This is a genomic window from Gordonia westfalica (assembly GCF_900105725.1).
GTDB classification, from domain to species: domain Bacteria; phylum Actinomycetota; class Actinomycetes; order Mycobacteriales; family Mycobacteriaceae; genus Gordonia; species Gordonia westfalica.
This window is the reverse complement of sequence record NZ_FNLM01000034.1, coordinates 3,671,563-3,786,905: the sequence shown is the minus strand read 5'-3', so window position 1 is coordinate 3,786,905 and position 115,343 is coordinate 3,671,563. Positions and strand designations below refer to the sequence as shown.

General features: G+C 67.6%; 86 protein-coding genes, 3 tRNA genes and 5 pseudogenes (2 of these 94 only partly in view). 48 read left to right on the top strand and 46 right to left on the bottom strand.

The window, feature by feature from the left end:
- The 6 genes and pseudogenes from BLU62_RS22850 to BLU62_RS22825 all read left to right on the top strand — a co-directional run.
- Positions 1-1,630: the 3' portion of an ATP-binding protein gene (locus BLU62_RS22850; RefSeq protein ID WP_084811869.1), read on the top strand. The gene continues 1,112 nt to the left of window position 1, outside the view; the window shows 1,630 of its 2,742 coding nt (coding positions 1,113-2,742); the start codon falls outside the window, past its left edge; it ends in the stop codon at positions 1,628-1,630.
- Positions 1,631-1,767: 137 nt separating this feature from the next.
- Positions 1,768-3,329 (top strand): annotated as a pseudogene (locus tag BLU62_RS22845) (DUF222 domain-containing protein).
- Between the two features lie 120 nt (positions 3,330-3,449).
- A pseudogene (locus BLU62_RS22840) lies at positions 3,450-4,318 on the top strand (aldo/keto reductase family oxidoreductase).
- A 79-nt stretch (positions 4,319-4,397) separates the two neighbouring features.
- Positions 4,398-4,967 carry a hypothetical protein gene (locus BLU62_RS22835; RefSeq protein ID WP_074852198.1) on the top strand — a complete coding sequence of 190 codons (570 nt, stop codon included), beginning with the start codon at positions 4,398-4,400 and terminating at the stop codon, positions 4,965-4,967.
- 34 nt (positions 4,968-5,001) lie between these two features.
- Positions 5,002-5,880: a DMT family transporter gene (locus tag BLU62_RS22830; protein ID WP_074852197.1), complete on the top strand. Its 879-nt coding sequence runs from the start codon at positions 5,002-5,004 to the stop codon at positions 5,878-5,880.
- 80 nt (positions 5,881-5,960) lie between these two features.
- Complete coding sequence (locus BLU62_RS22825) at positions 5,961-7,193, top strand: lipase family protein (RefSeq protein ID WP_074852196.1); 1,233 nt, start codon at positions 5,961-5,963, stop codon at positions 7,191-7,193.
- Here the strand turns inward: BLU62_RS22825 and BLU62_RS22820 are convergent.
- From BLU62_RS22820 to BLU62_RS22795, 6 genes are all read right to left on the bottom strand, one after another.
- Positions 7,190-7,399: a hypothetical protein gene (locus BLU62_RS22820; protein ID WP_074852195.1), complete on the bottom strand. Its 210-nt coding sequence runs from the start codon at positions 7,397-7,399 to the stop codon at positions 7,190-7,192. The genes BLU62_RS22825 and BLU62_RS22820 overlap by 4 nt on opposite strands.
- Before the next feature lie 175 nt (positions 7,400-7,574).
- On the bottom strand, positions 7,575-7,658 hold the full coding sequence (locus BLU62_RS33975; protein ID WP_244278387.1) for a four-helix bundle copper-binding protein: 84 nt from the start codon (positions 7,656-7,658) through the stop codon (positions 7,575-7,577).
- Positions 7,659-7,786: 128 nt separating this feature from the next.
- The gene (locus tag BLU62_RS22810) at positions 7,787-9,214 is read right to left on the bottom strand and encodes a lipase family protein (protein WP_074852194.1); all 1,428 of its coding nucleotides are present in this window, start codon (positions 9,212-9,214) and stop codon (positions 7,787-7,789) included.
- A 97-nt stretch (positions 9,215-9,311) separates the two neighbouring features.
- Positions 9,312-9,929, bottom strand: a complete 618-nt coding sequence (locus BLU62_RS22805; RefSeq protein WP_074852193.1) for a TetR/AcrR family transcriptional regulator — start codon at positions 9,927-9,929, stop codon at positions 9,312-9,314.
- A 10-nt stretch (positions 9,930-9,939) separates the two neighbouring features.
- Positions 9,940-11,541 carry a Rieske 2Fe-2S domain-containing protein gene (locus BLU62_RS22800; RefSeq protein WP_074852192.1) on the bottom strand — a complete coding sequence of 534 codons (1,602 nt, stop codon included), beginning with the start codon at positions 11,539-11,541 and terminating at the stop codon, positions 9,940-9,942.
- Between the two features lie 139 nt (positions 11,542-11,680).
- The gene (locus BLU62_RS22795; protein WP_074853164.1) at positions 11,681-12,424 is read right to left on the bottom strand and encodes a hypothetical protein; all 744 of its coding nucleotides are present in this window, start codon (positions 12,422-12,424) and stop codon (positions 11,681-11,683) included.
- Positions 12,425-12,494: 70 nt separating this feature from the next.
- Here BLU62_RS22795 and BLU62_RS22790 point away from each other — a divergent pair, with 70 nt between their 5' ends.
- From BLU62_RS22790 to BLU62_RS22775, 4 genes are read left to right on the top strand one after another with little or no spacing between them, the layout of a single operon-like run.
- Positions 12,495-13,109, top strand: coding sequence for a TetR/AcrR family transcriptional regulator (locus BLU62_RS22790; protein ID WP_074853162.1), 615 nt, complete (start codon positions 12,495-12,497; stop codon positions 13,107-13,109).
- 35 nt (positions 13,110-13,144) lie between these two features.
- Positions 13,145-13,903: a lysophospholipid acyltransferase family protein gene (locus tag BLU62_RS22785; RefSeq protein ID WP_074852191.1), complete on the top strand. Its 759-nt coding sequence runs from the start codon at positions 13,145-13,147 to the stop codon at positions 13,901-13,903.
- Positions 13,904-13,919: 16 nt separating this feature from the next.
- Positions 13,920-14,750 (top strand): lysophospholipid acyltransferase family protein, encoded by an 831-nt coding sequence (locus tag BLU62_RS22780; protein WP_074852190.1) that lies wholly within the window; start codon positions 13,920-13,922, stop codon positions 14,748-14,750.
- Positions 14,747-15,580 carry a Cof-type HAD-IIB family hydrolase gene (locus BLU62_RS22775; protein WP_074853160.1) on the top strand — a complete coding sequence of 278 codons (834 nt, stop codon included), beginning with the start codon at positions 14,747-14,749 and terminating at the stop codon, positions 15,578-15,580. The genes BLU62_RS22780 and BLU62_RS22775 overlap by 4 nt, the downstream gene beginning before the upstream one ends.
- Before the next feature lie 48 nt (positions 15,581-15,628).
- On the opposite strand, the pseudogene BLU62_RS22770 reads toward BLU62_RS22775, so the two are convergent.
- Positions 15,629-17,188, bottom strand: a pseudogene (locus BLU62_RS22770) (peptidoglycan recognition protein family protein); the annotation flags it as partial.
- Positions 17,189-17,616: 428 nt separating this feature from the next.
- Between BLU62_RS22770 and BLU62_RS22765 the strand changes: the two are divergent.
- Entirely contained in the window at positions 17,617-19,104 is a 1,488-nt protein-coding gene (locus BLU62_RS22765) for a SpoIID/LytB domain-containing protein (protein WP_074853158.1), read from the top strand.
- Here BLU62_RS22765 and BLU62_RS22760 read toward each other — a convergent pair.
- From BLU62_RS22760 to BLU62_RS22740, 5 genes are all read right to left on the bottom strand, one after another.
- A complete protein-coding gene (locus tag BLU62_RS22760; RefSeq protein WP_084811933.1) occupies positions 19,101-19,787 on the bottom strand; it encodes a GAF and ANTAR domain-containing protein in 687 nt (228 codons plus the stop codon). The genes BLU62_RS22765 and BLU62_RS22760 overlap by 4 nt on opposite strands.
- A 96-nt stretch (positions 19,788-19,883) precedes the next feature.
- Positions 19,884-20,510 (bottom strand): class I SAM-dependent DNA methyltransferase, encoded by a 627-nt coding sequence (locus tag BLU62_RS22755; protein WP_074852189.1) that lies wholly within the window; start codon positions 20,508-20,510, stop codon positions 19,884-19,886.
- Positions 20,507-21,286: a PIG-L deacetylase family protein gene (locus BLU62_RS22750; protein ID WP_074852188.1), complete on the bottom strand. Its 780-nt coding sequence runs from the start codon at positions 21,284-21,286 to the stop codon at positions 20,507-20,509. Before BLU62_RS22750 ends, BLU62_RS22755 begins: the two co-directional genes overlap by 4 nt.
- Before the next feature lie 10 nt (positions 21,287-21,296).
- A complete protein-coding gene (locus BLU62_RS22745) occupies positions 21,297-22,256 on the bottom strand; it encodes an acyl-CoA dehydrogenase family protein (RefSeq protein ID WP_074852187.1) in 960 nt (319 codons plus the stop codon).
- Entirely contained in the window at positions 22,253-22,933 is a 681-nt protein-coding gene (locus tag BLU62_RS22740; protein ID WP_074853154.1) for a glycosyltransferase family 2 protein, read from the bottom strand. The genes BLU62_RS22745 and BLU62_RS22740 overlap by 4 nt, the downstream gene beginning before the upstream one ends.
- Positions 22,934-23,136: 203 nt before the next feature.
- Between BLU62_RS22740 and glf the strand changes: the two genes are divergently transcribed.
- The 13 genes from glf to BLU62_RS22675 all read left to right on the top strand — a co-directional run bounded on the left by glf (position 23,137) and on the right by BLU62_RS22675 (position 45,274).
- On the top strand, positions 23,137-24,345 hold the full coding sequence (glf, locus tag BLU62_RS22735; protein WP_074852186.1) for a UDP-galactopyranose mutase: 1,209 nt from the start codon (positions 23,137-23,139) through the stop codon (positions 24,343-24,345).
- Positions 24,346-26,289 carry a glycosyltransferase gene (locus tag BLU62_RS22730; protein ID WP_074852185.1) on the top strand — a complete coding sequence of 648 codons (1,944 nt, stop codon included), beginning with the start codon at positions 24,346-24,348 and terminating at the stop codon, positions 26,287-26,289.
- Positions 26,270-27,028 carry a phosphatase PAP2 family protein gene (locus tag BLU62_RS22725; protein ID WP_074852184.1) on the top strand — a complete coding sequence of 253 codons (759 nt, stop codon included), beginning with the start codon at positions 26,270-26,272 and terminating at the stop codon, positions 27,026-27,028. Before BLU62_RS22730 ends, BLU62_RS22725 begins: the two co-directional genes overlap by 20 nt.
- Complete coding sequence (locus BLU62_RS22720; RefSeq protein WP_074852183.1) at positions 27,025-27,945, top strand: decaprenyl-phosphate phosphoribosyltransferase; 921 nt, start codon at positions 27,025-27,027, stop codon at positions 27,943-27,945. Before BLU62_RS22725 ends, BLU62_RS22720 begins: the two co-directional genes overlap by 4 nt.
- Positions 27,932-30,037, top strand: a complete 2,106-nt coding sequence (locus tag BLU62_RS22715) for an arabinofuranosyltransferase AftB family protein (protein ID WP_074852182.1) — start codon at positions 27,932-27,934, stop codon at positions 30,035-30,037. The genes BLU62_RS22720 and BLU62_RS22715 overlap by 14 nt, the downstream gene beginning before the upstream one ends.
- A 397-nt stretch (positions 30,038-30,434) precedes the next feature.
- The gene (locus tag BLU62_RS22710) at positions 30,435-31,424 is read left to right on the top strand and encodes an alpha/beta hydrolase (RefSeq protein WP_074852181.1); all 990 of its coding nucleotides are present in this window, start codon (positions 30,435-30,437) and stop codon (positions 31,422-31,424) included.
- Between the two features lie 274 nt (positions 31,425-31,698).
- Entirely contained in the window at positions 31,699-33,153 is a 1,455-nt protein-coding gene (locus BLU62_RS22705; protein WP_084811866.1) for an alpha/beta hydrolase-fold protein, read from the top strand.
- A gap of 201 nt (positions 33,154-33,354) precedes the next feature.
- Positions 33,355-33,903 carry a DUF732 domain-containing protein gene (locus BLU62_RS22700; RefSeq protein ID WP_074853152.1) on the top strand — a complete coding sequence of 183 codons (549 nt, stop codon included), beginning with the start codon at positions 33,355-33,357 and terminating at the stop codon, positions 33,901-33,903.
- A gap of 1 nt (position 33,904) precedes the next feature.
- Positions 33,905-34,912: a cutinase family protein gene (locus BLU62_RS22695; RefSeq protein ID WP_074852179.1), complete on the top strand. Its 1,008-nt coding sequence runs from the start codon at positions 33,905-33,907 to the stop codon at positions 34,910-34,912.
- Positions 34,913-35,090: 178 nt separating this feature from the next.
- Entirely contained in the window at positions 35,091-36,101 is a 1,011-nt protein-coding gene (locus BLU62_RS22690; RefSeq protein ID WP_074853151.1) for an LLM class F420-dependent oxidoreductase, read from the top strand.
- Between the two features lie 260 nt (positions 36,102-36,361).
- Complete coding sequence (gene fadD32 / locus BLU62_RS22685) at positions 36,362-38,266, top strand: long-chain-fatty-acid--AMP ligase FadD32 (RefSeq protein ID WP_074852178.1); 1,905 nt, start codon at positions 36,362-36,364, stop codon at positions 38,264-38,266.
- 102 nt (positions 38,267-38,368) lie between these two features.
- Complete coding sequence (pks13, locus tag BLU62_RS22680; protein ID WP_074852177.1) at positions 38,369-43,684, top strand: polyketide synthase Pks13; 5,316 nt, start codon at positions 38,369-38,371, stop codon at positions 43,682-43,684.
- Between the two features lie 39 nt (positions 43,685-43,723).
- Positions 43,724-45,274, top strand: a complete 1,551-nt coding sequence (locus BLU62_RS22675; protein ID WP_074852176.1) for an acyl-CoA carboxylase subunit beta — start codon at positions 43,724-43,726, stop codon at positions 45,272-45,274.
- A gap of 101 nt (positions 45,275-45,375) precedes the next feature.
- Here the strand turns inward: BLU62_RS22675 and BLU62_RS22670 are convergent, their stop codons facing one another.
- The 8 genes from BLU62_RS22670 to BLU62_RS22635 form a co-directional block, all read right to left on the bottom strand.
- On the bottom strand, positions 45,376-46,353 hold the full coding sequence (locus BLU62_RS22670) for an IS481 family transposase (RefSeq protein WP_074852175.1): 978 nt from the start codon (positions 46,351-46,353) through the stop codon (positions 45,376-45,378).
- Positions 46,354-46,458: 105 nt separating this feature from the next.
- Entirely contained in the window at positions 46,459-49,839 is a 3,381-nt protein-coding gene (locus BLU62_RS22665; RefSeq protein ID WP_074852174.1) for an arabinosyltransferase domain-containing protein, read from the bottom strand.
- The gene (locus BLU62_RS22660) at positions 49,832-53,089 is read right to left on the bottom strand and encodes an arabinosyltransferase domain-containing protein (protein ID WP_084811932.1); all 3,258 of its coding nucleotides are present in this window, start codon (positions 53,087-53,089) and stop codon (positions 49,832-49,834) included. The genes BLU62_RS22665 and BLU62_RS22660 overlap by 8 nt, the downstream gene beginning before the upstream one ends.
- A 151-nt stretch (positions 53,090-53,240) precedes the next feature.
- Positions 53,241-54,449 (bottom strand): DICT sensory domain-containing protein, encoded by a 1,209-nt coding sequence (locus BLU62_RS22655; RefSeq protein ID WP_074852172.1) that lies wholly within the window; start codon positions 54,447-54,449, stop codon positions 53,241-53,243.
- 274 nt (positions 54,450-54,723) lie between these two features.
- A complete protein-coding gene (locus tag BLU62_RS22650; protein WP_074852171.1) occupies positions 54,724-55,263 on the bottom strand; it encodes a Dps family protein in 540 nt (179 codons plus the stop codon).
- 166 nt (positions 55,264-55,429) lie between these two features.
- Entirely contained in the window at positions 55,430-58,708 is a 3,279-nt protein-coding gene (locus tag BLU62_RS22645) for an arabinosyltransferase domain-containing protein (RefSeq protein ID WP_074852170.1), read from the bottom strand.
- On the bottom strand, positions 58,701-62,018 hold the full coding sequence (locus tag BLU62_RS22640) for an arabinosyltransferase domain-containing protein (protein WP_425284579.1): 3,318 nt from the start codon (positions 62,016-62,018) through the stop codon (positions 58,701-58,703). The genes BLU62_RS22645 and BLU62_RS22640 overlap by 8 nt, the downstream gene beginning before the upstream one ends.
- A 136-nt stretch (positions 62,019-62,154) precedes the next feature.
- Entirely contained in the window at positions 62,155-65,517 is a 3,363-nt protein-coding gene (locus tag BLU62_RS22635) for an arabinosyltransferase domain-containing protein (RefSeq protein WP_074852168.1), read from the bottom strand.
- Between the two features lie 100 nt (positions 65,518-65,617).
- Here BLU62_RS22635 and aroQ point away from each other — a divergent pair, with 100 nt between their 5' ends.
- The 3 genes from aroQ (at position 65,618) to BLU62_RS22620 (ending at position 66,990) form a co-directional block, all read left to right on the top strand.
- The gene (aroQ, locus tag BLU62_RS22630) at positions 65,618-66,088 is read left to right on the top strand and encodes a type II 3-dehydroquinate dehydratase (RefSeq protein WP_074852167.1); all 471 of its coding nucleotides are present in this window, start codon (positions 65,618-65,620) and stop codon (positions 66,086-66,088) included.
- An 85-nt stretch (positions 66,089-66,173) separates the two neighbouring features.
- Complete coding sequence (locus tag BLU62_RS22625; RefSeq protein ID WP_074852166.1) at positions 66,174-66,671, top strand: SRPBCC family protein; 498 nt, start codon at positions 66,174-66,176, stop codon at positions 66,669-66,671.
- Entirely contained in the window at positions 66,664-66,990 is a 327-nt protein-coding gene (locus tag BLU62_RS22620) for an ArsR/SmtB family transcription factor (RefSeq protein ID WP_074852165.1), read from the top strand. The genes BLU62_RS22625 and BLU62_RS22620 overlap by 8 nt, the downstream gene beginning before the upstream one ends.
- Positions 66,991-67,062: 72 nt before the next feature.
- Here the strand turns inward: BLU62_RS22620 and BLU62_RS22615 are convergent, their stop codons facing one another.
- On the bottom strand, positions 67,063-69,660 hold the full coding sequence (locus tag BLU62_RS22615) for an alpha/beta fold hydrolase (protein ID WP_074852164.1): 2,598 nt from the start codon (positions 69,658-69,660) through the stop codon (positions 67,063-67,065).
- Between the two features lie 237 nt (positions 69,661-69,897).
- On the opposite strand from BLU62_RS22615, the gene BLU62_RS22610 reads away from it, so the two are divergent.
- The gene (locus BLU62_RS22610) at positions 69,898-70,578 is read left to right on the top strand and encodes a nitroreductase (protein WP_074852163.1); all 681 of its coding nucleotides are present in this window, start codon (positions 69,898-69,900) and stop codon (positions 70,576-70,578) included.
- Here BLU62_RS22610 and BLU62_RS22605 read toward each other — a convergent pair.
- The 4 genes from BLU62_RS22605 to dprE1 form a co-directional block, all read right to left on the bottom strand.
- Complete coding sequence (locus BLU62_RS22605) at positions 70,572-71,336, bottom strand: MBL fold metallo-hydrolase (protein WP_074852162.1); 765 nt, start codon at positions 71,334-71,336, stop codon at positions 70,572-70,574. The genes BLU62_RS22610 and BLU62_RS22605 overlap by 7 nt on opposite strands.
- Before the next feature lie 4 nt (positions 71,337-71,340).
- Positions 71,341-73,281 carry a galactan 5-O-arabinofuranosyltransferase gene (locus tag BLU62_RS22600; RefSeq protein WP_074852161.1) on the bottom strand — a complete coding sequence of 647 codons (1,941 nt, stop codon included), beginning with the start codon at positions 73,279-73,281 and terminating at the stop codon, positions 71,341-71,343.
- A gap of 7 nt (positions 73,282-73,288) precedes the next feature.
- Positions 73,289-74,050 carry a decaprenylphospho-beta-D-erythro-pentofuranosid-2-ulose 2-reductase gene (dprE2, locus tag BLU62_RS22595; RefSeq protein WP_074852160.1) on the bottom strand — a complete coding sequence of 254 codons (762 nt, stop codon included), beginning with the start codon at positions 74,048-74,050 and terminating at the stop codon, positions 73,289-73,291.
- A gap of 68 nt (positions 74,051-74,118) precedes the next feature.
- Positions 74,119-75,543: a decaprenylphosphoryl-beta-D-ribose oxidase gene (dprE1, locus tag BLU62_RS22590; RefSeq protein WP_074852159.1), complete on the bottom strand. Its 1,425-nt coding sequence runs from the start codon at positions 75,541-75,543 to the stop codon at positions 74,119-74,121.
- 221 nt (positions 75,544-75,764) lie between these two features.
- Here dprE1 and BLU62_RS22585 point away from each other — a divergent pair, with 221 nt between their 5' ends.
- Both BLU62_RS22585 and BLU62_RS22580 read left to right on the top strand, forming a co-directional pair.
- On the top strand, positions 75,765-76,559 hold the full coding sequence (locus tag BLU62_RS22585; RefSeq protein WP_074853150.1) for a Mesocentin: 795 nt from the start codon (positions 75,765-75,767) through the stop codon (positions 76,557-76,559).
- 102 nt (positions 76,560-76,661) lie between these two features.
- A complete protein-coding gene (locus BLU62_RS22580) occupies positions 76,662-77,831 on the top strand; it encodes a low temperature requirement protein A (RefSeq protein ID WP_084811865.1) in 1,170 nt (389 codons plus the stop codon).
- A gap of 58 nt (positions 77,832-77,889) precedes the next feature.
- On the opposite strand, the gene BLU62_RS22575 is transcribed toward BLU62_RS22580, so the two are convergent.
- A complete protein-coding gene (locus tag BLU62_RS22575; RefSeq protein ID WP_074852157.1) occupies positions 77,890-78,786 on the bottom strand; it encodes a LysR family transcriptional regulator in 897 nt (298 codons plus the stop codon).
- A gap of 86 nt (positions 78,787-78,872) precedes the next feature.
- Between BLU62_RS22575 and BLU62_RS22570 the strand changes: the two are divergent.
- Positions 78,873-79,650: pseudogene (locus BLU62_RS22570) on the top strand (SDR family oxidoreductase).
- Here BLU62_RS22570 and BLU62_RS22565 read toward each other — a convergent pair.
- Both BLU62_RS22565 and BLU62_RS22560 read right to left on the bottom strand, forming a co-directional pair.
- The gene (locus BLU62_RS22565) at positions 79,635-81,257 is read right to left on the bottom strand and encodes a phytoene desaturase family protein (protein WP_074852156.1); all 1,623 of its coding nucleotides are present in this window, start codon (positions 81,255-81,257) and stop codon (positions 79,635-79,637) included. The pseudogene BLU62_RS22570 and the gene BLU62_RS22565 overlap by 16 nt on opposite strands.
- Before the next feature lie 62 nt (positions 81,258-81,319).
- Positions 81,320-82,552, bottom strand: a complete 1,233-nt coding sequence (locus BLU62_RS22560) for an alpha/beta hydrolase family protein (protein WP_244278288.1) — start codon at positions 82,550-82,552, stop codon at positions 81,320-81,322.
- A 147-nt stretch (positions 82,553-82,699) separates the two neighbouring features.
- On the opposite strand from BLU62_RS22560, the gene BLU62_RS22555 reads away from it, so the two are divergent.
- The 3 genes from BLU62_RS22555 to BLU62_RS22545 all read left to right on the top strand — a co-directional run bounded on the left by BLU62_RS22555 (position 82,700) and on the right by BLU62_RS22545 (position 85,586).
- A complete protein-coding gene (locus tag BLU62_RS22555) occupies positions 82,700-83,530 on the top strand; it encodes an aldo/keto reductase (RefSeq protein WP_074852154.1) in 831 nt (276 codons plus the stop codon).
- Positions 83,531-83,626: 96 nt separating this feature from the next.
- Positions 83,627-84,145, top strand: coding sequence for a GtrA family protein (locus BLU62_RS22550; RefSeq protein ID WP_074852153.1), 519 nt, complete (start codon positions 83,627-83,629; stop codon positions 84,143-84,145).
- Positions 84,146-84,164: 19 nt separating this feature from the next.
- On the top strand, positions 84,165-85,586 hold the full coding sequence (locus tag BLU62_RS22545) for a phytoene desaturase family protein (RefSeq protein ID WP_074852152.1): 1,422 nt from the start codon (positions 84,165-84,167) through the stop codon (positions 85,584-85,586).
- 37 nt (positions 85,587-85,623) lie between these two features.
- Here the strand turns inward: BLU62_RS22545 and BLU62_RS22540 are convergent, their stop codons facing one another.
- The 5 genes from BLU62_RS22540 to BLU62_RS22520 form a co-directional block, all read right to left on the bottom strand.
- Complete coding sequence (locus BLU62_RS22540) at positions 85,624-88,239, bottom strand: ABC transporter ATP-binding protein/permease (protein ID WP_074852151.1); 2,616 nt, start codon at positions 88,237-88,239, stop codon at positions 85,624-85,626.
- Positions 88,236-89,201: an ABC transporter permease gene (locus BLU62_RS22535; protein ID WP_074852150.1), complete on the bottom strand. Its 966-nt coding sequence runs from the start codon at positions 89,199-89,201 to the stop codon at positions 88,236-88,238. Before BLU62_RS22535 ends, BLU62_RS22540 begins: the two co-directional genes overlap by 4 nt.
- Before the next feature lies 1 nt (position 89,202).
- Complete coding sequence (locus BLU62_RS22530; protein WP_074853149.1) at positions 89,203-90,744, bottom strand: ABC transporter substrate-binding protein; 1,542 nt, start codon at positions 90,742-90,744, stop codon at positions 89,203-89,205.
- A gap of 56 nt (positions 90,745-90,800) precedes the next feature.
- Positions 90,801-91,679 carry a TIGR03619 family F420-dependent LLM class oxidoreductase gene (locus BLU62_RS22525; protein ID WP_074852149.1) on the bottom strand — a complete coding sequence of 293 codons (879 nt, stop codon included), beginning with the start codon at positions 91,677-91,679 and terminating at the stop codon, positions 90,801-90,803.
- Between the two features lie 87 nt (positions 91,680-91,766).
- Entirely contained in the window at positions 91,767-92,261 is a 495-nt protein-coding gene (locus BLU62_RS22520; RefSeq protein ID WP_074853147.1) for a winged helix-turn-helix transcriptional regulator, read from the bottom strand.
- Between the two features lie 54 nt (positions 92,262-92,315).
- Between BLU62_RS22520 and BLU62_RS22515 the strand changes: the two genes are divergently transcribed.
- Together BLU62_RS22515 and BLU62_RS22510 are read left to right on the top strand one after the other, a co-directional pair.
- The gene (locus BLU62_RS22515; RefSeq protein ID WP_074852148.1) at positions 92,316-93,143 is read left to right on the top strand and encodes an acyl-CoA thioesterase; all 828 of its coding nucleotides are present in this window, start codon (positions 92,316-92,318) and stop codon (positions 93,141-93,143) included.
- The gene (locus BLU62_RS22510; protein WP_074853145.1) at positions 93,140-94,549 is read left to right on the top strand and encodes a DHA2 family efflux MFS transporter permease subunit; all 1,410 of its coding nucleotides are present in this window, start codon (positions 93,140-93,142) and stop codon (positions 94,547-94,549) included. Before BLU62_RS22515 ends, BLU62_RS22510 begins: the two co-directional genes overlap by 4 nt.
- A 67-nt stretch (positions 94,550-94,616) precedes the next feature.
- Here BLU62_RS22510 and glfT1 read toward each other — a convergent pair whose 3' ends face one another.
- The 4 genes from glfT1 to BLU62_RS22490 are packed head-to-tail and all read right to left on the bottom strand — an operon-like array spanning position 94,617 to position 97,848.
- Positions 94,617-95,534: a galactofuranosyltransferase GlfT1 gene (glfT1, locus tag BLU62_RS22505; RefSeq protein ID WP_074852147.1), complete on the bottom strand. Its 918-nt coding sequence runs from the start codon at positions 95,532-95,534 to the stop codon at positions 94,617-94,619.
- Entirely contained in the window at positions 95,531-96,364 is an 834-nt protein-coding gene (wzt, locus tag BLU62_RS22500) for a galactan export ABC transporter ATP-binding subunit Wzt/RfbE (protein ID WP_074852146.1), read from the bottom strand. Before wzt ends, glfT1 begins: the two co-directional genes overlap by 4 nt.
- Positions 96,365-96,375: 11 nt before the next feature.
- Positions 96,376-97,239 (bottom strand): galactan export ABC transporter permease subunit Wzm/RfbD, encoded by an 864-nt coding sequence (gene wzm, locus BLU62_RS22495; protein WP_074852145.1) that lies wholly within the window; start codon positions 97,237-97,239, stop codon positions 96,376-96,378.
- Between the two features lie 51 nt (positions 97,240-97,290).
- Entirely contained in the window at positions 97,291-97,848 is a 558-nt protein-coding gene (locus BLU62_RS22490) for a bacterial proteasome activator family protein (protein ID WP_084811931.1), read from the bottom strand.
- A 118-nt stretch (positions 97,849-97,966) separates the two neighbouring features.
- Between BLU62_RS22490 and BLU62_RS22485 the strand changes: the two genes are divergently transcribed.
- Positions 97,967-99,163, top strand: coding sequence for a cysteine desulfurase-like protein (locus BLU62_RS22485; protein ID WP_074852144.1), 1,197 nt, complete (start codon positions 97,967-97,969; stop codon positions 99,161-99,163).
- Between the two features lie 75 nt (positions 99,164-99,238).
- On the top strand, positions 99,239-99,739 hold the full coding sequence (locus tag BLU62_RS22480; protein ID WP_084811864.1) for a MarR family winged helix-turn-helix transcriptional regulator: 501 nt from the start codon (positions 99,239-99,241) through the stop codon (positions 99,737-99,739).
- A 266-nt stretch (positions 99,740-100,005) separates the two neighbouring features.
- Here BLU62_RS22480 and BLU62_RS22475 read toward each other — a convergent pair whose 3' ends face one another.
- A complete protein-coding gene (locus BLU62_RS22475) occupies positions 100,006-100,974 on the bottom strand; it encodes an NAD(P)H-quinone oxidoreductase (protein ID WP_074852143.1) in 969 nt (322 codons plus the stop codon).
- A 74-nt stretch (positions 100,975-101,048) separates the two neighbouring features.
- On the opposite strand from BLU62_RS22475, the gene BLU62_RS33075 reads away from it, so the two are divergent.
- The 5 genes from BLU62_RS33075 (at position 101,049) to BLU62_RS22455 (ending at position 104,474) form a co-directional block, all read left to right on the top strand.
- Entirely contained in the window at positions 101,049-101,198 is a 150-nt protein-coding gene (locus BLU62_RS33075) for a hypothetical protein (RefSeq protein WP_099047878.1), read from the top strand.
- A gap of 90 nt (positions 101,199-101,288) precedes the next feature.
- A tRNA-Ser gene (locus tag BLU62_RS22470) sits at positions 101,289-101,373 on the top strand.
- Positions 101,374-101,529: 156 nt separating this feature from the next.
- The gene (locus BLU62_RS22465; protein WP_074852142.1) at positions 101,530-102,300 is read left to right on the top strand and encodes an SGNH/GDSL hydrolase family protein; all 771 of its coding nucleotides are present in this window, start codon (positions 101,530-101,532) and stop codon (positions 102,298-102,300) included.
- Positions 102,293-103,231, top strand: coding sequence for an exodeoxyribonuclease III (locus tag BLU62_RS22460; RefSeq protein WP_074852141.1), 939 nt, complete (start codon positions 102,293-102,295; stop codon positions 103,229-103,231). Before BLU62_RS22465 ends, BLU62_RS22460 begins: the two co-directional genes overlap by 8 nt.
- Before the next feature lie 13 nt (positions 103,232-103,244).
- Positions 103,245-104,474 carry a multidrug effflux MFS transporter gene (locus tag BLU62_RS22455; protein WP_074852140.1) on the top strand — a complete coding sequence of 410 codons (1,230 nt, stop codon included), beginning with the start codon at positions 103,245-103,247 and terminating at the stop codon, positions 104,472-104,474.
- A gap of 12 nt (positions 104,475-104,486) precedes the next feature.
- On the opposite strand, the pseudogene BLU62_RS22450 reads toward BLU62_RS22455, so the two are convergent.
- Positions 104,487-105,298 (bottom strand): annotated as a pseudogene (locus BLU62_RS22450) (class I SAM-dependent methyltransferase).
- A 173-nt stretch (positions 105,299-105,471) separates the two neighbouring features.
- Here BLU62_RS22450 and BLU62_RS22445 point away from each other — a divergent pair.
- Positions 105,472-106,146, top strand: a complete 675-nt coding sequence (locus tag BLU62_RS22445; RefSeq protein WP_074852139.1) for a winged helix-turn-helix transcriptional regulator — start codon at positions 105,472-105,474, stop codon at positions 106,144-106,146.
- A 19-nt stretch (positions 106,147-106,165) separates the two neighbouring features.
- Here the strand turns inward: BLU62_RS22445 and BLU62_RS22440 are convergent, their stop codons facing one another.
- The 4 genes from BLU62_RS22440 to BLU62_RS22425 form a co-directional block, all read right to left on the bottom strand.
- On the bottom strand, positions 106,166-107,149 hold the full coding sequence (locus BLU62_RS22440; protein ID WP_074852138.1) for an alpha/beta hydrolase: 984 nt from the start codon (positions 107,147-107,149) through the stop codon (positions 106,166-106,168).
- A 100-nt stretch (positions 107,150-107,249) separates the two neighbouring features.
- Positions 107,250-108,050, bottom strand: a complete 801-nt coding sequence (locus BLU62_RS22435; protein ID WP_074852137.1) for an ABC transporter permease — start codon at positions 108,048-108,050, stop codon at positions 107,250-107,252.
- Positions 108,047-108,961, bottom strand: a complete 915-nt coding sequence (locus BLU62_RS22430; protein WP_074852136.1) for an ABC transporter ATP-binding protein — start codon at positions 108,959-108,961, stop codon at positions 108,047-108,049. Before BLU62_RS22430 ends, BLU62_RS22435 begins: the two co-directional genes overlap by 4 nt.
- Before the next feature lie 7 nt (positions 108,962-108,968).
- The gene (locus BLU62_RS22425) at positions 108,969-110,090 is read right to left on the bottom strand and encodes a magnesium transporter CorA family protein (RefSeq protein WP_074852135.1); all 1,122 of its coding nucleotides are present in this window, start codon (positions 110,088-110,090) and stop codon (positions 108,969-108,971) included.
- A 146-nt stretch (positions 110,091-110,236) separates the two neighbouring features.
- Here BLU62_RS22425 and BLU62_RS22420 point away from each other — a divergent pair, with 146 nt between their 5' ends.
- Entirely contained in the window at positions 110,237-111,466 is a 1,230-nt protein-coding gene (locus tag BLU62_RS22420) for a hypothetical protein (protein ID WP_074852134.1), read from the top strand.
- Here BLU62_RS22420 and BLU62_RS22415 read toward each other — a convergent pair.
- On the bottom strand, positions 111,440-111,952 hold the full coding sequence (locus BLU62_RS22415) for an acyl-CoA thioesterase (RefSeq protein ID WP_074852133.1): 513 nt from the start codon (positions 111,950-111,952) through the stop codon (positions 111,440-111,442). The genes BLU62_RS22420 and BLU62_RS22415 overlap by 27 nt on opposite strands.
- Positions 111,953-112,157: 205 nt before the next feature.
- Here BLU62_RS22415 and BLU62_RS22410 point away from each other — a divergent pair, with 205 nt between their 5' ends.
- Complete coding sequence (locus tag BLU62_RS22410; protein WP_074853140.1) at positions 112,158-113,150, top strand: alpha/beta hydrolase; 993 nt, start codon at positions 112,158-112,160, stop codon at positions 113,148-113,150.
- On the opposite strand, the gene hisC is transcribed toward BLU62_RS22410, so the two are convergent.
- Positions 113,147-114,214, bottom strand: a complete 1,068-nt coding sequence (gene hisC / locus BLU62_RS22405; protein ID WP_074852132.1) for a histidinol-phosphate transaminase — start codon at positions 114,212-114,214, stop codon at positions 113,147-113,149. The two genes, BLU62_RS22410 and hisC, sit on opposite strands and share 4 nt — an antisense overlap.
- 117 nt (positions 114,215-114,331) lie before the next feature.
- Here hisC and BLU62_RS22400 point away from each other — a divergent pair.
- Together BLU62_RS22400 and BLU62_RS22395 are read left to right on the top strand one after the other, a co-directional pair.
- Positions 114,332-114,423, top strand: a tRNA-Ser gene (locus tag BLU62_RS22400).
- A 36-nt stretch (positions 114,424-114,459) separates the two neighbouring features.
- Positions 114,460-114,532 (top strand) — tRNA-Arg (locus BLU62_RS22395).
- Between the two features lie 73 nt (positions 114,533-114,605).
- Here the strand turns inward: BLU62_RS22395 and BLU62_RS22390 are convergent.
- Positions 114,606-115,343: the 3' portion of a tyrosine-type recombinase/integrase gene (locus tag BLU62_RS22390; RefSeq protein WP_074852131.1), read on the bottom strand. It continues 495 nt past the right edge of the window; the window shows 738 of its 1,233 coding nt (coding positions 496-1,233); its start codon lies off the right edge, out of view — the gene reads right to left on this strand; it ends in the stop codon at positions 114,606-114,608.

Below are 115,343 nucleotides of genomic sequence, written 5' to 3'. Positions count from 1 at the left end.
TGTCGAGGTGGCTGCCCAGACCAGTTTGCGCCGAGGCGATCCCGGCGGTGCGGTCGCGATGCTGCGCCGCGCTGCGGAGCTGACCCCCGACCCGGAGGAGGGGCGGCGCCGGTTGTCGCAGGCTGCCTACGTGGCCGCGTGGGTCTCCGGCGAACTCGACATCTCTCACGATCTGCTGCACGAGATCAAAGGTGATCCCGCGGGACAACCGATCGGTGCCACCGCGGCCGCAGCACTTCTGGTCCTCGCCACCGAGGGGGATGCCGACACCGCATACACCATGCTGTTGCCGGCGATCGAGGCCGCGACGTCCGTGGACGGGCCGCGCACCGGCGACGTGGAGAACGCGCTTTTCACGCTCACCCTCGCCGCCGGGTATCTGGGAGGTCCTGAGTACTGGCAGCCGTTGATGGACCTGCTCGATCGCTTCCCGAACCCCTCGCCGGCCTCCGCCGCGACACTGGCCCGTGTGCACCACGCCCTCGGTTCGATGAGCGACGAGTTGCTGCAACGCCTCGACGCGGAGATCGCCGGGCTGAACGAGCAGACCGACACCGACGTCGTCATCCGGACCGCACTGGTCGCGTCCTACGTCGACCGTCTACCCGAATGTCGGGGAGCTCTCCTGCGGGTCATCCGCGCGGGTGGCGCGGTGGGTTTGAGCATGCCGGCCCTCATCCACATCGCCCTCGACGATCTGTATTCGGCGCGGCTGGGTGCTGCGTCCGACGCTGCGGCGGAACTCATCGCACTGTCAAACGACACCGGATATCCGTTGTGGGCACAGGTGGGCCATTACTCCGCAGCGATGGCTGCCGCCGAGCGCGGTGATCTCGACGAGTGCATCGAGCACTGCGGTCGGATCTGGGATTGGTCGGGTCCGCGTCGCGTGCACCGCCTGGTGAAGTGTGCCCACTTGGCAAGGGCCCGAGCGGCACTCGGCGTCACCGATTTCGACACCGCATTTCGGCACGCCTCGGAGGTCTGCGCACCCGGCGAGCTCCCGCCGTTCAACCCCGAAGCGGTCTGGGCGGCAACGGATCTCATCGAAGCAGCGATACGCACCGGACGCCTCGAGGAGGCGCGTGCGCATGCAGCGGCCTTCCGCGCCGCCGGCGTCGAGCGCATCTCCTCCCGGTTGGCCCTGATCTCCGCGCTCTGCACCGCGATGACGTCGGAACCGGGCGAGGCGATCCAGCGCTTCGACGACGCGCTGGCGATTCCCGGTATCGAGGCGTGGCCCTTCGAACTCGGTCGGGTTCATCTCGCATATGGCGAGGTGCTGCGTCGCCAGGGGCGGTCGCGCGACGCCCGAGTGCAGCTGGAGTCCGCGCGGAATCTGTTCGCGGACATCGGTGCTCGCTCGTGGGAGAGTCGGTCGGCGGCCGAGTTGCGTGCCACCGGGATGACACGGGCGTCTTCCGGGTCCGATCTCACGCCCCAGGAACTGGAGGTGGCCCGGCTTGCGGCGGGTGGCTTGTCGAACCCGCAGATCGCAGAGAGGTTGTTCCTGTCCCCGCGTACCGTTTCGTCACATCTGTACCGGGCGTTCCCGAAGCTCGGAATCACGTCGCGCGCAGCGCTTCGCGATGCGCTGGAGGCGCAGGGTCGATCATCCGGCGCGGACTGAGCACGTAACCACCTGCCGCACAATCTCTTGACCGTCGCCGCTGTGGATGGATATCCGTAGTTGTCGGTGGTGGGGTTTACATTGGTCGGTAACAGATTCAGCCATCCAGGTTGGGCTGTAGACGTTGTGGGGGCAGCGTGTCGAACCCGTGGATCGATCTACCGGAGGAGTTCCATGCCGGGGTCGATCCTGCCCACCCCGAATCATCCGACACCGCAACCCATATGGAACGGTTTCGGTCGATCCGCCACGGCGAGGCCTATCTGGCGTGGAGTCGTTACCAGTCGATCGTCACCGTCTACGACCAGCTCGTGGTCAACACCAGTGGTGGTTTCTTCATCGACCGTTATGGCGAGATGGTCACCCGGGTATGCCGCGAAGACGCCATCACCCGCTACCGGGCCGATCAGTGGGTCGGCGAGGCTCTTGCGCTGCGTGAGCGGTTGCCGAAGGTGTTGACCACTCTGCGGGATGGCATCCTGTCGCGCCAGTTGGTCCAGACGGTCCTTGCCCGCACCGACCTGATCTCCGACGATGCGGTCATCGCCGATCTCGACACCGAGATCGAACGCAACCTGCGCACCAGTAAGGCTCCTGGACCGAACGCCAACTGCGGGACATGGTCGATCGCCTCGTCTTCCGTCACGATCCCGACGCCGTACGCGAACGGCGTCGCGAAGCCCTGGACAAGCGCGGTGTGTGGACCGACAACTTCATCGACGGTACCGGCGAGATCACCGGTGTCATGGCCGCCGAGAACATCCGCATCGCCGAGAAAGCGGTGAAAGCGCTCGCCGACACCGTCTGCGCGCATGACGGTCGTAAACGCAACCAGCGCAATTCTGATGCCATGTTCGCGCTGTTGACCGGCACCATCTTCGAATGCCAGTGCGGGCGTGACGATTGTGACGCCGACATCCCCGACCCCGCCGAGGTCGTGCGCTCGGTGACCACCGAGATCGTCATCCACGCCGTCACCGACCCCGCCACCCTCGACGGCGAACCCGGCATCGCCTGGATCGACGGCCACGGCGTCATCTCCGACGAACACGTCCGCGACCTCGCGGCCCGCAAAGACGCGATCGTCAAGCCGGTCACGCCGGTTCGCGCGGCACCCATGCGAGTTACCGCAGAGGACACCTCGTCCACCGACGCCGTCGTCGTCTACCCCGGTGCGCAGCCCGCCGATCCGTACCGACCCACCTCCGCGTGTGCCGATTTCGTGCGGGTGCGGGACGGGTACTGCACCGAACCCGGCTGCGAACAGTCGTCCTTCGACGCCGATCTCGACCACGTCGCCGAATACGACCGGACCAATCCCACCCAGAGCGGTGCCACCTCGAGTGAGAACCTCAACGCGAAGTGCCGGTTCGGGCATCTGCACAAGACCTTCGGTGACTGGGTCGATGTCCAGTACCGCGACGACGACGGACGGCTGGTCACCGAATACCGCACCCCCGAGGGCTTCACCATCCCTGGTGACGCCGAAACCCTCGAAGACTTCTTCCCCAACCTGCGACGCATCCGCTACGAGCAACCACCCCAAGCCCCACCCACACCACGAGTGATCACCGGGGACGATGCCCCACCCCAGAGCAACCGACTGGCAAACAAACACGCCAGGCGGCGGGCCGAACGCGCCCGAAATCAGCGAGAACGCGAACGTCGCGAGCAGGCTGACGGCCCACCGCCGTTCTGAAGACCCACCGACCCTAGTCGTTGCGGTCATCGGAATGCAGTCATCTGACGGAGGCTGTGAACCCCGGTTCGGGCGACGCTTGTCTGCGTGAACACCGGACACGACCGCGAGGAGCACGCCATGACCACGACAACCTCACTCCCCGGCGGCACCTGGACCCTGGGCGACGCAACGGTCACCAGGTTCGGCTATGGCGCAATGCAACTCGCCGGACCGTGGGTGATGGGTCCGCCCGCCGACCCCGATGCGGCCCGGGCCGTGCTCCGCGACGTCGTCGAACGGGGCATCACCCACATCGACACCAGCGACGCCTACGGACCGCGCGTCACCAATGACCTGATCCGGGAGACGCTCCATCCCTATCCCGAGTCGCTGTTCATCGCGACCAAGGTCGGCGCCAACCGGGATGCGGAGGGGGATGGCCGACAGCGCGCAGGCCCGAGGATCTGCGTAAGCAAGTGCACGAGAACCTTCTCGCCCTCGGCGTCGAGGCGCTCGACCTCGTCAACATGCGCATGGGCGACGCCCAAGGGCCGCAACCGGGTTCGATCGCCGAGGGAATGGAAACACTCGTCGAGCTGCAGCAGGAAGGCCTCATCCGGAATCTCGGAGTCAGCAACGTGACCGCCGAGCAAGTCGTGGAGGCGCGGACGATCACCCCGATCGTCTGCGTACAGAACATGTACAACCTCGCCCATCGCGGGGACGACGCTCTGATCGACGAGCTGGCGGCTGACGGTATCGCCTACGTACCGTTCTTCCCCCTCGGCGGCTTCTCGCCGCTACAGTCCGACGCGCTGTCCCGGGTGGCCTCGCGGCTGCAGACAACCCCCATGGCCGTCGCGCTCGCCTGGCTGCTGCAGCGTTCGCCGAACATCCTGCTCATCCCCGGGACGTCGTCACCGGCACACCTCCGCGAGAACATCGCCGGTGCCAACCTCGCACTGACCGCCGACGACCTCGCCGAACTCGACACCATCGGTCGCTGACCGCTGGGTGCAACTCGTGACTGATCATCGAAACGGGTGTAACACTGTAATCATGTAATACACCCACGAGGAGGCGGTCATGAGAAGCGCACATCAGGGAAGCCGGGGGCCGGGCGGCCGTCGGGGAGGCTGGCAGCAGGCCGAGCTGCCCGACGCCGGGGACGCCGCCGCGTGGTTCGCAGGCCGCCTGCCCGAGAAATGGTTCACCGGACCGGCCGAGGTCACCGTCGACCGCGACGAGATAACCGTCATCGGTACCCTGGAATCGCCAGAGACCAGCGACGATGCGGACGCGCGGGCAGCCGCCCAGGGCCGGGCGTCGAGGTTCCGCGAGGAGACGCGGGCCGAACGGATGTCCATCGCCGACGAGGCGCAGGCGCGTTATGCCAGAAAGGTCTCGTGGGGTGTTGCCGTCGGAGACGAACGGATTCTGTTCACCCATCTCGCAGTCCCGGTGATGACGCGGCTCCGGCAGCCGGAACGTCAGGTCCTCGACACCCTCGTCGATGCCGGGGTCGCGCGGTCACGGGCCGATGCGCTGGCCTGGTCGGTCAAACTGGTCGGCGCACACACCGACGAGTGGCTGGGCAAATTGCGTGCCGCGATGGACGAAGTGGACAACTTGCGTGCCGAAGGTCCCGGTCTCTGACCGATTCGGGCGGTAGAGCGGGGATACTGATCCGATGCTGATCGGGATTCTCGCGGCCGTCTTCGCGGCGCTCGCGTACGGAACGGCCTCGGTACTTCAGGCGCGCGGCGCGCAGAGCGTCGACGACACGGGTGCCGGGCCGGGTGAGGCGCCGTCGTTGCGGTCGACTGTCACGGCGATGCTGACGGTGGCGTTCATCGCGGGAATGGCGTTGGACGGCATCGGATTTCTCGGCAACATGGTGGCGGCGCGGATGATCCCGCTGTTCCTCGCGCAGCCGATCGTCAGTGCAAACCTGGTCGTGACGGTCGTGCTCGCCACGATCGTGCTGAAAGCGAGACTGTCCCAGCGCGATTGGATCGCGATCGGCGTCGTGGTGGTTTCGCTGATCCTGCTGGGGTTCGCCGCCGGCGACGAGGGTCGTGACCACGAATGGTGGCTGCACTGGGCGGTCCTCATCGCGGCCGTCGTCATCCTCGGGTTGGGGGCGGCGATCCTGCCGCGGATGCAGAGTCGGGTCGCGGTGCTGGCCGGTCTGTCCGGCGGTGTCCTGTTCGGCGTGCTCGCGGTCGCGGTCCGGATCCTCGACGGTCTCGACCCATTCGACCTCGGCGAACTCTTCACCGACCCAGCTCTGTACGCGATCATCCTCGCCGGTCCCGGTGGGTTCTACATGTTCACCGTGGCCCTGCAGAAGGGTGCGGTGAGCGCGGCGTCGGCGTCACTGGTGGTCGGCGAGACGGTGGTTCCGGGAGTGATCGGGATCGTGGTCCTCGGCGACACGGTCCGTGCCGGCTGGGGACCGGTCGCGGTGATCGCGTTCGTCGCCGCGGTCGTCGGCGCGGTCGTGGTGGCCATGTCCCCGGTGGTGGAAGAAGTGGAGCGGGCAGGGGAGAGCGCACCCGTCGCCTGAATGCCCTTTCACGCGAAATCCGTGCCCACCTGGCTCGACCCCATTCCGTGAACGCGGCGTACCGGGCATGATCGCTGCTCATGCGCCAGATCTCGCGACACCTCACGACGCTCATCGCCGCAGTGGGGGTCGCAGCGTCACTGTGCGTCCTCGCGCCGACGGCGTCATCGACGCCGCTCCCGGCGCCCGTCGAGGCACCGGCGCTGCTGCCGACACAGGACCCGTTCTACGATCCTCCGCGCGGCTACGAAAAGCGTGCGCCGGGTGCCATCCTGCGCACGAGGCAGGTCGGATTGGGCTGGCGCGGAACCGATGTGCCGATCACCGCGACGCAGATCCTGTACCGGAGCACCAACAACTCCGGCGGTCCGACGTCGACGGTCACCACCGTGATCTCACCGCCGGGCGTCGGACCCGGCGCGCCGCGACGGCTGGTGTCCTACCACTCCTTCTACGACGCGCTGGGCTCGCAGTGCGACCCGTCCTACACGCTGCGCGGCGGCAACATGTCGGAGCGGCCCATCGACCTCGCGCTGATCACGGGACTGATGGCGGCCGGCTACACGGTTGTGGTGCCCGACTACGAGGGTCGTGGCCTGCGGTGGACGATCGCACGTGAATCCGGGTATGCCGCGCTGGACGGGGTCCGTGCCGCGCTCACGCAGCTTCGGGCCCCTGCCCGCACCCCGATCGCCTTGTACGGCTACTCGGGCGGATCGGTACCGACGGGCTTCGGGGCCGAACTGGCTCCGGCCTATTCGCCCGAACTCAACATAATCGGTGCGGCGGCGGGCGGGATTCCGGTCGATCCCGCACACAACCTCGGCTACATCAACGGAAAGCCCGAATGGACGGGAGTCATCCCGGCACTGATGGCGGTCTACGCCGAGACCTACGACATCGACCTCGCGGGATACCTGTCCCCGAAGGGTGAGCGAATCCTGCGCCAAGTGGCGGGGGAGTGCATCGAACAGTTCGCCGACGAGTACCCCGGACTCACGGACCGCCAGCTCCTTGAGCCCGGGGTGGGCGGAGTGCTCGACGTCCCCGGGGTGCGGCAGGCGATCTCGAGAAACGTGATGGGAACGCTCGGCACGCCGCGGGTTCCCATGATGCTGGGCGTCGGCAATTCCGACGGCATCGGCGACGGCGTGATGGTCGCCGCCGACGTCGCCGGTCTGGCCCGGAGCTACCGAAGTCGAGGGGTGCCGACGACATTCACTGAATATCGCGGCCAGACACACACTGCGGCGTTCATACCCTGGAGCATCGAGGCCCTCGCCTTCGTGAACGACCGCTTCGCCGGACGCTAGGCGTCTGCGGACGGGTTCTTGTTGGTGCCGCCGTCGGACACCTCGAAGTTCTTCCACTCGCCGTTGTCCTGGACCTGCATGACGGTGTCGAGACTGTCATCAGGAGCGGCCACGGTCTTGAACCAGTCGTAGGCGCTGGTGGCGTCCTCGAAATCCTTTTCCTCGATGATCTTTTCGTCGGAATCCACGACGCGGTACTGAGCCATGATCTTCTCTCCTCACTGTGGGTTCCACTGCGGCGCCTCCGTCCGGGCGCCACATTCGACGGTATTCACCTGCCTACCCAGAGCAGTCCGGCAGCAATCATCGACGTCGGATCGTGCTCCGCTCACTACGCGTGGATAACGATCGGCGATTCGGGGTTTGAGTCAGGGCCCGGGTTCAGCCGAGAACCGCGAGCAGGGCGCGGCAGGCCTCCTCGCAGCGTCGGCACACGTCGGCGCAGATCCGGCAGTGCTGGTGCATATCGGCGTGCTTGGCGCATTCGTCCGCGCAAGTCCGTCATGCGTCCGCGCATGAGGTGGCAGACCTGCGTGCACTCGGCGCAGGCCTGGATGCAGGCGGCGAGGGCCGCGTGGGGCGGAGCCGTGCCCTCAGGGCAGGCGCGGAGGATTACCGAGTTCCTGGTTGATCGCCAGCGCCAGGTTGTTGCCGACGAGGTTCACAAACGCCCGCCAGGTCTTCGGGTCGAGGGACATCGAGCCCTGGTCGGTTGTGGTGCAACCGATTCCGGCAGGCTTCCCGTCGAGTCGATCCCGCATCCACACGATTCCCGGCGCGAAACCCTCGATCGCGAGCGAGATGTGCTCGCTGAAGTGGTCGCGGACGTACCGCACACTGGCATCCGGGTCGGCGCAGTAGGCCCGCACCAGTTCGTTGACCGGGCCCACCGGGGCGATCCAGTCCGGGTTCGACTGATAGACGAGCATCGGGAAACGGGGGACATTCGTGCCCATCTTCAGCTGTCCCAGCACTTTTCGCGGTGTCGGATAAGCGAGCGGGTCGCCCGGGAGGTTCACGAGTCCCTTGATGTCCACGAACGGCGCCAGCGCGGCCTGGTACGTGAGGCACAGGGGATTCTTGCTCGCCAGCAACGCCTTGCCCAGCGGGTTCAGGTGGCGCTGCAGGAAGCGGTCGAGTTCGGGGTACTCGCGGCTGACGCCGATGATCCCGGCGAGGATGAGGCCCGACGCCGCGTTCTTGTCGGCCAGATCCACCATCTTTCGGATATCCGCGGGGACACCGCCTTCCGCGGCGCCGACGATCGGCAACTCGGGCGCGTACTCCTGGTGGAGCTCGGCCGCCCAGCCGGTCGCGATCGCTCCGCCGGAGTAGCCCATCATCCCGACCCGGAGATCCTCCTTCAGTCCGAGTGGCGCGAAATCCCGTGCGCCGCGGATACCGTCGAGGGTGATCCGTCCGGCGAGTGGTCCTGCCGCGAAGGCTGATTCGGGTCCCTGGTGGTCGGGGATCACCACCGACCAGCCGGCGCCGACGAGCGACGTGATCTGCAGGACCTCATATGCCGAGTCCACGGAACCGGTGAGCTGGCCGGGAATCGACGCCTGCTGGAGCGCATACGACGGCGAACAGTACAGCGCGGTGGAGTCCTCGGCCGACTGCCACGACACCAGCTTCGACGGTCCGGGCTTCACCGGACCCTTCGGCTTCAGCACGGTCGCGACCGCCGGAATGGCCTCGCCGCGGGTGTTGGTCGAGCGGTAGGAGATCTGCCAGGCGTCGACGTTGATCGGGATGACCGACAGGGCCGCGAGATGGACGCGTCGGGCGGCGATCAGCTCGCCGGGCTTCTTGTCCGCGTACTCCGCGGAGGGAGGGAGGTAGAACCCCTTGTCGAACTCGGGGATCGCCGGCGGAACCGGGAAGGGAAGTGCCGGCGCGACGGGTACAGCGGCGGCCGTGGTCGTGCCGAATGCTGCGCCGCCGACGAGCGCGAGGGTGAGGGCGGTGGCGAGAAGCCGCAGGCCACGCCCTGTTCTGCTGCCAGTGCTCCGCCCCATGTCGACCCCCTCGGAATAGTGAGACGCCTGTGTCTCACACTTCGGTGAACATACACGGATGGTTGGCAGGGCACAATCGTCGCCCGCCGGAACCCGGCTAGAGCTCGGCGAACGACAGGAGGATGTCGGAGAGGACGGAGACGATGTCGTGGAGCGGTGCCGGATCCGGCGACACACTCCAGCGATGGACGAGTCCGGTGAGTGCGCCGACGTAGGCGATCGCGAGGTGGCGCTGCCGTTCGCTCGCCGGCCGACCGGCGAAGTCGGCCATCGCCGCCACGAAGAACTCGACCCACTCCTCACGGCCGTCGAGGCGGTGTTGTTCGACGCGTGAGCTGACGCCAACGATCTGGACGAACGAGACCTCCGCACGACGCGGATCGGTGCCGACCGAGGTCATGTAGGCACTCATCGCTGCCGTCGCCAGATCCCGCAGATCATGGGAAGTGGTGCCCGCCAGGGCTTCTGCGACGGCGTCGCGGGCCGCGTGCTGGATCTCGTCGTACAGCGCGATGATGAGGTCCTCGCGCTCGCTGAACTCCTCGTAGAACTGCCGACGGGAGAGTCCGGCGGCCCGGCAGATGGAGGTCACCGACGAACCGGCGTATCCGGGATCGGTGAACTCCTCGAGGGCGGCGTCGAGGAACCGCCGCCGGCGTTCGGCAGCGCGATCGCTCACCGGACGCCCGCCGTAGGTCCGTTCGGACGCCGTCATCGACCCACCGTCAGTCGAGCTTGCTCGCGCGCAGGTCGTGGCCCTTCGAGGTCAGGCAGCGGCCCGACGTCAGGTCCCACTGCCATCCGTGGAGGTTGCAGGTGAGCTTCTCTCCGTCGATGACACCGAACTTGCCGAGGTCGGCCTTCAGGTGCGGGCAGCGGCGCTGGATCTCCCACCCGTCTTTGGTGATCGATGCCGAGTCGTCGTGCGCCTCGGCGAACCAGCCGTCGGCGTAGGCGATGCGCTCGTCGGTCAGGCACTTGAAGAAGGTGTAGAGGAACTCGTTGTACCCGCCGATGCGCCACGTGGTGAAGCGGGTGGACAGGAAGATGGTGTTCACCCAGTCCGGCTCGTTGTCGCGGAGAACGGTGCGCACGAGTTCGGTGGCGATGCGGAAGCCGTAGCGGTACTTGCCCTCTCCCTCTTTCGGCTCGCGCACGATGCGGTTGGGGAAGTCGAGCACCACGGTCTCGGTGGCCTCGTTCGCGGGACCGCCGCCCGGCGTCATCACCAGTCCGACCGGGTAGCCGATGCCGTCGCAGATGAGATCCGACTGGGCCATGATCGGCTCGAAGAGCTCGCGCAGCGAGCCGATCAGCGGCTCGCCCTCCGCCGGCGCCCAGGTGGCCTTGTCCGCGGCGATGACCGGCGCGAACTTCTCCTTCATGCGTTCGAGGTAGGCGCGCTTGTTCTCGCCGAAGACGTCGGCCGGTGCGTAGGGGTGGGTCACCTCGTTCAGCGTCGAACCGCTGAACTCCGCCACCGAACCCGACACCATCATCAGGCCGCGGTGCTTCTCGCCGTCGTCGGTGCCGTGGATGCGCATCTGCTCCAGGAAGGTCTCCTGGTCCGGGAAGATCGACGTGTGGTCCGCGGTCTCCGCCGAGCCGAAGTCGTTGAGGTAGAACAACTCCTCGTCGAGGAACATCGGCGGGCCGGCCGACGGCACGACCCAGGTCGCACCGACCTGCTCGATGTACGACCGCGCACGGTCCATGCCGCGCTGACGCTTCTGGGATGCGAAGTTGGCCTTGGACTTCCGCGGGATGTCGTAGACCATCGGGTACCAGATGGCGCCCGAGTACTGCAGCAGGTGGACGTCGACGTGACCGAAGGCCTCGTCGATGACGTCGAGGTCGATCGGCCGGGCGTCGTTCATGTTGAAGCAGACCGTCTCACCGTCGGAGACGACCAGGCCGCTGTCGCCGATCGGCCCGTCGGCCGGGGCGCGCAGCGCGATGATCATGACGTCGAGCGAACCCTTGTCGTTCGTCACCGTCGTCTTCACCGAGTCGGTGGTCTCGACGAACTTGGTGAAGCCGAGCTTCTCCAGTTCACGACGCAGGTCCGGCACCGGGTAGTCCGGGAGCAGGACGGTCGCGTCCTTGTTGACGTTCTCCCGCAGGTTGCGCTCGTCGAAGTGGTCGCGGTGCAGATGCGAGACGTAGAGGTAGTCGCAGTCGCCGAGCGTCTTCCAGTCGAGGTCGGAGTTGTCGGGGAACGGCACCCACGAGGCGAAGTAGGTCGGGTTGACCCACGGGTCGCAGAGGATCGATCCGGCGGTGGTCTGGATGTGGAAACCGGCATGACCGATGCTGGTGATCTGCACGTAGGGGCCTTTCCTGGTGTGCGCGGGGCTGCCGCGGCGAGCACTACAGGCCTCCAGGGTATCGACCCGCCCTTTCCGGTCGCGTGGGCCATGAGTCCCGACGAGGTGCCCACGTGACGGGTCTCACCGCCGCGGACCCCTACCGCCCGAGCCGCTTCAGGGCGGCGCGGGCCAGGATCGGCAGCTTCGACGCCGCGAACAGACCCCGGACGAGCTTGCTGTCGTCGCGGGGCATGATGCCGGCGCGCTGGACGGCGTCGATGAAGTCGTAGAGCGTCTCGCCCTCCTCCATCAGGCCGCCGGCGTTGAAGTGGTACCGGTCCACCGCCGGTGCCTGGATGAACCGGCCGTCGCCGTAGATGGTCGGCGCCGACTCGTCGTACGGATACATCCGCAGCGCGCCGCTGAAGTGGCCGCTGCCGATGTAGCGGATGACCGTGCGCACGGTGCCGTCCGGCTGGACGTCGACGTAGACCTGGTCGGGCAGCGGGTCGTAGCGCCAGTCGGGGATGGCGTCGAAGAAGGCGAAGTTGTAGGTCACGAAGTCGTCGATCCCGACGACCGTGCGGCCGAACGTCGTGACGTCGGTGTAGCGCAGGTCGGGTGCGTAGAGCTCGTCGTTCACGCTCATGTCGCGGACGAGGAAGCTCCACCAGTACTTCTTGGCCCACGTCATGATCCAGCTGAGATCGGTGTTGTGGACGTCGCTCAGGTGGACGAGTTTCTTGTCGAAGGCGTCGAACCACTCGATGGTCGACCGCTGCAACTCGTCCTCCGGGATGGCCCGGATCTCCACGCCGCGATTGGCGTCTAGGTAGTCGGGCGCGGGCTTGGCGAGGCGCGGACGGGCTAGGGCTTCCTGGAAGGCTTGTTCATCGAACATGAATCGCATGATTCATGTTGAATCGGGCGATGTCAATGGCGGCCCGACCGCGGGATGCGACGATGTTCAGATGAGTTCGGGGAAGCTGTGGCGCGGGCAGACGCTCGAGGACCGCTCGATCGACCGGCGCGAGCAGATGCTCGCCGTCGCCGAGACCCTGTTGGGCAACGGCGGCACCGGCGCGGTGACGATGCGGGCGGTCGTGCGCGAGGCCAACCTGAGTCCGCGCTACTTCTACGAGAGTTTCTCCTCCACCGAGCAGCTGGTCACCGCGGTGTACGACCGCGTCACCGAACAACTCCTCGCCCGGATCGCCGGCCTCGACCGGCCCGCCGACCTCCGCGGGAGCGTGCGCGCGATGCTCGAGGTCTTCCGCGAATTCTTCCAGGACAACCCCGGCCGGGCCCGGATCCTGCTGCGCGAACCGCTCGCCGACGACGTCCTCCGTGCTCATCGTGCGGCCACAGTTCCCGGATTCGTCGAAGCCGTCCTGGGTATGGTCGCCGACGAGAGCTCGCTCGCCCCCGAGCGTGTCGCGGTGATCTCCTCCGCGCTGACCGGCGCCCTCGTGGCCCTCTACCTCGACCACATCGACGGCCGGTTGGCGCTGACGCCCGAACAACTCTCCGACGCCGCCGTCGACCTGGTGTTCGCCGTCACCCGCATCGGTGCCGCCGACGCCTGACCTGCCGCGTCCTGTCACTGGTTAAGCTTTCCGGCATGGAACCCGTCTACGACACCGTGATCACCGCCGCCCGCCTGCTGTGGCTGGCCGAAGGTCTGAAGTTCAAGGTGTCGGGGGTCGAGCACGTCCCGGCCGAGGGGCCGGGCGTCGTCGCGATCAACCACACCGGCTATCTCGACTTCACCTACGCCGGTATCCCCGCTCACCTCCAGGGACGCCGCAAGGTGCGGTTCATGGCGAAGAAGGAGGTCTTCGACAACAAGATCTCCGGTCCGATCATGCGCTCGCTCAAGCACATTCCGGTCGACCGCGCCGCCGGCGCCGACAGTTACCGGGCGGCGGTGGACTACCTCAAGCGAGGCGAACTCGTCGGCGTCTACCCGGAGGCGACGATCAGCCGCAGCTTCGAGATCAAGGCGTTCAAGTCGGGCGCGGCGCGGATGGCCATCGAGTCCGGTGCGCCGATCATCCCGACCGTGATCTGGGGTGCTCAGCGCGTGTGGACGAAGGGACATCCGAAGAAGCTCGGCCGCACCGGCTACCCGATCTCGATCGGGGTCTGCGAAGCGCTCGAACCGACCGGGGACCCCGACGCACTCACCGCGAAGCTGCACGAGGTCATGAGCGCCAAGCTGATCGAACTGCAGGACGCCTACGGCGAACACCCCAAGGGCGAGTTCTGGGTGCCCGCGAGACTCGGCGGATCGGCGCCGACGCTCGAGGAGGCCAACCGCATGGACGCCGAGGAGCAGGCCGAGCGCGCTGCCAAGCGCGCTGAGCGCGACAACCCCTGACCGTTAACCTTGACCCATGAGCAGTGGGGCGCGTCGAGAACGGGAGCCGGTATACCGGACCCTGGAGATCATCGCGAACACGCTCGTCCGCGCCCAGGGCCTCGACCTGCATTTCACCGGGGTCCAGAACATCCCGGAGACCGGCGGTGCGGTGCTGTGCGTCAACCACACCGGCTATGTCGACTTCATCCCCGCCGCGCTGGGCGTCCAGCGCGCGGGCCGGCGCACGAGGTTCCTCATCAAGTCCGAGGTCATGGACGTCGCGATCATGCGATTCCTGGTCAACCACACGAAGACCGTCGCGGTGGACCGATCCCGCGGGGCGGAGGCCTACCGCGCGGCGCTCGGACGCCTTCGTGACGGCCACATCGTCGCGGTGTATCCCGAGGCCACGATCAGCCGCAGCTTCGAGCTCAAGGAGTTCAAGAGCGGCGCGGTGCGGATGGCCGCCGAGGCCGGGGTCCCGATCGTCCCGGCGATCGTGTGGGGCGCCCACCGCCAGTGGACGAAGAGCGGTACGCGCGGGGCCGGGGGCGGCACGCGGAACATGGGTCGCAGCAGGCTTCCGGTGCACATCCGGTACGGGTTGCCGTTCACGGTCGACGCTGCCGAGAAGCCCGAACGCGAAACGCTGCGACTCCGCGACGCGATGAACTCCATGCTCCTCGAGGTCCAGGACGCCTACGGACCGCACCCGGCGGGTGAGTTCTGGGTGCCGTCCCGGCTCGGCGGTTCGGCCCCGACGCCGCCGGAGGCCGCGGTCATCGAAGCCGACGAAGCACTCCGCAAAGCCGAAGCCCGCGCCCGCAAGGCCGCAGAAGAATCCCGAGACAGAGGAAACAGATGACATTCGGTCCACCCACCCTCATCGCCAGCGACGTGGACGGAACACTCATCGACGACGAGAACCGGGTCTCGTCGCGCACCGTGTCCGTGCTGTCGGCGGCCCGCGCGGCCGGGGTGGAGTTCGTGCTGGCGACCGGCCGCCCGCCCCGGTGGATCGCCGAGATCACCGACCAGTTCGCCGGGACCGACGCGTTCGTCCGGTACGCGGTGTGCGCCAACGGCGCCATCATCTACGACGCCGAGCACGATCGGGTGCTGTGGTCGGCGAACCTCGAACCCGACGCCCTCGTGAAGCTGGGAGAGATTGCCTACCAACAGATCCCGGGATGCGGCATCGCCGCCGAACGCGCCGGACGGTCCGCGCACGACGCGGCGACGGCCCCGTTCGTCGCGAGCGCCGGCTACGAGCACGCCTGGCTGAACCCCGACCATGTCGAGGTCGGCGACGACGAGGTGTTCAGCGAACCGGCGGTGAAGTTGCTCGTGCGCAAACCGGATATGCCGAGCGGCGTGATGGCGGCGCGGTTGCAGCCGTTCGTCGGCGACCTCGCGCAGGTGACCTTCTCCACCGACAACGGACTCGTCGAACTGTCGGTGCCCGGCACGCACAAGGCGTCGGGTCTCGCACGACTCTGCGAGGCGACCGGACTCCCGGGCGACGGGTTGATCGCCTTCGGCGACATGCCCAACGACGTCGAGATGCTCACGTGGGCGGGCCATGGCGTCGCCATGGGCCACGGCCACCAGGCCGCGCTCGACGCCGCCGACGAGATCACCGTGGGCAACAACGACGACGGCGTCGCGAAGGTCCTCGAGCGCTGGTTCTCCTGAACCGTCCGGTCCGTGCGGCTCAGGGCGCCGGCGGTGCGGCCTCCGGTGCGGGGCGGGTGCCTGTTCGGGTGCCGGACCAGGTGCCGGCGCGGGTGCTCCCGGCTCGGCGGGCGGTGTCCCCTCCGGTGCCGATTCCGGTGCGGGCTCCGGTGCCGGCGGAGCGCCACCCGCGAGCGCGCGGACCTGTGCCAGGGCCGCGTACCCGTGCACGCCGGGGCAGCTGGTGCTGTTGTAGTCGCGGTGTCCGGAGATCATCGGCAGGTTGGACTGTGTCCCGGCCGCGAACTTGGTGCCCGCGAAACCCTCTGAATTCAGCGTCGCCGTGCCGGCGGGGTTGAGGCCGGCCTTGCCGAGTCGCCAGCGCAGGAAGCGTCCGGCCGCGGCGACCGCCGCCGCGGTGGGCGGCACCTCCTCGAGGTTGCCGATGAACGACAGCCCCACGGTGTCCTTGTTGAAACCGCCGGTGTGCGTGCCCTCCACGTTGCGGTCCAGTCCGCCGAACGCGCCCTCGAAGATCTGGCCGTACTTGTCGACGAGCACGTTGTAGCCGATGTCGCACCAGTTCAGGCTCTGTGCGTGATAGGCGTAGATGCCGCGCACGATCTCGACCGACTGCTGCGGCGAGTAATCGTTGCTGCCCGCGGTGTGGTGCACGATCGCGCCCTTCAGCTGCGGTGAGTACACCGGCTGCGAGCAACGGATCCCTTCGTCGGCGCCCCACTGCTGGCGCGCGACGACCTGCGGTCCGCCGGTCAGCGGGGACAACAGTGACGAACCCAGTGACAGCAGACCTTCCGGACTGATCAGGGTCGCCTTGAGGGTGTTGAGGGCGGTCTCGGCCAGCTTCGTCACGATCTCGCTCGCCGAACCGACCGCCAGCTGGGCCAGGTCACCGCCCTGGGTCTCGGCGGCCGGGATCGCGAGTCCGTCCTTGCTGGCCGCGACCTGAACCTCACGTGCATCGCCGACCCACACCGGTTCGGTGCCGGCCGGCTTGTCCGCAGTCGGCACACCGCCCTTCGAGATCTGCTCCAGGACCGTCCACGGGCTCCAGACCCCGTCGGGTTGCCTGGCGCGAAGCTTGAGATCGACGTCGACGGGCCGGTCCCAGGTGAAGGCGACCATCTTGATGGGGTCCTCGCGCACGATGTGTGTCACCGCCGCACCGACCTCACGCCCGTCCCGCATCGTCGTGACCGGTGGCGGTGTGGTGCTCGCCGGGGCCGGGTCCGGGGTCTTCGTGGTTGTCGGTGCCGGTGCGCTCGGCTCGCTGGTACTCGGGGTCGACGACGACGCGCTCGCTTCCGGCACGACCCCCTTCGGCAGCGGGACCGTCAGGTCGGGCAGGGGGAATGCGTCGGGGTCGATCTCCGGGAGCGTGACGCCTGCGGCGGCGAGGCCCGATGACGCGACGTCGAGGATGGCGGCCGGCAGTTCGCGCAGCGACACCTGCTCGATCTCGGTGTTGGAGATCTTCTTGTTGTCCACGAGCCGGGTGTCGCCGGCCTGCGGGCCGGAAGTGCTCGCGATCACCGCGAACGGGCTCGCGACGACCGCCACGGCGATGGCCGCGAGAGCGATCGAATGCTTCGGTCGGGGGTAACGCACGGGGTCTCCTCGCGTGTACGCAGCCTCGTGCGCCGGGCGGCGTCGAGGCGTGCTCGGGGTCGGCCGCCATCGTGGTGCTCATCGGGTGTCGCGCGACACGACACACGCCGACGGCGGTCCACTCGTGACACTCTTGTTACCTATGGGGCAGGTGTTACTGGTGGTTTGCGTGAGGTCACGATCGCGGTCACAACTCGTGATCTGGTTGTGATCGGCTCGGCTTGGTGAACGTGAAAGAGGTTCACTAATGTCACAGAAGTCCCAATCGTCACATCAGTCACGAATGCGGAAGTCTCCTTCGCCGGAGCTTCCGAGGCTGGTGTCGTCGCGACCGAAGGATGTGTTCTGCAGTGAACAAAGCCCGATTCAGCCGGCTCCTGCCGGGCGGCCCGGCGGCCGGTTCCCGGCCCGCACGGACCCGCGGAAAGATGCTGACCTGGGCCGCGGCCGGGCTCGCGCCCGCACTGCTGGCCGGTGGACTCGTAGCCGCGAGTTCAACGGAATCGACCCTCGGGGTCGAGCTTTCGGTCGGGTCGACGGTGACGCTGATCGGACACGGTCATGGCCACGGCCGCGGAATGGGGCAATGGGGTGCGTACGGCTACGCCCGTAAGGGCTGGTCGGCACAGCAGATCCTGCGCCACTTCTACGGTGGAACCACCGCGGGGAAGGTGGACAGGCCCGAGATCATCGTGGCCCTCACGGGTCAGAACTCGGTGAATGTGCATGCGGACGCCGGAATGCGCGTCGGAGGTCAGACGGTGGCTCCCGGACAGGCGGTCAGCCTGTCCGGGGGCACGGCCACCATCCGCAGCGGATGCGGCGGGGGGGTGATCCGCTCCGTTCCGGCCACGTTCGTCGAACCGCTGAGCATGCTGCCGAACCGGCCCGCGGCCGAGTTCCTCAAGTTCTGTGGTTCCGAGAAGGCATACCGAGGCGCACTGGGCCTCGAAGGTGGACGCGTGGTCAACCGCATCCACATCGACGACTACGTCAAGGGCGTCATCCCGCGCGAGAGCCTGCCCGCCTGGGCCGATTCCGGTGGCGCCGCAGCTCTGCAGGCGCAGGCGGTCGCCGCGCGGACCTATGCGCTCGCCGCGATCGCCGGCGGCAAGAAGATCGACGACACCCAGAACTCCCAGGTCTACGGCGGCGTCTCGGGTGAGGACCGTCGGACCAATGTCGCGGCCGACGCGACGGCCGGCCAGATCCTGTTGCAGAACGGCCGGCCCGCGTTCACCGAGTTCTCCGCCTCGACCGGCGGTTTCTCGGCCGGCGGCCGGTTCCCGGCCGTGCCCGACGAGGGAGACACGGTCTCGCCCAACCACAACTGGACCGCAACCGTGTCCGCGGGCAGCATCGGGGCGGCCTTCGGCGTAGGGGCTCTCCGGAGCTTCGAGGTCGTCGAGGCCAACGGGCTCGGCGCCGAACACGGCCGTGCGCTCAAGGTGCGCGCCGTCGGATCCGGCGGAACGGTCGAGGTCACCGGCGAGCAGGCGCGTACCAAGCTGCAGCTGAAGTCGTCGTGGTTCACCGTGCAGGGCCAGCCGGCGCCGCGCATCGTCAAGCCGCCCACCGGGCCGTCCGGCCCGTCGCTGGGACTCGACTTCGGCAGCTTCGGCCAGTTCGTCGACCAGATCGTCCCCGGATCGTCGAAGTTCCTGGAGATCGCCAGCTCGGCGATGGACGGCAAGTTCGCCGACCTCGGTGGGATCACCGGGCCGCTGGGTCAGGCGATCGGTGTCCCGACGGTGACCCCCGACGCCGCGGGCGTCACCCAGATCTTCGAGAAGGGGATGATGTTCTTCACCCCCGCCACCGGACCGCGCGTCCTCGCCGGCAAGGGTCTCGAGCGGTTCCAGGAGCGCGGCGGCATCCCGGCGCTGGGATTCCCGAAGGACGACGCGCTGGGCTAGGAGGTCTCCGGACCCGCCACGACGATCTGCGCCGCGACATCGACCAGCTTGGTGTTGGTGTCCTGCGACAGGCGCGCCAGCAGGGCGAACGCCTCGCCGGAATCGAGCTTGTAGCGCTCCATGATCATGCCCTTGGCTTGGCCGATGATGTCGCGCGAGCTGAGGGCGGCGCGGAGCTGCTGCTTCTCCTGCACGGCCCCGAAGGCCGTCGCGGCATGCGCGGCGAACAGTTCACCGAGGAGTCGTGCTTCTGATGTGAAGGCACCAGGTCGCGTGCTGTGCAGGTTGAGCGCGCCGAAGTCGTCACCGTCGAGGTAGAGGAAGAAGCACGCCATCGAGCGGATGCCGATGTCGGCGGCCGCGGCGGCGAACCGCGGCCAGCGCTCTTCGGTGTGCATGTCTTCGATCCACACGGTCACGTCGTCGACCGCGGCCCGGATGCACGGACCCTCACCGAGCCGGCGCTGCAACTCGTCGGCCTCGCCGCCCAGATCGCCGATGACGACGGGCGTCTCGATCTCACCATGGGACACCAGCGTGACCGACGCATACTCTGCGCCGGGTATCGCATCGACCGCATACTTGGTCATCGAACGCACCGCAGTCTCGGTGTCGTCACTCTGTCTACGCATCTCGCCGGCGATGCGCGTCATCTGCGCCCCGAAATCCGTCAACTCGGTCAACTCCTGCCTCCTCGTGAGACCGCGTTCCACGCGTCTCAGCCGGACCGACAGCTGAGCGCAGCGCAGGAAGGGATACACCCATTGTCGAGGTAACCATTATGCCGGATCGTATAGTGCCGCGGAAACGACGAGTCCCTCTCGTTGCGCAACCGATCGATCAGGTGACAATCGGAGCACATCGAGGCGGAAGTCGGTGTCGGAGTAGGACGTCGCGATGACCAGCGGAGACGCCGCCAGCGCGGCGTGCACCTCGTCGCCGGACCGCGGATACTCCTCGACGGGCCACCGCCAGTGGACGGCGATCACCTCTCCGCCCGGCTTCAGGGCTGCGGGGAGGCGGGCGATGAGCCCGGCGAGCGCGGCGTCGTCCAGGTAATACAGCACCTCGCTGAGAACGACGAGGTCGAATTGTTCGGTCGGCCAGTCGCCGACGATGTCGCCGACGCGGACGTCGACGTGTCGGTGGCCGGCGAGCCGGCGCTGTGCGAGGTCGACGGCCCGCGGACTGATGTCCGTGCACAGCAGGCGGTCGCAGCGGCCGGCGAGTCCCTCGCTGAGCACCCCGATCGAACAACCCGGCTCGAAGACAGATCGGTATCGGGGCTCGGTGAGAGCGGCGAGGGTCAGCGCGTACTTGCGCCGCTCGTACCACCGGGAGGTGAACCCCCAGGGATCGTCACTCGTCGAGTACATGTCGTGGAAGTAACTGTCCGGCAGGCTCATGCGAAGACGAACTCCCGGTCGCGGAGGAGTCGGGCGAGGATGTGCGGCCCGAGTACGACGGCGTCCTCGGGTGCCTCCGACAGCGGAGAGATCTGGGTGACGAACGCGTCCACCGCCGCGCGCTTGCGGTCGAGGGCTTCGTCGTCGAGGTCGAAGGTCTGCGCCCGCTGCCACGGAATATCCGGGTCGTCGGGACTTGCCCAGTGCCACATCCAGATCGGATACATCCACAACGGCACGCCCAGCCGATCGCCGACGCGTTGCGCGCACCGGCCCACGGCCTCGTGGTCGGGATGGCCGTCGTGGGCCCACACGGCCATCAATCCGGTGCTCGCCGTCGGATTCTCCGCGAGCACCTCGGTCACGATCACCTCGATCTCCTCCTCGTGCTCGGCGAGGGTGCCGTCGGCGAGCCCGCACCATCGAGACGGGCGCAGGCCCAACAGGGAAGTCGCCGTGTCCAATTCGGTGCGGCGCAGGGCGGCGAGCTGTTCCGGGGTGAGGGTCGGCGAGCCGGGGTGCGACGCCGCTCCGTCGGAGAGGCACACCGTGACCACCTCGATCCCGCGCCGCGCGGCCGACGAGATCAGCGCGCCCACCCCCAGGACCTCGTCGTCGGGATGCGCGGACAACACGATCAGGCGCTCCACCGGCAGGTCGACGCCCGGCCACCGCCCGCGGCCGTCGAACCAGTGCTGCCACTCCGACTCCGGGGTCCCGGCGTCCGCCACCGGCGTCGACGCGAACCGTCCCGACATGGTTTCGTCCGCGGTCATACGTCCTCCCTCATGAGTCGTCCGTGGTGAGTTCTGCGGGGCCCGGGATCCGGTCGTCGAGGAGCGACCCGAGAACGGCGAGGTCGGCGTCGGCGTGCGACTGCCGGATGTAGACCGTCAGATCGGCGACCGCCTGGGCATGGTCGGGGTCGGCGACCAGCGGGCCCGGACCCAGCGCGCGGCCGACGCGGTCGACGACCGCGGTGGCGACCTGCTCGATGGTCCACCGCAGACCGAAGGCCTGCCGCTGCGACGGTTCGGTCGGACTCGCGTCGATCCGGCGCGCCGCGGACTCGATCGCCGCCCATCCGGTCGCGAGCTGCGCGTCCACCGCGCCGGCGTGCATCCGCAGCAGAGGATCGTTGGTGCCGGCCACGGCACGGTACAGCGGGCGCGCGACCCGGCGGGCGCCGCCGAACCAGCACGCCGCGACACCCATCCCGCCATGCCAGAAGCCGGGCCGCCTGAGATACGCCCCGACCTCGCCAACCGCGGTGGCGGGCACCGCGTCGAAGGTGACCGTCCCGGTGTCGGTGGCCCTCATCCCGATGCTGTGCCAGGCGGAGAGGTCGACGGACACACCGCGTTGCCGCAGGTCCACGGCGAACAGGCGGTTGCCGGCATCGGTCTCGGCGGTGACCAGTGCGTGGGTGCACGATCCCGCTCCGGAACACCACTCCTTGACGCCGTCGAGCGCCCAGCCGGCCTCGGCGGGATGGGCGTCGACCCGCGTACCGGGCGGTTGAGCGGCCCAGACGCCCCAGAACTCGCCCGGCCGGACCATGTCGCCGACGAGCTCGCCGAGGATGGCGTCGGCGTCCGCGTGCGCCTCGACGAGCCGTCCGGTGGCGATGTCGTCGGAGCAGAACCGGGTGAGCGCGGCGAAGCGCTCGAGCGTCGCACCTGCGCCCGGTCGGGGCAGGTCGAATCCCGGGGAGTCGACGATCTTGTGGGCGGCGTGGGTGCTCATCGCGTGGTCCCGGGGGCGGGGCCGGCGAGCTGTCGCAGGTAGGACGCGAAACCGTGGTCCGTTCGGCCGATGCGTCGGGTGGAGGTGCGCACCGGGGCATCCGCGCCCCACACGATCCGCGCGGCGGCGCCCTGCAGGCGTCGGACGAGGTCGACGTCCTCGTGCGCGTCCAGATCCCGGAATCCGCCGACGGCCGCATAGGCGCTCGCGCGCACTCCCAGATTCGCTCCGTGTACGTGGCGGTGGCCGGGCCGGGCGTCGTACCGTCCGGCGAACATCGTCCCGGTTCCCGGCGGCCATCCGTCGAAGCCGTCGGGAGTGACGATCCCCACGAAAGCGTCGGCACCCGACTCCGCCGCCTGCAGGTGGGCGAGCAGCCAGTCGGGCGGCACCGCCGAGTCGGCATCCGTGGTCGCGAACCAGGTCGTGTCGGCGGGCGTCGGCGACGCCGCGAAGAAGCCGGCCCGTCGCGCGGCACCGACGCACCGAGCGGTCACGTGCAGAGCCGTCATGTGGTCGGGGACGACCGCCGCGGAGTCGTCGTCGCAGGAGTCGAGCACCACGATCACCTGCACCGATCGTCGAAGACCGGCGATCGCGGCGTCGAGTGCGGCGAGGCACGAGGGGAGCAGGGCCCGCTCGTTGTGGGCGGGGACCACGACGACGAGGTCGGTGATGGCGGCCGGCGGTGATGGAGGGGGTGTACCGAACTGGGGTGCCGATACCTCGGGCGATGACGTCACAGGGGCCCCGAACTACTGAAGAAGCAGAGGAACGGGCCCGATGGCTGCAGACCGACGGTCGAAACAATACCCGGCGCGCGACGTCGTCCCCCGTGGCTCGGAGAATCCTCAGGGAGGGTCCGTTACCCTGAGGACCCGTGGCAACCAGTAGCAGCTTTGACCTGATCGTCGTCGGCTCCGGATTCTTCGGTCTGACCGTCGCCGAGCGGGCCGCCACCCAGCTGGGCAAACGAGTCCTCGTGATCGAACGGCGCCATCACCTCGGTGGCAACGCCTACTCCGAGGCCGAGCCTGCGACCGGTATCGAGGTCCACAAGTACGGCGCCCATCTGTTCCACACCTCCAACGACCGGGTGTGGGAGTACGTGAACCGGTTCACGGACTTCACGAACTACCAGCACCGCGTGTTCGCACTGCACAACGGGCAGGCCTACCAGTTCCCGATGGGACTCGGCCTCATCAGCCAGTTCTTCGGCCGGTACTACTCGCCCGACGAGGCGCGCAAGCTCATCGCCGAGCAGGCCGGCGAGATCGACACCGCCGACGCCAAGAACCTCGAGGAGAAGGCGATCAGCCTCATCGGGCGGCCGCTCTACGAGGCGTTCATCAAGCACTACACCGCCAAGCAGTGGCAGACCGATCCCACCGAGCTGCCGGCCGGCAACATCACCCGGCTGCCGGTGCGGTACACCTTCGACAACCGGTACTTCAACGACAAGTACGAGGGCCTGCCGGTCGACGGCTACACCGCGTGGCTGGAGAACATGGCCGCCGACGAGCGCATCGAGGTGCGCCTGTCGACCGACTGGTTCGCCGTCCGTGACGAACTGCGTGCGCAGAACCCGGACGCACCGATCGTCTACACCGGCCCGCTGGACCGCTACTTCGAGTACTCCGCCGGCCGACTCGGCTGGCGCACACTCGATTTCGAGACCGAAGTGCTCGACACCGGCGACTTCCAGGGCACCCCGGTCATGAACTACAACGACGCCGACGTGCCGTACACCCGCATCCACGAGTTCCGTCACTTCCATCCGGAACGGGATTCGTACCCGGCGGACAAGACCGTCATCATGCGCGAGTTCAGCCGCTTCGCCAAGGACGACGACGAGCCGTACTACCCGATCAACACCGCCGAGGACCGGGAGATGCTCTCGGCCTACCGGGAGCTCGCCCGCACCGAGACCGCCAGTGCCAACGTGCTGTTCGGCGGACGACTCGGCACCTATCAGTACCTCGACATGCACATGGCGATCGCCAGCGCGCTCACCATGTTCGACAACACCCTGGCGCCGCATCTGCGAGACGGTGCGCCGCTGGTGGCCGACCCCGCAGGAGCCGAATAGATGACGGTGACCCCCGTGAACCAGTCCGAGATCCCCGACGCGGGCACCGGGCCGTCGAAGGCGAAAGCCCTTCTGCAGCGCGTCATCTTCCCGCGTGCGGGTGAGCCGCTCGACGTCCGGTCGCTGTACCTGCTCGAGTCGGACTCCAACAACCGCCGGGCGCATGCTCCGAGCCGGACGTCGGTGCTGCTCGGCGCCGAGTCCGAGGTCAGCTTCGAGACCTACTTCAACGCCTTCGCGGCCGCCTACTGGCGTCGCTGGAGCATCCTGGACTCGGTGGTCCTGCGCGTCGAGGTGACCGGCACGGCCCGCGTCGACCTGTACCGCTCCAAGATCGACGGCTCGCGCATCGGCATCGGCGGCGATCTGATCGCCACCGACGAGAACGGCCGCGGTGTGGCCGAATTCGAGCTCGACCTCGGGCCCTTCGAGGACGGCGGCTGGATCTGGTTCGACATCACCACCGACACCGACACCGAGATCGTCTCCGCCGGTTGGTATTCGCCGATCGACGCACCGACCTCCGACGCCGACACCAAGCGCGTCACGATCGGCATCCCGACCTTCAATCGTCCCACCGATGCGGTGAACGCGTTGGCCGCCTTGACCTCCGACCCGATGGTCGACGAGGTCATCGACGCGGTCATGATGCCCGACCAGGGCACCAAGAAGGTGGTCGACGAGCCGGGATACACCGAGGCCGCCGCGGCCCTCGGCGATCGGCTCCACATCTTCGACCAGGGCAACCTCGGCGGTTCCGGCGGTTACGCGCGCATCATGTACGAGGCGCTGCGGCTCACCGATTCCCCGTACGTCCTCTACATGGACGACGACATCGCGATCGAGCCCGACTCCATCCTCCGTGCGCTCGCGATGTCGCGATTCGCCAAGTCCCCCATGCTCGTCGGCGGGCAGATGCTCAACCTGCAGGACCGCAGTCACCTGCACTGCATGGGTGAGGTCATCCGCCGCGACAACTTCATGTGGACCGCGGCGCCGTTCGTCGAGTACGACCACAACTTCTCCGAGTACCCGCTGCGGGACCGCGAGAACTCCAAGAACCTGCACCGCCGGATCGATGTCGAGGGCAACGGCTGGTGGATGTGCATGATCCCGCGCGAGTGCGCCGAGGCCGTCGGCCTGCCGATGCCGCTGTTCATCAAGTGGGACGACTGGGAGTTCGCGCTGCGCGCGGCCAAGGCCGGCTACCCGACGGCAACGATTCCGGGTATCGCGATCTGGCACATGGCGTGGAGCGACAAGGACGACGCCATCGACTGGCAGGCGTACTTCCACCTGCGCAACCGGCTCGTCGTCGCGTCCATCCACCACGACGGACCCATCAAGGGCATCCTGCGGTCGATGACCAAGGCGACCGCGAAACACCTTCTGTGCCTTGAGTATTCGACGGTCGCCATTCAGAACGAGGCGATCCGGGACTTCCTCGCGGGTCCCGACCACATCCGCAGTCTGCTGCCCACCGCGCTACCCAAGGTCGCGGCGATGCGCAAGGAGTACCCGGACGCGGTCGTGTTGCCGTCGGCCACCGAGCTCCCTCGAACCAGCGGCGAGGCAACGCATCTGGGCACCTCGATCCCGCTGAGCCCGATCAGCAAGATCAAGGCGCTGGCCGCTTCGGTGGTCAACAACGCCCGGCCCGCCGACCCCCGGCATCACGAGGTGCCGCAGGCGAACTACCCGCCGATCGAGGCGCGCTGGTTCTCGCTCGGACGCGTCGACGGTGTCACCGTCACCACGGCCGACGGCCGGGGCGTGGTGTACCGCCAGCGCGATCGCGACAAGATGATCGAGCTCGCACGTGAGCATTTCGCGCTCGTCAAGGAGCTTCAGGAGAAGTTCGGCGACATGAAGCAGCAGTACCGCGCCGCACATCGTGAATTGACCAGTAAGGAGAGCTGGGCGGGTGTCTTCGGAATCGAGTAGTCCGGACGTGAAGGTTGCCGAGCCGGAGAAGCTCCCGGCCGACGACGCCCCCAGACCCCTCGCGGGTGAGGAGAAGATCCTCGTCGCCATCCAGGCGGGCATCGGCTCACGCCCCGGCGTGCGGTCTGCGACGCGCGGTCTGTCGCACTTCGGCGAACACTCGCTGGGCTGGCTGACCATCTCGGGTGTCGGGTGGGCCTTGGCCCGCGGTCGCGGAGACGTGCGCTCCCAGCAGCTCTGGCTCGAAGCCGGCGTGGGTGCCTTCGGCGCGCACGCGGCCTCGGTGATCATCAAGCGCATCGTCCGCCGGCCCCGTCCGGCGCATCCGGCGATCGACATCGGGGTGTCGACGCCGAGCAAGCTGAGCTTCCCGTCGTCACACGCGACGTCGACCACCGCCGCCGCGATCCTCATCGGCCGGGCGGCCGGCTGGGACGCCAAGGCGCTGCCCGCCGCGCTGGTGCCGCCGATGCTCCTGTCGCGACTGGTGCTCGGCGTTCACTACCCGACCGACGTCACCGCGGGTGCCGCGATCGGTGCCGCGAGCGCAGCCGCCGTCATCGCGGGCGATAAGGTGCTGCTCGAACCCACCCGGAATGCTCCGGCCTCGGGACGTGCCCGCCGCGCGGCGCGCGTCCTGACCCGGCTCGGCCTCACGGCCGCGGTGCCCGGCGGGCCGCTGCGACTCGCCGCGTCCCCCGTCATCGCGCGGGTGACACGACACAGGGAGAGTGCATGAGCGAGGAGCCGATCGAGCACGGGAAGGTCGCCGGGCCGCCGAAGAACCTGGCCGCCGGGCTGATCAAGGCGATCCGCCCGCGGCAGTGGGTGAAGAACGTCCTGGTGCTCGCCGCGCCGCTGGCGGCGGGCAACATCACCGATGCCTCGGTGCTGGCCTCCGCCGGTATCGCCTTCGTCGCGTTCTGCCTCGCCGCGTCGAGTATCTACCTGGTCAACGACGCGATGGACGTCGAATCCGACCGTAATCACCCGACCAAGCGGTTCCGTCCGATCGCCGCGGGCGTCGTCCCGGTCAAGCTCGCCTACGTCCTGGCCGTGGTGCTGCTCGCCGCGTCGATCGGCATCTCCTTCCTCGCGAACTGGCAGACCGCGGTGGTCATCGCGATCTACCTCGTCATCCAGCTCGGCTACTGCTTCGGCCTGAAGAACCAGGCCGTCATCGACATCTGCATCGTGTCGTCGGGATTCCTGCTGCGCGCGATCGCCGGCGGTGTCGCCGCCGAGATCGTGCTGTCGCAGTGGTTCCTGCTCGTCATGGCCTTCGGGTCGCTGTTCATGGCCGCGGGCAAGCGGTACGCCGAACTGCAGCTCGCCGAGCGCACCGGCGCCAAGATCCGCAAGGCGCTCGAGTACTACACGACCACCTACCTGCGTTTCGTGTGGACGCTGTCGGCCACGGGCGTCGTCGTCTTCTACGGGCTGTGGGCCTTCGACAAGGGCTCCGACCACGACACCAACGTCGCCTACGCGATCTCGATGGTGCCGTTCACGGTCGCGATCCTGCGCTACGCCGTCGACGTCGACGGTGGCGCGGCAGGCGAACCCGAGGAGATCGCCCTCGGGGACCGTGTACTGCAGCTGCTCGCCGTGGCCTGGTTAGTATGCGTGGGTGTCGCGGTCTATGCAGTCAATTGACGGTCTGCAGTCCACTGACGGTGCCCGTTCGGAAGCCGGAACCGACCCCGTCGCAGACACCCGCACAACGGACCGTCCGCGGTCGGTGGTGGGCCGCGGCCGGCGTCGTCTCGCCGGCGTCAGTTTCCTGATCGGCGCCGTAGCCGTAACCACCTTGTTCGCCATCGGGGCGTGGCAGCGCCGGTGGATCGCCGACGACGGCCTCATCGTGCTGCGCACCCTGCGCAACCTCTTCGCCGGCAACGGACCGGTGTTCAACGCGGGCGAGCGCGTCGAGGCCAACACCTCGACCGCCTGGACCTACCTGCTGTGGTTCTGGGCGTGGATCACCGACGGTCAGCTCGAGTACGTCGCGCTCTGGGTGGCGCTGGTGTGTTCGGTGGCCGCCATCCCGATCGCCATGTACGGCAGCGCCCGCCTCTACGGCAATCGCCTGGGCGGACTCACCGGTGACGGCTGGACCCTGCTGCTCCCGTTCGGCGCCATCATCTACATCGCCATCCCGCCGGCCCGCGACTTCGCGACGAGCGGCCTGGAGAACGGACTCTGCATCTTCTGGGCCGCGGTGCTGTGGTGTCAGCTCGTGGCCTGGGCCCGCCGCGGTCCGCACACCAGGCCGCGCGGGGCGGCGGCGACGCTCGTACTCGCCTTCACCGCCGGTCTGGCTCCGCTGGTCCGTCCGGAGCTCGCCGTCTTCGGTGGTCTCGTGCTGGTACTCGTCTTCTGCGCCCCGCTCGGCTGGAAGATGCGGCTGGGGGTGGTCGTCGTCGCCGGCGCCCTGCCCGTCGGCTACCAGATCTTCCGCATGGGCTACTACGCCCTGCTCGTCCCCAACCCGGCGGTCGCGAAAGACGCCAGCGGCGCCAAGTGGTCGCAGGGCTTCACCTACCTGACCAACCTCTTCGGCCCGTACGTGCTGGTGCTGCCGGTCGTGATGGCCGTCGTCGCCGGCGTGATCCTGGTCGTCGGCGCCCGGTTGCGCGCCGACGCGGCCTCGGCTGACGACACCCCGACCGACTCGCTGCAGGCGGTGTCCTGGCGTTCGCGTCTGGGCGCGATGTCGGCGCGACTGCAGTCGTCGACCGCCGTGGTGTCGGTCGTCGTGGTCGCCGGTCTGATCCTGATCGTCTACTGGATCCGGCAGGGTGGCGACTTCATGCACGGTCGCGTGCTGCTCGTGCCGCTGTTCGTGACGCTGCTGCCGCTCATGGTGGTCCCGCTGACGATTCCCGCTCACCTCGGTGCCGCGTTCGGTCGGCGGCCCGCTCAGAAATCCGTCGTCGACGACGAGCCGGAGCCCGCCGAGGTGTCCCCGGCTCAACGACGCCGGACCCGCGTGGGTCTCGTCGGTGCGGTCGCGATGGCCGGACTGTGGGTCACGGTCCTCATCTGGGGGATCGGCACCCACGCCAACGTGCTGCCGAACGCCGGGATCGACATCGGCCGCAGCGGCATCGTCGACGAGCGGCGCTTCTACGTGACCAACATGGGCAACGAGAACCCGGTGACCGCCGAGGACTACCTCGCCTACCCGCGCATGAGCTCGATGGTCGAGAAGATCGACAAGTACCACGAGGACGGCGGCGTCATCCTGCCGTCGTTCAACTACGACGAGTGGTACGTCGCGCAGCTGCCCGCGGTCATGCCCCAGGGCGCGAAGCGTCAGGTGACCGTCTACTTCCTCAATCTCGGAATGACGAGCATGAACGCGCCGCTCGACGTGCGCGTCATCGACCAGATGGGCCTGGCATATCCGCTCGCCGCACATACCGAGCGACTCGAGGACGGCCGCATCGGACACGACAAGATCCTCCCCAGCGAATGGGTTGTCGCCGAGGCCGGGGCGTACCCGCGCAAGCCGGTCCTGCCCGGATATCTCGACGAAGACCTCGTCCGGCAGGCCCAGGTGGCGCTGCAGTGCCCGGAGACCAAGGACCGGTTCGCGTCCTTCGAGGCGCCATGGTCGTTCAACCGCTTCAAGAGCAACCTGAAGCAGGCGTTCACGTTCAACAGCTACCGGATCCAGCGCGAGCCGGAGTATGAGATCGCGCGGTGCGGGCTCGAGATGCCGCCGCCGGTGAATCCGGAGTGATCGGACCTTCTCCGGCCCGCGCGGGCGTGCGCGACCATGTCACACGAACCCAAGCAGAAGCACAGAAAACACCCGCTCTGCCCTGAGGACTTGCCGTCGAACATCTCGGATCGGTAACGTCCCGGAGCCAGAGGCCGATACTCAGATCGTGACCGAGACGTGTTGAAGTGCTGAGACACTCTCGGTGGCGGAGGTTGTGATCGCAGTCACATGGTTTGTCACGCTCGGGGGCATCGAATAGGCTCGCCGACGGCGAATCGCATGCGAGATCGGCTCGGAACCATCGTCGTCGGCGCGCAAGCGCGGGGGACGAGAGATGTGAGACGCACAAGAACCGATCGGGATCTGCGGGAGGCAAGAATCCGCGCCCGATCGGCCGAAGAGGGAGATTCTGTACATGCGTGAAGCTGCCACTCAGGCGAGCAGGCCTGCGCGCGGCCGGATGACCAACCGGCTGATCGCCGCATTCGTCGCCGTGCTGACAGTTGTCGGGCTGACCGGAGTCGTCGCCGGACAGGCCACCGCCCGCATCGGCGGAACGCAGGTCGGCAAGCAGGAGTTCTGGGTCAACGGCTGCGGGATGCCGAATGTGAAGGTCCGCGCCTGGAAGCGCCCGGGCAACTACAAGACCGTCATCCTCCTCGACGGCATGCGCGCCCAGTACGACTACAACGGCTGGGAGATCAACACCAACGTCCAGGAGATGGTGAAGTCCGGCGTCAACGTCGTCGAACCCATCGGTGGACCGGCCAGCTTCTACACGGACTGGGATGCACCCAGCAACTTCAACGGCCAGCCGTACCGGTACCGCTGGAACTGCGTCATCAGCCGGACCCTCGTCAGCGCTCTGGACGCACGCGGCTTCCGCGTCGGACCGTCGAAGCGCTACGCCATCATGGGCCTGTCGATGGGTGGTAACGCCGCCCTCGTGATCGGCGCACAGAACCGCCAGCACTTCGACCGCGCCGGCTCGCTGTCGGGCTACAACTTCCTGAGCGCCCCGGGTATGCGCACCGCGCTGCGCCTGGCGATGTTCGACGTCGATCCCAAGCCGTGGAACATCGACGCCATGTGGGGACCGCCGTGGAGCATCCGCTGGTTCCAGAACGATCCCCTCTGGAACATCGGCAACATGCGCGGCATGAAGGTCTTCGTCGGTTCGGGCAACGGCCTCTTCGGCCGGTACAACGCGCTGCCGAACGTCTTCGACGACCTGTTCAAGGGTTCGACGCTGGAGCTGCTCGCCTTCACCCAGTCGAAGGCCTTCGAGGCTGCCGCGTTCGTCCAGGGCGTGCCGCTCATGACGTACTACGCCAACGGCACCCACGCCTGGGGTTACTGGCAGGACATGGTCTGGAACGCCAAGAACCGCGGATTCTTCCGCTGATCGGCAACAGGCCGGCGTGACACGGCCATCACGACGCCCCGTCCGGGAATCCCGGGCGGGGCGTCGTCGTGTCCTGGGACACCCCGCACCGTGCTGTTGGTATCAACTGTCACACGAATCCCATGAGTCACAGCGTGGCGTTCGGACAGGGGCCGTGGATTCCGTGTAAGAAACTCCTGAGGCGTTTGGTATTGATGATGCAGTTGTGACTGACGGGGAATCGGTCAGGACGTGCGGACGCCGTTGTACTTGGGCGAAGGAGTTCTGGAGAGTGATGCGGCGAAACAGTGGTTCACGACCGTTCGGTGTAGGAGTGGCCTGGCGAACGGCGATGGCCGTCGTGGTGGCCATCGTGGCCGTGGTGACGCTTGTCGTCGGCCAGGGCCTCGCAGGCGCCGAGCCCGCTCCGGCCTCTCCGGCGCCGGCATCGCCGGCTGCGCCCCCGTCATCGGCGCCCCCGTCATCGGCGGCGCCGGCTGCCGCGCCCGCCCCGGTCCCGCCCGGCAAGGTGACGAACACCTACTGGTACACCGATCGCCGGGTCGCCCTCTGGGTGTACTCGCCGTCGATGAACACCAACATCCAGGTGCAGATCCTCCTGGCGCGTGACTGGCACGCCAAGCCCAAGGAGAAGTTCCCCCAGCTGACGATGCTCGACGGTCTGCGTGCGCAGGACGATCAGAGCGGCTGGATCCTCAACACCAAGATCGTCGACTTCTACAAGGACAAGAACGTCAACGTCATCCTGCCGATCGGCGGTGAGTCGAGCTTCTACACCGACTGGAAGGAACCCGACCGCGGCAAGAACTACAAGTGGGAGACGTTCCTGATGCGGGAACTGCCGCCCGTCCTCGAGAACGACTGGCGCTCCACGGACGTCCGCGGCATCGAGGGTCTGTCGATGGGTGGTTCGGCCGCGATGATGCTCGCCGCGCGCAACCCCGGGTTCTACAAGTTCGCCGCGTCGTTCTCCGGCATCCTGCAGTTCAGCTCCTTCGGTATGCCGCAGGCCATCCAGTTCGCCGTTCGCGACGGCGGCGGCTACGACTCGATGAAGATGTTCGGCCCGCCCTCCGACCCGGCCTGGAAGGAACACGACCCGTACGTCCTCGCCGACAAGCTGCAGGGCACGAGTCTCTACGTCTCCTCCGGCAACGGCATGGTCGGCGCGCACGACAAGCCGTCGGACATCCCGTTGCTCGCCACCAACTACTCCGGTGTGGGCCTGGAGATGCTCAGTCGTGTCACCTCGCAGCAGTTCGCGGTCCAGCTGAACCGCAAGGGGATTCCGGGCCAGGCGGTCTACCGTCCGTCCGGGACGCACACCTGGCCGTACTGGGAGTTCGAGATGATGCAGGCGTGGCCGCAGGCCGCCGCCGCACTCGGCATCTCCCGCGACGCCGTCGCGTGCCGCGTCGACGGTGCCTTCCGCAAGCTCTGGGACGCGAACAAGGGTGATCTGGGTGGCTGCCTCACCCCGTCCTACGGCGTGCCCGGTGGCAAGGCCCAGGACTTCGCCAACGGCCGGATCTTCAGCGGACCGAAGGGTCCGAAGATCGTGACCGGCGCCATCGGTGGTGCCTACGTGGCCGCCGGCGGCCCCGGCGGGCGTCTCGGGAAGCCGCTGAGCAACGAGGAGCCGACCCGCGACGGCAAGGGTCGGGTCAACCACTTCGAGCACGGCCGCATCACCTGGACGGCCAAGGACGGCACCAAGGTCTTGAAGTGATGGGGTCCTGAAGTGATGGGCCCAACCTCGACCACACGTGTGCAGGTGCTGAGACTTCGCTGAGGAATCGAAGTGTTCGTGCAGGTGGCGCCGGTGAGCGGGCCCGTCGGGGTTCGCAGGGACGGTAGCCTGGCTGGGCGTGCGATGCAGTGCCCGACTGCGTCGCGTCCGGCTGGATAGAAGGTTCGACAGGAAGTGGCGATGACAACGAAGTGCGCTCGGCTGGTGCTGGCCGCGACAGGCCTCGCGCTCGCGCTCGGCTCGATCTCGGCCTGCTCCGACGACTCGACGGCCAGTGCACCGATCACCAGCAATCCGGTCACCACCACGTCGCTGTACTCGGCCGCGGGATCGTCCACGCCTGCGTCGGCTTCGGCGTCGGCCGACCCGGCCACCGAGGCCTCGGCCGCGCCGTCGGGAAACACCTCGAAGCTGCCCGAGACCGAGCCGAACCCGAGCACCAAGGTCCCGGACAACTTCCCGGGTCCCAGCGGTGCGCCGCTCGACGCCAAGGCCAAGGCCTACCTCGGGGCGCTCAAGGCGCAGAACGTCACCTTCATGGGCGACAGCGACAACTCGGTCTCACTCACCATGGCGAAGTACGTGTGCGGTGCCAAGCAGAAGGGCACCGACCCGGGCATGGTGAAGGCCTTCGTCACCGCGTCCGTGGGTCCCGGCACCAAGACCGTCGAAGAGGCGAACTCGAAGGCCGACAAGGTCATCCGCGCGGCAGAACAGCACTACTGCTGACGTGATGGCCAGACGCACCGCGGGCCGCGCTCGGAAGGGCCCCGCCCGGCGGATGGGTAAGTTCGCCCTGTTCCTGCTCGCGCTCGCGGTCATCGCGATCGTGCTCATCGTCCTGCTGGTCCTGGTGTGGCTGAAGCCGGGTCCGCTCCCGCCGATCGGACCCCAGCCGCCGTCGACGCCGTCGAAGGAACGTCCCGAGGCGCAGCCCGCGGACTGTCCCGACGTGCTGACGGTCGTGATCCCCGGCACCTGGGAGTCGAGCGCCGCCGACGACCCGTACTCGCCGACGGCCAACCCGAACTCGCTCATGTTGCGGGTCTCACGGGCCCTCTCGCAGCAGTACGACTCGTCGCGGACCGAGATCTACACGGTGCCCTATACCGCGCAGTTCCGGAATCCGACGAATCTGGCCGATCGACAGGCCGACTACAACGTCTCGCGCACCCAGGGTTACAAGCGCGCGGCCGGCAAGATCATCAACACCAACAAGCGCTGTCCGCTGACCGGCTACGTGATCATGGGCTTCAGCCAGGGGGCGGTGATCGCGGGTGATCTGGCCAGCAACATCGGCAACGGCCGGGGTGTGCTCGCCGACGGTGACCAGGATCTCGTTCTCGGCGTCGGCCTGATCGCCGACGGCCGGCGCCAGCCCGGCAAGCAGAACGACGTGGCCCCCAGCCCCGACGGAGTCGGTGCCGAGATCGCGCTCGGGGGCATGGGCAACATCGTCCCCGGCATCACCATGACCGGTCCGCGCGACGGCGGATTCGGCGATCTCGAGGACCGCGTGCAGTCCATCTGTGCGCCAGGCGATCTCATCTGTGATTCGCCGACGGTCGTCAATCCGCTCGCCGCCGTGTCGAAGCTGGCGAACGCCGCGAGCAACCCGATCCACGCGATGTACGCCACGACGCGGTACTGGGAGAACGACGGCCGGACCGCGACGCAATGGATGTACACCTGGTCCAAGGACCTCATCGACGACGCTCCGCGTCCGAAGCACAACTGACCTCTCGGCGGCGCACAGTCTGTCAACTGGCTGTAACCCTGCTGCCAACACCACCGATTCGTTTTGCGGGGCCGTCACGCTGCATTAACGTGTTGGGCTGGCCCGGACGTCATCCGGGCGACGACACAGGAGATGCCGCATGGCGTCCCACGACGGCCGGAACAAGGAGAGGACAGCGATGACGCAACCCCCGAACGATGCGGGTGGCAGCTCCTCCGGTCTGCGTAGGTTCCGATTCGGTGCGGGTGGCGAGGGCAACAAGGACGAGGGTGGTGCCCGCAAGTTCGTCAAGCTGGCCCAGACCGCCGAGGAGTACGGCTACGACACCTTCGCGGTGCCCGATCACCTGGGCAACCAGGTCGGTCCGCTGGCCGCGCTCGGAGCGCTGACCCAGGCCACCAGCACCATCCGCCTGGCGACGTCGGTGCTGGCCAACGGCTGGCGTCATCCGGCGCTGCTGGCGAAGGAGGCCACCACCATCGACGTGCTGAGCAAGGGACGACTCGAACTCGGCATCGGCGCAGGCTGGATGAAGGAAGAATTCGACAAGGCCGGGATCGAGTTCGAGTCCCCGGGTGTCCGCATCCGTCGGCTCGACGAGGCCCTCACGATCCTCGACGGGCTGATGCGCGGCGAGACCGTGGACTTCGACGGCGAGTTCTACCAGATCAACGGCCTCGAGGGCAGCCCGCGACCCCGTCAGGGACCGCGGCCGCCGATCGCGGTCGGCGGTGGCGGCCCCAAGATGCTGGCGCTCGCCGCCAAGCACGCCGACATCATCTCCGTGGCGCCGGGCACCACGCCCGACGGCAAGATGAAGCTGTCGGACATGACCATCGAGAAGACGGCCGAACGCGTCGACCGCATCCGCCAGGCCGCGGGTGATCGTTTCGACGAGATCGAGCTGAACTGGACCATCGCCGTCATCGTGATCACCGACGATCGCGTGGCAACCGCCGAGATGGCGCTGAAAGCCCTCGAGCAGGGCTATCCGCCGAACATCGCGCATGACACCGAGTTCACCGTCGACGACGTGCTGTCCTCGCCGTACATCGCGATCGGCAGTTTCGAGGAGATCGCGGATCAGATCCGCGAGGTTCGCCGGCGGACGAGCATGTCCTACGTCGGGGTGTTCCCGACCCAGATGGACGCGTTTGCGCCCGTTCTGGCCCAGTTGAAGGGGGAGTAGGATGACCGTCTGTCTCGCGAGTGAACTGCGAGGTGGTGGGTCGTCAACCCGAGGGTGTGCGTCGCTCAGCCGACGTACGCTTTTTCAAAGCTGAGCATGACGATCGTGAGCTTTTCGTTGTGTAACTGGACGTGCGCTACCGTATCCCGCGGTCGGCACAGGACGTGGATGGCAGAACTGCCGAGTGTCGTTGCCGAAGGCCGTCACCGGGGAACTGCACTCGCGTGGGGGAGTCCACGAGGGGGCCACAGGAGTAATGAATGCTGAAGACTGAACTCGAAGACTTTCTCGATGAGACGGGGAACATCTCTTTCACCGAGGAAGCGACGCTTGTCGACTACGTCGAACAGAACGTACGTGAGAAGGCCGACACCCTGGCCTACCGGTTCATCGACTACAGCCGCGAGCGTGACGGTGAAGCCCAGGACCTGACCTGGGCGCAGTTCGGCAAGCGCCTGCGCGCTGTCGCCGCACGCCTGCAGCAGGTGACCAAGCCCGGTGACCGTGTCGCCATCCTCGCGCCGCAGTCGCTCGAGTACGTGATCGGATTCTTCGCCGCGCTGTACGCGAGCAACGTCGCCGTGCCGCTGTTCTCACCCGATGAGCCCGGTCACACCGATCGCCTGCACGCCGTCCTCGGCGACTGCAAGCCGACGGCGATCCTCACCTCCACCAAGTCCGCCGAAGCGGTCCGCGACTTCTTCGCGCCGCTGCCGGCCAAGGAGCGCCCGCGCGTCATCGCCGTCGACGCGGTGCCCGACTCGGTGGGTTCGAGCTGGGTCGCCCCGGTCGCCGGACGCGACCACAACCGCGAGACGGTTGCCTACCTGCAGTACACCTCCGGATCGACCCGGGTGCCTGCCGGCGTGGAGATCACCTACGAGGCGGTCGCCGCCAACGTGCTGCAGATCTCCGACACCATCCAGATCGGCCGCAACGCTCGTGGCGTCACCTGGCTGCCGATGTTCCACGACATGGGTCTGCTGACCGTGATCCTGCCCGCACTGGGCGGCCGCTACATCACGATCATGAGCCCGCAGGCATTCGTCCGCCGGCCCGGCCGCTGGATCAAGGAACTCGCCGCGGCCGCCGACGGCGCGGAGACCTACGCCGCGGCCCCGAACTTCGCCTTCGAACACGCCGCCGCGCGCGGCCTCCCGAAGGAGGGCGAGGAACTCGACCTGTCGAACGTCATCGGTCTGATCAACGGCTCGGAGCCGGTCACGGTCAGCTCGATGAAGAAGTTCAACGAGGCATTCGCCCCCTACGGTCTGCCGAAGACCGCGATCAAGCCCTGCTACGGCATGGCCGAGGCCACCCTCTTCGTCTCCGCCACGCAGCGCGAGAACGAGGCGAAGGTCATCTACGTCGACCGCGACGACCTCAACGCGGGCAAGCTGACCATCGTCGACGCCGACGCGGAGAACGCCGTTGCGCAGGTGTCCTGCGGTCAGGTCGCGGTGAGCCAGTGGGCCACCATCGTCGACCCCGAGACCGCGACCGAACAGCCCGACGGTCACGTCGGCGAGATCTGGCTGCACGGCCTCAACATCGGTGCCGGCTACTGGAACAAGCCGGCCGAGACCGAGGAGACCTTCCACAACAAGCTGGTCGCGCCGCTCGCGGAGAACAGCCACTCCGAGGGTGCTCCCGCGGACGCGATGTGGATGCGGACCGGCGACTACGGCGTCTGGCTCGACGGTGAGCTCTACATCACCGGTCGCGTCAAGGACCTGGTGATCGTCGACGGACGCAACCACTACCCGCAGGACCTCGAGTACAGCGCCCAGGAGGCCAGCACCGCGCTGCGTCCGGGTTTCGTCGCCGCCTTCTCGGTGCCGGCGAACCAGCTGCCCGCCGTGGTCTTCGAGTTCGCCGGAAGCGGTCTCACCCCCGACCCCGACGACGCGTCCGAGCAGCTGGTCATCGTCGCCGAGCGCGGACCCGGTCGCAAGGCCGACCCGCAGGAGGTCGCCGACACCGTGCGTGCCGCGATCGCGCAGCGTCACGGCGTCATGGCCCGCGACGTCCTGCTGGTTCCCGCCGGTTCGATCCCGCGCACCTCGTCGGGCAAGATCGCCCGCCGGGCGACCCGCGCCGCCTACATCGACGGCAGCCTGCGCGGCGGCTACAAGCAGACGGCGTTCCCGGACGCGGCGGAATAGCGCGTCTCGAGCACCCGTTCACGGCCGCGGCGTCGGTGATCGTCCACAACAGTCACCCGGCACCCGGGCTCGGGTGCCGACGAGAGCAGTAGTCTGGAAGCGATGTCTGAACTGAATACCGACGAGTCACGCAGCACCGATGTGCCCGGCGATTCGTCCCTCGAGACCCCAGGTTCGGTAGACGGAGCAACCGCCGACGCGACCACTGCATCAACCAACGGTGAGGCCACCCCGGGAGAGACCGCCGGTGACCTCACCGTCGGTGAACTGCGGGACTGGCTGCGCGAATGGGTGTCCCAGGCCACCGGTGTGCCGGTCGGCCAGATCGACGTCGACCGCCCGATGGAAGAGCTCGGACTGTCCTCGCGCGATGCCGTGGCGCTGGCCGCCGACGTCGAGGACAAGACCGGGGTCATCCTGACCGCCACGGTGGTCTACAACCACCCGACCATCTCCTCTCTGGCCCAGCGCATCATCGAGGGCGACCCGGACGAGGGACTCGACGACACCGCCGACACCTTCTGGCAGCGCGAGCGCAGCGCCGACGACGACATCGCGATCGTCGGTCTGTCGACCCGCTTCCCCAAGTCCGGTTCCACCCCGGAATCGACGTGGGAGGCGCTCATCGGCGGGGTCGACGGCATCTCCGACCTGCCGGACGGTCGCTGGACCGAGTTCACCTCCGATCCGCGTTTCGCCGAGATCCTCGAGTCGTCGAACATCAAGGGCGGCTACCTCGACGACGTCCGGTCGTTCGACGCCGACTTCTTCCAGATGAGCCCGCGCGAGGTCGAGATGGTCGACCCGCAGCAGCGGCTCGCGCTGGAACTCACCTGGGAGGCACTCGAGCACGCGCACATCCCGCCGAGCGACCTCAAGGGCGCCCCGGTCGGTGTGTTCATCGGCACCTCGACCAACGACTACCAGCTCCTCGCGACCCTCGGCCTCGGTGAGGGCGCCGAGGACACCGCGGCCTACGCGCTGACCGGTACCTCGACGGCCATCGTCGCCAACCGCGTCTCCTACTTCTACGACTTCCGCGGACCGTCGATCGCCATCGACACCGCGTGCTCGTCGTCGCTGGTCGCCATCCACCAGGCGGTCCGCAGCCTGCGTACGGGTGAATCCGACGTCGCCCTCGCCGGCGGCGTCAACATGCTGATCACGCCGGCCGCGACCCTCGGCTTCGACCGGATCGGCGCGCAGGCCAAGGACGGGCACATCAAGGCCTTCTCCGCCGACGCCGACGGCATGATCCGCGCCGAGGGCGGCGGCCTCGTCGTGCTCAAGCGCATGGCCGACGCCCGCCGCGACGGCGACGACGTCCTCGCGGTCATCGCCGGTTCGGCCGTCAACTCCGACGGTCGTTCCAACGGCCTGCCCGCCCCGAACCCCGAGGCCCAGGTCGACGTGCTGCGCTCGGCGTACACCGACGCCTCGATCGACCCGCGCACGGTGGACTACGTCGAGGCCCACGGGACCGGCACCATCCTGGGCGACCCGATCGAGGCCGACGCGCTCGGACGCGTCGTCGGACGCGGGCGCAACGCCGACAAGCCGATGCTCCTCGGTTCGGTGAAGACCAACTACGGCCACATGGAGTCCGCGGCGGGAGCCGGCGCCATCGCCAAGGTCGTGCTCGCGCTGCGCAACGGCGTGATCCCGGCGTCGCGCAACTACAGCGGGCCCAACCCGTACATCCAGTTCGACGAGACCCACCTGAAGGTGATCCCGGAGACCACCGAGTGGCCCCGCTACTCGGGTCACGCCATCGCCGGCATCTCCGGCTTCGGCTTCGGCGGCACCAACGCCCACGTCGTCGTGCGTGAGGTCCTGCCGAGCGACCTGAAGCCGGAGACGGTCCAGGTCGACGCGGGAGCCGCCGAACTCCCGGCCACGGAATCCCTTACGGGGACCTCTTCGCTGGTTGAGCCGCCTTCTCCGCTGGTTGAGCCTGTCGAAACCGACGACGACGAATTCCTGACCGAGGCCGAGCGCGCCGTGCTGGCCGCACAGGCGCGGAACGTCGAGCCGGAGGTCGCCGAGACCGCGGTCGACCCGGCCGAGGGCTTCGCGCCCTGCGCCGTCGAGGGTTCGGTTGTGCCGCTGGTGATCTCCGGCTTCCTGCCCTCGCGTCGCCGCAAGACCGCGGCCGACCTGCTCGAATGGCTCGAATCCGACGAAGGCCGTGCGACCCCGCTCGCCGACATCGGACGCGCGCTCGCGCACCGCAATCACGGCCGTTCGCGTGCCGTGGTGATGGCGCGGACCCATGACGACGCCATCGCCGGTGTCCGGGCGATCGCCGACGGCAAGGGCAATCCCCTTGTGTACTCGTCGGATTCGCCGGATTCCGCGTCGGCGGTGTGGCTGCTGTCGGGCTTCGGTTCGCAGCATCGCAAGATGGCCAAGCAGCTCTACACCGAGAACCCGATCTTCGCGAAGTACGTCGACCGCGTCGACCAGTACATCCAGAACGAGCTGGGCTACTCGATCGCCGAGATGTTCCTCGACGACGAGCAGACCTACGGCATCGAGACCAGCCAGGTCGGCATCTACACCATCCAGGTCGCACTCGCCGACACGCTGCGCCACCACGGCGCGGAACCCGGTGTGCTGGTGCCGCATTCGATGGGCGAGGCCTCGGCCTCCTACATCAGCGGCGGCCTGTCGCTGGAGGACGCGACCCGCGTCATCTGCCAGCGTTCGCGCCTGATGGGCGAGGGTGAGTCGATGCTGCAGGGCGACGACATCCGCCTGATGGCGCTGGTCGAATACAGTGCCGAGGACATCAACGACGTCCTCGTCGACTACCCGGACCTCGAGATCTGTGTCTACGCGGCACCGACGCACACCGTCATCGGCGGGCCGGAGTCGCAGGTCGACGCGATCGTCGCGCGCGCCGAGGCCGAAGGCAAACTCGGACGCAAGCTGCAGACCAAGGGCGCGAGCCACACCTCGCAGATGGACCCGATCCTCGGCGAACTCTCCTATGAGCTCACCGGCATCGAGCCGCAGCGTCTGACCACCGGCTTCTACAGCTCGGTCGACCGCGAGGTGTTCTACCGCCCTGGGCACGAGCCGGTCCACACCATCGACTACTTCCTCAAGGGTCTTCGCCACAGCGTGTGGTTCAGCCAGGCCATCTCGAAGGCCGTGGAGAACGGTCATCGCACCTTCCTGGAGCTGTCGCCCAACCCGGCGGTCCTGATCTCCGTTGCGGCCGTGACCTTCTCGGCCGGCCTGCACGACGCCGAGCTCATCGAGACGCTGCGTCGCAAGGAAGACGAGAGCTTCGGGCTGGTCAACGCGCTGATGAAGCTGTATGTGCACGGCCATCCGGTCGACGTCGCGTCGCTGTTCGGTACCGGCGGATACGCCGCCGTCCCCCGAACCCGCTTCGAGCGCAAGGAATTCTGGCTGAAGGCGCAGGTCGCCTCGGGTGGTTCGGCCAGCCGGATTCCCGGTTCGCATGTCGCACTGCCCGACGGTCGCCATGCCTGGGAGGTCAACGCGACCGCCGTCACCGATCCGCGCGAGCTGGTTCACGCCGCAGCTGCTCAGGTGCTGACCAACGCTTCGGTCGGCGCGGCGGTCTCGCACGGCGAGATCCCCGCCGCAGGCACCGTGACCACCACGCTGAGCCCGCATCCCGGCGGCGCGTCGGTGAGTCTGCACGTCAAGGCGGACAAGAACTTCCGGCTGCTGTTCGAGGCCGTCGTGACCGGCGACCTCGACGAGACCGCCGGCTCGGTGTCCACCGCGCCCGCAGCATCCGCCGAGTCCGGTGTCGCCGTCTTCGCCGACGACAAGGTGATCGTCGAGGACGAGGTCGTCGACGACATCGGCAACAAGTGGAATCCGGAATCCGGTGAGACCGTTGGCGATCGCCTGGCGATCATCGTCGGCGAGTCGATGGGTTACGACCCGGAGGACCTGCCGCGCGAGATCCCGCTCATCGAGCTGGGTCTGGATTCGCTGATGGCGGTCCGGATCAAGAACCGCGTCGAGTACGAGTTCGACATCCCGCAGCTGCAGCTGCAGGCGATGCGCCAGGCGAATCTCGCCGATGTGCAGAAGTTCGTCGAGTTCGCGGTCACCCACCGCGACCAGCTCGACGATCTCGCCGAGAATGCAGGCAGCGGAGGTGAACTCGACACCGCGGCGCTCAACGCCTACATCGACGAGCAGAACGCCAAGGACGAGACCTCGGCTGTTCCGGTCATCGAGGAGTCCCCGGAGCCGGTGACGACGCCGGCACCAGCGACGGCGACCACCGACATCACCTCGCAGAAGGCGGTCGCCGAGGCAGCGGGTTCGGATGTGCCGCCGCGTGATGCGGCCGAGCGTCTGACGTTCGGCACCTACGCGGTCGTGACCAAGACGTCGGCGGGCGGCATCTTCAACAAGCTGCCGGTGCTGTCGGAGGACACGGCCCAGCAGCTGACCGATCGCCTCAACGAGCGGACCGGCGGCGACATCGACGTCGAGGACATCCTCGACTCGGAGACCATCGAGGAGATGTCGAACTACGTTCGCGAGCATCTCGATGCCGGGGCGTCGACCGACGGATTCCTGCGCTACCTGCGTCTGGTGCCGGAGGGCAAGAAGGTCTACGATCCCGCCGCGGGCGACCCCACCCCGATCCTGCTGTTCCACCCGGCCGGCGGCAACACCTCGGCCTACGAGGCGCTGCTCAAGCGTCTGCCCGAGGACCAGCCGGTCATCGGTTTCGACCGTGGTGTCGAGGGAACGATCGAAGACCGTGTCCGCGAGTACATCCCGCGTCTGCGTGAACTGCAGCCGCACGGGCCGTACGTGCTGGTCGGCTGGTCGTTCGGCGGTGCGCTCGCCTACGGCGTCGCCCAGGTTCTCCGCGAAGCCGGTGAGGACGTGGCCTTCGTCGGTCTGATCGACGTCGTGCGCCCCCGCGAGGACATGACCGAGACCCCCGACACCAAGCGGGCCCGCCTGGAGCGGTGGAAGGATTTCGCGATCCGCAACTATGACCTCGACCCGGATGTGCCTATCCCGATGGAGCGGCTCGTCGAGGCGGACGACGAGGGACAGTTCGCGATCATCATGGAGATGATGTCGATGTCGGGCACCAAGATCCCGGGCGGCATCATCGAACATCAGCGGACCTCGTTCATCGAGAACCGTGTCCTCAGCAACATCGCGCCGGAACCGTACGACGGCAAGGTCGTGCTGTACCGCGCGGACAAGATGCATGCCGGTGCGATCGAACTCGAGCCGCAATGGGCCGAGATCGACGAGGACGGCCGATGGGGCGAGGTCGTCGACGACCTGGAGATCATCCACATCGGTGGCGACCACCTGTCGATCGTCGACGAGCCGTTCATCGCCAAGATCGGTGCCGATCTGGCCACGCGTCTCGGACGGCTTGGTAATAAGTAGCTTCACGAGACATCGTGGTCGCGTAGAAAGTGAAGGACCGTGACTGACACCACCGCAGGCAAGCTCGCCGACCTCCGGCAGAAGCTGGAGGCCGCTCGCGAACCCGGAGGGGAGAAGGCCGTCGCCAAGCGTGCCGCGAAGGGGATCTGTTCCCCGCGCGAACGCCTGGCCATGCTGTTCGACCCCGGGACGTTCGTCGAGATCGGTGCGCTCGCCAAGATGCCGGGCGCCGCGGAGAGCGGTTACGGCGACGGTGTGGTCACCGGCCACGGCCTCGTCCACGGACGCCCGGTGGCGGCCTTCTCGCACGACCAGACCGTGTTCGGCGGCACCGTCGGCGAGATGTTCGGCCGCAAGGTCGCGTCGCTGATGGAGTGGGCGGGCAAGATCGGTTGCCCGATGGTCGGTATCAACGACTCGGCCGGCGCCCGCATCCAGGACGCGGTCACCTCGCTCGCCTGGTACGCCGAGATGGGTCGCCGCAACGACCTGCTCTCCGGTCTCGCGCCGCAGATCTCGGTGATCCTCGGCAAGTGTGCCGGCGGTGCCGTGTACACCCCGGCCAACACCGACATCCTCGTCGCCGTCGAGGACAAGTCGTACATGTTCGTCACCGGGCCGGACGTGCTGAAGCAGGTCAACGGCGAGGAGATCTCCGCCGAGGACCTGGGCAGCGCCCACAACCAGGCTCGCTGGGGCAACATCCACCACATCGCGCCCGACGAGAAGGGCGCGTTCGAGTGGGTCCGCGAGTACCTGCAGTACATGCCTTCGAGCGCGTATGAGCAACCGCCGGTGATCAATCCGGGACTCGAGCCGGAGATCACCGAGTCAGATCTGTCGCTCAACGAGTTCATGCCGGACAACGACAACGCCGGTTATGACATGAAGGACATCATCATCCGGCTGTTCGACGACGGGGCCTTCCACGAGGTGGGAGAACTGTTCGCGCCCAACATCATCACCGGGTACGCACGCGTCGACGGCCGGTCGGTGGGCGTCGTCGCCAACCAGCCGAGCGTCATGTCCGGTGTGCTGGACACCGATTCGTCGGAGAAGGCAACGCGTTTCGTCCGTATCTGCAACGCCTACAACATCCCGCTGGTGTTCCTCGTGGACACCCCGGGCATCCTCCCCGGCCTGGCCGAGGAGCAGAAGGGCACCATCCGCCGGTCGGGTCGCTTCCTCTACGCCTACGTGGAGGCCGACGTCCCCAAGGTCACCGTGGTGCTGCGCAAGGCCTACGGCGGCGCCTACGCGGTGATGGGTTCCAAGCACCTCGGTGCCGACATCAACTTCGCCTGGCCGACCGCCAAGATCGCCGTCATGGGCGCCGAATCGGCCGCGGCGGTGCTGACCCGCCGCCAGACGGAGGGTCTCTCGGCCGCCGAGGCCGACAAGGTCCGTCGCGACTTCATCGACTTCTACAACACGATGATGGCCACCCCGTACCTCGCTGCCGAACGCGGCTACGTCGACGCGGTCATCGAACCCGCCGAGACCCGTCTGCAGCTCCGGAAGGCGTTGGCGCAGTTGCGCGACAAGCAGGTCCTCAAGACCCCGCGCAAGCACTTCCTGATGCCGATCTAGCGCCGCGCGCGCAACCATCCGCAAACCCACCCTTTTTCGGCAAACCCTCCCCTTCGCGAGGGGGAGGATCTGCCGAAAAAGGGTGGGTTTTGCGGTGGGCGCTAGTTGTAAGACCCGGGCAGGTTGTGAACGTGTAGGCGTTCGATCGGGGTGAGTCCGCCGATGCCGGTGTGGGCTCGGTGGTGATTGTAGTGGTGTTGCCAGTCGTCGTAGGTGGCTGCGCGGACGGTCTCTGAGCTGTAGAACTCGGCGTAGGCCCATTCCGAGGCCAGGGTGCGGTTGAATCGTTCGACCTTGCCGTTGCTTTGCGGACGGTAGGGACGGGTCTTCTTGTGCTTGATCTCGGCGCCGAGAGATTCTGCGAAAACCTTTGAGCGGTAACAGGCGCCGTTGTCGGTCATCACTCGTCTCACAGTGATCCCATGTTGGCTGAAGAAGGCGCTGGCGCGGTCCCAGAACTGCGCGGCGGTCTCTTTGCGTTCGTCGGTGAGGATCTCGGAGTATGCCAGCCGGGAATGGTCATCGACGGCGTGGTGCAGAGGCGCGTACCCCGGGCGGTGTTTCTTGTTGTGCCGGTTGCCGATCGTGCGCCCGAGTTTGCGGTGGCCGCCGCCTTCGGGGATGCGGCCGAGTTTCTTGATGTCGATGTGGATCAGGTCGCCGGGAGCGTCGTGTTCGTAGCGTCGTGGCGGTGTCCGGCGTACCGGAAGCCCGGTGGCCTGGTCGAGGTGACGCAACAGCGGCATCCGATACCGGCGCAACACCGCCTCAACGGTCGATTTTGCTAGCCGCAGGTGCGCAGCGATTCGTGCAGCGCCCCAGCGACGCAGGAACCGCAACTTGATGATTCGACGTTCCCGGCGCACGGGAAGCTGATGGGGTGACCGGTAGGGGCGGCTGGACCGATCTGCCATGCCGGGCTCACCGGTCTGCCGGTAGCGGTCGGCCCACTTCTTGGCCGTGGCCGGTGAGCAGTTGAACCGTTCGGCGGCCCGTCGTAGAGGCCAACCCTGGTCGACGACGCACTGAGCCAGGGTCAGACGGCCACGTTCGGTGAGGAAGGCATTACGGTGGGTCATGAGGGCCTCTTGGTGATCGGCGTGTGTGTGGTAACCACATCGATACCGGAGGCCCTCACCTGTTGACCGGCACCACGCCGTTCACAACCTCCCCAAGAGTTACAGCTAGTTCTTGATCGCCCGCATCGGCCCCGGGGTCCACAGCCCGTTACGCGTGTCGGTGGTGATGGTCAGCTCCGCGTCGGTCTGCGGGAGGATCGGGGTGAGACTCTGGAGCATGCCCCAGTCCTTGGCCCAGTCGTTGCGCAGATAGGACGGGAGGACGCGCGGGTACAACTCGTTCTCGATGATGCCCAGCGGGCCGCCGTAGTCGCCGTCCATCCAGCGCTGGGAGTTCACCCGCTCACCCTCGCGGTCCGGTGCGATACGCCAGACGGGGGTTTCCAGGACACCGTTCTTCACCTGGGCGGGACGCTGGCACGGGAAGGCGAGCGCGGATTGCCAGTCGATGAGGACCGGGTCCTGGCTGCCGACGAGCGAGTTGAGGTCCGTCATCGTCGACACGCGGGGCGGGGTCACCGCCAGCCACTGGTCGCGCAACGGCGAGTTGTCCTCGGCGAGAACGCGAACCACGGTCGCCCCGGGCGGTGCCTGATCGAGCGGGAATCGTAGGTTGCGCCATTCGGGGGCTCCGCCGATGTCGAGTGGGATCATCTGCCCGGCGGGCGCCACGGTACCGTCCGGGGAGACGCGGCCGAACTGCAGGCGCACCCGCTGCCCGGGCCGGGTCACGGCCAGGTCGTCGACGTACTCCACCTGACCGGCGACCGACATCGTCACCAGAGGCTGATCCTCGGAGCGCTGTGCGGGCAACTGGTACCAGTCGGACGTCAGGCGCCCGGTTCCGGTGGGGGAGTTGTACGTTCCGAGGACCGGTGTCCGGGCGGGTGACAATCCGAACGGGAGTCGGACCATCGACCCGTTCACACCTGCCCGGGCCGTCCGGCCGCCGGCGGTGTCGCTCGAACGCGTGTCGTCCTCGGTGCTGCCTTCGGTGGTGGGGTCGGACTGGGTGCGGTCGACCTGCGCTGTCGCGGTGCCCGACGACGATTCGTCGGACTCCTCCTCGGATGCCTCGGACAGATCCGACGCCACGCCGTTCGGGTCGAAGCCGACCATGTCGGGGCCGGCGAGGGCCGCGCCCGGTGTGGGATCACTCTGTCCGGCAACGCGTGCGGGCGTCAGGAAGCCGGTGTTCGGGTCGCTCTCGACGAGCACGGCGTGGGCGAGTGCGCAGGGTTCGCCGCGCAGCGCATTCACATTGGAGCTCAGCCACGACCATGAGTTCCGTTGCGTCCAATCGGCTTTCGCGAACGACACCAGCGTGAACACGAGCATCACCGACGACACGACAATGATCGACGGGCTGCGCAGCCGGGCGAACCCCGAGCGGGACGCACCGGTCCGGACCGCGTCGTCGACATAGTCGTCCCGGAAATGCTGCCACAGGCCGAGTGCGGTCAAAGCGATGGCGACGGCGAGGATGCCGGACCACAGGGGGATGCCCTTGACCTCGGGAACCGCGTCACGCCAAGGGATGCCGTAGCTGCCGACGTACCACCACTGGTTACGCCCGGAGAACGCGAGTGCCAGCACGTAGGCGCAGGCCGCGGCGAAGAACGTCCGATTGCGGCGTCTGCGCATGATGGCACGGTCGGCGCAAGCCGTGGCGACCGCGGCGAGCGCACCGCCGATCGCGGCGTACACGCCCATCTGGTGGGTCCACTTGGTCGGCTGGAAGGCCATCAGTACCACCGAACCCGCGATCATGGCGAGCAGACGCCAGGTGGGTGCGGTGGCGATGCCGGGTAGGCGGCGCCTGCTGAGCAGCATCACCACGACCAGGATGAAGCAGGCGAACACGATGAGAACACCGAACCGACGGGCGATTCCGCCGTCCGCGGTCGGGTTCATCAGCATGTAGTAACGCATGGGCTCTTCCCACCACTTGTTGGTGGGGCCGACCTGCCCGTTCACCGACACGCCCTCGAGGATCGGGGCCAGCGGCTGGTCGGCGAAGATCTCGAACATCACCGCGAGGCCGGCGGCGAGGATCGGCAGCAGCAGCGGCCACGATCCGTCGCGCTTGCGGCGCGTCATGAAACGCCGCAGCAGCGGCCGGATTCCGGCGATGAGCGCGACGGCGGCGATGACGCCGGTCGGATGGATCGTCAGGGTGAACGCGGCCGAGACGATCGCGACGGCGAGCGGGAAGAACCTGCCGGTCGCGATGGCACGCTCCACGGCAACCCAGGTGAACAGAGCGCCGAGCGCGATCAGGGGTTCGACGCGCAGGCCGTTGTTGTACGGCATCCACACGGCGAGGAAGACCAGGGCGGCGGCCCACATCGCCGGGCCCGACTCGCGAACCGCCCGTCCGAGACGGGGAATGGCGGCCCGGCTGATGAGCCACCACGACGCCAGCGCGAACATGAACGGCAGCAACCGGAGCCACGGGGTTGCGGTGCTGACCTCCATCCACAGCGACAGGTACTGGTAGTGCCAGCCGAACGGGTCCTGTGGGACACCGAAGTAGCGGTAATAGTTGTCGAGGTAGCCCGCCTCGCGCGCCACCCGGCCGACGGTGACCTGGTAGCCGTCGTCGGCGGTGTTGCCGCCGACGAACAGCCAGATCACCAGGATGCCGGCGACGAACACGTCGACGGGCCGGATGCGCCACCACCCGGCCGGGAAGATCTTGTGGTGTCCGCGTGCGTCGCGGGCGTCTAGGACGGCCAGCGCGAGGAGCGAGAGCACCGTCGACGCGACGCCGACCACGAGCAGCCAGAACTTGAGATCGGTGGGGGTGGAGACGAATCGCGTGTCGATGGTGGACCGATACGACAGGCCTTCGGTGGACACGTTCGGCGGCAGACTCGAGTAGACGCCGATGATCTGCGGCCGCGCGTTGGGGTCGTCGATGTCGAAGCGGTGCACCGCACCCTCGGTGTCGGGCAACCCCTCGATGGCTCCGCGTGAACCGGTGGTGTCGGCATCGACGACGATCCGGCAGTTCGGGTTGGTCTGGGCCGCGTCACGAGGTGTGTTGAGCAGCACCACATTCCGCTGAACGACCTGGATCGAGTCGGCGGTGGCGCGGATGAACAGGCCCACCTTGCCGGCCTCCGCGCCGCCCTCCGGCACGGTCGACAGCAGCACTCCGCCGCTCGCGGGTAACGACTGTGCGAGCGTGCACGGGACGGTGATGTCCATCGACACCGGCACGAACGACACGTTGGGAGCGGCGACGTTGGCCACCGAACCCTGTTGCGGCCACGTCAGTTCGGCCTTGGTGTAGTCGACCGGCAGGAACGGGCTCAGCAGTGCGAGCAGGATGCCGACGGCGCCGGCGACCATCGCGACGATCCGTGCCTGCCCCGCATGGCGTTCGGCGAAACTCGCGGGAGCCGTCCCCTCGTGGTTCCGCCCGGGCTGGTCGGCCGGCGTGCTCTCGCCGTCGGGTCGGACGTCAGTACGGTCAGTCATCTTCGGGCACCACCCTGATCGGGCCGGGTCGGGACCATCCCCAGGTGGTCGCCGAACCGGTCATCACGTCCGCGGGCCGGGCAGCCGGCACCAGCGGGTCCAGTCGCTGCAGGTTGCCCCACTCGCGATACCAGTCGTTGTCGAGATATGTCGCCAGCGTCGACGGCCGGGTCAGTGCCTCGACCGTCGTCAACAGACCGCCGTCCTCGGCGGCCATCCAGGTCTTGGACTGCGAGTTGGCGATCCACGACTCGGGCAGGATTCGCCACTCGGGGATGTCGACGATGCCGTCGCGCGCGGTCATCGGCTGCTGGCACGGGAACACCGCACCGGCCGCGAAGTCGATGAGCACCGGATCAGTGGACCCGACGACGTCCTGCAGGGTCTCCAGGACCGGTGCGCGGGGCGGCGTGACGGCCAGCCACTGATCGGCGTCGAGGTTGTTGTCGCGAGCCACGATCCGCATCGCGGTCGCGCCGTCGGGGATGCGGTCGGTCGGGATGCGCAGATTGCGCCACGGCCGATTGGTCCGTTCGGCGTCGATGGGGACCGCCGGCGCGCCGACGGTCTCGAACCCGCCGGCCGATTCCCGTCCGAACTGCACCTGGAGCGTCTGCCCGAAAATCGGGACACCGTCACGGTCGAGGGTGGCCACGGCGCCGGCCGCGGTGATGACGATCAGCGGCGAGGAGCCCCGGGCGGGCAGCTCGTACCAGTCGGTGGTCAGCGACGCCTGGCCGCTGGTGTCGCCGTGACTGCCCATCACCGGGGTGGTCGCCGGGTCGAGCCCGAAGGGCAGCGCGGCGGTGCTGCCGTTGACGCCCCGCGGCCCGACGCCGCCCGTCGTGCCGGGGTTCGAGCCGTAGACGACGAACGTCTTGGAGAGGTCCGCCGAGGTGTTCATCACGCCCGGCTTCTGCGCGCCGGCCTGCGGTGTCAGGTCGGGCTTCACACCGTCGGGGCCGAATCCGGACGACTGACCGGCGAGCGCCGCCGAGGCCGACACACCGTCGGCGGGAACCAGCATGCCGCGGTTCGGGTCGGGTTCGACGAGTACGGCGTCGGCCATCGCGCAGGTGTTGCCGCGCAGGGAGTCGAGGTTGGCCGACAGCACGGTGAAGGTGTCGGCACGACTGACCGAGGCCTTGGCGAACACCGCGAGCTCGGACACCACGATGAGGAGCGCGATCACCGCGATCGGCGCCGAGGCGACACCGACACGCCAGCCGGCCGGTGCGGCACCCTGGGCGTGCGCCAGACCGGTCTCGTCGACGAAGTCCATGCGCAGGTGCTGCCAGATCGCGAACACCAGCGCGACGACGGCCAGCGCGAGCAGCACCGTCGACACCTGGATGCCGGCGATCACCGGCGCCTTGTCGAACCAGGCGATGCCGAAGTTGTACGGCCACGGCCACGCGTTCTTGCCGGCCGCGGCCGCGGCACAGGCCACGAGCAGACCCGCGACGAGGATGGACAGGTTGCGCAGCGTCCGACTCGCTGCCTGGCCGATCGCGACGCAGGCGACCGCGGCCAGCGCGGCTCCGAGGCCGGCGAAGATGCCGAACTGGATCGTCCACTTGGTCGGCGTGAACGACAGCAGCAGGATCGTCAGCAGCGATGCACCCAGCACGCGCCACACCGCACCGGGATCGACGCCGTCGATCCTCTTGCGGCGCAACATGATCGCGAGCACGAGGAACATCGACACGGCGAACAGCAGCACCGGGATGCGTCGTGCGAGCGCGCCGTCGGAGTGGTTGACGGCCAGGAAGTAGTAGCGCAGCAGCTCCTGGTACCAGGCGAGGGTCGGGCCGACCGAGTAGCGGATGCGGATCGCCTCGAACACTGTCGCCAGGGTCTGGTCGCGGAACACGACGATCACGACGAGCGCACCGGCGCCGAGGACGGGTGCGAGTAGCGGCAGCAGACCGTCCTCACGACGTCGGCGGACGAGGATGCGCAGCATGGGCCGTGCGCTGGCGATCAACAGGGCCAGCGCGACCAGACCGTGCGGAGCCAGCGCCAGGGTCAGCAGCGCGGTGAGCGCGGCGAGCGCCGCGGGGAGTATGCGGCGCGTCGAGACGGTGACCTCCACCGCCCACCAGGTGAGCAGCGTGCCGAGCACGATGATGCCCTCGCTGCGCAGGCCCGAACACATCGGCAACCAGAACGCCAGGAACACCGCGGCGCCGGTGAGCATCGCCCACTGCGACCGCCGGACGGCGCCACCGAGACGAGGCAGCAGCACCCGGCTGAGGATGAACCACGCGGCGAGGCCGGCGATCAGCGACGGCAGGCGCATCCACAGGCCCGTGGTCGAGATCGTCGACCAGTAGGCGAGGAAGCTGTAGTACCAGTCGAACGGGGCTTCGGGGATGCCGTAGAAGCGGTAGTAGTCGGACAGGTAGCCCGCGTCCGCCGCGTTGCGGCCCATGTTGAGGATGTAGCCGTCGTCGGGGGAACCCGCGCCGAGGAAATGCCACACGACGAGCGTCAGGGTGACGCCGATGTCGGTGGGCGTGGGACGGAGGACCGAACGCCAGCGCAGTTTGGCGCCGATGCGACGGTGATAGCCGTGGAGGCGATCCAGCCGGCCGACGGCGACCAGCGCGACGATCGCCGCGATGATCCCGACGATCATGACCAGCCATTTGATGACCGACGGTGACGAGGCGAACCGGTCGTCGATCTCGATCCGGACGTCGATCCCCGACGCCCGGACCTGCTCGGGGGTCAGCGCGGTGAACACGCCGGCGACCTGCGGATTCGACGACGGTTCGGCCAGGCCCACGTCGCCGCCACCGGCCGACGTGGCCCCGGGCGGCAATCCGACGAACTGGGCGCCGGTCGTCGTGGCGTCGGAGAAGAAGCGCAGTTCGGAACACCCGCCCAGGGCGGAGCGCGGCACCGACGCAAGTATCTTGTTGCGGACCGAGACGGTCACGTTCGCGGCGTCGGCCACCACGAAGAGACCGTTCTCACGCGCCTTGGTGGCATTCGCCGGCATCGTCGACAGGACCGTCGTGGCGGCATCGTCGGGCGTGCTCGCCAGGGCCCCGCACGGGATGGTGATCCGTACGTCGCGCGCGGTCTGCGCGACCAGCGGTGCCGTGACCGATGCCGACTCCGCGCCCAGTTCCTGGCCTCCCGGCCAGGTGATCGACGCCGTCGACGTGCTGACCGGCAGAAACGGGGTCAGGACACCGGCGACGACCGCGACCAGTCCGGCAACCGCGGCCACGATCGCCACGGTGCGGGAGGAACGGCCGGAAGACCGCTCCGCAGGGACATCGGCGCCGACGGATGGCTCGTCTGACTCGGACACTCCAGGCGACTTCGGCACAGGCGCATCGTAGTCAGCGATGCTGTGACATTCCCAAATCGAGCACTGCCGCCGGGAACTAGGCGAACCGCGTGAGGATCGAGTGAACGGCCTGCGTGACGGTCATCCGGTCATAGGTCTGCACGAACTCGAAGGTGCGTTCCAGGTCGGGTCCGGCATCGTGCTGGTCGCGGGCGGCGAGAAGCGCCGCGAAGTGGGGGCCGAGGACGGCCACATTCCACTCGTTGATCAGGTCGTCCTCGGGGTCCAGCGGCGCGCGATGCACGTTGCCGTCCCGCACGTCCGGGAGTCCGACGCCGTAGACGCCGGCCAGACCGGTCTTCTCCGACATCTCCCGCCACCGCTTGGCGGTGCGGTCGGTGAAGTGTTCGGCGAACTGGAAGGTGCCCAGGACGATGGCGGCGCCCCCGATCGCGGCCTGGTGCTCGAGCGCCTTGCTCATCTCGATGAGCAGCCTCTTGTTGCCCAGGCGCGGCTCGATCGACGTCGACGCGATGCGGTACGGGGTCGACTTGTCCGGGCCGGGGGTGGTCCACACCGGCATCTCGGGCAGCGGTACGACGGTCCGCGTCGCCAGCACCGCCGGGTCGGACACCGGCGGATACAGATCGCCGATGCCGAAGGCCGCACCCATGGTCTGGGCGGTCACCCGGCTCGGCTCGTCGTCGACGCCCTCGGCGATGACCACGGCGTGGCTGCGTTCGGTGTGTGCGGCCAGGGCGTGCGCGAGCTGTGCGGCGTCGGCGGTGGCCTGCTTCGCCAGGAGTTCCGCGCCGGTGACGATGATGTCGGGTTCGACCAGGGACAGCAGGGTTGCCGCATGTTCGCTGCGGACCAGGCCGTCGACGCAGATGATCTTGCCGGCGGCGCGGGCACGGGCGACTCGGGCCAGAGTGCGCTGCGGGCTGCGTTCGACGGCATCCGGCATGATCACCATCACGTGGCGCTCGAGCGTGCGCGCGGTGTCGTCGTCGAGGTTGTCGATCAGCTCGAGATCCAGGTTGACCAGCAGCGGGAGGATCTTGGCCAACGACTGGGCGCGCGGGGTGGCGGCCATCTGACGTTTGCGTTCGTCCAGGACCGGATGCTCTTCGACGAGTCGCGCGGCCCGTTTGAGGGCGGCTGCGGTCGCGAGTCGGGTTCCGGCGGGTCCGCGGAGCTGCAGTTCGACGGCGGCCAGGGCGCCGTCCGACAGCCGGCAGACCGGCGCGAACTGCATGTGGAGCTCCAGATCGTCGAACAGCGTGAATGATCGTGTCTCAGCCACACGTACCTCCCCGTCAGAGCGAGGACGCCCCGATTGATCCGGTCGGACGCAATGTCTTCACATCCTGTTCACGGCAAAAGCCTGTGCTCAGCGTAACAAAGCGACATCGGACGGACGTGCGACAACCACCGCCGGCATCGAGACGTCTCGGTTGTCGGTGTGGGCGGCTTCGAGAGGGGAAACCGCGGCCGCGAGGTGGTGGTGGGGGCGTCGCGGCCGCGGTTTCGGTGAGGGCCGAGGGAACGGCCATCACCGGGTCTAACGTGCGGGTCGGTCAGCGCGCGGCATCGGCGGCTTCCTTCTCGCCGCTGGCGCCGGCGTGAGTCAGTTCGCCCGTGTAGCTCTCGAGATGAGCGCGGACGAACCACTGGAACTTCTCGAGTTCGGCCGTCTGACCGATCAGGTTGTCCTCGGTGATCGGGTCGATCTCGCCGATCTTCTCGATCGCGTCACGGTGTGAGGTGATGAAGCCGTCGTAGACGAGGTCGAGCGCGCCGAGGTGGGCCTGCGCGGTGTCGCGGCCGATCGAGTAGTCGCTCCACGACCGGTCGGTCTCGATCGCCTTGGCCGTGCCGTTCGGCGACGAGCCCAGCGTCGCGATGCGCTCGGCGAGGGTGTCGGCGTAGCCGCGTACGAGTTCGACCTGCGGATCGATCATCTCGTGGACACCGATGAAGTTGGCGCCCACCACATTCCAGTGGATGTGCTTCAGGGTGAGATGCAGGTCGTTGAGCGCACTGAGCCGCTCCTGCAGGATTCCGGCCACCTCGTCGGCCGCTTCCGTACTGAGTCCTGGTGCAGTGAATTTACTCATGACACGACGCTAGGCCGCGTCAGCGGAGTCTTCGAGGGACGCCGGCGATGAGTGACGCAACCGAGACGGCAGGTCACGGTGAGATAACGAAGACGTGCCGACCGGTTTCGACGGGGATGTCATGGGTAAGCCCGCGACACCCCCGTCGCCGCAGTACAGAGCGGTGTCAGTAGCCGCTCGAACGCATCGGTGCCGGGTCGTACAGGCCCGAGCGTCGCGCCTCTCCGAGGTCGAGTTCGGCGGGCGGGGCCGGGATGATCTCGGTGAACCGCTGCAGTCCGCCCCAGTCGCGTCCCCAGTTGTTGCGCAGGTAGGTCGGCAACAGGGTCGGACGGAGCATCGCCTCGGTGATGCCCAGCGGACCGCCCGCGGTGCCCGACATCCACGTCTGGCTGTTCTTCCGGGTGGCCTCCGCGTCGGGCATGATCCGCCACTTCGGGACCTCGAGCACGCCGTATCGCACCTTCATGGGCTGCTGGCACGGGAACACCAGGCCGGGGAGCCAGTCGATGAACACCGGGTCGGTCTGCCCGACGACGTCGTTGAGCGTCGCCAACGTGCTGACGCGCGGCGGTGTGATGGCCACCCACTCCGACGACGCTGCCGCGGTGTCCTCGACCAGGATGCGCACGACGGTGGACCGGTCCGGGGCGTCGGCGAGCGGGAAGCGCAGGTTGCGCCAGGTCGGGGTCTCGCCGATGTCGATGGGGAACATCTGCCCGGTCGGCACGACCCGGCCGTCCGCGCCCACGCGTCCGAACTGCGCGATCACCTTCTGGCCGGCATGTACGACACCGATGCCGTCGACGGCCTCGACCGATCCGGCGACCGCCATGGTGAGCAGCGGTGCGGCGTCGGAGCGTTCGGGCAGCTGATACCAGTCGGTGGTCAGCGAGGCCGAGCCCGACGGCGATCCGTAGCTGCCGAGAACCGGTGTGGCGGAGGGATTCAGGCCGAACGGAAGGCGGACCGTCGAACCGTTGATCCCGCGTGCGCCCTGTCCGCCCTCGGTGCCGCCCTGCGCCGACGAGGAGTCGCCGGACTCATCGGCCCCGGCGCCGGTCTGCGCGGTGTTCTGCGCGGTCGTCGCGGACGAGTCGTTGCTCTCGGTCGCGTCCACCGACAGTTTGTTCGGGACGCCATTGGGTGTGAAGCCGATGGCATCGGCGCCGGACAGCGCCTGTGCGACACCGGGTGCGGGGCGGCCGTCAACCGCTGCGGGGGCGAGCAGGGCCGCCGTCGGATCGGGCTCGACGAGCACGTCGTTGGCCAGGCCGCACGAATTGCCGGTCAGCGCACGAGCATTCGACTTCATCCAGGACCAGGAATCCCGCTGCTCGTAGGCGCCCTTCAGGAACGATGCGACCATGAACAACACCATCAGACCCGAGATCACCGGCAGCGGTGAGAACTTGAGCTTCGAATACCAGTGGTCACCGCCGCGGGTACGGGTCTGTTCGTCGACGAAGTCGTCGCGGAAGTGGAACCACAGTCCGGCCAGGGCGGTGACGACCGCCGCGAGGAGGATGAACCACGCGACGTTGACCCCGCCGACGGCCGGCGGACGGTCCCACCACGGCACGCCGTAGCTGCCGACGAACCACCAGCCGTTGGTGCCGGCGAAGGAGATCCCGGTGATCGCGAGAACCGCGGCCGCGAAGAAGGTGCGGTTGCGGCGTGACCGCAGGACGGCGGGCGCCATCATCGCGCCCGCTGCGGCGGCGAGGCCTGCGGCGATGCCCGCGTAGACACCGAAGTGGTGGGTCCACTTGGTCGGGGTGAACGCGATGAAGAACATCGTGCCCAGTGTGACCGCGACCAGGCGCCAGATCGGCGCGCGCGCAACCCCGTTCGGATGTTCGCGACGCAGCAGGCGCAGCAGGACGACGAACAGGCACAGGATCATTGCCAGCACGCCGAAACGACGGGCCAGGGTGCCGTCCGCGGTGGGCAGGATCAGGTAGTAGTACCGGATCGGTTCCTGCCACCACTCGAGCGTCGGTCCGACGTCGGAGGCGACCTTGTTGCCGGCGATCAGCGCACCGAGCGGTTGGTCGTAGAAGATCTGGAAGAGGACCGCGGTGCCCGCCGCCAGGATCGGCGCGAGCATCGGCAGCAGTCCGTCACGGGAACGGCGCGACACGACGGTCTTCACGATGGGCCGGATGCCGGCGAGCAGGGCGGCGACCGCCATCAGTCCGCCCGGCGCCAGGGCCAGCGTGAAGGCGGCCGTCACCACCGCGATCGCATACGGCAACAGGCGGCGCGTGGCGATGGCCCGTTCGACGCAGCACCAGGTGAGCAGCGCACCCACGGCCTCGGCGGGTTCGGGACGCAGACCGTTGTTGAACGGCAACCAGATCGCGAGGAAGACGAAGGCGGCCGACCACACGGCGGGCGTGCTGTTGCGGACCGCGCGACCCAGGCGCGGGATCACCTCTCGGCTGATGAGCCACCAGCCGAGGAGTCCGAGCAGGAAGGCGGGCAGGCGCATCCACGGTGTCGCCACGCTGACGTGTGTCATCCACGAGATGACCTGGAAGTGCCAGCCGAACGGGTCCTGCGGGACGCCGAAGTAGCGGAAGTAGTTGTCCGCGTAGCCGGCCTCGCTGGTGATGCGGCCGACGGTGAAGTTGTAGCCGTCGTCGGAGGTGTTGGCGCCGGCGAACCACCAGAAGGCGAGGATCGCGAACACCGCGATGTCGGGCGGGCGGATCGTGAACCAGCCGGTGGGCAGGAACCGCTTGTGGGAGCGGCCGTCCCGACGGTCGAGGATGCCCAGCGCGATGAGCGACAGGATCGTCATCACGATGCCGATCACGATCGCCGCGAGCTTGAGGGGCGTCGCGGAGCTGACGTAGCGGGTGTCGATGGTGGCGTGCAGCGACAGCCCGTTCCGGGACGCGTCGGCGGGCAGATCGCTGTAGATCCCGACGATCTGCGGACGCATCTCGTGGTCGGGGATGGCGAACTCGTGCAGACCGCCGGAGGTCGCGTCGGGGGCGGGCAGGCCCTCGAAACGGCCGTCGACGCCCTCACCGTCGGCGTGCATCACGATGCGGCAGTTCGGGTTCGACTGCGCTGCTGCGCGATCGGTGTTGAGGAGCACCACGTTGCGGTCGATCATCGTCAGCGTGTCGGCGGTGGCACGGACGAAGAGGCCGCGGGCGGAATCGTCCTGGCCGCCCTCCGGCGTCGTCGAGAGGAGGACGCCGCCCTGCGCGGGCAACCGGGCGGCCAACGAACACGGCACGGACATGTCCATGTCGATCGGGACGAAGGCCACCAGCGGGGCCGCCACATCCGAGACCGAGTCACCTTGCGGCCATCGGAGTTCGGCCGTGGTCTGGTTCACCGGCAGGATCGGCGTGACGATGGCGAGCAGAAAACCCAGCAGGCCGGTGACGACGGCGACGATCTTCGCGGTGCGGTTGGATTCACTCATCGGATTGGGGCTCCACCCTGATCGAGCCGGCGCGTGACCAGCCCCATTGCGTCGTCTGTGCGGTGTCGATCTGTGCGTTCGGTGCGTCGGGGACCAGCGGCGTCAGCTTCTCCAGGGCGCCCCAGTCGCGAGCCCAGTCGTCCTTCAGGTAGGTCGACACGGCCCGTGCCGAGGTCGTCGCCTCCGAGACGCCGAGCAGACCGCCGTCGACCCCGGCCTGCCAGGTCTTGGACTGCGAGTTGGTCAGCGGGTAGTCGCCCAGGATCCGCCACTGCGGAACCTGCGCTACGCCGTGCGAGACACCCATCGGCTGCTGGCACGGGAAGTGCGAGGCCACACCGAAGTCGATCAGGGTCGGCGCCGACGATCCGACGACCTCCTGCAGAGACTGCAGCTGCGGCGCACGCGGCGGGGTGATCCCGATGAACTGCTTGTCGCCGAGGTTGTTGTCCTGCAATGACAGTCGCATCACGGTCGCGGCCGGCGGGGCCGCCGACATCGGCACCCGCATGTTGCGCCACGGCCGGTTGAGGATCACCGGTCCGGGGTCGGTGGGCAGGATGTCCGGACCGACCTGCTCGAACGAGCCGTCGGGGCCGGGGCGGCCGAACTGCACGACCATCTTCTGCCCGAAATTGCGAACCCCGAAGGTGTCGATCGTCGAGACGGCGCCCGCGGTGCTGAACACGAGCAGCGGCGACGCGGAACGGTCTGCGGGTAGGTCGTACCAGCCGGTCGTCAGCCGGGCCTCGCCGTTGTATCCGTAGCTGCCGAGGACCGGTGTGGTGGCGGGGTCGAGTCCGAAGGGGAGTTTGGCGGTCGAACCGTTCACGGTCTCGGGCCCGCGACCACCGGTGGTGCCGGCGCCGAGTCCGCCGGTGATGGCGAACGGACGGGCCATGCTCGCCGAGACGTTCATCTGGCCGGGTCGTTGACTTCCCGGTTCGGGCTGCAGGTCGTCGGGGATGCCGTTGGGGGAGAAGCCCACCGGGTTCTCCCCGCGGAGTGCCTGGCTGCTCGACGCGCCGCCGGCGGGCGTGAGCATGCCTGCGTTCGGATCGAGCTCGACGAGCACCTCGTCGGCGAGTCCACAGGCGTTGCCGCGCAGGGTGTTCAGGTTCTCGGTGAGCACCGTCGGGGCGGGGTACCGGGACACGGCGGCCTTGACGAACAGCAGCATCTCGACGACTACCAGCAGGCCCGCGATCACCGCGATCGGGGAGGAGGCGAGGAACAGGCGACGTCGGTCCGCGCGGGTTTCGCCGGGACCGGTGTCGCTGTGTGCGAGTCCGCGATTGGTGACGTAGTCGAGCCGGAGGTGCTGCCACACCGCCAGCGCGGCGGCCAGGACGGCGAGGATCAGGAACAGCGTCGACGCCTGGTAGCCGGCGATGACGGGCGCACGGTCGAACCAGGAGATGCCGTACTCGTACGCGAACGGCCAGGAGTTGTAGCCGGCCATCGCCGCGGCCATCGCGAAGAGCAGACCCGAGACGAACACGGTGAGGTTGCGGGTTGAACGCGCCGCCGACTGCGCGACGGCGATCGTCGCGGCCGCGGAGATCGCCGCCGCGAGGCCCGCGAGCACGCCGAACTGGATCGTCCACTTGGTGGGCGTGAACACGAACAGCAGCAGCGTCACGCCGACCGCACCGACGAGGCGCCAGACGGGGCCGGGGTCGATGCCGCGAATCCTCGTGCGGCGCAGCATGACCGCGACGACGACGAAGAGGCCCGCGAGGAGGAGCAACAGCGGGACGCGGCGTGTCAGGCCGCCGTCGTCGGTGACCACCGAGATGAAGTAGTACCGCAGGAACTCCTGGTGCCAGGAGATCACCGGACCGACGGTGTAGCGCAGCTTGATCGCCTCGAGCACCGTCGCGAGCGTCTGGTCCCGGAAGACGACGACCAGGACGACCATTCCCGCGGCGACGATCGGCGCGACGAGCGCCGCGGTCGCGGTCCACTTCGAGCCGCCGAGCTGATCGCGTCGTCGGAGCAGGATGTGCAGCAGGGCCCGCGCCGCGACGAGCAGGATGGCCACGCCGACGACGCCGTGCGGGGCGAGGGCGAGGGTGAACCCGGCGAGCGCCGCCGCGAGGGCCGCCGGCAGCAGGCGTCGGGTGGAGATGGCGTATTCGGCTGCCCACCAGGTCAACAGGGAGCCGAGGACGATGATGCCCTCGCTGCGCAGTCCGCTGCAGAACGGCAGCCAGAACGCGGTGAACGTCAGGGCTGCGGCCCAGGTCGCCCACGCGCTGCGGCGCACGGCCGGGCCCAGGCGGGGCAGGAGGACGCGGCTCAGTACGAACCACGACACGAGACCTGCGACGAGAGCCGGGATGTGCATCCACAGGATCGACGGCGAGATCGACGACCACACCGAGAGGAAGCTGTAGTACCAGTCGAACGGCGCCTCGGGGATGCCGTAGAAGCGGTAGTAGTTCGCCAGGTACCCGAACCCGTCGGCGGTGCGGCCCATGTTGAGGATGTAGCCGTCGTCGGGTGAGCCGGCGCCCAGGAACAGCCAGATCAGCAGAAGTGCCGTGACGACCAGATCGGTGGCGCGCGGCTTGAGCGAATGCCACCAGGCGCGGCTGCGGATGTGTCGGTGGTAGCCCAGGATGCGGTCGAGCAGGGCGAGTGCGACCAGCGCCACGATCACCGAGATCACGGCGAGGACCATCACGATCATCTTCAGGACGGTCGGCGACGACTCGTACCGGTTGTCGACGCGGATGGAGACCGACATCCCGTCGGCGGCCGCGGCGCGGGCCTGCTGTGGACTCAGCTCACTGAAGATCCCGGCGACCTGTGGGCGCTTCTCGGGCGGCAGCGCCGTCGAGTCGCCGAGACCGACGAACTGGGCGCCCGGCCCGCTCGGGGCGGAGAAGATGTGGAGTTCGCGGCAACGGTCGAGGTCGGCGCGTGCCGCCGTGGCGGCGACACTGTTGCGGAAGGTGACGGTGACGGCCTGATCGGAGCCGGTCACCCACAGCGACGAACCCTTCGACTTCGGCGCGCTGACCGGCATCGTCGACAGGATGACCCCGGTCGGTGCGCTCGCCAGCGTCGAACACGGGATGCGGGCGTCGAGCGTCTGCGGGGTCTGCGCGATGAGCGGCGCCATCACCGACGACGTCTCGGCGTCGAGCTCCTGACCTGCGGGCCAGGTGATGTCGGCGTCGGTGGCCTTGACCGGCAGGAGCGGCGTGAGAGCACACAGCACGACGCCGAGGACCCCCGCGACGATCGCGATCAGACGGGCGGTACGTGCGGAAACACGGGACGTCGGGGCTGTCACAGGCACGGTGCTTGATCGTATGCGACCGGCACCTGCCCACCTAGCGCCCACCCTTCGTGGCTCGCTGCGCTCGCACCTCAGGGATCGAGGTGAAGCTTCGCTCCCTGAGTAGCCCGGAGCTTGCGGAGGGCGTATCGAAGGGTCAGTGCCGGATGGGCGCCGGACTCCACAGACCGCTGCGGGTCTGGGTGCCGGTCTCGATGTCGGCGAGGGTGTCCACGGCGCCGTACGGCTCGTATCGTTCCAGGGCGCCCCAGTCGCGTCCGATGTCGGCCATCAGATAGGTGGGCAGTGCGGTCGCCTGTTGGGACACCTCGATCCAGCCGAGCGGACCGCCGCCGAAGCTGTTCTGCCACGCCGACACGGCCGCGGCGAGATCCGACCCCGGCTTGATCCGCCACTCGGGGATCTCGGCGACGCCGACGTCGTGGGTGAACGGCCGCTGGCACGGGAACCCGAGGCCCGACGTCCAGTCGATGTGCACCGGGTCGGTGCTGCCGACGACGTCCTGCAGGGTCTCCATCTGCGGCACCCGCGGCGGGGTCAGCACGATGAACCGGTCCTCGTTGAGGTTGTCGTCGGTGGCGACGATGCGGACCGCGGTGGTGTCGGAAGGCAACTCGTCGGTGTTGTAGCGCAGGTTGCGCCAGGCCGGGCGCGGGCCCGGGTCGATGAGTTCGGTCTCCCCGGCTGCGGTCAGGTCGGCGTCGGTGGTGTCTGCCCCGATCGGGTCCGAGGTGTACTCGAGCATCACGTTCGGGTTGTCGTACTCGCCGGCCACCGACATCGTCAGCAGCGGACGGTCACGCCAGTCCTTCGGGAGCTCGTACCAGCCGGAGGTGAGACGCGCCGGGACCTGGTCGAGCTTGGAGTAGCTGCCCATGACCGGAGTGGTCTTCGGGTCGAGGAAGAACGGCAGGGCCGCGGTGCTGCCGTTGACGCCGGGTTCGGCGATCTCGCCGCCGCCGGTGCCGCCGGGGTTGGAGTTCAGGATCTTCGGGTCCGCCCAGACATTGCCGGACAGCACGCCCAGCGAGCCTTCGCTGGCGGTCGACGACAGGTCCAGGGGAACGCCGTTCGGTGAGAATCCCGAGGTCGCCGGGGAGGCGCCCGGTGCCGGTGCCGGTCCGCCGAGAGGATTGGTCAGCGACGAGTCGACCGGGCGCAGCATGTCGCGGTTGGGGTCGGACTCCACCCACACCTTGTCGGCCATCCCGCACGGCTTGCCGGCGACCGCGGCCAGGTTGGACCGCGGGACCGAATACGACGAGCTCTGGTGGATGCCCGCGAAGATCGCGGTGATGATCTGGAAGACGACGACCGCCATCGCGAGGTATGCGAGGGGTGCGGCCGCCATCGAGGCGAACAGCCGCCGGTACCAGCGCTGGTCGGAGGTGTCGACGGGTTCCGCAGGACCCTCGTCTGCCGAATGCGGATCGGTGCCGGTGAACGGTTCGCGGAAGTGGAACCACAGCGCGACGAGGAGCAGTGCGAGCGACCCGTAGAGCAGGACGCTGCCGAGCATCACTCCGCCGATCGTCACCTGCTGGGTTCCCCAGGGCATTCCCCAGGCCGAGTAGTAGTAATACGAGTTCGGTGCGGTGAACGCCAGGCCGCCGACGAACAGGACCAACGCGCAGAACAGGGTGCGGTTGCGTCGTGAGTGCATCGACTGCTGACTGGCGGCGATCGCGGCGATGGCCGCCAGCGCGGCGGCGATCCCGGCGAACACGCCGAAGTGATGGGTCCACTTGGTCGGCGTGAACATGAGGAACACCAGCGAGGCGAAGGTGATCGCGACGATGCGCCGGGTGGGTCCGATCGCGGTGCCGGGGATGCGGTTCTTGCGGATCAGGACCGCCGCGGACACCACGAGGCCGAGGATCATCGCCAGGACCGCGAAGCGTCGTGCGATGGAGCCGTCGGCGGAGAAGGCGAACAGCGCCGAGTAGCGGCCCAGCTCGTTGTACCAGTTCATCGACGGCCCGAGGGCGGTCTTCATGCTCGACGCCTCGGAGAACGAGCGCAGCGTCAGGTTCGAGAACACCACGAAGACCACGACGCTCCCGGCGGCCAGGATCGGTGCGATCAGTGCGACGAACGACCATCTCAGCGCGTGGCGCGAGGTCGAGTCGCCGGTGATCACCCGGGCGCGTTTGATCAGCGCCATGATCATCGGCCGTGCGCCGGCGATCAGCGCCGCGACCGCGAGCAGGCCGGTGGGACCGGCGGCGATGCTGAACGCGCCGACCAGGCAGGCCACCGCGGCGGGCAGCATGCGACCGGTGGCGATGGCGCGCTCGACCGAACACCAGGTGAGGAGCGCGCCGAGGCAGATGATCGGCTCGGGACGCAGACCGTTGTTGAACGGGAACCAGCAGGCGAGGAAGGCGAAGGCAGCGGTCCACGCCACCATCGGGCGCGTGATCGCGGCGCGTCCGAGCCGCGGGAGGACCTCGTGACTCACGATGAGCCACACCAGGATTCCGCACACGAGTGCCGGCAGTCGCATCCAGGGGCTGGCCACCGAGACATGGCTGAGCAACCCGAAGACCTGGTAGTACCAGCCGAACGGGGCCTCCGGTGCGCCGTACCAGCGGAAGTAATTGGCGGTGTAGTCACTGTCCTGCGCCACCCGCGACATCGTCAGCAGGTAGCCGTCGTCGGAGGTGTTGGGGCCGATCATGTGCCAGAGGATCAGCGCACCGATCACCAAGTAGTCGCGTGCGTTGAGGCGCCACCAACGGGCCGGGAAGATGCGGCGATGACGACGTCCGTCGGTCGCGTCGAGAGCGGCCAGTGCGGCGAGCGAGAGCAGGGTCGAGGCGACGCCGACGATGATGACCAGCCACTTGGAGATGGTCGGGGCCGTGTTGTAGCGGGAGTCGACGGTGACATGCGCGTCGAGACCGGCGATCTCGGCCGCCGGGCCGGACAGGTCGGTGAAGATGCCGGTGACCTGCGGTCGCTGGTCGGGCCAGTACTTGAAGGCCTCTTTGTCCTCGGTGGTGCCCTCGAGCGGGTCGCCCGCATCGTTGGTCATCCCGACGAATTCGGCTGTCACCGCATCGGAATCGGCGTGCACGACGATCTCGCGGCAGTCCTGGGAGCGGATGTCGGAGAGGCTCGCCGAGACCAGCGGAACGTTGCGGATGACCACCTCGACGCCCTGGCGGTCGGCGGGGGCGTCGGCGGCCCCGGTCTTGCGGATGAACAGGCCGCGTTCGGCCGACTTCTCCGCCTGCTTGGGTGTGGTCGACAGCAGGACCGACCCACCGGGAGGCAGGTCGTCGACCGCCGCGCACGGGATCGTGACGTCGAGGTCGACGGGGGTGTAGCCGATGAGCGGGGAGGCGACGGAACCGATCTGTCCGTTCTGGGGCCAGCTGATCTCGGCGGTCTTCTGCTCGACCGGCATCAGCGGCGTGGCGAGCGCGAGCAGGAACCCGAGCAGGCCGGTGACTATGGCGACGATCCTCGCTCGTCGAACGGTCTGCGCTGGCACAAAGAGAGATGGTAGCCGCTGAGGTGTCTCGCCCCGGTCGGCGAGGCGACACCCTGCGCGACGCCGCAGGGGCGCCGGGTACGGCGACTAAGGTGAACCCATGTCCGACTCCACGTCCGATTCGGCCGGTACCGAACCGCTGCCGATCCTGCTGCTCAACGGGCCGAACCTGAACACGCTCGGCACCCGGGAGCCCGCGATCTACGGCTCCGAGACCCTCGACGACGTCGTCGACCTCGCCGAGCGGACGGCGTCGGAACTGGGCTTCGGCCTGCGCGCCGCGCAGACCAACCACGAGGGGCAGATGATCGACTGGATTCACGAGTCGGCCGGAAGGATCAGCGGCATCGTGATCAACCCCGGCGGCTGGACCCACACCTCGGTGGCCCTCGCCGACGCCCTGGTGGTGCCCGGCGTGCCGATCCTCGAGGTGCACATCAGCAATGTGCACAAGCGCGAGGCGTTCCGGCACCACTCCTATGTCTCTCCCATCGCGGCGGGCGTCATCGCGGGCTACGGCATCCGCGGCTACGAGTTCGCCATCCGTCGGCTTGCGGAGATCGTCGGCTGACCCCTTACTGCAACCCCGGGGTTGCAAGTTGCGGGTCATGGTGCAACCATGGGGTTGCATCATTCGATATGACACAGGAGGCGTCATGAGTGGGACCGATCCCCGACCTGCAAACGAAACGACGACAACCGCAATCGATGACGAACTCGATCGGATCGAGCGGGAGATCACCATCGAGGCGACCGTCGAGCGCGTGTGGCAGTTCGTCAGCGAACCCGGCTGGTACATCAACGACAACGCGATCACCGAACATCGCATCGACCGGGACGGCGACCTGTCGACGGTGCACGACCCGGTTCACGGCGCCTTCGTCTTCCGCACCGTGAAACTCGACGAACCGCGCTACGCGGCCTTCCGGTGGCTCGCCGACGCATCCGACCCGCAGTCGGAGTCGACGCTCGTCGAGTTCTGGATCACCGACTCCGGGTCCGGGGTGATCCTCAAGGTCGTCGAGTCGGGATTCGCCTCGCTGTCGGGTTCGGAGGCGGATCGGCGGGCCAAGTTCGACGGAAACGTCGAAGGGTGGAAGATCGAGCTCGAACTCGCACGTACCCACCTGGCCGGCAACGGTTCTCGTGCCTGACGTCGCCCCGGTCGAGGTCTTCGGCGCTCTCGCCGACGAGAGTCGCTGGCAGATCCTCGTCAGATTGGGAACCGAACCGGCGTCGGCGTCGACCCTGGCGACCGAACTGCCGATCAGCCGTCAGGCGATCGCCAAGCACCTCAAGGTCCTGACCGACGCGGGTCTTGTCACCGCGACCCGCGTTGGCCGTGAGATCCGTTACGAGGCGGTCGGTTCGGAGCTATCGCGCATCGCGCGGCACCTGGACACGATCGCGCGCGGATGGGATCGCCGACTGGCCGGTATCAAGAAGGCCGTCGAGGGTCCGCCCTTCACCTAGGTGTCGCGAATCGTTGCGGGCTACACCACGATGCGCGGCATCTGCGTTCTGACGGGTATGTGACTTCGTTCCTCAGTCTGTCTCGTCGCCGATGATCTGGTCGATCGCCCGTGCGGTCTCCGTGGCGTGGGGTGCGCGGATCATCGAGATGTGGTCGCCGTCGATGTCGAGGAACTCGACCTTGCCCGAGGTGAAGTGACGCCACAGTGCGGGGTCGTCGGTGTTGGTGCGCGCCCTGATGACCGTGATCGGACCCGAGTAGGGGCTCGGCCGATGCCGTCGGATCATCTTGGTGCCGAGCCGGAAGAAAACGACCCACTGCACCGGGGTGGACAACGGGACGAGGCCCGCGGTGAGAACCAGGGCCTTGAGGGCGATCTCTTGCACGGCACGCTGCAGCGGGGAACCGCCGGGCTTGTTCTCCTCGTCGGCCCCGGTCCGGTCGGGCAGCGTCTCCTTCGTGGCGGTGAGGGAGCGCAACGAATCGCGGATGCGCTGTAGAACTTTCGGTCCGTCCCCGGAAAGGCGCTGCGCCAGAACCGGGTCGACGACCGAATCGAGTACGGCGACCGTGTGGCAGGTCTCGCCGGCCTTGGTGAGCCGCGCCGCGACCTCGACGGCGATGAACCCGCCCAGCGAGTATCCGCCGATCTGGTACGGGCCGTGGGGCTGGACCGATCGGATGTCGGCGATCGCACGACGCGCCGCGGCGCGGACGGAATGATCCGCGCGTCCACGCTTTTCGACGCCGCGCGACTGGATCGCGTAGACCGGTCGGTCTCCGGAGAGTGCGCGGACGATCGGCGTCAGACTCGTCGCGAGACTGCCGGCCCCGGCCACGAGGAAGATCGGGTCGCCGGTGCCCTTCCGCAACGGGATCAGCGTGGCACCGGAGGCGTTCTTCGACCGCTCCTTCGCGGCGGCCTCGATCCGCTGGGCGAACTGCGCGATCGTCGGTGCCTCGGAGAGCATCGCCGTGTTCACCTCCAGCTGGAGATGATGCTGCACCTCGGAGAGCATCTTGGCCGCGGCGAGTGAGTCGCCGCCCAGTTCGACGAAGTCGTCGTGACGCCCGAAGGATTCGGGTTCCAGACCCAGGATCTCGCTCCAGAACCGGTGCAGCGCCATCTCGGTCAGGCCGCGCGGCCGTTCGGGTGTCGGCCGCGGCGGGGGAGGCGGTAGGGCGCCACGGTCGACCTTGCCGCGCTCGTTGCGGGGGATCTCGGCGACCACGACGATGTCCCGCGGGATCATCCACGGCGTGAGCGTCTTTCCGAGCTCGTGGCGGATCTCCGCCGGGGACGGCGACCACTTCTCCGGGTCGACGGCGACGTGCGCGGTGAGCCGGGCTTCCTCGCGATCGGCGGTGACCACGGCGTCGATCGTCCAGGGCAGCGACCGCAGCGCGGCCTCCACTTCCAGGGGTTCGACCAGGTAGCCACGGATCTTGATCGCGTCATCGCCGCGGCCGAGGAGTGCGAGTTCGCCGTTCTCGTCGAAACGGCCGAGATCGCCGGTGCGATAACGCCTGCGGCCATCGGGCAGCGTGCTGAACCGGGCCGCGGTCAGCTCCGGATTCGCGTGGTAACCGGATGCGACATGAGCGGATTCGACGACGACCTCGCCGGTGGAGCCCGTCGGCAGGTCGCTGCCGTCCTCGTCGACGATGCGGACGACCTTGTCCGACGCCGGGATGCCGACGGGCAGCGGACCGGCTTCGACCTCCCGATCCGGGGGAAACAGATTGAAGGCGAGATTGCCGACCTCGGATGCGCCTGCCCAGCAACAGAACACGCCGTGCGGAAGGATCGTCTCCCGCGCGAGCAGGACGTCGGAGCGGTGCGCGGGTTCGCCGCAGGTGGACAGCAGACGCAGGGAGTCGACGGCGTCCTCGGCGCCGAGCTCACCGAGCCACGACCGGAGCAGCGACGGCGTGCAGTGAGCCGTGGTGGCGCCTTCGGCGGCCAGCCATTCCCGGAGGCCGGTGGTCGTGCGGCGCCGGACATCCCAGAGCAGCATCGACGCGCCGTTGAGCAGGCTCATCGCGAGCGCGTCCAGTCCGCCGCCGAAGCTCAGCGGGAGCAGTACCGCCGCACGATCGTCGGGACCGAGCTCCATGAACCGGCGACCGTCGCGCGCATGGTTGACCGGTGTCCGCTGCGCGAGCACCACGCCTTTGGGGGTGCCGGTCGAGCCAGAGGTGAACAGGAGAACTGCCGGATCGTCGGGTCCGGGTTCGACTGCGGGCTGCGCGGTGGTCTGGTCCCGCAACTCGTGATCATGTCCGGTCGAAGGGGTGAGGAGGTGCGCTCCGGACTGTCGCAGGATGGTCGCGCGTCGATCCTCGGGCAGGCACGGATCGACCATGACGAGCGGACGCCCGGCGCACCAGACCGCGAGCATCGCGATCACCGAGTCGACGTCGGACTCGATCTCGACGGCCACCGGGGTGTCCGCGGCAGTGATGTCGACGATCGCTCGGGCGAGATCATCCACCCGCGCAGTCGCCTGCTCGAAGGTGATCGACTGCTCCGGAGTGCGGATCGCGACCGCATCACCACGGTCGACGGCGATGGCGCGCCACCGGTCGGCGACAGTGTTCGTGTCACCGACCTCGGATGATCCGAATGTGGGAGACGGACTGGAATCCAGGTGATTGTCGCCGGTCATGTCCTCGAACTCCCCAAGTGGCGGGGGCGGCTTACGGTCGCGGGCGGGCCGCGGTGCTCCACCCGGCGACGGTCCACTCCGTGCGGGACTCGGCCCCTCCTTCGGCCCCGTCGGTTACTGAGGTAAAGCTACCCTTTGTCGGTTGCGCCGGCACGGTCGGATGGCGAGAACGTGGCGCGGGTAACAGTAGGGTGGAGTCGGCCCGGCGGGCCCGGACCGTTCGACGAGAGGTTGGCGATGCAGTACGACGAAGTGATTCTGGGACGTCGCAGCATTCGCGGCTTCACACCGGATCCCGTGCCCCGGGAACTGATCGAGGAGATTCTCGCGCTCGCCATGCGGGCTCCGTCCTCGATGAACACCCAGCCCTGGAACTTTCATGTGATCACGGGTGAACCGCTCGATCGCATCCGTGCGGGCAACACCGAACGCAACCTGGCCGGGGTGCCGCACTCCCGCGAGTTCCGCACCGGAGCGGAGCGATTCACGGGCGAACATCGTGATCGCCAGGTCGGCGTCGCGAAGCAGTTGTTCGCCGCGATGGGTATCGCTCGCGACGACGTGGAGATGCGGCAGGACTGGGTCCTCCGGGGATTTCGTCAGTTCGATGCCCCGGTCTGCGTGATCGTGACCTACGACCGCATCCTGGACGGCAGCGACGACACACCCTTCGACTGCGGTGCGGTCTCCACTGCGCTGGTGAACGCCGCCTGGTCCCGCGGTCTCGGCGCGGTGATCAACAGTCAAGGCATCATGCAGTCGCCCGTCGTCAGAGAACATGCCGGAATCCCGGACGATCAGGTGATCATGAAGAGCATCGCGCTGGGCTGGCCGGATGAGACATTCCCCGCCAATGCCGTGGTCTCCGAGCGCAAGTCGGTGGAGGAAGCCGCCACCTTCGTGGGTTTCGATCAGTAGCCGAGCGCTCGGCGCGCCGCGTCGGCGACACCGCCGCGATACAGCGGACCGTGTCCGGCCAGCAGCAGGTCGGCGTCGAGTTCGGTGAAGCGTTCGACGCTTCGACGTGCGGTGGCCTGATCGTGCTGGAACGGCGACGGGATGCACTGTGGTCCGGTGATCGCCGACACCTCGTGACCACTGACCAATGCATCGCCGGAGACCAGCGCCTCGCCGTCGGCCACCAGAAAGGCGCTGTGCCCGTCGGTGTGCCCGTGGCTGGCCATCGGCACCGGCGAACCCGGCAGGTCGAGGGTCTCCGGGAACGCCGTTGCCGCCGACAGTCCGGCGCGACTCAGCACGCCCAGGGGCATCGTCTTCGCGAGCCAGAACCACAGGCGTCGGGTGCCGGCCAGCGGGGCGAGGTCCAGCGCGTTGGCCTGCTGAAGATGATGGCGCAGGGCGTGATCGACCTCGACGGGATCCATGTAGACCGGGAATCCGTACCGCGACTGCAACTTCGCGAGCCCACCGAGATGATCGACGTGCGCGTGGGTGAGCAGCGCCCCGCGGATGTCCTCGGGGCGTCGGCCGATCCGGTTGATCGACTCGACGACCTGCCCGGCCTGCCCGGGATAGCCGCCGTCGATGAGCGTGAGCTCACCGTCCTCCTCCAACAGCACCCAGTTCACGACGTCGGTGTGGACGAAATGCGTTGTCGACGAGTCGCCGTCGATGCGCGTGATCTCCATCGGCCGGGTGCGGAGGGGTGATCGCATCTCGTCACCTTCGGACGACGAGGACGAACGGCCCCACCTCGGTGACCTCGAACCGCGGGTCGTCGAAGACCGTGGGATCGAAGGTGACGGTGAAGCGCTTCACATTCGGGTCGTTGGGGTAGACGTCCTCGGCCAGGCGCAGCGTGTACCCGTCGGCGCTGTACCGGAACAGGAAGACGTTGGGCGCCTTCCACGGTGACTCGTCGAGGTGCCGGACCAACTGGTCGGTGTCGTCGGACTTCGCCCACCGTGCGATGGCGGCGGCGCGCTTGTCGAATTCGGCCAGCGGGTTCGCGTAGTGCGAGGTCAGTCCCTGGAAACCCCAGTACGGGTAGATCGACAGGAATCCGAAATCGGCGGTGAGGACGACATTCTCGGTCTGCGGTCGGCCGGTCTGCTCGCCGATGAGCTTGTCGATCTCCCGGAAGTACGATTCGGCGCCGGCGGGACGAGCGTCGGCACGTTCGCCGTAGCCGTCGGTGTCGGTGTACGCGGTGGTGATCTCCGTGCCGAGATGGCCGGGGATGCTCTGTGCCGCGGCGATCGCGGCGAGCACGGCCACCGCGCCCACGACGACCCGCACGTCACCGAACCTGCGCACGGCCCAGTGGGCGATGTCGACGACGCCGAAGACACCGGCCGCGGCGAGTGCGCAGACGAGGATCGGTTCGAGCCGGAAGGACAGCAGGGTGGTGCCCATCGCGGTCATCAGCATCGACAGCAGGCAGAAGAGGTACACCGTGATCACGGTGGCGCCCATGGCCACCGCGGCGGTGCGCGTCCGGAAGCGCAGCAGGATCCACAGCAGGCCGATCAGCGTGATCGCGCCGACAAGGTTGACGCCGAACATGGGCAGCGGGAACACCGCTGCACGTTCGGGGAGATAGTGTTCGGCGGTCCCGCCGCTCGCCGGAGCGCTGGACAGGCGCTTCAGCAGGTACGGCGCCCAGACCAGCAGGGCGATCGCTCCGGCGATCACACCCACCGAGACGAGACGGCCGACGACGGCGACCACGATCTCGCGACGGTGCGCACGGACGGTCTCGTGCGGCATCGACTTGTTCCCCGCGGCCAGCCAGCCCAGGAGGATGAAGTAGCACGCCAGCACGATCGCCGTGAGTGCGAAGAGCCCGGTGTAGAGCGTGTACGTGGCGGCCGAGATGCCCAGGAAGACACCGGCGGCGATCACCGCCGGCCAACTGGTGGCGCCCCGAAGCGGTCCGGCCGGGCCGTCGGCGGCACGCGTACGTCCTCGCAGTGCGTAGGTGAGGACGATCATCATCGGCACTCCGACGATCACCAGGATCGCGGCGTACGGCTCCGGCGAGGCGTACAGCAGCGCCATCGTGGTCACCGCGAGTCCCAGCGCCACACCACGATCCGCGCCGAACATCCGGTTGAACAGGATGACGCCGAGTGCCGCGGCCACCGCCATCGACACGATCGCCCAGGGCTTGTAGGCCTCCCACCCGGGCTGGCCGAGCAGATTCGCGAACCGCCCGCCCCACCAGAACCAACCGGCCGGGTAGTACGGCGGCAGGTCGGGGTAGGTCATGTCCGCGAGCCGAGGGCTCGACGTCATCCGCGTCAGGTACTCGGTGCGGAACTCCTGGTCGACCGACAGGCCGAACAGATAGAGACGCGTTGCCCCCAACGGCATTCCGATCGTGACCGTCACGAACGCAGACATCGCCGCCGCCGACAGGAACGGGATGAACACCCGCGCCTTGCCGTAGCGGTACAGCAGCGCGACGACCACCAGTACCGCGATCGCCAGGACCTGACCGGCGGTCGTCAGCGACCGGGTCACGTTCGACGAGTTGAACGCCGGCCAGTTGACGGTCTCGATCGCCTTGAGACCGACGATCGACACCACCGCACCGACCACCACCGCCGTCAGCAGAGCCAGGGCTGTGCGGCCGTAGCCGTCCCTCGTAACGTTCACCGCGGCGTCAGATGGGCAGCTTGCGGAAGATCGGGCGCGGGATGTGGCGCAGGACCATCATGATGTAGCGGAACGGCCCGGGCACCCAGATGACTTCCTTGCCCTTGGCGGCCGCGGCCACCGCGAGGCGGCCCACGTCTTCCTTCTCGACGGTCAGCGGCGCTTCCTTGACATGCGCCGAAAGCCGCGTGCGAACCTGTCCGGGACGGATCACGAGGACGCGAGGGCCGAAGGGACGCAACGCCTCGCCGAGTCCGAGGTAGAAGCCGTCGAGTCCGGCCTTGGTGGAGCCGTAGACGAAGTTGCTACGGCGGACGCGCTCACCGGCGACCGAGCTCATCGCGATGATCTGGCCGTGGCCCTGGGCGCGCATCTTCTCGCCGAGCAGGACGCCGACGGAAACCGCTGCGGTGTAGTTGATCTGGGCCTCGGCGACCGCCAGGCCGTGGTCCTGCCAGGCCTGCTCGTCGTCACCCTGGATACCGAAGGCGACGATCGCCACGTCGACGTCACCATTGGCGAACGCCTTCTCGATCACATCGCGGTGGGTGTCGGTGGCACGGGCGTCGAAGTCGATGACGCTGACCTCGGTCGCGCCGGCCTTCTTGGCCTTCTCCACGGCGGCCTCGACGGTCGGGTCACCCGGCAGGGCGGCGAGGATGACCCGGGCCGGGCCCTTGCTCAGGTACTCGGCGGTGATGGCGAGCCCGATCTCCGAGCTCCCGCCCAGGACCAGGATGGACTGTGGGACGCCGACGGCGTTCATCATCTTGGGTCTTCTCGCTTTCGGTGGTCTGCGGCGGACCGCAGGTGGTGTGGAGCGGAACCGGTTGTGGGTCAGGCGAGTTCGAGCCGTCGGCCCATGTCGGACATGAACACCCGGTTGGGGTCGATCCGACGACGCGTGGCGATCCACTCGTCGATGCGCGGGTACATCGAGTGGAAGCTCGCCGCCGACGTCCGCGAGTCCTTTGCGGTGTAGAGGCGTCCGCCCATGCCCATGACACGACGGTCGAGATCGTTGAGGAACTCGGCGAGACCGGCCTTGACCGGGAAGTCGAGGCAGACGTTCCAGCCCTTGAACGGGAAGCTGAGCGGCGCCTTGTTGCCCTCGCCGAACAGCTTGATCACATTGAGGAAGCTGACGTGGCCCGACGCCTGGATGTGCTCGATGAGGTTGGTGAACTCGGCCTCGTTACCGGTGGGCACGATGAACTGGTACTGGCAGAAGCCGCCGCCGCGGCCGTAGGCGTTGTTCCAGTCACCGAACACGTCGAGCATGTGGTAGAACTGCGCCAAATTCTTGACCTTGCCCTCGCTGGGCGGGCCGATCCGGTAGTACGCCTCGCCGACCGCAGAGAAGCTGAGCTTGTTGGCCAGCCCGCGCGGGAAGACGTCGGGGAACCGGACGAGCGGCTTGTTGTTGAACGACAGCGGGTTGTCGCGGTACTTCTCCGGCAGTTCGTCGACGCGCGCGAGGTTGCCGCGCGAGAAGGTGCCGCGCCCGAGCTTCGGCGGCCCGCTGATGGTGTCGAACCAGCCCGAGGCGTACTCGTAGCCGTCCTCGAAACCGTCCTGCAGGTGCAGGTCGAGCGTCTCCTGCAGCGATCCGGTGCGCGCGGTGTCGGCGATGAAGTAGGCACTCTGGGTGCGCTTCATCTGGATCTTCGCGCGCAGCACGATGCCGGTCAGGCCGATGCCGCCGACCGTCGCCCAGAACAGTTCGCCGTCCGGGTCGTCGCCGGAGCCGTCCGGGGTGAGCGTCAGGATGCGACCGTCGGCCACGAGCAGCTGCATCTCCACGACGTGGTTGCCGAAGCTGCCCTGGCTGTGGTGGTTCTTGCCGTGGATGTCGTGCGCGATCGCACCGCCCACCGTGACCTGGCGGGTACCCGGGAGCACCGGCACCCAGAGGCCGTACGGGAGCGCGGCCTGCATGAGGGTGTCGAGGGAGACGCCGGCGTCGAGGTCGACCGTCGCGGTCTCGGAGTCGATGGCGTAGATCCTGGTCAGCGGGGTCATGTCGATCGTGAGACCGCCGCTGTTCTGGCCCGACTCGTTGTAGGAGCGGCCCAGTCCGCGGGCGATGACACCGCGCTTGAGGTAGTCCGGCTTGTCCGCGTTGTCGTCGGCGACGCGGGCCACCGCCTCGGCGATGACCTCGGGATACGGCGTGGACAGGACGTGGCCCTCGATCGGGGTGGTGCGAGACCAACCCACCAGCTTGCGGGTCGTGATCGGCAGCAACTCTTCAGTAGACATCGCAGAAGAGACTACTCGGCCACCGTAGGCCGACGACAAGAGACGAGCTGCGACAGTCGTCGCACAAGGGCGGGTTGGGTCGGGACAACGCTTTGTTGTGTGTGGAGACCACACGGTCCACGAGATGGTTGTATGTCGTGGTCAGCGGAGTTGGTGAGACGAAAGGTGTTGTTACCGTGGTCCTTCTACGTGGAGGTGGCGTCGTACGGAGAGCGTTGGCGATATTTGCCGCTGCATTCGCACTGTCTCTGGTCGTTGCGGGTTGTTCTGGGTCGAACGACTCCGCCGGATCGGGGTCCGCGGCGAGCAGCGGTGCGAGTCCGTCAGGCTCGTGGGATGCCGATGGCAAGCCGGTCAATGGCGGGCCGGTCGGACAGAACGGCTCCACCGGCAGCAACCTGACCAAGGACTATTGTGCGCACAACACCGACGAGAAGTGTCCGGTCGGAAGCTACCTGGGCGTGCATGTCGCCGCGCACGCAAAGAGCGGTTCGTGGGATGCCGATGGCAAGCCGGTCAACGGCGGTCCGACCGGTGCGGACGGATCCACGGGGAGTGGTCTGACCCAGGAGTACTGCGCGCGCAACCAGGATCCGGCCTGTCCCCGGAACAGCTATGTGGGGGCCAACGCCGTCCGAAACCCTGATGGCAGCCATTCGTATGTGACCTGTGAGGGCACCGTGTGCACCAATCCCAATCACGGCGGCGGCGACGGTACCGGCGCGTGGGATGCGGACGGTCAGCCGGTGAACGGGGGACCGGGTGGGGCTGATGGGTCGACCGGGAACAACGTGGACCAGCAGTACTGTGCGCAGAATCAGGATCCATCGTGCCCGCAGGGCACCTATGTCGGCCCCGATGCCATCCAGAGTCCCGACGGCGCCAACCGGTACGTCCCGTGCGAGGGAACGATCTGCACCAACCCCGATCGGGGCGCCGGTGATGATCCGGAAACCGGTGATGCCTCGGACCCCACCCCGGCCGGCGACCCCGATGACGAGGACGGCGGGAACTGAGGGACGGCCAGGCCGGTGCCCGTTCACCGCGGCGCGCCGACCTGTCGATGACACCGATCTGATGTCGTACACGCAGTGTCCGAGTCCGGGGGATTGGTAACGATGTCCACACGTCTACACCTGAACGCCATGCGACCACGCGATCCCGATGAAGCGGGACGGACCGCCAGCACGCTCGAGCTCTTCTTCGATCTGGTGTTCGTGGTCGCGGTGAGTATCGCGGCTGTCCAGTTTCACCACGCGCTGACCGAGAACCACATCGTCGACGGCTTGATCTCGTATGCGTTCGTGTTCTTCGCCATCTGGTGGGCGTGGATGAACTTCACGTGGTTCGCAACCTCCTTCGAAACCGACGACTGGCTGTACCGGGTACTGACGTTCTTGCAGATGGCCGGCGTGCTGGTGTTGGCGTCCGGGATCGGGTCCGCGTTCGTGGACCACGAGTTCGGACTGGTGGTCGTCGGTTACGTGATCATGCGTGTGGCGATGGTGGCCCAGTGGTTGCGCGCTTCCGTCTCGGCCGGGGATCGCCGCCGGACAACCCAGCTCTACGCCGCCGGGATCGCCGTCCTCCAGATCCTGTGGCTGCTGTGGCTGCTCGTCCCGTCGGGTGCGGCCTCGACCGTCGCGTTCGTGGTGCTCGCCGGAGCCGAGCTCGCCGTTCCGGTGATCGCCGAACGACAGGGAACTACCCCGTGGAATCCGCACCACATCACCGAACGGTACGGCCTGTTCACCCTGATCCTGCTCGGCGAGAGTCTGCTGGCGTCGTCGAATGCGATCATCGAGGCGTTGGACAACGACCAGGCGCTCGCTCCGCTGATCTCGATCGCGATCCTGACCTTCATCGCGACGGCGGCGCTGTGGTGGATCTACTTCTGGCCACCCCACCATCGGGCGATCGGGTCGCTGACCGATTCGCTGCGCTACGGATACGTCCACTACTTCGTCTTCGCCGCCGCGGGCGCATTCTCGGCAGGGATCGAGGTCGAGATCGACGCCCTGACCGATCACAGCGTGCTGACCGAAACCCAGTCATCGTTCACGGTCACGATCCCGATCGCTGTGTTCATCCTCGGGATCTGGTGGATCGCGCTGCGCGCCAACGCCGATCGCGTGGTCAACACAGTGGTCCCGGTCGGGGCCGTGCTGGTCTTGTTCGACCCGCTCATCCCGGTCCCGTTCGCGCTGACTGCCGTGTTCCTCATCGCGATCGTCGTCGTGCTGGTGCTCCGGCCCCCGCTGAGCGAGGAGGCGACTCACGCGAGGTGATCTGCGCGGAGTGCGACGCAACGCGCGTAGGGCTCCTGCCGCGATCCCGGGGACCGCCTCAGCCGCCGCCTCCGCTCACCATCGCATCGCGGACCGCGGAGTGGGTGTGCGGCAACCACATCGCCTGTACCGGTGCCAGGGGTGGTTCGTCGAACGCGAGGACGCGGACCGTACCGCCCTGTAGGTCGCCGGGCACATCGGTGACGAACGCACAGGCCTCCGGATACCGCCGCACCGCGGTGAACGGTGGGGTGCCCTGGATCTGGTTCACGACGAGGGTGGGTTCGAAACCCGCACGGCGGCAATAGGAGATGAGGAAGTCGGTGTAGAAGGACTTTCGCTCGGGAGCCCAGACCACGATGGGTGTGTCCGCCAGATCGCGGGCGGTGATCGAGCGCCGGTGGGCCAGGAGATGGTCGGCGACGACGGCGATCCGGAGTTCGTGATACGCGAAGACGGCGGAGGTCAGATTCGCCGGAGAATCGACACCCCGCCGAAGTGCGACGTCGATCTCGTTGGCGAACAACAGTTCTTGGAGTTGTCCGGGAAAGACCTGCCGTGCGGTGATTGGCTGATGCGGCATCGATGCGATCGCAGGCGCGATGAGGTGGTAGACCTCTTCGCCGGAGATCGCCGGCGAGTGTCCGACGACGAAGGGTCTGACGATTCCTCGGGCGGACTCGCGTACTTCGGTGAGTAGTGAGGTGTTGCCCGCCAGCAGGGCCCTGGCCCCCGCGTAGAGCGTGTTCCCGGCGTCGGTGAGGTGCAGTTTCCGGCGGCTGCGATCGAAGAGCGTGACGTCGACCTCGCGTTCGAGCTGTCGGATCGACGCGGACAGGGCTTGCTGGGTCAGGAACAGTTGTTGCGCCGCCGCCGACAGAGTCTCCGATTCGACCGCCACCACGAACTGATGCAGGCGCCGTGTGTCGAGCAGGTCGACGTCAGGTGACGTCATGAACGATCCCCTTACACAATCTCTGTTTGTGAAAGCACCATACATCATCGATTGAAGATTGTTTTTCTGTATCTGAGACTGAACATATGACCACACCGCAGAAGACAACCGAACTCACCCGACTCGACGGACAGGGCGCTCTCGTTGCGGGCGGCGCGAAAGAACCTCGGAAAGCTTGTCGCGATTGACCTCGCGCGTCGGGGCGCGAACGTGTTCGTCCACTACAACAGCGACGCGACCAAGGCCGCCGCCGACGACACCGTCGCCGAGATCCGTTCCCTCGGCGTGGAAGCCGTCGCCCACCAGGCCGATCTCACGACTGCAGCGGCGGTCACCGACCTGTTCGACACCGCGTCCAGGGACTTCGGTCGACTCGACATCGCGGTCAACACCGTGGGCAAGGTCCTTCGCAAGCCGATCCTCGAGACCACGGAAAACGACTACGACGGGATGTTCGCCGTCAACTCGAAGGCCGCGTACTTCTTCCTCAAGGAGGCGGGTGCGCATCTCGAACGAGGTGGCAAGGTGATCACCGTCGTCACGAGTCTGCTCGCCGCATATACCGACGGCTACTCGACCTATGCCGGCGGGAAGAGTCCGGTCGAGCACTTCAACCGAGCTGCATCGAAGGAGTTCGCCGACCGCGGCATCTCGGTCAACGCCATCGGTCCGGGACCGATGGACACCCCCTTCTTCTACCCGCAGGAAACGCCCGAGCGAGTCGAGTTCCACAAGTCCCAAGCGATGGGCGGTCGCCTGACCCGCATCGAGGACATCGCGCCGATCGTGACGTTCCTGTGCACCGACGGGTCGTGGATCACCGGACAGACGCTTTTCGCCAACGGCGGCTACACCACCCGCTGACCGCGGCCGCCGGCTCCCAGCACCGCGGCCGCCGCGTTCCGGCCCGGGATTCCGCTCACCCCGCCGCCTCGTCGTGCGCCCGCACCGCACAACAAGAGTCGCGGATGGCGCGTCTCGACGCCCCATGTGCCCACCTCCGACGCCGTCTCGGCCCACGGCCACCTCAGCGACTGGTGGAAGATATTGCCGCCGGGCAGCCCGAGCATCTCCTCGAGGTCCTGCGGCGTCTTGGTCTCGATGCACGGGCGGCCGTCGAGGTCGTGGGCGATGACGTTCTGGATCGGCTCGGCCAGGACTGCGTTCAGCGAGGCGAAGGTCGCGCCCACCGCGTGCTGGATGGCACCCGGCTCGTCGAACACGTCGGGCGGCATGTGCAGGCCGAACAGTGTAAGCGTGTGTTTGCCGTCGAGTTCGGGTCCGAGGATGGACCGGTCGGAGAGGGTGTGGCAGTAGATCTCGCACGGGGGGAGGTCGGGGACCTCGCCGCGTGCGGCCTGTCGCCAGGCCTCGTGGAGCTGGCTCGCGGTCTCGTTGATGTGGAAGGTCCCGGCGAACGCCGCCTCCGGCGACACCGATTCGTCGCGCAGCCGTGGGAGGCGGTCGAGCAGGAGATTGATCTTCAGCTGGGAGCCCCGGGGTTGCGCCTCGCAGGCGATCGGGTCGTCGATCATCGTGTTGAGGACCTTCGGTGCGCAGGCCGCGTAGATCATCGAACCGCGCACTGTTCGTGCGCCGTGGGCCCGGTCGGAGAGTTCGACGGTCCCGTCGGCGGGGTCGACGCCGGTCACGGTGACGCCGGTGCAGATCTCGGCGCCCGCCGACGTGGCCGCCTGGTAGAGCGCACCCGAGACGGCGCCCATACCCCCGACCGGGACGTCCCAGTCCCCGGTCCCGCCGCCGATCACGTGATAGAGGAAGCAGATGTTCTGTCGCAGCGACGGATCGTCGAGGTCGGCGAAGGTGCCGATCAGGCCGTCCGTGGCGGCGATGCCGCGCAGCAGGTCGTCGTCGAAGTACTGGCCGAGCAGTGTCCCGAGCGGCAACGTCGTCAGGGCCTCCCACAGCTCGGCGTCGGAGGTGTCGGTGCCGACGGCGAGTTCGTGCATGTCGGCGGCGGTGCGCAGCGGCTCGATGAGCGTGGGGAAGACGCGTCGCGCGAGGGTGCCGACACGACGGTAGAAGGACTGCCACGCCACGAAACCCGCAGGGGAGTAGCCCACGGGGTCGGCGCCGACGTGATCGGCGCGCAACACCCTCCGGAAGGATTGCGCAGTGGCGTCGTCGTCCTGGGTGTCGATGAGGATGCCGCGCGTCGGATCCGACGGCAACGGTGTGTACGACGAGTAGCGGCGCCGGATCAGCGAGATGTCGAGATCGAGATCGGCGATGATCTCGCGCGGCATCAGCGACACCAGGTACGAGAACCGCGACAGGTGTGCGGAGAGACCGGAGAAGGGCATGGCCGAGACAGTCGCGCCGCCGACGTGATCGGCCTTCTCCAGGATGAGGACCCGGCGTCCGGCGCGCGCCAGGTAGGCGGCGGCGGTCAGTCCGTTGTGTCCCGCGCCGATGACGACGTCGTCATAAGAAGCAACTGCGGTGCCCATCGATCCTGTGCCCATCGACTAAAGGGTCTCAGATCGACGGACACCGCAGCGGTGATTCCGGGTCAGCGCAGGATGCGGGCCACGAACGGGGTCGAGTCCTTCATCGACGCCAGTACCGCGCTCGAGTGGTCGTCCTCGGGGTAGACGAACAGCTCGACCGGCTGGTTGTTGGCCTTCATCTGCGCGTACAGCGACAGCGCCGACGGTGCCGGCACGTCGACGTCACGCAGGCCCTGGCCCAGGAAGATCGGGCGGTCGTAACCCTTGTACGGCGTGGCCATGTACTCGTGCAGCGCCGGGCTCAGACCCGGGATCGACATCAGCGGTGCGCGGAACCAGGTGCGCACGTCGTCACCGGCGAGCGACTTCTTGAGGATCGGGTAGCAGGTGGTGCGACCCTCGGCCAGACGCTTGATGCCCTTCGGCGTCATGGCCTTGGTGATGTTCATGTCCGGACGGGTGTCGTTGAAGCCGGCCAGGATGTAGGCGGTGTAGGCGTTCAGGCCGCCGGGCAGGTTCACCGGCGGGACGACCGGTCCCAGGTTCTGGTACAGGTACTCGAGGTTGGCCGGGATGCCGGTGGCGACGACGCCGCGGTAGTCCAGACCCGATCCACGGCTGAACTCGGTGGCGTAGCGAGCCCCGTTCAACGCGGCGGCCGCACCCTGCGACTGTCCGATGATTGCCCAGCGCTTGGCCAGCGGCAGATCCATCTGATGCGAGGCGACGACGATGTCGACGATCGCGTGCGCGGCGGTGACGCCGTTCAGGTAGGCCATCAGGCCGGGGGTGCCCAGACCGACGTAGTCGGCGGCGACGACGGCGTAACCCTGCTGGAGCCAGTGGCCCAGGTACTTCTGGTCGCGTTCGCTGCGCGGGAAGGCCGACGGCGTGCAGTCGTCGTTCATGCCGACGGTGCCGTGGGCCCAGGAGATGACCGGCCAGCCGCCGGCGGGTGCTTTGCCCTTGGGCAGGAACACCGCACCGGTGCCCGTCGCCATCTTGCCGTGCTGGTTCAGCGACGAGTACTGGATGCGGTAGGCGTCACCGGCCGCGGGGAGGTTGAGCTCCTCCGCCAGCGGAACCTGGGAGATGAGGGTGCCCGCCTTGGCCGGGATGGGGCCGGAGTACTCGGTGACGTCCAGACCCGACCAGTTCGGGATGCCCACGGAAACCGCGTCATCCGCGTGCGCCGGGGCGGTGGTCCCGAGCAGGACCATGCCGAGCCCGGCGAGAACGGAGACGAGTGTTCGCGTGGTGCGCGACACGGGCGATCGGGACTTGAGCGCAGACATGTTCAGAACAGTAAAGGGGCGCGTGCGTGTCGCGCAGTCGGGGTCGGCGACTATTCGTGCCGTTCCCGAGCGCTTTTCGTGCCGCCCACGGTTTCCACTTGGTCTCGGCGGAGTGCTCGAAGGGTTCGCCCGACCTATCCTTGTCGAGTGGACATCCCCTCCGTCGAGCTCAACAACCGTCAGTCGATTCCCCTCGTGGGACTCGGCACCTACAACATGCTCGGCCGCCCGTGTGTCGGCGCGGTCGGCGCGGCGCTGAAGGCGGGATACCGGCTTCTCGACACCGCTCCGCGCTACAGCAACGAGCTCAGCGTCGGCATGGGCGTGCACAGTTCGGGTATCCGTCGCGACGAGGTGATCGTCCAGACCAAGCTCAGCGGCGGCGACCACGGCTTCGACGAGGCGATCACCGCAGCCAAGGAGAGCGCCCGACGCCTCGGCGTCGGCTACATCGACATCTACCTCATCCATTGGCCGTGCCCGAGTCTCGGACGCACCGTCGACTCGTGGAAAGCGCTGCTCACCCTCGCCGACGAGGGTTACGTCCGCACCCCGGGTGTCTCCAACTTCAAACCGCACCAGCTCCAGATGCTCTTCGACGAGACCGGCCGCTGGCCGGTGCTCAACCAGATCCAGTGCTCGCCGGCACTGCCGCGGACCGAGCTCCGGGAATTCATGGCCGACAAGGGGATTCATGCGCAGGCGTGGCATCCGACCGGCCGCAAGGAAGGCGTCCTGGGCGATCCGGTGATCCTGCGGATCGCCCGCAGGTACGGCAAGTCGCCGACCCAGATCGCGCTGCGGTGGGCGGTGCAGCACGGCATCAGCGTCGTGCCCAAGTCCTCGCACGCCGGACGTCAGCTGGAGAACGCCGACCTCTTCGACTTCGCCCTCGACGACGCCGACCTCGCCGACCTCGCGACTCTCGACCGTGGCGAGCGTGCAGCACGGGACTCGGACGTCGACGAGGAGTTCTAGACCCTGCTCGTGCCGACATGCCGGTTGAGCCGACACCGAGCGGAGCGAGGCGTCGCGTCGAAACCCACCCGTCACCTCGTCCGCTAGGGTGTCAGCGTGTCTCGACCCGACCCTGGCAACGACGAAACCGCAGGTGACGTCCCTCACGATCACCACGAGGACTTCACGACCCGACATGCGCCGATGCCGATCGAGCTGCCCCTCGACGACGAAGAGGCATCGACCGATGTCGATCTGAAGACGCAGCTGATCCGGTTCGTGGTCACCGGTGCGGGCTCGGCGGTTCTGGACTTCGCGCTCACCCTGTTCCTGCAGTACGTCGTCGACACCCCGGAGGCCGTCGCCAAGGCGGGCGGGTTCATCCTCGGCACCACCGTCGCGTACCTGATCAACCGGCGATGGACCTTCCGTGCGGAGCCGAGCACCGCCCGCTTCATCGCGGTCGTGCTCCTCTACCTGGTCACCTTCGTGGTCAACGTCGGTCTGTACAGCTGGTTGTCGTCGCTGTGGGAGGAGACCGCCGTCTACTCGGCGATCGCCTTCGTCATCGCACAGGGCACGGCCACGGTCATCAATTTCGTGGTCCAGCGGGCGGTCATCTTCAAGATCCGCTGATCGCGGCTACCGTGGCGGCATGCGAAAAGCCGTCGTAGTCGGTGCAGGACCCAACGGACTCGCCGGGGCGGTGCGTCTCGCGCAGGCGGGTCTGGACGTGACCGTGCTGGAGGCCGCCGACGAGATCGGCGGCGGCACACGCAGCGCGGAACTGCTCGAATCCGGCGTCGTGCACGACATCTGTTCGGCCTTCCACCCGCTCGGCGCGGCGTCTCCCTATCTGCGAACCCTGGGACTCGACCGCTACGGCCTGCGATTCGTGCGGCCGGAGATCGACGCAGCGCATCCGCTCGACGACGGCACCGCCGGACTCTTCTATCAGTCGGTCGAGGAGACCGCGGCCGGGCTCGGCGCCGACGGTCGACGGTGGCGTGCGATCTTCGGGCCCGTGGCGGAACGCTTCACCACCATCGCCGACGACGCGCTCGGCCCGATGGTCCGAATCCCGCGGCATCCACTGGGTTTCGCCGGATTCGCAGCCCGATCGGGACTACCGGCGACGCTGCTGGCCCGCGCCTTCTCCACCCCGCAGGCACGCGCACTGTTCATCGGCATCGCCGCGCATCCGTTCGTGCGGTTGAACCGCATCGGCACCGCCGCGGGCGGCGTGATGCTCACCGCCGCCGGCCACGTCGAGGGCTGGCCGGTGGCCGAGGGCGGATCCGCCGCGATCACCAAGGCACTGGCCGCCAAGCTGGTCGACCTCGGCGGACGAATCGAGACCGGCACCACGGTGACCAGCCGCGCCGACCTCGACGCCGACATCGTCCTGCTCGACACCGACCCCACCGCGGCGCAACGCATCCTCGGCGCCGAACAGCCGTCGCGGACCGCACGCACCTACCGCCGGCACCAGGCCGGACCGGCCGCGTTCAAGGTGGATTACGTCATCGACGGCGAGGTCGGGTGGACCGCACCGGGATGCGACCGCGCCGGCGTCGTCCATCTCGGCGGAACCATGGACCAGGTGGTGCGGTCGGAGAACACCGTCCTCGACGGCCGGATGCCCGACGACCCGTTCGTCCTCATCGGCCAGCAGTGGTTGGCCGACCCGTCGCGGGCCAACGGCGATCTCAAACCACTCTGGGCGTACGCCCATGTGCCGCATGGCTACACCGGTGACGCGACCGAGGCGGTCACCGCGCAGATCGAACGCTTCGCCCCGGGATTCCGGTCCCGCATCCGCGCGTCGCGGAGCATCGGTCCTGCCGAACTCGAGGTCGAGAACCCGAACTACGTCGGCGGCGACATCGGCGGCGGCCGAAATGATCTGTGGCATCTCGTCGCCCGTCCCCGGTTGTCGCCGAATCCGTACGCCACCGGCGTCGACGGCGTGTACCTGTGCTCCTCGTCCACACCGCCGGGCGGGGGAGTGCACGGCATGTGCGGGTACCGCGCCGCGGAGGCGGCGCTGCGCGGGTTCTCCCCGCCGGCCGAGTAGCGCCGGCCGAGCGTAGCGAGGACGCCGCGTATCGAGGTCATGCCCGCTGCGGAACCTCCGGCGGAATCGCGGCGAGAAGGATTCGTGTGTAATCGGTTTCGGGATCGTGCAGAATCTGCGCCGCCGGGCCGGTCTCGACGACCCTGCCGTTCTGCATCACCGCGACGGTGTCGCTGATCTGCTCGACGACGGCCAGATCGTGCGCGATGAACAGGAACGTCAGGCCTTTCTCGCGCTGCAGGCCGCGCAGCAACTCGAGAACCCCCGCCTGCACAGAGACGTCGAGCGACGCGGTCGACTCGTCGAGGATGAGGATCTCGGGTTCGGAGGCCAGTGCTCGCGCGATGCACACGCGTTGCCGCTGTCCGCCGGACATCTCGTGCGGGTAGCGACCGAGGAACGACGAATCGAGGCTGACGTCGGCCAGCAACTGCTCTGCGCGGCTGTGTATCTCGCCTCGGCCGGAGATCAGGCTGTGGGCGCGGAGCGGTTCGGCGATCGACGAGGCGACGGTCATCCGCGGATCGAGTGACGCGGTCGGGTCCTGGAAGACCATCGCGATCCGGCGTCGGAGTAGTGCTTCATCGGTGCCGCGGACACCCACCGCCTCGACCTCGCGTCCGTCGATCGTCACCGTCACGCTGCCGGTCACCTTCGCGCCCTGGCCGGAGGTGATCAGTCCGGTGGCAACGCCGGCGACCGTCGACTTTCCCGACCCGGACTCGCCGACGATGCCGAGTGTCCGACCCCGGGCCACCTGCAGGTCGACGCCGTCGATCGCACGCACCACGCTGCGACCCGTCTGACCGCGCACCACGTACTCGACGCCCAGTCCGTTGGCCTGCAGCACGGGCGTCTCCACGGTCTTGGTCAGACTCGCGGCGGTGTCGCGGTCGGTGACCCTGCTCAGCAACGGTCGTGAGTCGAGCAGCTTCTTGGTGTATGCGTCCTGCGGTTCGTCGAACAGTGCTGTCACATCACGGCTTTCGACGATCCGCCCCTCTCGCATGACCATGACCCGGTCGGCTATGCGGCCGATCACGCCGAGGTCGTGGCTGATCCACACCACGGCCATGCCGCGTTTGCGCTGCAGGTCGGCGACGAGGTCGATGATCTGCGCCTGCGTGGTCACGTCGAGCGCAGTGGTGGCCTCGTCGGCGATGAGCAGATCGGGGTCACACGCCAGAGCGATCGCGATCATCACACGCTGACGTTGGCCACCCGACAGCTGATGGGGATACGCGCGCAAACGGGCTTCGGGGTCGGGAAGGTTCACGTCGCGGAGCAGTTGCAACGCACGGTCGCGAGCTTCGACGCGGTTGAGCCCGAGGTGTCGGCGCGGCCCCTCGGTGAGTTGCTGCTCGACGGTGAGAAGCGGATTGAGACTCGACGACGGGTCCTGGAAGACGAAGCCCACCCGCGTCCCGTGTAGCGCGCGCAGTTTCGACGGTGTGGCGCCGACGATCTCGGTGTCACCGAGGAGTGACGAACCGCGCACGTAGGCGCTCGGGGCGTCGAACAGGCCCGTTGCCGACAGCACGCTCAACGACTTTCCCGAACCGCTCTCGCCGACGATGCCGAGCGTCTCACCGCGGGCGACCGTGAAGCTGATGCCGTGCACGATCTCCCGGGGTCCGACCCCGACGACGAGGCCTTCCGCATCGAGCACCGAATCGTCGGCGACGGCGCGCGCGGGTTTCGGTGTCGCCGTCGCGACGGTGACCGACTTGCGTTCGTATCCCCGGTTGCGCAGCAGCGTGCGCTGTCGGGGATCGAGAACGTCGCGCACCCCGTCGCCGATGAGGTTGAAGGCGAACACGGTGAACAGGATCGCGAGTCCGGGGAACACACCCATCCACCATGCGGTCGTGATGAAACCCTGCGCGTCGAAGAGCATCCGGCCCCACGACGGATCGGGCGGCTGCACACCGAGTCCCAGGAAGGACAGCGCCGCCTCCGAGAGGATGGCGAACGCCAGTGAGATCGAGGTCTGCACGATCACCGGGCCCGAGATGTTCGGCAGCACATGGTCGAACAGGATGCGGGAGGTGCGGACCCCCATCGTCCGTGCCGACTGCACGTACTGGGTCTGCCGGACCCGCAACGTATCCGCGCGTGCGACGCGGGCGAAGATCGGGATGTACACGACGCCGATCGCGATCATCGCCGACGTGACACCGGGACCCAGGACCGCAACGATCGCGAGTGCCAGGAGAAGAACGGGGAACGAGAACACCACGTCGACGATGCGCATGAGTGCGGTGTCGAGCACGCCGCCGGCGAAACCCGCGACCATCCCGAGGACGACGCCGACGGTAAGGGAGATCGCGACGGCGATGACGGCGACCCGCAAGCTCACCGACGCGGCGAGCACCACGCGTGAGAAGACGTCGCGACCGAGGTCGTCGGTGCCGAACAGGTGCGACCAACTCGGTGCCTGGAGTGCATTCGGCACGTCGATCTCGTTGGCGCCGTATGGCGCGATCAGCGGGCCGAAGACGGCGCAGATGACGACGACCGCGATGATGACCAACCCCGCGACCGACGCCCGGTTGCGGAGCAGCAACCGCCAGGCCGAATCAGTTCCGGTGTCCGGTTCCGCCGGTTCGACGGCGGCGGAGGGCTCGGGAGGTTCGGGTGCGGTGAGGGTCATGACAACCGGATCCTCGGATCGATGACGGCGTAGAGGATGTCCACGACGAGGTTCACGAGCAGGAAGATCACCGCGATCAGCAGGATGGCGCCCTGCAGCACCGGGTAGTCGCGAGCCGCGACCGAGTCGTAGACCAGCAGTCCCAGGCCGGGCCAGGCGAACACGACCTCGACGACAATGACGCCACCGAGGAGTCCGGCGAACTGGATGCCGGAGATGGTGAGGACGGGCACCAGGGCGTTGCGTCCCACGTGGTCGAGCATGATCTTCTTCTTGCTCAGGCCTTTTGACTCCGCGGTGGTGACGAACGGCGTGTTCACGACCTCGAGCACCGACGATCGGACGTAGCGGGTCATGATCGCACCGGTCACGACCCCGACCGTGACGGCGGGCAGGACGAGATGCTCGAACCAGCCGAGCGGCCCGTCGGCGAACGGCTGGTATCCCGCCGAGGGCAGCCATCCGAGTGCGGTCGAGAACAGGCCGATCAGCAGTATGCCCATCCAGAAATCCGGAACCGAGATGCCGAACTGGCTGATGACCCGAATGACGTTGTCGGCCAGACGGCCTTCGCGGAGAGCCGCCCACGCACCCAACGGGATCGCGATGAGCAACGCCACCACGATGGCGGCGAGAGCGAGGGTGATGGTTGCCGGCAGCCGGTCGAACAGCATGGTCGTCACGGGTTCGCTGTTGCGGAAACTGACACCGAGGTCGCCGGTGAAGGCGTTGCCGACGTAGGCGAACAGCTGGTTGGCCAGCGGCTGGTCCAGACCGGACGCACTGCGCAGTGCCTCATACGATTCCGGGGTGTAGCGCGTACCGAGCGCGATGCGCACCGGGTCGCCTGGCACGATCTGGATCAGGAAGAAGACCGCGACGATCACCCCGAGCAGCACGGCGACCGTGTACGCGAGCCGGATGAGGATGAATCGCACCAGCGGGGAATGCAGCGCGGTCACATCAACTCCTCTCCAGCCGGGCGGACCGGAACCGGACGGCTTTGTCGGACCGGACCGGATATCCGTGGAGCTCTTTCGAAAACGCCTGCGTGGCAGAGGGGTTGTACAGATACAGGTAGCTCACGTCGTCGGCGATCCGGCCGGCCGCGTCGGCGTAGATGCCCTTGCGGGCGTCGACGTCGAGTTCGGTGCGTCCCCGGTCGAGCAGTGCGTCCACCTGCGGGTTCGAATACTTCTGCGCGTTCGACGTCCCGTCCGAATGATGCTGGGCATAGTAGAAATCGTCGGGATCGATGTTGCCGAGCCAACCGAGCAGCAGGGCGTCGAAATCACCGGCAGCCTGACGGTCGAGCCACGCGCCGAAGTCGAGTTGCTCGATCTTGACGGTGATGCCGATGTCGGAGAGGTTAGACGCGATGACCTGTGCGGCGGTCACGGTCTCGGGATACTCGGTGGTGACCATGAGCCGCATGTCCGTCGACCGGATACCCGATTGGCGTAACAGGCTTTTCGCCTTGTCGACGGCTTGGGCACGGTCGAGGCCCGCGGTGAAGCGGTCGTACGGTGCGAACCAGGGACTGGTCGACGGGATGGCGAGTTCGTTGGGCGTGGCGGTGCCGTACCCGACGACCTGCGCGATCGACTGCCGGTCGATGGCATAGGCGACGGCCTGGCGGACGCGGGTGTCCTCGAAGGGTTTGGCGTCGAAGTTCATCGTGATGTACCAGTAGTCGTTCGCCACCACGGTGCCGACCTCGAGCGTGTCGTCGCGCGACAGGATGCTCAGCTGCTGTGCGGGAATCGCGTCCGTCCAGTCGATCTCGCCGGATCGGAGTGCCGAGACGGCCGTTGTACCCTGCGAGATGAAGCTGTAGTTCACGCCGTCGATCGCGGGTGGGCCACCCCAGTAGTCGGGGTTGGATTTCAGCACGATCGAGGCGCCGGGGGAGCGGGACACGAACGAGAACGGGCCCGTACCCACGGGTTTCGTCGCGATCGCGCCTGATTCGACGTTGCGCCGGTTGACGATCGCGAGTCCTTTGAAGCCGCCGATGTTGGTCAGCAGGTTCGGGGTGGGTTCCCGGACCGTGAACTGCACGAGTCGGTCGTCGAGTGCGGTGATCGTCTCGATGGCCTCGAGTTTCCAGGCGTTCGAGAGTTCTTCGTCGAGGATGCGGCGGAAGGAGTACTCGACGTCGGCGGCGGTCAGCGGATCGCCGTTGTGGAACGTGACCCCCGGGCGCAGGAGGAAAGTCCACTGCCGGGCGTCGGGGCTCACCTCCCAGCTCTCGGCGAGAGATGGTTGCATCTGCAGGTTCTCGTCGGGTTCGACGAGGGTGTCGAAGACGTTCTCGAGTACCTCGAAGGTGAAGTACGAGCTGGATTTCTGCGGATCGAGCTGATCGGGTTCGCCTGCGATGGCGACCCGCAACGTGTTCGGCGAGACCGACGACCCGCCGCACGAAGCGAGTGCCGAGGCGCCGAGAACCGACGCCCCGGTGACTCCCGCGACGGTGAAGAACCTGCGCCTGCTGAGCGGCATTTCGCGCGCGTACCCGAAACCGGCGGCCTCCAAACCGGCGTGTCTCGGGCTACCGATCAGCCGTTGACCTTGGCGATCACGTTGTCCGCGTACCAGTTCAGGTGATCGATCTTGGTCTGGAGGGGTTCGGTGTCCTCGCCCATCACGTACGGCAGGCGGAAGCCGACGATGACATCGGTGATCCCCTTGTCCTCCAGACGTTTACATCCGTCGACCGTGTAGGCGTCCATCGAGATCACGTGGATCTCGAACGGGTCATTGCTCTTGCCCTCCGCCTTGCGGATCTCGTTGATGCGATCGAGCAAGGTGTCTAGTTCCTCCGGCGGACCGCCGCCGTGCATCCAGCCATCGCCGCGGATGACCGCGCGGCGTAGCGCGGCGTCGGCGTGACCGCCCACCAGCAGCGGGATCGGCTCGGTGGGTGCGGGCGTCATCTTGATCTTGGGGATGTCGTAGAACTCGCCGTGGAATTCGAAGTACTCGCCCGTGGTGAGCCCGCGGATGATGTCCATGCACTCGTCCATCCGCTTACCGCGACGCTTGAAGTCGACGCCCATGAAGTCGTAGTCCTCGGGCCACGGGCTCGTGCCGACGCCGAGGGCGAGGCGGTTGCCGGTGAGGTAGGCGACCGAACTCGCCTGCTTGGCGACCAGGGCCGGCGGCCGGACGGGGAGTTTCAGCACGAAGGGGGTGAACCGGATGGTCGAGGTGACCGCGCCCAGCGCCGCGGCCTGGATGAACGTCTCGATGAACGCCTTGCCGTCGAGGAACTCGCGGTTGCCGTCGGGGGTGTACGGATACTTGGCGTCCGACTCCTCGGGGTAGGCGAGCGAGTCGGGGATGGTGAAGCCGGCGTATCCCGCTTTCTCCGCGGCCTGCGCGAGCGGCGCGTAGTACGACGGGTCGGTCATGGCCTCGGCGAAAGTGAACCGCATCTTGCTCCTCAAGGACGTGCAGACGGAACTCCCCCACAGTAGAACACGTTCTAATTCCGGGGGTAGAACCTTTACGATTCCCGCAGTTCAGGAGGGTTGCGCGTTCCTGGAACGGAGGCCGTTGAGCGGGTTGTTCTCGCGTGCGCCCGGCCCCGGGCGTACGCGGAGGTCGGCCGTCTCGACGCGTTCGCCGCAGGCGGAGCAGTGCGGTTCGACAGTCATCGTGTTGCCGCACGCGTGAGTCGACTCGACGGGTGCGCCGCCGTCGGTGGTCCATTTGTCGCCCCACTGTCGTAGCGCGGTGATGACGGTCCAGAGGTCGCGGCCCTTGTCGGTGAGGCGATAGTCGTAGCGGACCGGGTTGTCCTGGTAGGGCTCCTTGGTCATCACCCCGTGCTCGACGAGGGTGTCCAGGCGCTGGGTCAGGACATTGCGCGCGATCCCCAGTCGCGTCGAGAACTCGTCGAATCGCGTCACCCCGAACAGTGCGTCCCGAATGATCAACAGCGTCCACCATTCCCCGACGATCTCGAGGCTCTGGGCGACCGAGCAGTTCATGTCGGTGAAAGAGGCGCGACGCATGACTCCGACCATAGTGGGTTGCGTGAAACAACTCAACCTGCTTGCATGAGTTGCATGAAACAACTCAGCAGGCAGCAGGGTGCTGTCCAGGGATTGGCAGAAGAATTAGGCGCGTTGCCGGTCGGCGCGGGGAGGTGGGCGGGAACCATCGACGAGAGCTGGTGGGGATGGTCGGGCCCGTTCGGCGGGGCGATCGTCGCGCTGGCCGTGCACGTCGCGGCCGACGCGGTGCCCGAGGCCACTGTCCGCGCGGTGGACCTGCGATTCGTCGGCAAGCCCGCCGGCGGAGAACTCCTCCTCACGCCGTCGGTGCGCGAGGTCGGCAGGCACACGCGGATCGTCGACGTATCGGTGACCCAGGGCGCCACCGAGATCGCGCTCGCATCGGTGACGGCCGGCCGAGTCGGTGACGCCGACACGGCCGACATCGTCGATGTCGCGGAGACGGTTCCGGGGCCGGAGGGGCTCGCGCAGTTCAGCATCCCGCCGGAGATCGTCCCCATGGGCGGACACCTCGACCTCCGCCCGGTCGACGGACCGCTACCGCTGACCGGCGCGAACGCGTCGTGGATGCGCGCCTGGATCGCCACGCGCACCCCCATGGCACTCGACGCCACCTACCTCGGCCTGCTCGCCGACTGTCTCCCGCCCGCGGTCTTCCCCACATTGGCCGCACCACTCGCCATTCCGACCGTCGCCTTCTCGATGCACATCACTGCACCGCTCGACGATCCCGAACCCGCGCCGGTTCTCGTGCACACCCGCAACATCTCCACGTCCGGCGGTTGGTCCGTCGACGACACCACCCTCCGTGACCGCAACGGCCGACTTCTCGCGTCGGCCCGCCAGAGTCGCCGCGTCGTCGGGTGGTCGGCCCGATGACCTCCACACGCACCGAAATCGATTCGCCCACAGCGTCACCGGCTCTCGCCCGACCCGGGCTCACGCTGCTCATCCTGTCCGGCGCGGCGTTCATGGCCAGCCTGGACGTGTTCATCGTCAACGTCGCGTTCGACGACATCAGTGCGGACTTCGACGGCGCGAGCCTGTCCGCGATGTCGTGGATTCTCACCGCGTACGCGATCCTCTATGCGGCGCTGCTCGTGCCGGCGGGTCGGATCGTCGATCGCTACGGGCGCAAGGGCGGATTCCTGTTGGGTCTCGCACTCTTCACCATCGCCAGTGCGGCCTGCGCTGCGGCACAAGGCGTCTGGTGGCTCGTCGCGTTCCGCGCGCTCCAGGCTGCCGGTGCGGCGATCCTGACGCCCGCAAGTCTCGGGCTGGTGGTGTCGACGCTGCCGCCGGAGCGTCGTGCGCGCGGGGTGAAGATCTGGGCGGCCACCGGGGCGCTCGCCGCCGCCTTCGGTCCCGCGGTCGGTGGTGTCCTCGTGGAGGCGTCCTGGCGGTGGGTGTTCCTGGTGAACATCCCGGTGGGGATCGCGGCTCTCGTGGCAGGTGCGTTCATCCTCGTCCGCTCGCGAAACGACACCGTGACCGTGTTTCCCGATGCTCTCGGAGCAGCTCTGCTCGTGGTGTCGGTGGGTGCGTTGACCCTGGGTCTGGTGCAGGGCAGCGAATGGGGATGGTCGGACTCCCGCATCATCGGTGCGTGGGTCGTGACGCTGGTGGCGTTCGCCGGGTTTGTTCTCAGTTCCCGACGCCACGCCGAACCGGTCATCGATCCAGCCTTGCTGCGGGTCCGGACGTTCTCCTCCGCCAACATCGCGATGCTGCTCTTCTCGATCCCGTTCGCCGGCGCGCTCCTCGCCAATATCCTTTGGTTACAGCAGGTCTGGGGATTCTCGGCGATCACCACCGGATTCGCCGTCTCCACCGGTCCGCTGATGGTCCCGATCTTCGCCGCGGTCGCCGACCGTCTCAGTTCTCGAGTGCCGGTGGGCGTCATCGCGGCCGTCGGGTGCGTGCTGTTCGCCGTCGGGATCGCGATGGTCGCGCTGTCGGTCGACGCCACCCCGGACTTCGCGACCGAGATGCTGCCCGGCTGGCTCCTCGGTGGTGTCGGGGTCGGGTTCGCGCTGCCGTCGATCCTGTCCTCCGCGACGGCCGACCTGCCCGCCCACCAGGCCGCGACCGGCAGCGCCGTGGTCAGCATGAGCCGCCAGATCGGAATGTCGTTGGGAGTCAGCCTGTTCGTCGCGATCGTCGGTACCGCGGTACTCTACGACGACGTCCACGCCGCCTTCGTCTCGGCGTGGTGGGTGCTGGCCGCGATCGGAGTGGTCGGTGGCGTCGCCGCGCTCGGCATGACCCCGCGCGCCAGTCGCTGAATTCGAAGTTGCGGCAGTTGGTTCCGGTATGCGGAACCAACTGCCGCAACAATCTTGGAGGCCAGGCTCAGGGCCGCGTGAACCGCTCCCGGCGGCCCAGTCGGCGCAGCCGCACCCACTCGGCGAACGCCTTCGGATCGCGTTGTTGTACAAGGAAGAACCAGCCGAAGCGGGCGTACTCCTGGGGGAGTAGCTTGCGCATGCCGGGCTGGCTCATCAGGTAGCCGCGGTTGCGGTAGGTGAAGTAGCGCTTGGTGTCGTTGTCCGGGTACTGGGTGTGCATGCGGCCGCCCAGGATCGGGCGGAACTCGGCCGAGCCGTCCGGATGCAGGTAGCCGGCGCGCAGGCAGGTTCCGAACTTCACGCCGGACCGCACCAAGCGTCGGTGCACCTCGACCTCGTCGCCGCGGAAGAACAGCCGGAGGTCGGGGACACCGACCTGCTCGAGGCATTCCGCGGAGAAAAGCGCACCGTTGAAGAGCGATGCGATGCCGGGCAGCAGGTCATCCTCCTGCGTCTCACCGTCGGCGAAGAGTTCAGAACGCTTCCGGCGCCACACGAGTCCGCGACGCAGCGGGAAGGCGAGGGTGTCGGGGTCGTCGAGGTTGGCGACCACCGGGGACACCTCGTCGAGGTCGTGCCGCCTGGCGCAGTCGAGCAGCGTCGACAGCACCGACGACCCGTCGGGCCGGCCGTCGTCGTCGGCGCACCAGACCCAGTCGGCGCCGAGCGCCAGCGCATGGAGCATGCCGAGTGCGAAACCGCCGGCGCCGCCGAGGTTGCGCTGCGACCCCAGGTATGTGGTGGGAACAGGCTGAGCCGCAACGAGTTCCGCGACCTCGGGTTCGTCGGCGTTGTCGACGACGATGAGGTGGTCGACGGGCCGGTCCTGACCGGACACCACGGCGAGGGATTCGGCGAGCAGTTCGACGCGGAGGTGGGTCACCACCACCGCGATCACCTTCTCCGGCTGGGCGCCCGTCACTGGGCCGTGCCCTCCGCGTCGGCCTTGACCTGCGCGATCACCTTGCGGACATGGGCTGCGGCGCCCGGGCCCTCATAGGCTCCGACGACCTCTTCGATGCCGCCTTCCATGCGGATCTGGCCATGATCGATCCACAGCGCGCGATCGCAGAGCTGGGCGAGGAACTCGTTGGAGTGGCTGGCGAAGACCAGGATTCCGGAGCGTTCGACGAGCGCCTGCAGACGGCCGCGGGCCTTGCGCATGAAGTCAGCGTCGACGGCGCCGATGCCCTCGTCGAGGATCAGGATCTCCGGGTCGATCGATGTCACGACGCCCAGTGCGATGCGCACGCGCATACCGGTGGAGTAGGTCCGCAGCGGCATCTGGAGATAGTCGCCGAGTTCGGTGAACTCCGCGATGTCGTCGATCTTCTTCAGCATCTCCTTGCGGGTCATTCCCAGGAACATGCCGCGGATGATGATGTTCTCGTAGCCCGAGATCTCAGGGTCCATGCCGACGCCGAGGTCGAAGACCGGGGCCACCCGGCCGTGTACTCGGCACGAGCCGCGGGTGGGCTCGTAGATACCCGACAGCAGACGCAGCAGCGTCGACTTGCCGGCGCCGTTGTGGCCGACGAGCCCCACACGGTCGCCGTGCTTGAGGTGGAGGTTGATGTCTTTGAGCGCTTCGACGACGACCACATTCGACGCGTTGGAGCCGATCACACCGCCGGCTGCGCCGAGCACCGACTTCTTCAGCGAACGCGTCTTGGCGTCGAAGATCGGGAAGTCGACGCACGCGTCCCACGTGTCGACCCGGACCCGGTTGTCGCCGTTGTTGTTCTTGGCCATCAGTTTCGTCCCTACACCCAGTACGCCACGCGGGCGCGGTAGTTGCGCATCACCAGCATGCCCAGAACCCAGCCGACCGCGGTGCAGCCGAGGACCACGGCCCAGTGGTAGAACTCCACCGGCTCGCCGAGAAGCGGGCCCCGGGCGATCTCGAGGTAATGGAACATCGGGTTCAGCTCGACGAGCTTCAATCGCGACGAGGTCTCACCCGAGGCGTTTCCGAGGCTCGACGTTGTCCAGATGATCGGCGTCATGAAGAACACCAACTGGACCACGGTGGTCAGCAGCTGGCCGATGTCGCGGAAGCGGGTCGACAGGATGCCGAAGACGATGGTCACCCAGATCGCATTGAGTACGTACAGGGCGATCGCGGGAACCACGAGTAGTACGGTCCAGTTCAGTGGCGGCGGGAAGATCAGGAAGATCACGACGATGATCACCACGTTGTGCGCGAAGATGATCAACGCCCGCCACACGACCCGGTAGACGTGCACGCTGACCGGTGCGGGCAGCTGCTTGATCAGTCCCTCGTTCTTGGAGAAGACCTCCGCGCCGTCGAGGATCGAGCTCTGGATGAAATTCCAGAAGATGAACCCGAGTGCGACGTACGGCAGGAACACCTTGATGTCCATGCCGAACAGCTCGCCGTAGAGCAGACCCATCGCGATCGCGGTGACGCCGGTCGCGATTACGATCCAGAGCGGACCGAGCACCGAGCGACGATAGCGCTGCTTGATGTCCTGCCAACCCAGATGGAACCACAGTTCCCGGCTGGCGAGACCGTCGCGGAGGTCCCTGACACCGCGCGCGAAGGTGCGGGACCCGGAACTGTCGGGACGCGCGGGAATCGCGTCGTCGTCTACTACCGCTGACACGAGGAGTCAGCGTACCCGCGACAGGAGTCGACCGGTTGAGAGGTACTGGCCTCAGAGATATTGCCCGGGGCTGTTGCTGTGCGCTCCGCCGGGTGCCGGCATGCCCGGGGGCAGGGCACCCTGACGCATCTGCTCGAGCTGTGCGCGGGCGGCCATCTGCTGGGCGAACAACGCCGTCTGGATGCCGTGGAACAGGCCTTCGAGCCAGCCGACGAGCTGGGCCTGCGCGATCCGGAGCTCGGCGTCCGACGGCGTCTGATCGTCGGAGAACGGCAGCGCGAGCCGCTCGAGCTCTTCGCGCAGCTCGGGGGCCAGACCGTCCTCGAGCTCGCGGATCGACGACTGGTGGATCTCGCGGAGCCGGTTTCGGGACGCGTCGTCGAGCGGAGCGGCACGGACTTCCTCGAGCAGCTGCTTGATCATCGTGCCGATGCGCATGACCTTGGCGGGCTGCTCGACCATGTCGGCGACGCTCGTCGAATCCGACGTCTCGTCATCGGGTTTCGAATCATCGACGCCCGCGCCCACGACGATCACGTTGTCGGAGTCGCCGGCGCCGAAGGGGCGGCCGGGCATCGAACCGGGTCCTGGTGTGCCATCGATTGCCATGGACTCCATTGTGCCCATTGTCACGGGCGAAAACCTCCCCGGCGTCCGGATCGTGTTCCCGATCTGCACTTGACCGACGCGGTGATCGCCGTGGGGAGGGGCGTCTATCCTCGTGCCCATGGCATTCGACGTCGCCTATGTGCGTGGATTGATTCCATCGCTCGGCGACGGCTGGATTCACCTCGACCCCCAGGCGGGTATGCAGGTCCCGGATTCGGTCGCCACAGCGGTGACCACCAGCTTCCGTCACCTGGCGGCGGCACCCGGTGGCGTGTACCCGTCGGCACGCGCCTCCGCGGAGGTCACCGACAGTGCCCGCCGCGCGATCGCCGATCTGGTCGGTGGCGACGCCGCGGGCGTGGTCCTCGGACCGTCGCGGTACTCGTTGCTGGCCGGACTGGCCGATGCGCTCGCACCGCACGCGTTCGTCCGCGGCGACGTGGTGGTGACCCGGCAGGACGACGAACCGAACATCGTGCCGTGGGTACGCGCGGCCGAACGGTATGCCGGCCGTATCCGATGGGCCGAGGTGGACGTGGAGACCGGTGAACTGCCCGCGTGGCAGTTCGGTGACCTCGTCACTCCCGACACCGAGGTCGTGGCGGTGACCCTCGCGTCGTCGACGACCGGGGCGATCACCGACCTCGGGGAGATCACGCCGCTGGTCCGCGACGCGGGCGCGCTGTTCGTCGTCGACGCCACGAACGCCGCGCCGTACCTGTCCATGGACATTCACGAGTTGGGTGCCGACGTGCTGGTGGTGTCCGCCGAGCGCTGGGGCGGCCCGCGGATGTCGGCGATGGTGTTCCGCGAACCCCGCGTCATCGACCGTCTGCGACTGATGTCGATGGACCCCGCGGCCAAGGGGCCGGCCCGGCTCGAACCCGAACCGCATCAGGGGTCGATGCTGGCCGGTCTGGTGGCCTCGATTGAACATCTCGCCGGACTGGACGAGGACGTCATCGGGAAGCGGCGCCGTCGGCTGGTCGCCTCGCTCGACGGCGTCTACGAATACCTGCAGCGCTTGACCTATTACCTGGTCACGACGCTGACCCAGCTCAACCACATCAACGTGGTCGGCACCGAGGAGAACCGGGTGCCGCTGGTGAGCTTCACGGTCGACGGGGTGAGCGCGGACAAGGTGGTTCTCCGCCTCGCCGACAACGGTGTCTGCGCACTTGCCGATGTTCCCAACCGGGCCCTGGTGCGGATGGGTGCTCCGGAGTTCGGGGGTGCCGTCACGGTGGGGCTCGCCCCGTATTCGACACCGTACGAAGTCGACCATCTGGTCCGGACCCTTGGTTCACTCGCCTGAATAAAGGTCAGCGCAGCCCCGCACGGTATTCACTATTGCGCGCACCTAATTAACGACAATGTATGTTGTCGTGTTGTGTCGGAGAAAACGGACGATCCAGCAGCAGGTCCTCCACGATCGCTCACCTCGGCCGAGGCCGAGAGCTGGCTCAACCTCGTCGACGGCGGGTGGGCCCTGTTCGCGCGCATCAATGACGAGTTCGTGAAGCGGGGACTGTCGTTGTCCGACCTGCGCATCCTCGAGGCGATCTCGCAGTCGCCGAAGCTGGGGGTCAGTGAGGTCGCCGACACGGTGCACATGCGGGTGAGCACCGTGTCGCGCATCATCGCGCGGCTCAGCGAGGTCGGCGACGTCGAACGCCTCGAATCCAAGGCCGACGGCCGGCACCGCCTCGTCCATCTGACCGACCAGGGGCGCAAGACCCTGATCGCGCACGTCACCCTCCGTGACCGGGTCATCCGGAAGTTCGTCGTCGACGCGATGAGCCCCGACGAGTTCGCCGCGCTGGGCACCGCCTTCCGCAAGATCCGGGCGGCGGTCGACGCCCCGGACGGGGAATCCGCCCCCGCTTCCTGATCCGAAAGAGCGCAACGCACCCAGGTCTGCTGCCTGAGGTGCGAGGAGCGCAAGCCGCCGGGCTGAGTAAGCGACGAAGGAGCGCATCGAAGTCGACGAGCCTCGAAGGCCTGGTGAGACACCGTCGCCCACCCAACCACCGGTCGACGTCAACCCGACCGGCAGACGTCGACCGACGTCTGCGGGTCGAGTTGAGGTTCGGCAGTTGGAGCTCCGGACGCTCCTGAAGGGAGCGGACCCTTCGACCCTCCACGAAGGGCTCGCGACTACTCGACCGTCAGCAGGACCTTCCCGATGGCGTCCCCGCTGTTGAGGTGGTCGTGGGCGGCGGCGGCGTCGGCGAGCGGGAAAGTGCGGTCGACCACCGGCTTCACCTTCCCGGACTCGATCAGCGGCCAGGTGCGACCGACCGTCGCCGCGACCACCTCGGCCTTGCCGCCCGGACCGTGGACGGGCCGGGCGCGCAGTGTCGTACCCATCACCGAGAGTCGCTTGGCGAGCAGTAGGCCGATGGGGAGTTCGGCCTTCGTGCCGCCCTGCATCCCGATGATCACCAGGCGTCCGTCTGTGTTCAGCGCCTTGATGTTCGACGACAGATACTTGGCGCCGATGATGTCGAGGATGACGTCGGCGCCGCCGTTCTCCTTCAGGACCGCGGCGAAATCGTCGCGGGTGTAGTCGATGAGGATCTCGGCGCCGTACTCGCGGCAGCGCTCGAGCTTGGTCTGGTTGCGGGCGGTGACCGCGACCCGGGCACCCATCGCGTGGGCGATCTGCGTCGCGTGGGTGCCGATGCCGCTGGACCCGCCGTGGATGAGCAACAGTTCGCCCGTGCTCAGGTGTGCGGTGTCGAAGACATTCGACGACACGGTGCACGCCACCTCGGGAAGTGCCGCCGCCGAAACGAGGTCGACGCCGCGCGGGACCTGCATCACCTGCTCGGCCGGGACGGCGACCTTCTCCGCATAGCCGCCGCCGGCCAGCAGCGCGCACACCTCGTCGCCCACCGCCCAGCCGGACACCTGGTCGCCGAGTGCGGAGATCCGTCCGGACACCTCGAGACCGAGCGTCTCCGACGCACCGGGCGGCGGGGGATACTTGCCTGCCCGCTGGAGGATATCGGCGCGGTTGACCCCCGCCGCGACCACGTCGATCACCACCTCACCGGCAGCCGGCGACGGGTCGGGCACGTCGTGCACGGACAGGTTCTCGGATTCGACGACGATGGCTTTCACTCTGTCGATGGTTCCACACCGGGGCGCGGGCCGAACCGGTGTCCGCCCGACCTCGATGGGCGGACAATGGCCTCATGTCCACTCTGTTCTGGATCGTCATCACCGTGATCGCCGTCGGCACGATCGCCGGCGGGTTGTTACGGATGCAGGCCTGGCTGCGGAAGCCGGCCCCACCCGAGGTGATCGAAGCGGCGCGGCGTGAACGCGAGGGTGAGGACGACTGACTGGTCAAGAGCTGCCCACGAACAGATGAGTACGGGCGCAACGGGGTGGTGCCAGCCGATGTCCGTGTCTGACGTACTCTTGCTGGTCAGGGAAGCGTGGCAGAGCGGCCGAATGCACTCGCCTTGAAAGCGAGCGTGGGTGAAACCACCGGGGGTTCAAATCCCTCCGCTTCCGCTGCATCTCGGGGGCTGTTGAGAATAGGCGGCCCCCGAGTAGCCGTTGCGTTTTGTCCCGCAAGCCGACACAAACCGCAACGAGAACTCAGGACCTTGTTCCCGCCGATCCGGTTGTGAGGCGCGACACGCACCGGGGAGTCCTAAGATCTTCGCCGTGCAGTACTCGCGATTCGTGGCCATCGGTGACAGTCAGACAGAGGGTCTGGGAGACCCGCACCCGGAGTACGAATTCCGCGGCTGGGCCGATCGCCTCGCCGAGCGGATGGCGGTGCTCAACCCGGATCTGCAGTACGCGAACCTCGCCATCCGTGGGAAGCGGACACGGCAGGTTCTCGAGGATCAACTCGAACCGGCACTCGCTCTCGAACCGGACCTCATCGCCGCTCCGCTCGGTATGAACGACGTGATCGGCCGCTCCGACCTCGACCAGGTGCGCACCGACCTCGACACGATCTATCGGCGGCTGGCGGGTTCGGGCGCCACGGTCATCGTGTCGACCTTCCCGAACATCGTTCGCACCATTCCGTTCGCAGCCCGCAAGGAAGCCCGGTTGCTGGAGCTGAACGAGATGAATCGCGAGTTCGCCGCGACCTACGACTTCCTCCTCGTCGACCTCCACTCCGGGCCGGTGCTGACGGACCCGCGGTCGTGGTCGACGGACCGTCTGCACGCGTCGCCGTTCGGGCATGAGCGTTTCGCCGACGCCGCCGCGCACGCCCTCGGACTGCCCGACAGCACGCCGGACTGGGGCAGCCCGCTGCCACCCGCTCCGACGCCGCATCCGGTGGCCGCCCTGGTCCGCGACACTCGCTGGGCGGTGGAGTTCTTCACGCCGTGGTTGATCCGCAAGTTCCGCGGGGTGTCCCTCGGTGACGGCCGTGAGCCCAAGCGGCCGACGCTGACCCCGATCGTTCGCGATGTCTGAGGCTGTGGGAGCAGGCTTCACGGTTGCGTCGTTCAACGTCAACGGGATTCGGGCCGCGCGACGTCGCGGCTTTGACGGCTGGCTTGCGCAGCGCCATCCAGACGTCGTGGGTCTGCAGGAGTTACGTTGCGGGATAGGCGATGTCGGTGAGTTCGCCGGTTACACGGCGGCGATCGACGTCGGCACGATCCCGGGCCGAAACGGTGTGGCGATCCTGACGCGTCGCGCACCTGCCGCCGTCCGCACCTGGCTGACTCACCCGCCGAAGGCGCGCGGGCTGAACGCCTTCGCACACGAAGGGCGCTACGTCGAGGTCGATCTGGCCGACCGGCCGCTGACCGTCGCCGACATCTATCTACCCAAGGGTGGTTTGCCCGCTGAGTTGCAGCGGCCGGGTTCGATGCGGGAGAAGCCCGACGGTGGTGCCAAACACGCACGCAAGCAACGGTTTCTGGCCGCTTTCGCCCGCGAACTGCAACGCAACCGGCTCGCGGCACGACGAGCCGGCCGAGAGTTCCTGCTGCTCGGCGACCTCAACGTCGCCCATCTCGAACACGACGTGACCAACTGGCGCGCGGCCCGCAAGATGGAGGGGTTCCTGCCCGAAGAGCGGGAGTGGTTCGGTGAGATCGCCGGACCTCGTCGGCTCGTCGACGTGGTGCGTGCGTTGCACGGCGACAGACCGGGCCCGCTGACCTGGTGGAGCTGGGCGGGGGAGTCATTCGTCAAGGACGTCGGATGGCGTATCGACCACCACCTGGCGACTCCCGGACTCGCGCGTCGGGCGCGGTGGGTCGAGGTCGACAAGGAACCCGCGCCCGACCTGCGGCTCTCGGATCACGCGCCGCTGGTCGTCGAATACGCCGAACTCGAAGACGCCGGAACTGCGGCACCGACCGATCCGGAACCCGCAGGTCCTTCGCTCGGCTGATAATCTCCCGCCGGTGACGAGCTCTGCACCGACCACCGGCGACGGCCTGGGCGCGCGCCTCCTGTTCACCCTCGCGCTCCTGTCGGCGACCGCGCCCATCGCGACCGATCTCTACCTGCCCTCGTTCATCGAGGTCCAGGACGCGCTGCACACCGACGCGACCCGCGTCCAGCTGACTCTGACCGCATTCCTGATCGGTGTGGGCGTCGGTCAGATCATCTGGGGGCCGATCTCGGACCGGGTCGGCCGACGTCTCCCGCTGGTCATCGGTTCCGCAGGTGCCGTCGTCGCCGGCATCGTGGTGGTCGCGGCGCCGAACATCGAAGTGCTCATCGGGGCGCGGTTCGTGCAGGCGTTGGCCGCTGCGTCGGGCATGGTCATCGCGCGAGCGGTCATCGCCGACCTCCAGCGCGGCTTCGCCGGTGCCCGGTCGATGACCCTGATGATGAGCATCCAGAGCCTCGCGCCGGTCGTTGCGCCCCTCGTCGGAGGCGTTCTGGCAGGCCATGTTCCGTGGCGCGGCGTCCTGGCGGTGATCCTGGCGACCGCGTGCCTGCAACTGATCGGTGCGGTCACGTCGGTACCGGAAACGCTGCCCGCGACGAGACGCGCGCCGCGGCTTCGGTTCGGGGACTTGCTCGGCCGGCTCAAGCGCCCTGCTTTCATGGCCTATGTACTGACGCAGGCGTTCGCGTTCGGCGCACTGATGGCCTACATCTCGAGCTCCTCGTTCGTGTACCAGAACGTCATCGGGACGTCGGAGTTGGTGTACGGCTGCGCTTTCGCGGTGAATGCACTCGGGATGATGGGTGGCGGACTGGTCTCCTCCCGGCTGTCGCGCCGCCGGGTCCACCCGGCGACGACCATCAAGTTCAGCCTGCCGGTTCTGATCCTGGCGTCGTTCGGGGTGCTCGGCGCGGCGGTGTCGCCGGTGCCGGTGCTGCTGGTCGTCCCGCTGTTCGTCGTTGCGACGGCGATCGGCTTCGTCTTCGGAAACGCGGCCGCCCTCGCGATGGAACACACTCGCGATGCTGCCGGTGCCGGCAGTGCGGTACTCGGCGGCATCATGTTCCTCGTCGGCGGTGCGCTGTCCCCGCTGGGCGGTCTCGCAGGTGACGACACTGCGGTCCCGATGGCCTGCATCATGATCGGCTCATCGATCCTCACGGCCGGTTGCTTCGCAATCGGCCGGCTACACGTCGCGCGCGATCCGGAGTCCGAGGCGGCGTTCGCGACCGCGTGACCCATCGCGGGCTCAGACGACGGTGAGCACGGCCTGCAGATACTCCCACTCCATGTGACCGTCGGTGATGTACCGGTCAGCGAGCGCGGCGATGGCGGTGTCGAGTTCGGCGACGCGGGCCGGGTCGTCGGCGATGTTGCGGAAGGTCACGATCGTCGGGCCGTAGTGGGCCTTGAAGAAGTCTCGGAACGCGGCGCCGTCGGGGAACTCGTTGATCTTCACGGCGGTGGTGGTGAACTGGTGATCGGTCACGCGGCCGTCGAACAGGGACCGCACGTGGTCGACGTTGCCCCAGAGTGGGCCCGGCTGTGCACCGGGAGGCGGCGGCGGTGCGTACGGCTTCATCACGCCGAACAGCTCACCGATGAAACCCGTTGGCGTCCAATTGATCAGGCCGATCTTTCCACCGGTCCGTACGACGCGGATGAGTTCGTCGGCGCACTTCTGGTGATTCGGCGCGAACATCACGCCGACGCAGGACGTCGCGATGTCGAAGTCGTCATCGTCGAACGGGAGGTCCTCGGCATCGGCGGTGCGCCAGGTGATGCCCAGGTCTTTGTGCCGCGCTTCGCCGGTCTCCAGCAACTCGGGTGTCAGGTCGGTGGCGACGACGTGCCCGCCTGCCCGGGCCGCGGGAACAGCGACGTTGCCCGCGCCGGCCGCGACGTCGAGGACCTTTTCGCCGGACCGGATGTGCAGCGCGTCGACGAGTCGCCTGCCCAGCGGGGCGATGAGGTCGGCGACGGCGGGTAGTCGCCCGCCGCCCAGAGCTTGCGGTGGCGCGCCTTGATCTCGGCGTCGAACGGGGTGGGAGTCGTGGTCATGATGAATCCTCGTGTTGGTCGTGTCGATGTTCGTATCCGGACACAACGAGCGTCCGCCTCGTCGACCCCATCCCTCTAGACCAACATCTGTACCGATTCCGGTTCACATTCTGTACTGGTCATCGCGGGGTGGCGGGTGTGTACTTGGAACCGACGACGTAAGGGAGGACGCGATGACGTCGTATGGACAGTTCTGCCCGGTGGCCAAGGCCATGGAGCTCCTCGACGAGCGGTGGACGATCCTGATAGTCCGCGAAATGCTGTTGGGGAGCCGTCATTTCAATGAACTACGACGCGGCGTTCCGAAGATGTCACCGGCGTTGCTCACCAAGCGCCTGCGCAGTCTGGAACGGGCGGGTGTCATCCACCGGTCGGAGGTCGGTGGTCGTTCGGTGTACTCACTAACGGACATGGGTCAGGAGCTGACCACGGTGGTTGAGGCGTTGAGCGCGTGGGGGATTCGTTGGGTCGGGGAGCTCGGCGACGCCGATCTCGATCCTCACCTGCTGATGTGGGACATGCGACGGACCATTCCGGTCGATCGCTGGCCGCGCCGGCGAACCATGGTGCAGTTCATGTTTCGCGATGTGATCGGCAAGGCGCGCACCTGGTATCTGGTGGTGTCGGGGGACGATGCGCAGGTGTGCGACTTCGATCCCGGCTACGAGGTGGATGCCACGGTCGTGACCGATTTGAGAACCCTCACCGAGATCTGGCGAGGCGACATCGACTGGCTGTACGCGCTCAGCGCCGACCGAGCCGAGGTCCACGCCACGGCCGACGTCGCCCGTGAGGTGCCGCTGTGGATAGGTCAGAGCGTGTCGGCGGCGATCCCGCGGCCGGCCTGAGCGGGCGGCGCGAGCCGATTCAGCGCAGGCCCACCGACCGCATCAGGATCGGCCAGGACACCTGCAGCTCGTCCTTCCAGTAACCCCACTTGTGGGTTCCGGAGGACCGCAGATTGGTGGTGTACGGGATTTCCAGCTGGGCGAGGCGGTTGCTCATCTGTCCGGTGCAGGTCCAGCTGCCGAACTCGCCGATCATGCCCTGGACGGTCTCGTCGATCGGGTCGGACAGCAGGTTGTTGTATCGGCCCGGGATGCCGTTGCCCGACGACATGTAGATGGTCTTGCCGCGTAGCTTCTCCGCGTTCACGTACGGATCGTGGGCTCTCCACTCCGGGTCGCCGGGCGGGCCCCACATGTTGGTCGCGTTGCCGCCGCCGCGGCTGACGTCCCACCGGGTGAGCAGCTGGTTCCGGGGGCTGGAGACATTGGCGCAGTCGCTGTAACCGGCCACGCCGCTGTACAGCTCGGGCCGGCGGGTGGCGAGGGTCAGGGCCGCGACCCCGCCCATCGACGCCCCGGCGATGGCGTTGCGCCCGTTGCCGTCGAACTCCTCGTCTATCAGCGGGGGCAGTTCCCCGGTCAGGAACGTCTCGTACATGTACTTCTTGCCGACGCCGGGATCGACTGTGCGCCAATCGGTGTAATAGCTGTGCGGATCACCGACCGGGGTGACGACATTGAGCTTCTCGCCGGCCGCGAGCTTCTGCAGATCTGTCATCGCGTACCAGCCCGATTCCTCGTCGTGCGCCTCGGCTCCGTCGAGCATGTACAGCGTGGGTCGCTTGGTGTCACCCGCCGGATGCTGGACGTCGACGGTGATCTCGCGTCCCATCGACGGCGACCAGACCTTCAGGCGCTCGCGGCCGTCGAAGGCGGTCTTCGACACGATACGAGCGGTGTCCTCGTCGGCGATGGCGGACGGGACACCCGGGATGAGTGCAAGCGCTACCAGTGACGCTCCGACCGCGGCCAAGGCCCCGGTCAGTGTTCGACGTCGTCGCATGCGGCATCCCCTCGTCGTCGGTCGCCAACCCGTCGAGTATGGGTCAGGAGTGACAGATGGGACAGATGTTGTGATCTGATCGCAACGGTGTCGGGAACCGCTACGAGATGTCGCGTCGCAGCGTCGTGCACCGGCCGACGACCGCGAACGCCGCGATGTAGGCCAGCATCACCATCGCGCCCGCCCACTGCGGCAGCAGGTCCGCGGCACCCTCACCCATGCTGGCGAAGAAGCTGGTTCCCACCAGCGCGTCGGCCGCCGAACCGGGAAGGAACTTCGCCACCGACGCCGTGGCGTCGAAGGCGGCCAGGGCGATCCGGGCGATCGGCTCGACGAGCTGGGTGAAGGCCAGCAGGATGACGATCGCGGCGACCTGGTTGGAGACCACCGCGCCGAAGGCGACGCCCAGCGCCGTCCACAACACCATCACGAGCATCGACAGGGCGATGACCTCGATGGTCGAACCGTCGCCGAGGAAGGCGCCGTCCCCGAGAAGTGCGAGGACCGGGGCTGCGGTCGCCACCACCGCGAGCGTGCCGAGGATGCCGTACAGCGCGCCGATCGGGACTCCCGCGATCAGCTTGGCCACCAACAGGACCCCGCGTCGTGGCTCCACCAGGAGGCTCGACGTGATGGTCTTGTGCCGGAACTCGCCGGTCACCGCCAGACTGCCGATCACCAGTGCGAAGACGTATCCGATCGGTGAGGTCAACGCGTAGATCGATCGTGCGAGATCGCCTCCCGAGAGCAGCACCGGCTGGTTCATCGCATTGTCGGCGGTCATCGAAAAGGCAAGGACCGCACCGATGAACGCCAGATACCCGACCATCGCGATGAGCAGCACCCACCACATCCGGGTGGAGACGAACTTGCGGTACTCCGCGACCAGTGCCGCCTTCATCGCACAGCTCCCATCGACGGCGTCGGTGATCCGGTCAGTTGCAGGAAGACGGTTTCGAGATCGGCACCGGCGTCGGCGAGTTCGTGCAACTCGATGCCGGCGCCGAACGCGGCGGAACCGACCGTCGCGGTATCGACACCGTGTACGCGGAAGCCGCCGGGGGCGTCCTCGATGCTCCAGTTGCGGTCGCGGGCCAGGGCGACGAACGACGCGGGGCTCGGGGTGCGGACCCCGACGGCGTGGACGGCGAGGTCCTCGAACTCGGTGAGGGTGGACGCGCGCACGAGTCGACCGTTGCTGATGACCACCACATCGTCGACGGTGCTACGAACCTCTGCCAGAACGTGACTCGACAGGAGCACGGTCCGGCCTTCGTGGGCCAGCGATCGCAGGAGGCCGCGTAGCCAGACGATGCCCTGGGGATCGAGACCGTTCGCCGGTTCGTCGAGGATGATGACGCGGGGATCGCCGAGCAACGCCGTGGCCAGGCCCAGGCGCTGGCGCATACCCATCGAGTAGCCGCCGACACGACGGCCCGCGGCCTCGGTCAGTCCGACGAAGTCCAGCACCTCCTGGCAGCGTGCCGTGGACACCCCGACCTGTGGTGCCAGCGTCTTCAGATGTCCGAGACCCGTGCGGCCCGGGTGGAAGCTCGACGCCTCGAGCGCGGCGCCGACCTCCTGTGCGGGCCGGCGGATCTGCCGGTACGGGCGGTCGCCGATGAGCGCACGCCCGGCCGTTGGCTCGACGAGACCGAGCAGCATCCGCAGGGTGGTGGTCTTGCCCGATCCGTTCGGTCCGAGGAAGCCCGTCACCCGGCCCGGCGCGATGGTGAAGGAGAGGTCGTCGACCGCGGTGACCGCGCCGAAGCGCTTGGTCAGTCCCTCGATCGAGATGGCAGGGGAGTTCAACGTCGTGTCACAACCAATCGCGGCGTCGGAAGGAGATGTAGAGACCCAGCACGACAACAACTATCAGACAGATGCTCATGATGAAACCGAACGTGTTGAGATATCCCGGGAACGGCACGTTCTGTCCGTAGAAGCCGGTGATGGCTGTCGGCACCGCGATGATCGCGGCCCACGCCGTGAGCTTCTTCATGACCGTGTTCAACCGCGCGTCGGCGAGCGTCAGATTCGTCTCGAAGACGGTGGTGATCATGTCCCGCAACGATTCCGTCCACTCCGACGCGCGGAGGGCGTGGTCGTACAGGTCGGAGAAGTGGGGGTCGAGTTCGGGCGGGGCGTGGTTCTCGAATCGACGCCGCTGGATGCCGGCGATCACCTCCCTCATGGGTAACACCACCCGACGGAGGACGACGAGGTCCTTGCGTAGATCGTAGGTACGGCGCTGGAGTTCCCGGCCCGGAACGCGCTCGTCGAAGAGCAGCGCCTCGAGGTCCTCGATCTCGTCGTCGAGACGCTGGACCGCGTCGAAGTGGCCGTCGACGACGACGTCGAGCAGTCCGTGGACGAGCGCGCCCATGCCGTGTTGCATCGCGCCGCTCTCGCGCCAGCGCCGGACGACCTCGTCCATGTCGAAACCCGGGGTCGGACGCACGGTGATCAGGGCGTTCTGTTTGACGAAGATGGAGATGCGGTGCAGGTCGAACATCCGCGCGCGACTGTTCGACGACGCCCGGAAGTCGGTCCCCGCCACCCTCTCCGTCACCTCATCGGCCGCCTCGGTCCCGTCGGACGAGGAGACGCCGTCGTGCAGGGCGATCGCATAGACCATGACGAACGTGTGGCCCGAGTACACCACCGTCTTGACGCGTTCGGCCGCCGCGACGGTGTCCTCCACCGCGAACGGGTCGAGGTCGAGCTCCGCGGCGACCCGCGACAGGGTCTCGTGCGTGGGGCATTCCAGGTCGGCCCAGATGAGGGTGTCGTGGTCGGCGCCATCGAGGCAGTCCGAGATCACATCCAGGTCGAAGCCATCGGGGGCGAACTCGTGAAGGGCCTCGCCGTCCCGCCAGATCTGGCCGCGTACCCGCTCGCTGCCGCTCTGTCCGGTGCCGGCTGCGACGGAATCGGTCATGTGCACATCGTGACACCCCGGACAGGAGGTTGCGCGAGGAGGCGAGATCACGTCCACCCAGGCGTGTCGGAAACCGCGGGTAGCATCGGAGACGGTGTTCGCGGAAACGGGGGCGCACCGATTCTCCCAGGTAAGGCGGCAGTGGCATGGTCGACAACAGCTCGCGAGGGCAGCGGATGCCTGCGCGCAGCAGCGAGCAGATCCGTGAGTGGTGTGATCGGTCGGCGCTGCCGGGCGAGCGCCGCGAGCTGACCGACACCGCCGCACTGCTCATCGCTGCCGGCTACCTGACGCCAGGGGGCCGCGCGATCGTGGTGCGGAGGATCTCCACCGGCCGGCCGATGCCGACGGTGCCCGCCGGGTTCGGCGACCTGCGCCGCCTGCAGAGGGCGATCGTCCAACTCGAGCACCAGCTGTCCAACCCGGTCGTGCCGAGCGTCGTCGGCGCCGTCATGCGGAACCGGCTGAACGGCCTCCAACGACGCCGCGACGACGCGCGCAAGCACATCGTGACCGCCAAGGGCGTCCTCGCCTCGGGGACCCGGGCGATCCGCCGCGAGCGCCGCGAGAACGTCTACCTCGAGATCGAGGAGCGTGAGCGGCTGTTCTCCGGGCTGCTCTGCACGCCCACCCCCAACGTCAACTCCTCGGGCTACGTCCGACGCGCGGGTACGGCGGCCATCGACCGCATCGCCGGGGTCGTCGGACAGGTCGCCGCGAAGTCCGGGAACCCGCAGGCCGGGCAGTGGGCGGATCAGCTCTTCGCCACCGGGCGGGACGCGCAGGCCGGCGCCCCGCGTGCAGCGCACTTCGTCGACGGCTACGAGACGCTGCTGTTCATCGCGGGCCACTACTACGACCGCATCGTCGGAAATCCGGCGTGGCGCTCCGACCACTTCGAGGTGCAGCGCACCCAGGTCAACCTGCATGCGGAGCTCGCCGAGATCGCCGCGGACGTGATCGCGCTCCGCGCGGTCCGCATCGACCTGGACCGCGCGAAACGCAACGGCGGATTCGACCGCACCTTCGCGGCGCAGATCGACCAGCGTGAGACGACGCTCCGCCCGGTGTGGAGCGAACTCATCGACCGGGTACAGGCGCTCGGCGAGGTCGCGCACGTCGTCGAATCGGCGGCCGTCGAACTCCAGGTCCTCGCCGAATACAACAAGGCGTTCACCCTCGACGACCGGATCGACGAGCTGATCGCTCGGTCGGGCGATCGGGAGATCTCCGTCGACAACACCATGCGTCTCACCGAGCAGGTGCGCAGCGGTGAGGAGCAGCTTCGGATCTATCGAGATGTGTTGCAGGGCAACATTGCCCGCATCTCGCCCGCGGTTCCCCGGGAGCTACCGGCTCGTTACGAGCCGTCGTGACCAGGTCTTGAGGTAGTCCTTCTCCGAGACGCTCAGGCGCCGGAGTGTGTGCTTCTCGACGTCGACGACCGCCATCTGGGTGCTCGCCACGCAGGCCGGTCGGCCGGTGGGATCGGCGTGTGCGCCTCGGATCTCGTAGCCGATGGTGAAGTCGACCGAACGAAAGTGCTTGATCCACATGCCGATTCGCAGCGGGGAATCGTCGTGCCGGAGCTGCGCCTGATATCGGATGTCGACGTGGACGATCATCGCGCTGGTGATCAGCGGGGCGTACTCCTCGCCGGCGCTGAGGAGCCACTCGATGCGCGCCTCCTCCATGAGGGTGACCATGCGAGCGTGGTTGATGTGCCCGAAGGCGTCCATGTCCGACCACCGGACCCCGACCTCGGCGACGAATGCGTACCCGGCGTCATCGAGACCCCCGTCCTCGGGCCTGCCGTCGAGAGTTCCCTTCGGTGAGTTCTGCCCGTTCGGTGGCTTGTGCATCGTCGACTTTCACTCGGGGACACCGACTGTGTGGTGTTTGGTCTCGGAACGGCCACTTTCGCGGCCTCTCGCCCTGCCGAGCGGCAGGTAGTCTGACAGTCTAGATGTCCGGCATGCGTCCGAGTCGGTAGGCGCGGTCACATGCATGGCGACTGAGGACTTCCGGTGCGGTCGGGGGATGTGCCGGGTGAGGGAGTTTGACGTGATTTCGAGGCGTTTGATCGCGGGGCTTGCCAGTGTGGTGATGGCGGCTGCGCTGACTCCCGTGGTGGCCCACGCGGCACCGCGGACAACCGAACCGAAACCTGTCGCCCGCATCGCGAAGACCGTGAAGATGAGTGCCCTGCGCACCGACATCTGGGTGTACTCCCCGGCCATGAACGACCGCATACGCGTGTCCGTCCTGACTCCCGCAGGCGCGACGTACCCACGGTCGACGGTGTACATGCTCGACGGCGCCGGCAACTACAAGGACATAAGCGACTGGATCACCAAGGGGCGGGCCGGCCGATTCTTCGCGGACAAGAACGTCAACGTGGTGCTGCCCGCGGGAGCCTCGGGCACCTTCTACACCGACTGGAAGCAGCGTGACGCCAAGCTCGGCAAACCGATGTGGGAGACGTTCCTGACGAAGGAGCTGCCCCCACTCATCGACGCGAAGTTCAACGGGAACGGGCGCAATGCGATCGTCGGTCTGTCCATGGGTGGGCAGGCGGCGTTCGCGCTCACCGTCCGGAACCCGTCCATGTACACCGGTGTCGCATCACTCAGTGGTTGTCCGCCCGTCTCGGGTCCGTTCAACGAGGCGTACGTGCGTTCGACGGTCGGCCGTGACGGCGGCGACGCGACCAACATGTGGGGGCCGTTCGGTTCCGCCGGATGGCGTGCGCACGACCCGAACCACCATCTGGACAAACTCCGCGGAAAGAACATCTTCATCTCCGCCGGTTCCGGCGCCATCGGCCCGCTCGACCTGCAGCGCCGGATCGAACCCGAAGAGGGGACCCGCGACGTCGTGACGGCGTCGTCGTCGGCTCTCGAGCTCGGTGCCTACCGCTGCTCGCTGGAGTTCGCGGTCACCCTGCGCGCCGCGGGGATCCCGTACACCGACGGTTTCCGCCTCATCGGCACACACACCTGGGGTTACTGGGAACGCGACCTCGCGGTGGCGTGGCCGACGATCGCCCGCGGTCTCTAGGCGCGCGGACCGTCCCAGTTCTCGGCGAAGGCCAGGAAGACGTCGCCTTCGAGCGCATTGGTGACAGTCACGCGGACGCCGTCACCGTCGAACGGACGAATCACGACTCCGGCGTCGACACCGGCCCGGGCGAAGTCCATCGCGGCGTCGCCCAGATCGAGCCAGACGAAGTTGGCCTGTGAGTCGGGCACCCGGTAGCCGGCGGCGCGCAGACGCTCGGTGATGCGCGCACGTTCGGCGACCACGGCGTCGGTCCGGGTGAGGAGTTCGTCTCCGGCCTCGAGGCTCGCGGTCGCGGCGGCCTGGGCCACGCTGCTCACCGAGAACGGCACGTGGACCTTGCCCAGCGCGGTGATGACCTCGGGGTCGGCGATCGCGTAACCGACGCGGAGGCCGGCGAGGCCATACGCCTTGGAGAAGGTGCGCAGGATCACCAGATTAGGGAACTCTCGGCGGAGTTCGACCGCGTCGTAGGCCTGGCTCTCCGGCAGTCGCAGGTACTCGAAGTACGCCTCGTCGAGCACGACCAGGATGTCCGACGGCACCTTCTGCAGGAACGTGCGGAGGTCGGCCGCCTCGACGACGGTGCCCGTCGGGTTGTTCGGGTTGCACACGAACATCAGTCGGGTCCGCTCGGTGACGGCGGCGGCCATCGCCTCGAGGTCGTAGGTGAGGTCGCCGGTGAGTGGCACCTGGACCGGCGTCGCGCCCGCGACCCGCGTGGCGAGGGGGTACGTCTCGAAGGATCGCCAGCCGAACACGACCTCGTCGCCGGGGCCGCTGGTGATGGTGATCAGGTTCTGGCAGAGGATCACCGATCCACAGCCGACCTGGACCTCGTCCTCGGTGACGCCGAGCTTCTTGGCGAGCGCTGCGGTGAGTTCGACGATCCCGTTGTCGGGATAGCGGTTGACTCCCGCCGCGGCTGCGGCGATGGCGTCGACGACGCTGGGCAGCGGACCCTCGGTGACCTCGTTGCTCGCGAGCTTCACGGCCCCGGGAAACGTCTTGCCCGGTACGTAGACGGGAAGGTCGTCGAGATCGGGGCGGATTCGCAAGCTCACCAGACCAATGTAGGCCGCCCCGCCGAAGGGGCAAAAACCGGCTCTGACCAAACGGTTTGCTTGTGGACGCGACGGGTGTGTAATCTTTCGTCCGGCAGTTCGAAAGGACTCCGCCAAGGAGGCGTGCCAGAGCGGCCGAATGGGACTCACTGCTAATGAGTTGTCTCGCTAAAACGGGACCGGAGGTTCAAATCCTCTCGCCTCCGCCACCGCAGTCGGCCGACGGCGGTACAACTGAATAACACGCGCCCGTAGCTCAACGGATAGAGCATCTGACTACGGATCAGAAGGTTTGGGGTTCGAATCCCTACGGGCGCACTCCAGAAACACCCCGCTACCTGCGTAAACAGGTGCGGGGTGTTTCTACTTCACCGAATCTGACCGGTCGAAGTCACCGAATAGTCACCGTTTTCGTCGAAGTCATCCCACCCTCGCCGGTGGCCGGCGCGAGGAGGTCGAGGATGCCCGACAGATCCGGTGCGACCTGCGCCCGCTGCACATAGTGCCGAGTCGTGACCTCGGTCCCCGAGTGCCCAAGTTGCGCAGCCGCGTCAGTCAGCGACGCCTCACGCTCGACCAGCGTCGCGACCGTCTTACGGAACGTGTGCGGCTTCACCCAGGCGAATGTCTCACCGCGCGCATCCCGCAGCTGCCGACGCACATTGTGCGGATCGCGCAGTGTGCCCGCCGACGACGCGAACACCACGTCGTGCGCGTTCGGCTCGGCCGCAACCTTCAACCGCATAAGCGTCGCCACCGCGAACCCCGGCAGCGTCACCACTCGCCAACCGGCCGCAGTCTTCGGATGAGGCTGCCGCACGAGACCGCCACCGTCGGCCTGCCGGCCCGGCAGCCGCACCAGCGTGCCCGAGATCGTCGCCGTCGCCGGTGACGCCTCGAAGTCGACGTCACACCAACGCAACGCAAGCAGCTCACCGATCCGCGCACCGGTCGCCAACTGTAGGTCGATCAGATCGAGCAGACCACGCACCCGCGGTCGGCCGCCCCTACCCGTCGAGGTCGACGGCTGCTGCTCCCACAGCCGCACGTGCTCCCGGTACGCGCGCAGTTCGTCTAGGGTGAGCGCCCGCACGGCTTCGCGCTGCGACTCGGGTACTTCCATCTCGCG

Excerpts from the sequence above, each read along its gene's own strand:
- BLU62_RS22510 (WP_074853145.1), top strand. The coding sequence starts at position 93,140 with ATGACCTCCACACGCACCGAAATCGATTCGCCCACAGCGTCACCGGCT.
- BLU62_RS22835 (WP_074852198.1), top strand. The coding sequence starts at position 4,398 with ATGAGAAGCGCACATCAGGGAAGCCGGGGGCCGGGCGGCCGTCGGGGA.
- BLU62_RS22690 (WP_074853151.1), top strand. The coding sequence starts at position 35,091 with ATGACGCAACCCCCGAACGATGCGGGTGGCAGCTCCTCCGGTCTGCGT.
- BLU62_RS22530 (WP_074853149.1), bottom strand. The coding sequence starts at position 90,744 with ATGCCGCTCAGCAGGCGCAGGTTCTTCACCGTCGCGGGAGTCACCGGG.
- BLU62_RS33975 (WP_244278387.1), bottom strand. The coding sequence starts at position 7,658 with ATGCACCAGCACTGCCGGATCTGCGCCGACGTGTGCCGACGCTGCGAG.
- BLU62_RS22540 (WP_074852151.1), bottom strand. The coding sequence starts at position 88,239 with ATGACCCTCACCGCACCCGAACCTCCCGAGCCCTCCGCCGCCGTCGAA.
- aroQ (WP_074852167.1), top strand. The coding sequence starts at position 65,618 with ATGTCCGACTCCACGTCCGATTCGGCCGGTACCGAACCGCTGCCGATC.
- BLU62_RS22700 (WP_074853152.1), top strand. The coding sequence starts at position 33,355 with ATGACAACGAAGTGCGCTCGGCTGGTGCTGGCCGCGACAGGCCTCGCG.
- BLU62_RS22575 (WP_074852157.1), bottom strand. The coding sequence starts at position 78,786 with ATGACGTCACCTGACGTCGACCTGCTCGACACACGGCGCCTGCATCAG.
- BLU62_RS22525 (WP_074852149.1), bottom strand. The coding sequence starts at position 91,679 with ATGCGGTTCACTTTCGCCGAGGCCATGACCGACCCGTCGTACTACGCG.
- wzt (WP_074852146.1), bottom strand. The coding sequence starts at position 96,364 with ATGGCCAAGAACAACAACGGCGACAACCGGGTCCGGGTCGACACGTGG.
- BLU62_RS22805 (WP_074852193.1), bottom strand. The coding sequence starts at position 9,929 with ATGACGGCGTCCGAACGGACCTACGGCGGGCGTCCGGTGAGCGATCGC.
- BLU62_RS22515 (WP_074852148.1), top strand. The coding sequence starts at position 92,316 with ATGAAACAACTCAGCAGGCAGCAGGGTGCTGTCCAGGGATTGGCAGAA.
- BLU62_RS22605 (WP_074852162.1), bottom strand. The coding sequence starts at position 71,336 with ATGCGATCACCCCTCCGCACCCGGCCGATGGAGATCACGCGCATCGAC.
- BLU62_RS22460 (WP_074852141.1), top strand. The coding sequence starts at position 102,293 with ATGTCTGAGGCTGTGGGAGCAGGCTTCACGGTTGCGTCGTTCAACGTC.
- BLU62_RS22440 (WP_074852138.1), bottom strand. The coding sequence starts at position 107,149 with ATGCGACGACGTCGAACACTGACCGGGGCCTTGGCCGCGGTCGGAGCG.
- BLU62_RS22765 (WP_074853158.1), top strand. The coding sequence starts at position 17,617 with ATGCTGACCTGGGCCGCGGCCGGGCTCGCGCCCGCACTGCTGGCCGGT.
- BLU62_RS22625 (WP_074852166.1), top strand. The coding sequence starts at position 66,174 with ATGAGTGGGACCGATCCCCGACCTGCAAACGAAACGACGACAACCGCA.
- BLU62_RS22715 (WP_074852182.1), top strand. The coding sequence starts at position 27,932 with ATGCAGTCAATTGACGGTCTGCAGTCCACTGACGGTGCCCGTTCGGAA.
- BLU62_RS22670 (WP_074852175.1), bottom strand. The coding sequence starts at position 46,353 with ATGACCCACCGTAATGCCTTCCTCACCGAACGTGGCCGTCTGACCCTG.
- BLU62_RS22610 (WP_074852163.1), top strand. The coding sequence starts at position 69,898 with ATGCAGTACGACGAAGTGATTCTGGGACGTCGCAGCATTCGCGGCTTC.
- BLU62_RS22750 (WP_074852188.1), bottom strand. The coding sequence starts at position 21,286 with ATGACCGCGGACGAAACCATGTCGGGACGGTTCGCGTCGACGCCGGTG.
- BLU62_RS22785 (WP_074852191.1), top strand. The coding sequence starts at position 13,145 with ATGGAACCCGTCTACGACACCGTGATCACCGCCGCCCGCCTGCTGTGG.
- BLU62_RS22520 (WP_074853147.1), bottom strand. The coding sequence starts at position 92,261 with ATGCGTCGCGCCTCTTTCACCGACATGAACTGCTCGGTCGCCCAGAGC.
- BLU62_RS22485 (WP_074852144.1), top strand. The coding sequence starts at position 97,967 with ATGGCATTCGACGTCGCCTATGTGCGTGGATTGATTCCATCGCTCGGC.
- BLU62_RS22780 (WP_074852190.1), top strand. The coding sequence starts at position 13,920 with ATGAGCAGTGGGGCGCGTCGAGAACGGGAGCCGGTATACCGGACCCTG.
- BLU62_RS22745 (WP_074852187.1), bottom strand. The coding sequence starts at position 22,256 with ATGAGCACCCACGCCGCCCACAAGATCGTCGACTCCCCGGGATTCGAC.
- BLU62_RS22645 (WP_074852170.1), bottom strand. The coding sequence starts at position 58,708 with ATGAGTGAATCCAACCGCACCGCGAAGATCGTCGCCGTCGTCACCGGC.
- BLU62_RS22580 (WP_084811865.1), top strand. The coding sequence starts at position 76,662 with ATGTCCACACGTCTACACCTGAACGCCATGCGACCACGCGATCCCGAT.
- BLU62_RS22790 (WP_074853162.1), top strand. The coding sequence starts at position 12,495 with ATGAGTTCGGGGAAGCTGTGGCGCGGGCAGACGCTCGAGGACCGCTCG.
- BLU62_RS22420 (WP_074852134.1), top strand. The coding sequence starts at position 110,237 with ATGGTCGACAACAGCTCGCGAGGGCAGCGGATGCCTGCGCGCAGCAGC.
- dprE2 (WP_074852160.1), bottom strand. The coding sequence starts at position 74,050 with ATGATGAACGCCGTCGGCGTCCCACAGTCCATCCTGGTCCTGGGCGGG.
- BLU62_RS22720 (WP_074852183.1), top strand. The coding sequence starts at position 27,025 with ATGAGCGAGGAGCCGATCGAGCACGGGAAGGTCGCCGGGCCGCCGAAG.
- BLU62_RS22445 (WP_074852139.1), top strand. The coding sequence starts at position 105,472 with ATGACGTCGTATGGACAGTTCTGCCCGGTGGCCAAGGCCATGGAGCTC.
- BLU62_RS22545 (WP_074852152.1), top strand. The coding sequence starts at position 84,165 with ATGCGAAAAGCCGTCGTAGTCGGTGCAGGACCCAACGGACTCGCCGGG.
- BLU62_RS22560 (WP_244278288.1), bottom strand. The coding sequence starts at position 82,552 with ATGTCTGCGCTCAAGTCCCGATCGCCCGTGTCGCGCACCACGCGAACA.
- BLU62_RS22820 (WP_074852195.1), bottom strand. The coding sequence starts at position 7,399 with ATGGCTCAGTACCGCGTCGTGGATTCCGACGAAAAGATCATCGAGGAA.
- BLU62_RS22490 (WP_084811931.1), bottom strand. The coding sequence starts at position 97,848 with ATGGCAATCGATGGCACACCAGGACCCGGTTCGATGCCCGGCCGCCCC.
- BLU62_RS22665 (WP_074852174.1), bottom strand. The coding sequence starts at position 49,839 with ATGACTGACCGTACTGACGTCCGACCCGACGGCGAGAGCACGCCGGCC.
- fadD32 (WP_074852178.1), top strand. The coding sequence starts at position 36,362 with ATGCTGAAGACTGAACTCGAAGACTTTCTCGATGAGACGGGGAACATC.
- BLU62_RS22810 (WP_074852194.1), bottom strand. The coding sequence starts at position 9,214 with ATGGGGCGGAGCACTGGCAGCAGAACAGGGCGTGGCCTGCGGCTTCTC.
- BLU62_RS22565 (WP_074852156.1), bottom strand. The coding sequence starts at position 81,257 with ATGGGCACCGCAGTTGCTTCTTATGACGACGTCGTCATCGGCGCGGGA.
- BLU62_RS22425 (WP_074852135.1), bottom strand. The coding sequence starts at position 110,090 with ATGACCGATTCCGTCGCAGCCGGCACCGGACAGAGCGGCAGCGAGCGG.
- BLU62_RS22795 (WP_074853164.1), bottom strand. The coding sequence starts at position 12,424 with ATGTTCGATGAACAAGCCTTCCAGGAAGCCCTAGCCCGTCCGCGCCTC.
- pks13 (WP_074852177.1), top strand. The coding sequence starts at position 38,369 with ATGTCTGAACTGAATACCGACGAGTCACGCAGCACCGATGTGCCCGGC.
- BLU62_RS22775 (WP_074853160.1), top strand. The coding sequence starts at position 14,747 with ATGACATTCGGTCCACCCACCCTCATCGCCAGCGACGTGGACGGAACA.
- BLU62_RS22830 (WP_074852197.1), top strand. The coding sequence starts at position 5,002 with ATGCTGATCGGGATTCTCGCGGCCGTCTTCGCGGCGCTCGCGTACGGA.
- BLU62_RS33075 (WP_099047878.1), top strand. The coding sequence starts at position 101,049 with ATGTCCACTCTGTTCTGGATCGTCATCACCGTGATCGCCGTCGGCACG.
- BLU62_RS22730 (WP_074852185.1), top strand. The coding sequence starts at position 24,346 with ATGACGGTGACCCCCGTGAACCAGTCCGAGATCCCCGACGCGGGCACC.
- BLU62_RS22650 (WP_074852171.1), bottom strand. The coding sequence starts at position 55,263 with ATGAGTAAATTCACTGCACCAGGACTCAGTACGGAAGCGGCCGACGAG.
- BLU62_RS22435 (WP_074852137.1), bottom strand. The coding sequence starts at position 108,050 with ATGAAGGCGGCACTGGTCGCGGAGTACCGCAAGTTCGTCTCCACCCGG.
- BLU62_RS22710 (WP_074852181.1), top strand. The coding sequence starts at position 30,435 with ATGCGTGAAGCTGCCACTCAGGCGAGCAGGCCTGCGCGCGGCCGGATG.
- BLU62_RS22705 (WP_084811866.1), top strand. The coding sequence starts at position 31,699 with ATGCGGCGAAACAGTGGTTCACGACCGTTCGGTGTAGGAGTGGCCTGG.
- BLU62_RS22615 (WP_074852164.1), bottom strand. The coding sequence starts at position 69,660 with ATGACCGGCGACAATCACCTGGATTCCAGTCCGTCTCCCACATTCGGA.
- dprE1 (WP_074852159.1), bottom strand. The coding sequence starts at position 75,543 with ATGTCTACTGAAGAGTTGCTGCCGATCACGACCCGCAAGCTGGTGGGT.
- BLU62_RS22825 (WP_074852196.1), top strand. The coding sequence starts at position 5,961 with ATGCGCCAGATCTCGCGACACCTCACGACGCTCATCGCCGCAGTGGGG.
- BLU62_RS22755 (WP_074852189.1), bottom strand. The coding sequence starts at position 20,510 with ATGAGCCTGCCGGACAGTTACTTCCACGACATGTACTCGACGAGTGAC.
- BLU62_RS22415 (WP_074852133.1), bottom strand. The coding sequence starts at position 111,952 with ATGCACAAGCCACCGAACGGGCAGAACTCACCGAAGGGAACTCTCGAC.